The organism is Microseira wollei NIES-4236 (assembly GCF_020521235.1).
GTDB classification, from domain to species: Bacteria; Cyanobacteriota; Cyanobacteriia; order Cyanobacteriales; family Aerosakkonemataceae; genus Microseira; species Microseira wollei.
The window spans coordinates 1-90800 of sequence record NZ_BLAY01000008.1; the positions used below are offsets into that span (position 1 = coordinate 1).

At 46.5% G+C, this 90800-nt stretch carries 74 protein-coding genes and 3 pseudogenes; 47 read left to right on the plus strand and 30 right to left on the minus strand.

Going from position 1 to position 90800, the window contains the following annotated elements; all coding sequences use genetic code 11:
• The 5 genes and pseudogenes from MiSe_RS53635 to MiSe_RS04015 all read left to right on the plus strand — a co-directional run.
• Positions 1 to 101: pseudogene (locus MiSe_RS53635) on the plus strand (four helix bundle protein); the annotation flags it as partial.
• Between the two features lie 453 nt (positions 102 to 554).
• Complete coding sequence (locus MiSe_RS04000; protein WP_226575104.1) at positions 555 to 1505, plus strand: ABC transporter ATP-binding protein; 951 nt, start codon at positions 555 to 557, stop codon at positions 1503 to 1505.
• Between the two features lie 75 nt (positions 1506 to 1580).
• Positions 1581 to 3401, plus strand: a complete 1821-nt coding sequence (locus tag MiSe_RS04005; RefSeq protein WP_226575106.1) for an ABC transporter permease — start codon at positions 1581 to 1583, stop codon at positions 3399 to 3401.
• Between the two features lie 11 nt (positions 3402 to 3412).
• Positions 3413 to 5011, plus strand: a complete 1599-nt coding sequence (locus MiSe_RS04010) for a hypothetical protein (protein WP_226575108.1) — start codon at positions 3413 to 3415, stop codon at positions 5009 to 5011.
• Positions 5012 to 5107: 96 nt separating this feature from the next.
• Positions 5108 to 6838, plus strand: coding sequence for an ABC transporter permease (locus MiSe_RS04015; RefSeq protein WP_226575110.1), 1731 nt, complete (start codon positions 5108 to 5110; stop codon positions 6836 to 6838).
• A gap of 216 nt (positions 6839 to 7054) precedes the next feature.
• Here MiSe_RS04015 and MiSe_RS04020 read toward each other — a convergent pair whose 3' ends face one another.
• The gene (locus MiSe_RS04020; protein WP_226575112.1) at positions 7055 to 7942 is read right to left on the minus strand and encodes a succinate--CoA ligase subunit alpha; all 888 of its coding nucleotides are present in this window, start codon (positions 7940 to 7942) and stop codon (positions 7055 to 7057) included.
• A gap of 617 nt (positions 7943 to 8559) precedes the next feature.
• Between MiSe_RS04020 and MiSe_RS04025 the strand changes: the two genes are divergently transcribed.
• From MiSe_RS04025 to MiSe_RS04035, 3 genes are all read left to right on the plus strand, one after another.
• Positions 8560 to 9279 (plus strand): hypothetical protein, encoded by a 720-nt coding sequence (locus MiSe_RS04025; protein ID WP_226575114.1) that lies wholly within the window; start codon positions 8560 to 8562, stop codon positions 9277 to 9279.
• Positions 9280 to 9727: 448 nt separating this feature from the next.
• Positions 9728 to 10264 carry a cyclic nucleotide-binding domain-containing protein gene (locus tag MiSe_RS04030; RefSeq protein ID WP_226575116.1) on the plus strand — a complete coding sequence of 179 codons (537 nt, stop codon included), beginning with the start codon at positions 9728 to 9730 and terminating at the stop codon, positions 10262 to 10264.
• Between the two features lie 278 nt (positions 10265 to 10542).
• A complete protein-coding gene (locus MiSe_RS04035; protein WP_226575118.1) occupies positions 10543 to 11844 on the plus strand; it encodes an S-layer homology domain-containing protein in 1302 nt (433 codons plus the stop codon).
• A 64-nt stretch (positions 11845 to 11908) separates the two neighbouring features.
• Here the strand turns inward: MiSe_RS04035 and MiSe_RS04040 are convergent, their stop codons facing one another.
• Both MiSe_RS04040 and MiSe_RS50760 read right to left on the minus strand, forming a co-directional pair.
• Complete coding sequence (locus MiSe_RS04040; RefSeq protein WP_226575121.1) at positions 11909 to 13267, minus strand: GAF domain-containing sensor histidine kinase; 1359 nt, start codon at positions 13265 to 13267, stop codon at positions 11909 to 11911.
• A 109-nt stretch (positions 13268 to 13376) separates the two neighbouring features.
• Positions 13377 to 13511, minus strand: a complete 135-nt coding sequence (locus MiSe_RS50760) for a hypothetical protein (RefSeq protein ID WP_264196322.1) — start codon at positions 13509 to 13511, stop codon at positions 13377 to 13379.
• A gap of 147 nt (positions 13512 to 13658) precedes the next feature.
• On the opposite strand from MiSe_RS50760, the gene MiSe_RS04045 reads away from it, so the two are divergent.
• Complete coding sequence (locus tag MiSe_RS04045; RefSeq protein WP_226575249.1) at positions 13659 to 13979, plus strand: DUF3155 domain-containing protein; 321 nt, start codon at positions 13659 to 13661, stop codon at positions 13977 to 13979.
• A 676-nt stretch (positions 13980 to 14655) separates the two neighbouring features.
• On the opposite strand, the gene MiSe_RS04050 is transcribed toward MiSe_RS04045, so the two are convergent.
• From MiSe_RS04050 to MiSe_RS04060, 3 genes are all read right to left on the minus strand, one after another.
• Positions 14656 to 15192, minus strand: coding sequence for a cofactor assembly of complex C subunit B (locus tag MiSe_RS04050; RefSeq protein ID WP_226575122.1), 537 nt, complete (start codon positions 15190 to 15192; stop codon positions 14656 to 14658).
• 75 nt (positions 15193 to 15267) lie between these two features.
• Positions 15268 to 15642 (minus strand): PadR family transcriptional regulator, encoded by a 375-nt coding sequence (locus tag MiSe_RS04055; RefSeq protein WP_226575124.1) that lies wholly within the window; start codon positions 15640 to 15642, stop codon positions 15268 to 15270.
• Positions 15643 to 16027: 385 nt separating this feature from the next.
• Positions 16028 to 16330: a hypothetical protein gene (locus MiSe_RS04060; RefSeq protein ID WP_226575126.1), complete on the minus strand. Its 303-nt coding sequence runs from the start codon at positions 16328 to 16330 to the stop codon at positions 16028 to 16030.
• A 207-nt stretch (positions 16331 to 16537) separates the two neighbouring features.
• Here MiSe_RS04060 and MiSe_RS04065 point away from each other — a divergent pair, with 207 nt between their 5' ends.
• The 5 genes from MiSe_RS04065 to rpsN all read left to right on the plus strand — a co-directional run bounded on the left by MiSe_RS04065 (position 16538) and on the right by rpsN (position 21361).
• Positions 16538 to 17104 carry a DUF3611 family protein gene (locus tag MiSe_RS04065; protein ID WP_226575128.1) on the plus strand — a complete coding sequence of 189 codons (567 nt, stop codon included), beginning with the start codon at positions 16538 to 16540 and terminating at the stop codon, positions 17102 to 17104.
• Between the two features lie 526 nt (positions 17105 to 17630).
• The gene (gene serS / locus MiSe_RS04070; RefSeq protein ID WP_226575130.1) at positions 17631 to 18914 is read left to right on the plus strand and encodes a serine--tRNA ligase; all 1284 of its coding nucleotides are present in this window, start codon (positions 17631 to 17633) and stop codon (positions 18912 to 18914) included.
• Positions 18915 to 18970: 56 nt separating this feature from the next.
• Positions 18971 to 20299: an RIP metalloprotease RseP gene (rseP, locus tag MiSe_RS04075; protein ID WP_226575131.1), complete on the plus strand. Its 1329-nt coding sequence runs from the start codon at positions 18971 to 18973 to the stop codon at positions 20297 to 20299.
• Entirely contained in the window at positions 20296 to 21012 is a 717-nt protein-coding gene (gene nth, locus MiSe_RS04080; protein ID WP_226575133.1) for an endonuclease III, read from the plus strand. Before rseP ends, nth begins: the two co-directional genes overlap by 4 nt.
• 46 nt (positions 21013 to 21058) lie before the next feature.
• Positions 21059 to 21361, plus strand: coding sequence for a 30S ribosomal protein S14 (gene rpsN, locus MiSe_RS04085; RefSeq protein ID WP_226575135.1), 303 nt, complete (start codon positions 21059 to 21061; stop codon positions 21359 to 21361).
• A gap of 100 nt (positions 21362 to 21461) precedes the next feature.
• Here rpsN and MiSe_RS04090 read toward each other — a convergent pair whose 3' ends face one another.
• Positions 21462 to 21791, minus strand: a complete 330-nt coding sequence (locus tag MiSe_RS04090; RefSeq protein ID WP_226575136.1) for a DUF8822 family protein — start codon at positions 21789 to 21791, stop codon at positions 21462 to 21464.
• 87 nt (positions 21792 to 21878) lie between these two features.
• Positions 21879 to 22310 (minus strand): hypothetical protein, encoded by a 432-nt coding sequence (locus MiSe_RS04095; protein ID WP_226575138.1) that lies wholly within the window; start codon positions 22308 to 22310, stop codon positions 21879 to 21881.
• An 84-nt stretch (positions 22311 to 22394) separates the two neighbouring features.
• On the opposite strand from MiSe_RS04095, the gene aat reads away from it, so the two are divergent.
• Positions 22395 to 22970, plus strand: coding sequence for a leucyl/phenylalanyl-tRNA--protein transferase (aat, locus tag MiSe_RS04100; RefSeq protein ID WP_226575145.1), 576 nt, complete (start codon positions 22395 to 22397; stop codon positions 22968 to 22970).
• Here the strand turns inward: aat and MiSe_RS04105 are convergent.
• Positions 22962 to 23840, minus strand: coding sequence for a DUF3598 family protein (locus tag MiSe_RS04105; protein ID WP_226575251.1), 879 nt, complete (start codon positions 23838 to 23840; stop codon positions 22962 to 22964). The two genes, aat and MiSe_RS04105, sit on opposite strands and share 9 nt — an antisense overlap.
• Before the next feature lie 237 nt (positions 23841 to 24077).
• Between MiSe_RS04105 and MiSe_RS04110 the strand changes: the two genes are divergently transcribed.
• The 4 genes from MiSe_RS04110 to MiSe_RS04125 all read left to right on the plus strand — a co-directional run bounded on the left by MiSe_RS04110 (position 24078) and on the right by MiSe_RS04125 (position 29640).
• Positions 24078 to 27155, plus strand: a complete 3078-nt coding sequence (locus MiSe_RS04110) for a Calx-beta domain-containing protein (protein WP_226575149.1) — start codon at positions 24078 to 24080, stop codon at positions 27153 to 27155.
• Positions 27156 to 27316: 161 nt separating this feature from the next.
• Positions 27317 to 27880, plus strand: coding sequence for a peptide deformylase (gene def, locus MiSe_RS04115; protein WP_226575151.1), 564 nt, complete (start codon positions 27317 to 27319; stop codon positions 27878 to 27880).
• A gap of 22 nt (positions 27881 to 27902) precedes the next feature.
• Positions 27903 to 28097, plus strand: coding sequence for a hypothetical protein (locus tag MiSe_RS04120; protein ID WP_226575153.1), 195 nt, complete (start codon positions 27903 to 27905; stop codon positions 28095 to 28097).
• Between the two features lie 178 nt (positions 28098 to 28275).
• Entirely contained in the window at positions 28276 to 29640 is a 1365-nt protein-coding gene (locus MiSe_RS04125) for a PrsW family glutamic-type intramembrane protease (protein ID WP_226575155.1), read from the plus strand.
• On the opposite strand, the gene MiSe_RS04130 is transcribed toward MiSe_RS04125, so the two are convergent.
• The 4 genes from MiSe_RS04130 to MiSe_RS04145 form a co-directional block, all read right to left on the minus strand.
• On the minus strand, positions 29627 to 30262 hold the full coding sequence (locus tag MiSe_RS04130) for a hypothetical protein (protein ID WP_226575157.1): 636 nt from the start codon (positions 30260 to 30262) through the stop codon (positions 29627 to 29629). The two genes, MiSe_RS04125 and MiSe_RS04130, sit on opposite strands and share 14 nt — an antisense overlap.
• Before the next feature lie 170 nt (positions 30263 to 30432).
• Positions 30433 to 32007 carry a CHAT domain-containing protein gene (locus MiSe_RS04135; protein WP_226575159.1) on the minus strand — a complete coding sequence of 525 codons (1575 nt, stop codon included), beginning with the start codon at positions 32005 to 32007 and terminating at the stop codon, positions 30433 to 30435.
• Between the two features lie 73 nt (positions 32008 to 32080).
• Positions 32081 to 34594 (minus strand): protein phosphatase 2C domain-containing protein, encoded by a 2514-nt coding sequence (locus tag MiSe_RS04140; protein ID WP_226575161.1) that lies wholly within the window; start codon positions 34592 to 34594, stop codon positions 32081 to 32083.
• Positions 34595 to 34724: 130 nt separating this feature from the next.
• A complete protein-coding gene (locus MiSe_RS04145; RefSeq protein WP_226575253.1) occupies positions 34725 to 35012 on the minus strand; it encodes a DUF6737 family protein in 288 nt (95 codons plus the stop codon).
• Between the two features lie 232 nt (positions 35013 to 35244).
• On the opposite strand from MiSe_RS04145, the gene MiSe_RS04150 reads away from it, so the two are divergent.
• Positions 35245 to 35502: a hypothetical protein gene (locus MiSe_RS04150; RefSeq protein WP_226575163.1), complete on the plus strand. Its 258-nt coding sequence runs from the start codon at positions 35245 to 35247 to the stop codon at positions 35500 to 35502.
• Between the two features lie 127 nt (positions 35503 to 35629).
• On the opposite strand, the gene MiSe_RS04155 is transcribed toward MiSe_RS04150, so the two are convergent.
• Entirely contained in the window at positions 35630 to 35974 is a 345-nt protein-coding gene (locus tag MiSe_RS04155; protein ID WP_226575164.1) for an NAD(P)H-quinone oxidoreductase subunit M, read from the minus strand.
• 326 nt (positions 35975 to 36300) lie between these two features.
• Here MiSe_RS04155 and MiSe_RS04160 point away from each other — a divergent pair, with 326 nt between their 5' ends.
• From MiSe_RS04160 to MiSe_RS04175, 4 genes are all read left to right on the plus strand, one after another.
• Complete coding sequence (locus tag MiSe_RS04160; RefSeq protein ID WP_307731174.1) at positions 36301 to 36663, plus strand: transposase; 363 nt, start codon at positions 36301 to 36303, stop codon at positions 36661 to 36663.
• Between the two features lie 146 nt (positions 36664 to 36809).
• A complete protein-coding gene (locus MiSe_RS04165) occupies positions 36810 to 37610 on the plus strand; it encodes an HpsJ family protein (RefSeq protein ID WP_226575166.1) in 801 nt (266 codons plus the stop codon).
• Between the two features lie 115 nt (positions 37611 to 37725).
• Positions 37726 to 38619 (plus strand): glycosyltransferase family 2 protein, encoded by an 894-nt coding sequence (locus MiSe_RS04170; RefSeq protein ID WP_226575174.1) that lies wholly within the window; start codon positions 37726 to 37728, stop codon positions 38617 to 38619.
• A gap of 124 nt (positions 38620 to 38743) precedes the next feature.
• Positions 38744 to 39445 (plus strand): DUF502 domain-containing protein, encoded by a 702-nt coding sequence (locus MiSe_RS04175; RefSeq protein WP_226575176.1) that lies wholly within the window; start codon positions 38744 to 38746, stop codon positions 39443 to 39445.
• Position 39446: 1 nt separating this feature from the next.
• On the opposite strand, the pseudogene MiSe_RS04180 reads toward MiSe_RS04175, so the two are convergent.
• Positions 39447 to 40665, minus strand: a pseudogene (locus MiSe_RS04180) (RNA-guided endonuclease InsQ/TnpB family protein).
• Positions 40666 to 40707: 42 nt separating this feature from the next.
• Between MiSe_RS04180 and MiSe_RS04185 the strand changes: the two are divergent.
• The 6 genes from MiSe_RS04185 to argH all read left to right on the plus strand — a co-directional run bounded on the left by MiSe_RS04185 (position 40708) and on the right by argH (position 48202).
• Positions 40708 to 40884, plus strand: a complete 177-nt coding sequence (locus MiSe_RS04185) for a hypothetical protein (RefSeq protein ID WP_226575178.1) — start codon at positions 40708 to 40710, stop codon at positions 40882 to 40884.
• An 846-nt stretch (positions 40885 to 41730) separates the two neighbouring features.
• A complete protein-coding gene (gene nusB, locus MiSe_RS04190) occupies positions 41731 to 42348 on the plus strand; it encodes a transcription antitermination factor NusB (protein ID WP_226575180.1) in 618 nt (205 codons plus the stop codon).
• An 89-nt stretch (positions 42349 to 42437) separates the two neighbouring features.
• A complete protein-coding gene (gene ftsY, locus MiSe_RS04195; protein ID WP_226575182.1) occupies positions 42438 to 44075 on the plus strand; it encodes a signal recognition particle-docking protein FtsY in 1638 nt (545 codons plus the stop codon).
• 541 nt (positions 44076 to 44616) lie between these two features.
• Positions 44617 to 46158 carry a GAF domain-containing SpoIIE family protein phosphatase gene (locus MiSe_RS04200; RefSeq protein WP_226575183.1) on the plus strand — a complete coding sequence of 514 codons (1542 nt, stop codon included), beginning with the start codon at positions 44617 to 44619 and terminating at the stop codon, positions 46156 to 46158.
• 121 nt (positions 46159 to 46279) lie between these two features.
• Positions 46280 to 46534 (plus strand): hypothetical protein, encoded by a 255-nt coding sequence (locus tag MiSe_RS04205; RefSeq protein WP_226575185.1) that lies wholly within the window; start codon positions 46280 to 46282, stop codon positions 46532 to 46534.
• A gap of 252 nt (positions 46535 to 46786) precedes the next feature.
• Positions 46787 to 48202: an argininosuccinate lyase gene (gene argH, locus MiSe_RS04210; RefSeq protein WP_226575192.1), complete on the plus strand. Its 1416-nt coding sequence runs from the start codon at positions 46787 to 46789 to the stop codon at positions 48200 to 48202.
• 124 nt (positions 48203 to 48326) lie between these two features.
• Here argH and MiSe_RS04215 read toward each other — a convergent pair whose 3' ends face one another.
• A complete protein-coding gene (locus MiSe_RS04215; protein ID WP_226575194.1) occupies positions 48327 to 48506 on the minus strand; it encodes an Asl3888 family RNA-binding protein in 180 nt (59 codons plus the stop codon).
• Between the two features lie 478 nt (positions 48507 to 48984).
• Between MiSe_RS04215 and MiSe_RS04220 the strand changes: the two genes are divergently transcribed.
• A complete protein-coding gene (locus MiSe_RS04220; protein ID WP_226575196.1) occupies positions 48985 to 49440 on the plus strand; it encodes an NUDIX hydrolase in 456 nt (151 codons plus the stop codon).
• Between the two features lie 88 nt (positions 49441 to 49528).
• On the opposite strand, the gene MiSe_RS04225 is transcribed toward MiSe_RS04220, so the two are convergent.
• Both MiSe_RS04225 and MiSe_RS04230 read right to left on the minus strand, forming a co-directional pair.
• Complete coding sequence (locus MiSe_RS04225; RefSeq protein WP_444980458.1) at positions 49529 to 50284, minus strand: pantothenate kinase; 756 nt, start codon at positions 50282 to 50284, stop codon at positions 49529 to 49531.
• Between the two features lie 335 nt (positions 50285 to 50619).
• The gene (locus MiSe_RS04230; protein ID WP_226575200.1) at positions 50620 to 50889 is read right to left on the minus strand and encodes a hypothetical protein; all 270 of its coding nucleotides are present in this window, start codon (positions 50887 to 50889) and stop codon (positions 50620 to 50622) included.
• A gap of 307 nt (positions 50890 to 51196) precedes the next feature.
• On the opposite strand from MiSe_RS04230, the gene MiSe_RS04235 reads away from it, so the two are divergent.
• From MiSe_RS04235 to MiSe_RS04245, 3 genes are all read left to right on the plus strand, one after another.
• Positions 51197 to 52918 (plus strand): diflavin flavoprotein, encoded by a 1722-nt coding sequence (locus MiSe_RS04235; protein ID WP_226575202.1) that lies wholly within the window; start codon positions 51197 to 51199, stop codon positions 52916 to 52918.
• Between the two features lie 576 nt (positions 52919 to 53494).
• On the plus strand, positions 53495 to 54034 hold the full coding sequence (locus tag MiSe_RS04240) for a phosphate-starvation-inducible PsiE family protein (RefSeq protein WP_226575204.1): 540 nt from the start codon (positions 53495 to 53497) through the stop codon (positions 54032 to 54034).
• Positions 54035 to 54123: 89 nt separating this feature from the next.
• Positions 54124 to 55845, plus strand: a complete 1722-nt coding sequence (locus MiSe_RS04245) for a diflavin flavoprotein (RefSeq protein WP_226575206.1) — start codon at positions 54124 to 54126, stop codon at positions 55843 to 55845.
• A 224-nt stretch (positions 55846 to 56069) separates the two neighbouring features.
• Here MiSe_RS04245 and MiSe_RS04250 read toward each other — a convergent pair whose 3' ends face one another.
• Positions 56070 to 57692, minus strand: a complete 1623-nt coding sequence (locus MiSe_RS04250; RefSeq protein WP_226575208.1) for an NB-ARC domain-containing protein — start codon at positions 57690 to 57692, stop codon at positions 56070 to 56072.
• Positions 57693 to 57963: 271 nt separating this feature from the next.
• Here MiSe_RS04250 and MiSe_RS04255 point away from each other — a divergent pair, with 271 nt between their 5' ends.
• From MiSe_RS04255 to MiSe_RS04270, 4 genes are all read left to right on the plus strand, one after another.
• Positions 57964 to 61689, plus strand: coding sequence for a pre-peptidase C-terminal domain-containing protein (locus MiSe_RS04255; RefSeq protein ID WP_226575209.1), 3726 nt, complete (start codon positions 57964 to 57966; stop codon positions 61687 to 61689).
• A 233-nt stretch (positions 61690 to 61922) separates the two neighbouring features.
• Positions 61923 to 62066, plus strand: a complete 144-nt coding sequence (locus MiSe_RS04260; RefSeq protein WP_226575211.1) for a hypothetical protein — start codon at positions 61923 to 61925, stop codon at positions 62064 to 62066.
• A 27-nt stretch (positions 62067 to 62093) separates the two neighbouring features.
• Positions 62094 to 62348 carry a hypothetical protein gene (locus MiSe_RS04265; protein ID WP_226575214.1) on the plus strand — a complete coding sequence of 85 codons (255 nt, stop codon included), beginning with the start codon at positions 62094 to 62096 and terminating at the stop codon, positions 62346 to 62348.
• Entirely contained in the window at positions 62345 to 62791 is a 447-nt protein-coding gene (locus MiSe_RS04270; RefSeq protein WP_226575216.1) for a type II toxin-antitoxin system VapC family toxin, read from the plus strand. Before MiSe_RS04265 ends, MiSe_RS04270 begins: the two co-directional genes overlap by 4 nt.
• Positions 62792 to 62890: 99 nt before the next feature.
• On the opposite strand, the gene MiSe_RS04275 is transcribed toward MiSe_RS04270, so the two are convergent.
• Positions 62891 to 63520 carry a Uma2 family endonuclease gene (locus tag MiSe_RS04275; RefSeq protein ID WP_226575218.1) on the minus strand — a complete coding sequence of 210 codons (630 nt, stop codon included), beginning with the start codon at positions 63518 to 63520 and terminating at the stop codon, positions 62891 to 62893.
• 31 nt (positions 63521 to 63551) lie between these two features.
• Positions 63552 to 63800 carry a hypothetical protein gene (locus MiSe_RS04280; protein ID WP_226575219.1) on the minus strand — a complete coding sequence of 83 codons (249 nt, stop codon included), beginning with the start codon at positions 63798 to 63800 and terminating at the stop codon, positions 63552 to 63554.
• Positions 63801 to 63951: 151 nt separating this feature from the next.
• Between MiSe_RS04280 and MiSe_RS04285 the strand changes: the two genes are divergently transcribed.
• Positions 63952 to 65049 (plus strand): alkene reductase, encoded by a 1098-nt coding sequence (locus tag MiSe_RS04285; RefSeq protein ID WP_226575221.1) that lies wholly within the window; start codon positions 63952 to 63954, stop codon positions 65047 to 65049.
• A 19-nt stretch (positions 65050 to 65068) separates the two neighbouring features.
• On the opposite strand, the pseudogene MiSe_RS53640 reads toward MiSe_RS04285, so the two are convergent.
• Positions 65069 to 65341: pseudogene (locus MiSe_RS53640) on the minus strand (RNA-guided endonuclease TnpB family protein); the annotation flags it as partial.
• Between MiSe_RS53640 and MiSe_RS04295 the strand changes: the two are divergent.
• Together MiSe_RS04295 and MiSe_RS04300 are read left to right on the plus strand one after the other, a co-directional pair.
• Entirely contained in the window at positions 65342 to 65488 is a 147-nt protein-coding gene (locus MiSe_RS04295; protein WP_226575258.1) for a hypothetical protein, read from the plus strand. It begins immediately after the preceding pseudogene.
• A gap of 109 nt (positions 65489 to 65597) precedes the next feature.
• Positions 65598 to 66596 carry an adenosine kinase gene (locus MiSe_RS04300; protein WP_226575223.1) on the plus strand — a complete coding sequence of 333 codons (999 nt, stop codon included), beginning with the start codon at positions 65598 to 65600 and terminating at the stop codon, positions 66594 to 66596.
• 299 nt (positions 66597 to 66895) lie between these two features.
• Here the strand turns inward: MiSe_RS04300 and MiSe_RS04305 are convergent, their stop codons facing one another.
• Entirely contained in the window at positions 66896 to 74539 is a 7644-nt protein-coding gene (locus MiSe_RS04305) for a LamG-like jellyroll fold domain-containing protein (RefSeq protein WP_226575224.1), read from the minus strand.
• Positions 74540 to 75095: 556 nt separating this feature from the next.
• Here MiSe_RS04305 and MiSe_RS04310 point away from each other — a divergent pair.
• From MiSe_RS04310 to MiSe_RS04320, 3 genes are read left to right on the plus strand one after another with little or no spacing between them, the layout of a single operon-like run.
• Positions 75096 to 76652, plus strand: a complete 1557-nt coding sequence (locus tag MiSe_RS04310) for an iron uptake porin (protein ID WP_226575226.1) — start codon at positions 75096 to 75098, stop codon at positions 76650 to 76652.
• 17 nt (positions 76653 to 76669) lie between these two features.
• Complete coding sequence (locus MiSe_RS04315) at positions 76670 to 77290, plus strand: FMN-dependent NADH-azoreductase (protein WP_226575228.1); 621 nt, start codon at positions 76670 to 76672, stop codon at positions 77288 to 77290.
• 7 nt (positions 77291 to 77297) lie between these two features.
• Positions 77298 to 78506 (plus strand): MFS transporter, encoded by a 1209-nt coding sequence (locus MiSe_RS04320; RefSeq protein ID WP_226575230.1) that lies wholly within the window; start codon positions 77298 to 77300, stop codon positions 78504 to 78506.
• A 348-nt stretch (positions 78507 to 78854) separates the two neighbouring features.
• On the opposite strand, the gene MiSe_RS04325 is transcribed toward MiSe_RS04320, so the two are convergent.
• From MiSe_RS04325 to MiSe_RS04345, 5 genes are all read right to left on the minus strand, one after another.
• Positions 78855 to 79076, minus strand: a complete 222-nt coding sequence (locus tag MiSe_RS04325) for a hypothetical protein (protein ID WP_226575232.1) — start codon at positions 79074 to 79076, stop codon at positions 78855 to 78857.
• 20 nt (positions 79077 to 79096) lie between these two features.
• Positions 79097 to 79666 carry a phycobiliprotein lyase gene (locus MiSe_RS04330; RefSeq protein ID WP_226575233.1) on the minus strand — a complete coding sequence of 190 codons (570 nt, stop codon included), beginning with the start codon at positions 79664 to 79666 and terminating at the stop codon, positions 79097 to 79099.
• A gap of 170 nt (positions 79667 to 79836) precedes the next feature.
• On the minus strand, positions 79837 to 81042 hold the full coding sequence (locus MiSe_RS04335; protein ID WP_226575235.1) for a glycosyltransferase family 2 protein: 1206 nt from the start codon (positions 81040 to 81042) through the stop codon (positions 79837 to 79839).
• 220 nt (positions 81043 to 81262) lie between these two features.
• Positions 81263 to 82804 (minus strand): carotenoid oxygenase family protein, encoded by a 1542-nt coding sequence (locus MiSe_RS04340; protein ID WP_226575237.1) that lies wholly within the window; start codon positions 82802 to 82804, stop codon positions 81263 to 81265.
• Positions 82805 to 82901: 97 nt separating this feature from the next.
• Positions 82902 to 84359 carry a folate/biopterin family MFS transporter gene (locus MiSe_RS04345; RefSeq protein WP_226575239.1) on the minus strand — a complete coding sequence of 486 codons (1458 nt, stop codon included), beginning with the start codon at positions 84357 to 84359 and terminating at the stop codon, positions 82902 to 82904.
• 327 nt (positions 84360 to 84686) lie between these two features.
• Here MiSe_RS04345 and MiSe_RS04350 point away from each other — a divergent pair, with 327 nt between their 5' ends.
• Positions 84687 to 85166 (plus strand): hypothetical protein, encoded by a 480-nt coding sequence (locus tag MiSe_RS04350; RefSeq protein WP_226575241.1) that lies wholly within the window; start codon positions 84687 to 84689, stop codon positions 85164 to 85166.
• A gap of 612 nt (positions 85167 to 85778) precedes the next feature.
• Here MiSe_RS04350 and hisB read toward each other — a convergent pair.
• A complete protein-coding gene (gene hisB / locus MiSe_RS04355) occupies positions 85779 to 86423 on the minus strand; it encodes an imidazoleglycerol-phosphate dehydratase HisB (protein WP_226575243.1) in 645 nt (214 codons plus the stop codon).
• Positions 86424 to 86530: 107 nt separating this feature from the next.
• Positions 86531 to 87310 (minus strand): enoyl-ACP reductase FabI, encoded by a 780-nt coding sequence (fabI, locus tag MiSe_RS04360; RefSeq protein ID WP_226575245.1) that lies wholly within the window; start codon positions 87308 to 87310, stop codon positions 86531 to 86533.
• Between the two features lie 556 nt (positions 87311 to 87866).
• On the opposite strand from fabI, the gene ntcA reads away from it, so the two are divergent.
• On the plus strand, positions 87867 to 88538 hold the full coding sequence (gene ntcA / locus MiSe_RS04365; RefSeq protein WP_226575256.1) for a global nitrogen regulator NtcA: 672 nt from the start codon (positions 87867 to 87869) through the stop codon (positions 88536 to 88538).
• Positions 88539 to 88742: 204 nt separating this feature from the next.
• On the plus strand, positions 88743 to 90665 hold the full coding sequence (locus tag MiSe_RS04370) for a DUF3084 family protein (RefSeq protein WP_226575247.1): 1923 nt from the start codon (positions 88743 to 88745) through the stop codon (positions 90663 to 90665).
• Positions 90666 to 90800 lie beyond the last annotated feature (135 nt).

The window sequence follows — 90800 nt, forward strand, 5'->3', positions numbered from 1 at the left end:
ATACTGAAACAGGTCGAGAACTTTATGGAACTTATAACCAGGTTTTAGCTGGTCTTGTAACCATGATTAACAACCCATCACCTTGGTTGATGAAGCATTAAGCCCCCCCATCCCCTTTGCTCCCCCAGCTCCCCTTTGCCCCCCCGCTCCCCCATCCCCTTTGCTCCCCCAGCTCCCCTTTGCCCCCCCAGCCCCCCCCTCCCCTTCCCGCTTTCCCCGATGCTATCGCACAATTCGACCCGGATGGCTACCGCTGGAAATGGCACGAGGGAAAGTTTTCCGCCTGGGATGGCACTAGGTGCAGTTGATGACAATGGCTCAAAGGCGCTGGCTGTCGAAGATTGAGGTGAAAATTCAACTAGCCCTGGGCTTGAAATTTTGGAGTGAATCATTATAGAGAAAGCTAGCCTGGACAAAGCCTTTGCATAAGTCAACCCAGGCTAGAAGTATGTATTAGGGAGAACGAAGCAAATCGCTTCTGTTACTCCCTATTCCCAGGGCAAAGTTAAGTATTTTTACCCTTGACATTTTATCCATAGATTGTCCTAAAAATCATGGCAAAAGAACTGGCGATTTGTACGAAGGGACTGACCAAGCAATTTGACCGCCATATTGCTGTCAACGACGTGGAGTTAGAGGTCAAGGCGGGAGAAGTTTACGGACTTATCGGACCGAATGGTGCGGGGAAAACAACGCTGATTCGGATGTTGGCAGCGGCGGAAGAACCGACAATTGGGGAGATTTACATTCATGGCGATCGCTTATTACGCGACCATAGCAACGCCAACCTAAAACAGCGCCTCGGTTTTCTCCCCGATGACTTCCCAGTGTACGACGACTTGACCGTCTGGGATTATTTAGATTATTTTGCCCGACTGTATCGCTTGCGAAATCCTCGGCGGAGTCAGCGCCTGTACGAAGTTTTGGAATTAGTCCAGCTGACCAACAAGCGCAAAAGTATCATTTCCACCCTATCGCGGGGGATGAAACAGCGCTTGAGTCTTGCTAGAACAATTATCCACGAACCGATTTTACTGCTTTTAGATGAGCCGGTTTCTGGATTAGACCCCATCGCTAGAATGCAGTTTCGGGAAATAATCAAAGCATTGCGCGAAGCGGGGATGACGATTTTGATTTCTTCCCACGTCCTCAGCGACTTGGCGGAACTTTGCACCTCGGTAGGAATTATGGAATTTGGCTATTTGGTGGAAAGTGCATCGCTTCAGGAACTTTATCGCCGTCTCAGTCGCCAGCAAATTTTGATGTCTACTTTAGGGGATTTAGAAGCATTAAAAGCCGAATTGAAAAACTATCCCCAAATTGAAGGATGCGAAGAGATACCCGGAACAAAGCAGTTGCGGGTGCATTTTTCTGGGAGTCCGGAAGATGGGGCAAAATTATTGCGAAGTCTCATCCAATCCGGCATTCCCCTATCCGAATTCCACTGCACCAAAGAAGACTTGGAAACCATTTTCCTCAAGATGGGACACAAACAAGCATCGTGAGATTTTAGATTTGAGATTGCAGATTTTAGATTTAATTTAAAATCTGCACGCCCCACTTACTTTTGGAGTTAGACCATGAAATTTAACTGGATAGACCGAATTGGTGACTGGAATCCGCAATTGTTGCGAGAACTTAAAGGTCGCCTCAAACCTCGCAATGTCATCATTGCTGTTGTTGCTTCGTTGGTGGGTCAGGTTTTACTGTTTCTGTCTTTTTTGAATCAACTGAATGACATTTACGTGTACCAAACTTATTGCCGCTTGGGACCTACTTACGATTTGAAGTACATTCTGCAACAACGCGACCAAATTAACAAGCAAATAAATAGTCTGAACAATAACTATGAGAAAAACAAGAAAGTCCTTGATGAACTGTATAGACAAGCTAGTGAAATATCTAAGACTTTGCACAAACAATGTCCTGAAGATGCAGTTAACATGCAGCTTTGGTGGCAAGATTATGCGCCTAAACTATTTTTGTTGATTAGCGTCATAGCAATATTCGCGCTATTGGTAGCGGGTACTTTCATGCTAATCAACGACCTTTCTCAAGAAGAACGTCGCGGTACGCTCAATTTTATTCGCTTCAGTCCTCGTTCATCAGGAAGTATTTTGGTTGGTAAGATATTGGGAGTACCAATCTTAGTTTATTTAGCTGTAATTCTGACAATACCATTGCATTTGTGGTTGGGAATTATGGGTCAAATACCGATTGGGGAAATATTCAGCTTCTACGGAGTTTTAATTGCTGGCTGTGGCTTTTTCTACAGTGCGGCTTTACTTTGTAGTTTTGTTACCGCTTGGTTAATTGGATTTCAATCTTGGTTAATTAGCGGCGCTGTTTTGTGTTTTTTGTGGATAACAAGTTGTACTAAACCAATTTACCAAAATCCAACAGCCTGGATAAGTTTATTCAATCCTTCTTTTATATTGCGCTATTTAGTGGATGGAACTGGTTCGGAATATTGGTCAGAGACTCTCTTGCGTTCTGTAACAATAAATGAACTGCAATGGTTTTATTTGCCTTTGGGTGCAAGTGGTGGATTTATAATCCTGGGTTCGCTGCTGAATTATACTTTGTGGACTTACTGGATTTGGCAAGGATTGAACCGTTGTTTCCGCAATCGGAATGCAACGATTTTAAGTAAAGGACAAAGTTATTGGCTGGTGTTTTATTTTGGCATAGTTACTTTAGGATTTGCTCTGGAAGAGGCACAACAATATTACGGGGTATGGTACTCTCATATATCCACTAATTTCGTTTTCCTACCTTTGTTTTATGTGGTATTGCTTTTCAGTTTAATTGCAATGCTTTCACCCCAACGCCAAGATTTGCAAGATTGGGCGCGTTATCGACACCAGAGAGTTTCTCGTAAGGGTTTCTGGAATTGGTCTTTGTGGCAAGATTTAATCTTGGGTGAAAAAAGTCCGGCACAGGTAGCAATTTTCACTAATATGTTGATTCTTGCTAGCCTTTGGTTACCCTGGATGTTGCTTCTCCCCAAAGAAGATATTCCAACTTCTGAACAGGTGTTAAAAGATATTTTTCCTATGGCTTTCTTTTTCAGCATCATGATGATTTATGCCAGCATTGCCCAGCTGTTGTTGATGAGAAATGATAAGCGATCGCTCTACGCAACAGCCACCATAATCGCCGCGATTTGCTTACCACCCACTATTCTATTATTCCTGGGGATCAATCCTTCAGAAAACCCAATTCCTTGGTTACTTTCAACCTTTCCTTGGGTAGGTATAGAAGCAGCTTCGTTGACAAATGTTTTTCTGACATTTCTGGGTGAATTAAGCGTACTCGCATTAATAAACCTGCGATTAACTCGCCAACTGCAACAAGCAGGCGAATCTGCCACCAAAGCACTTCTCGCTGGACGTAATTGAGGAAAAAATCGATGTTACTAACTGTATTTGAACGCATTGGAGAATCGAACCCGCAGCTATTTCGAGAAATCAAAGGGAGATTTATTGCACGCAACCTTTGGGTGACAGTTATTTGCTCCTTACTAGGTCAATTTTTTCTGCTGTTGAGTTTATCTAAACAAACCTGCATCAGCTATGTTGCCAATGAATGCGCTCAAGTTAGCTGGGAGTTTCACTGGCAGACTATCTATAGAGTTCTCAACTGGATATTGCCGCTTTTACTAATCTCTAATGGCGTCTACGGACTGATTAATGATGTAGCGCAAGAGGAACGTAAAGGCACGCTAAACTTTATTCGGTTTAGTCCCCAAACTAGCCAAAGTATTTTACTCGGAAAAATCCTGGGAGTTCCATCGTTAATGTACCTGGGCATTGCCCTAGCAATTCCCCTACATTTGGGTTCTGCTTTAGTGGCGGGATTACCTTTATCTTCGATTATCGGCATCTACGCACTTTGGGTAATTGGTTGTTTTGTATTCTTCAATGCTGCCCTACTCTATACCTTCCAATACAGCCATAAAATCGAGGCTAAAAATATAGCAGGAGGAGGCTGTTTTTTAGCCTTTTTGTTGGGGTTAGGTTACATCGGTACAATTGACTTCGCGTTTGATTGGTACAACCTCAAACTAATCCAATGTTTAACGCCAGCACCCGGTAACAATAATTTAGATTACTGTCAGACAGATGGATTGAACTGGCAATGGTTCTTTTTACCGATTGGCAATCAGGCAACAGTCGCCTATGGTTTAGCATTCATGACAGTCAGCATAGCAGCTTACTGGCATTGGCAAGCTGTAAATCGTCGTTTTTGCTCTCGCCATGCTACCCTAATTAGCAAGGGACAAAGTTATTGGTTAGTTGCCAGTTTTGAACTGTGGCTGTTAGGCTTTTCCTTAGCCGAACTTAAGCCAGTTGCTGCTAATAACTTCGGGACTGGGTTTGGCTTACTATTCTTTTTGAATCCATTATTTTTGCTCGTTGTCGCTTTTAACTTAACTCCGAGTTATCAAGCTTTAGTTGATTGGAGTCGTTACAAACATTTGTCGGTCAACAATCATAAGTATTCATTAATGCGGGATTTGATTTGGGGTGAAAAAAGTCCGGCAATTGTTGCAGTTGCCATCAACCTTGCCATGACAGCACTAATTTGGTTACCCTGGATGTTGTTATGGCTGCAAAAAGATGGGTCGGATAAGATTCAAACCCCCCAACTGCTACTGGGATGGTTTATGACGATGAATGTTATGCTGATTTATGTAGCGATCGCAGAACTGCTGAGGTTGACAAAAACTCCAACTTGGCTGATATTTGCATCTACTGGCTTGAGCGCAATTGTCCTAACAACAGGAACGATTTGGCATCTCGCGGCAAACAAGCTACCCCTCGTACAGTTTCTCTTAGTATTTTCCCCCTTTCCGATTGTTAGCTTAGCATTGGGAGGTACGACGATAACATTTTTAGGTTTAGTGGCGCAGCTAGGAACTCTATCTTTGTTAACCTGGCAATTAACCAAAAAAGTGCAAAAAATTGGTGCATCTTCCTCCCAATCTTATCTGACACCTTCGCCTTGAAATAGCAGTAAGGGTGGGTTGAACTAAATATTTCCTGGTTCCACTGAATGGTTGGTAAAACCCGCCCCTACTATAATCCAAATTGAGGTAAATACGATGAAATTTCCTTCGATAGACCGAATTGGTGACTGGAACCCGCAATTATTGCGGGAACTTAATGGTCGCCTTAAACCGCGTAATGTTTTGATTGCAATAGCAATTTCCCTACTAGGACAATTTTTCCTATTTCAGTTTTTCCAAACCCAGCTACCCATCGCACCCCCACCAGGGGAATACAAATACCCTATTTTCAACCAATTCTGCACGGGAAAACGCGAATATGAGAGCGCAAGAGTATATAAATGCGTCCTCGATTCTTTGGGCAATTTTTCCATAAACTGGCAACAATGGTGGCTATCTGTATTTGTATTTCTGAGTTTTGTCGGCATCTTCGCATTGTTAGTAATCGGCACTTACATGCTGATAGCTGACTTAACTCAAGAAGAACGTCGAGGTTCGCTCAACTTTATTCGATTAAGTCCAGAATCTACCCAGCGTCTTTTAATTGGTAAAATGCTGGGCGTCCCTATTTTGGTCTATCTCCTAGCAGCGCTAGCACTTCCATTGCATCTTGTTGCTGGGTTATCTGCTCAAATTTCCTTGGGCGAAATCCTCGCTTTCTACGCCGTCGTTGTTGCTTGTTGCATCTTCTTTTATAGCGCCGCGCTTCTATACGGTTTAGTTAGCAATTGGTTGGGAGGATTTCAAGCTTGGTTGGGTGCTGGTATTGTTCTCAGCTTCTTATGGTTAACTAGCATATTGGCGATTTATGCACCCATCTACAATCCAATTGCTTGGGCGAGGTTATTTGCTCCTTTTGATCTGATTCCCCATCTTGCTGATAATTCGCTCTCGTATCAAAATGTGCAACTGGAAAAGTTACAGTGGTTCCACTTGCCATTGGGTGCGAATGTCCCAATTCTTATCGCCTTTGCTCTCCTGAATTATGCCCTTTGGACTTACTGGGTTTGGCAAGGTTTGCAACGGTGTTTCCGCAATCCTAATGCGACAATTTTGAGCAAGAGACAGAGTTATTTATTCACAGCTTGCTTTACTGCTTCAACTTTAGGATTCGCTCTACCAGGATATACAGATGGTTATCTGGAAAATAATCCAAAAGAGTGGTTGATCCAGCATCTCATGATGCTCTCCTTCTTCGATTTGTTGCTATTTCTCTATCTGATGGCAGCTTTGTTTCCTCATCGTCAAGCTTTACAAGATTGGGCGCGCTACCGTCGGGAAAAAGTTTCGACTCGTAAGAGGTTTTGGAATATTTCCGTACTGCGAGATTTAGTATGGCATGAAAAAAGTCCGGCAGTGGAAGCAATTGCAATTAATCTTGTAATTGCGGTGATTCCGTTAGTTGGATTGATTCTAGTTTCACCATCTGAAATTGATGCAAAAATCTCGGCATTTTTCAGCATTGGTTTAGCTGCTAGCTTAGTAATAATCTACGCCGCCCTAACCCAATTAATCCTGTTTATGAAAGCTCAGAATCGCATATTCTGGGCAATTGGTACGATAGGGTCTGCACTTTTCTTACCGCCTATTATTTTAGGTGTATTGTCGATTCAACCCGGAACAACCGCTGGTTTCTTGTGGTTCTTTACCGCTGGTGCGCCAATAGTTGTATTATATCCCCCCTCCAGTTTGATGTCGTCAATGATAGTTTGCTTAGCACTTCTCGGTCAATGGACTATCTTTGGAGTGTTGAACTTACAATTGAATAGACAACTGCGAATCGCCGGAGAGTCTGCAACTAAAGCATTGCTAGCTGGAAAAAGCTAATTATATCAAATCCGGTTACATCGGAATGATTGGCCTTTCTTGCTAATTGCTAATTGCTAATTGCTCCTACGCGCAATAATTCCGATGCAACGGTCAACGATATTGCAGATTTAAAATTGCAGATGGTAGATGCAATTTCCCCGCTCAACTGACTCAGAAACCGGGTTTTTCTGAGAAACCCGGTTTCTTTTTAATTTCTAAATCTGCAATCTGCAATTATTTCTTGAGTGCTTTTTTCAGCAGTTCGGGAATTTGAGCAGGGCGTTGCGCTACAGGGATTTTCTTTTGTTCAAATGCTGTAATCTTGCGTCCTTTCTTATCCACATCTACCTTTAAATCTGGTTGGGAAGGGAGGAAGTCGCTGACGTGGTGTTGATGTTTAAAACCGGGTGAATGGCGCCCCGCAATATAAGCAATCACGGGTTTAGCCATTTTCTCTGCAATATACTCGGCTAGGGTTTCTTCGTTGGGTTCGCCCACCTCTCCCACCAGCACCACTGCCTTGGTATTCTTATCTTTATCCAACATTTGCAGCCATTGTGACAAGGAAGAACCTACAATACTATCGCTGCCAATATTAACGCCGATCGACTGCCCAAACCCCGCCTGACTCAACTCCAGGGCAATTTCTGAAGTCAGACTACCAGCGCAACCGATTAATCCTATCCCGCCCGGTGTGTAAAATTCCTCTGGTTGAGTTCCCAACAACCATTTCCCAGGTACGATAATCCCCAAACTGTTGGGACCGAGAATAGTCGTCTGCGTCTCGGAGGCTATTCTTAGCAAGTGAACCATATCCAGCGGCGGGATACCGCCAGAAATTAGAATAATTTGTCTAATACCCGCGGATATCGCTTCTAATGCAGCATCCAGCGCCAGATAAGGCGACACGAAGATAATTGTAGTGTCAATTGTCCCCACCACTGACAACGCTTGCTCGACTAAGTCGAAAACAGGAATATCGTAAACTGTCTGTCCCCCATATCCCACGCTCACCCCAGCGACGACATTCGTGCCGTAGTCTTTCATCTTAGCGGCATAAATCGCACCGAGCGGTTCGGTGATGCCTTGAATTAAAACTTTGCCATCCAGCGTAAAGTTCATATCTAGATACAACCCTGTAGATTTGCCAAACCACTCAGTTCTCAGTATTCCTGCCTTGCAAGTTTAGCTCCTGGGTTCCCAATTTATGCTCTCCACTCTAGCGCGTACTGGCGATCGCCATAAATCTACCCCTCGATAGATGCCTCTTGATTGGGTAGGTGAGCAGAGGGGCAGGTGGGCAGGTGGGCAGGTGGGCAGAGGGGCAAAAGGGGCAGAGGGGAATTTGAATGTACATTCTCCCCATCTCCCCTGCTCCCCATCTCCCCTGCTCCCCATCTCCCCTGCTCCCCATCTCCCCATCTCCCCTGCTCCCCTGCTCCCCATCTCCCCTGCTCCCCATCTCCCCTGCTCCCCATCTCCCCTGCTCCCCTGCTCCCCTGCTCCCCTGCTCCCCTGCTCCCCTGCTCCCCATCTCCCCCGCTTTCTTCCCTATGACAGTTGCTAGCGCCCCATTAACTGCGCCATCCTGGGAAATAGGCGTACCCAGAGTGCAAAGAGAGATCAGCTACCGCAACCAATTCGCTATTTTCTTTGCAAAACTTTACTCGCGGTGGCAACAAACTCCACACTAGGGCGTCAAAAGAGATAACACAGAGAGATTGTCAAAGGTGTCCCCGATGTTTACTTTCAAGCGCTGGCAGTCCAAAACTGCTGTAATTATGGCTGTGGCAATGACTGGTGCAACGGCTACCCCATTTATGGCTGCGGCTCCTGTCTTCGCTGAGACTCGTATAGCTCAATCGCAACGATTTGTTGACTTTAGAATCCCAACGGGAACGGTAATTCCGGTTTCTTATGACAAGGAAAAAATTGTTGTCGCACCCAACGAAACGGCAGAATTAACTTTAACCGTAGCCGACGACATTGTATCACGAGACCGACGCACTGTAATCATTCCCCGCGGCAGCGAAATTGTCGGGCAATTGCAACCCGTTCGCGGCGGTTCCCAATTTGTCGCTAGAGAATTAAGAATTTCTGACAATAGATCGCAGTCTATCAATGCCAGTTCTAGAGTTGTTACCACAACGCAAGAAGTGCGTCGCGGGCCGAATGCGAGAAATATCCTGATCGGAGCCGCAGCGGGTTCGGGAGCGGCAGCAGCGATTGCCGGACTTACAGGCGATCGCCGCATCAACCCCCTAGAAGTCTTAATCGGTACGGGGGTGGGTGCTGCAGGCGGCTTGCTCCTGGGTCAGAATCGCTCGTCTACCAGGGTAGTGGTGATCGACCCAGATAGCGATCTAGACCTGACATTGCGCTCCGACTTGGTGGTGCGCGGTCTGGGTTACGATACCGGCTTAGACCGAGGCTTTGACCCGAATGACAGAGGCATTTAGGGTTACCAGCAAAAGCCGGGACAGTTCGATCGAGGGACAAACAGGTAGCCCTGCTTAGCAGGGGTTACAAATAATTGCAACGCAATCGCCAGCTTCTGTTGCTTGCGATCGCGTTTTTTTATGTTTATATGTATTTGCGAGCAGGGTGCTTCAGGATATATTCAGCCCATGCCCCTATCCAAACTGGTTTATCAGTGTCGTAGATGCGGCCTTGTCAAAGACCGAGACTTCAACGCTGTCATAAACCTAGAACAGGCTCCAAACAAGCGAGTACTTGTGGCAAGCAAGGAATTGACGCCTGGGGACTGTTGGTGCCGACACCCTTGCTTGAAGCGGGAAGCAAACCTCAAAACAAGCCATTTCAATAACTTCAGCCTGTTTTGAGTCAGTTTTGTGTTGTACAACACCAACAATCGCCCTTTAGCCGAAATGAGGAATGTTGCCAAGGATGAAAAAAGTACTGTTTTTATTGGGCGAACTCAATGACGACGACATCGACTGGCTACTCCAGACAGGTACCAGGCAAGAAATCGCCGCAGGTACCGTACTGATTAAAGAAGGAAAGCCCATTGATGCGCTGTATATCCTGCTGACCGGCACTTTTACCGTTTCTATAGCAGAGTTGGAGCACCGCGAGATAGCCAGACTATCCAGCGGCGAGGTAGTCGGAGAAATGTCTTTCTTGGATAACCGTCTACCCTCTGCCACCGTTCAAGCGCTTGAAAACTCCCTTGTCTTGTCAATCCCTCGGCGAGAATTAGTTAAAAAACTACAACTGGATATCGGATTTGCTTATGGTTTTTATCGCGCCCTTGCTACTATACTTTCCAATCGTCTGCGTCGGATCGTCAATCAACTGGGCGATGTTAAAGCCCAAGCGCTGACTGAAGTTGGAGTAGATGATGCAGTTATGGAAAGCACGGCAAATATCAATCTTGCCACCACTAGGTTTGACTGGATTTTGCGACGTTTAATTGACGGGTAATAATTTAACTCAAGTTGCTAGCTATCTCAAACCTGCGGCTAATTGCTAATGGCTAATGACTCGAACGGGTAAAATGCTATAGTACTTAGATGTTTGAATATCTCGCTATTAGCTATTAGCAACGCCCAAGTTTATAACTGGTAGGGGCGGGTTTGACCAACCATTGCCTGTCACCGAGAAATATTTCGTTAAACCCGCCCCTACTTGGGTTAATTTACCTTTCAAATGGCAACAAATAAATTATTCTGTTTTTATCCATTGACTCAAAGAAGCACTTTATGCCTAATTTGAATCTCTCTAAGTCAGGAACTGCTTTATTGACGGCGATCGCAATGACGGCTAATACGGCAGTAACCCTAGCAATATTAGCGCCTGCCGTTGCCCAAACCGAACCGACTTTTTCCGATGTATCTTCTAACTATTGGGCAAAAGACTTTATTAGCGCACTGGCGGCACGGGATATAATTGCTGGATTCCCAGATGGGAAGTTCCGACCCAATGCGCCTGTAACGCGGGCGCAGTTTGCCACAATGGTCGGGAAAGCTTTCAATACCAACTCCATCCGCGAACCAATCAATTTTGTCGATGTACCCAGCAACTATTGGGCGGCTGATGCTATTAATGAAGCTTACACGACTGGGTTTCTCTCAGGTTATCCCGGCAGGGTTTTCCGACCCAATCAAAGAATTCCCCGCGAGCAGGTTTTGGTTTCCCTTGCCAGCGGACTGAACTATTCTGGCAGCTTACCCCCGGCTTCGGTTTTGGAATATTATCGCGATCGCAGAGCGATTCCCAACTACGCTGGCGAAAAAATCGCCGCCGCCACCGAACAAGGAATTGTCGTTAACTATCCAGATGTGGATCGGTTAAAACCCAATAAAATAGCCACCCGCGCTGAAGTTGCAGCCTTCATCTATCAGGCGTTGGTCAATAGCTCACAAGCGCAAGCGATCGTCTCCCCCTACATCGTGGCTCGCAACAATTCTTCACCTCCAGCAGTTCCAAAGCAGCCAACCTTAGTAGGAACGGTGAGAATACCATCTGGAACTAGACTTCCGGTTAAATACGACGCCGCAGAAAGAATTTTAGTCGCGCCGAACGAACCCGCACCCGTTCCCCTTACCGTCACCATCGCGCGCAATGTTGTTTCCGAGGGGGGAGTGTTGTTAATTCCGGCTGGATCTCAGGTTATCGGTGAATTGGTCACCATAGAAGACCAAAAAAGCGCCCAATTCGTCGCCAAACAGTTAATTTTGACCAACGGTCAACTTGTTCAAATTCGGGCAACTTCCCAGATAATTAGCAAAATAGAAACTATCGCTAGGCGACCTGCTATATCTGGGGATCGTCGGTTCATCGTCAGCAGCGCATTAGGCGTAGCAGCAGCAGCAGCCGTTGCGGCTTTGACTGGCGGGGCTAGTATTGGGGGAATTTTACTCGGTGCTGGCGCTGGCGCTGGCGTCAACCTGTCAGGACTATTTCGCAACCGCGATCGTGTTGAACTAATCTCGATTATCCCCAATACCGATTTGACTCTCACCTTAAATGCCGATTTGGTATTGAGTAGTAGCGGTAAATAATTTTTTCAAAAAATACCGTTAAGTGGTCATTTGTCAATAGGCAATTGTCACTTTTTTACAAAAATCAATCGTCCTCTATCCTTAACCAAACGACAAAAGTTACGCCCAATCCACCTGCATCAGGGTGTTGCGCGGGGCTAATGACTTGAATTTCCCCTTGCATTTGCTCGACTAACTCTTTTGCGATCGCTAAACCCAACCCAGTCCCCGGTATTTCCGTTTCTGCCTGGACGCCCCGATAACCCCGCTCGAACAGGTGGGCTATATCTTGAGGCGGAATACCTGGACCGCTATCCCTGACGGCGATGCCCACAAACCGACCTTGGGGCGTTTCTCGCTCTTGCCCGACTTGAATGTAAATTTTTCCCCCATGCGGTGTATATTTTAAGGCATTATCGATTAAATTACTAAGTATTTCCCGCAGAGCCTGGGCATTAGCTCGTACTGGCGGTAAATGGGAGGGAATTTCCGCTTGTAAATCCAGATGGCGCTCGAGAGCGATCGCGCGAGCTGATGCCAGTAGGGGTTCTAAAACTTGTGTTACCGAAAGGGATTCCAAAGTCGAAGCGATTAAACCAGCTCCAGGCAACAACAGCAGCGGTTTAGCTCTTGGCTTTTGATCGTCAGTCTCAATGTCTGTTTCTGTCTCAACCCGCAGGTGGGCGGGAGCCAGCGTCAGGGGCACCTTGTTGGTATCAGCCAGTTCCAGGACGCGATCGAACTGTTGTAGCAACTCTTGGATGCGATCGCTCTCGCGTAAAATATTGGCGGCAATGTCCCGGTTTGGATCGCCGATTCCCAGGCGCTTGAGCAGCAGCTTGCCAAACGTCCGCAGCGCCGTCAGCGGATTTCGCAACTGGTGGAGTAAATTGTGCAACAGGTCATTTTGTTTTTCTTGCAGTTGATGTTGTTGAGTTAACTGCTGCTCAAACCAGGCTCGCCGCTGATCCAGAATGCAAGCGATCGCCATTGTATGGGCAATTTCTTCAATCTGGGATCGTTCCCGCTGGTTCCAGGGTCGATCCTGACGTTCGGTTACCAACAACCCCATCACCAACCCCTCATGCATCAGGGGCAACACGATGCGGCGCTGTTTTAGCAAAGTATTGACTTCCGACTGGGGCTGGGTACTTTCTGACCCCTCAAACTCGCCATCTAGGGGGATAAAGGTATCTGCTGCGGATGGCAACCAGGGAAGCGGGGAGGTTGTATCCGTCTCATTTGGCAACAGCGCCAACTCTTGCTGTTCCTCCCACACCACATCGGGTGAAGGGTAAGCCACAACCGGAATCAGGTTAGCCTCTGAGTCTTCCACCAGTTCTTCGGTCAAATAAACCGCGCTCAAGGTGGCTCCTAGTTTTTGCATCACCTTGACCTGCGCTTGACAAAGCGCCACAAATTCTGAACTGGCAGGCATTAACATGGCGTCAAAGATTCTGATAATTTACCCGGTCAGGTGGCGAGCCGCGCCGACTAGGTTTAACGTTCCCAATCATCATGTTTTAAACATTTAATCTGGTTGGCTTCCCTCCTCAGGCTGTTTCGGTGCCGGTTTGGCGACGAAAATTATGAACTAGCCCTGGGACAGCCTTGGTGAGGAGGGATTCTTCTGCCACCAAACCCACGGCGATCGCCTCAATTAAAGGTTTTCCGGCTTTTCGTACCACACCAAATTAGCAAGCGCATCAGCGGCACTTCCAGACTTTGTATCAAAACCTTAAAAAAAGTTGATTTTTTCAACTAAAGCAGATATACTTTGCACGGGTTTGGTAACTATCACTACAATCGCTCGCTGGAAAAAGGAGGTAAACAGCTTGGCAAGGAGACGCAAGCGCAAAAGCCGTCGTCGTCAAGAAGGACGCAGAATTCTTGAACACGTGCCTCAATATAGCATCGAAAGCGGACAGGATAAACCAGTGACGGCGGCACGAAAATTTATTCAAGCCGAAGGTATTGTCCCACCTGCTTTACTGCTAGTTAAACGGAACGAGCATACCACAGATCGATACTTCTGGGCAGAAAAGGGACTGTTTGGCGCTCAATACGTTGAAGAAAACCATTTCCTATTTCCCAGCTTGAGGCAGTTAATCGAAGCCTCTGGCGAAAAAGCTCCAATGGCTCTTCAAACCGTCTGAGACCAAACGGATGACCTCAGACACCATTGCTCGATAAATTTTACAGTCTGGAGGAAAAGCCCCCAATCAAAGGCAAGCGACTGTGTTATCAGCTAAAACGAGAAGTGCAAAACTCCGCACCTAATGGTCGGAGATGTAGCGCTACCGGGAGAGCAAGTACGTGCGGCAAGCGCGGAATTTACGCCTGTAGACAAGTTGGAGCCAACTCCCAAAGGTTGAAGCAGGAAGCAAACGTCGAATTAAGCGAAATACTTGATTTGAGTAAGTTTTGTCTTGCACTATGAGAAACCTGTGGGTAAAACCACTAAAGGCCTGAAACAACGTCACGAGATATCACCACGCCCTTGTGGATTGAGTGGTGCAGCCCAGGAAGCCCAAGAATCAGGATATTAAGGCTGTGAAGTCTTAAAAATCCCTGTGCCTTCAGCCCAGGCAGTGCCAAATCTGCACCGCTCAGATTTGAGTCAGTTTCAGGCCACGGAAGTCCGGCTATAACCAGCACGAAGTTGGCAATCAGCTGGTAAATCGGAGATAAACGCCCGCCCCTGCCCCTTAAGCTTGCCATAGAGCCATAGCGGCTATTAGGGCTAGGCGTTACCAAAATTTTCGGGAAGATCGTAAATCGACAGCCCCGGCTGAATCATAGATTCAGACGGGGCTTGCCATTGTTCTGAGATTAATCGCAGGAGGTCAAGTTCAGAGCCTGTTGCAGGGCTGCCAATTCATCCCGATGAGCTGTAACGGTTATCAGGCTCTGCGCCTGTTCCGTGCCCTCACGAGGGGAATCGTCTAACTTTAACGATACCTGCTCAGTCCGCCCAGCTTTTTGCCAGTAAAACAAACCAGCTAAAGGCGACAAAAGTTCTAACCCCAGAAATAGAGTTGCTGCCCCTGGGAACAGCTGGGACAGAACCAAAGATAGACAAAGGAGTCCAACCGCCGCCAACAACGATAAAAAGATCGCCAAAAACCAACTGGGGCGGACAAAACCTTGGAAAACCACCTGGTTTTGCGCCGCATCCACAGCGGCAACCCGGTAAGCTCGTTGCGTAAAATACTGCTGTAATTGAGGCAACAGGGATTCTTGCGGTTGCCCGGATATCAGCTGGACGGCTTGGGTTCTGTCTTTGACGGACGCTTTAATAAAGAAAAACAATCCGACCGACAACAATATTGTCAGCAGGAATGTTGAAGAAAGAATCGTTGTGTTCATCCGTTTAGATCCGGGTCGGTAGGCTTGCAAAAATTTTACAAAAATTTACCGACCCTAGCTCCTTACTGTGACTGGTTATCTGGCACTGGGTTTGGTTGGGATTGGATAATTGTTCCGGCTGGCATACTCGTGCCAAAGACGAGCCAAGTCCTGAGCGCGATCGAGCCAATCCACCCTGACTCGATACATGCGACGGGGACGTCCGCGCCCCTCTACTTTTTTCCAGTAACCAGCGATCGCCTGTTCTTCCTCCAGGAATTTCAGCGCGCTGTAGAGGACTGTATCCGACAGCCGGAAAGCTGGGTATTCGGTTTCGATCAGTTGAATTAGCTCAGTTCCATAGGACTCTCCTCGCACTAAAACCGCAAGTACGTAGCACACTGCTAGCTCCTTGCTCAGATAAATCGGAGGAGGACAATGAAAAAACTGGTAAATGTCGTCTACTTTCATGTGCATAATCCACGGCTCCACCCCGTCAAACGCATTTAAACGAACAATTGAGAAGCTGTAAGTCTATCCCATAGCCACAGAAGAAATTCACGCTTGGCTTTTGGGAAACTGACGCAGCTCATCCCTCAGTACCGTCAAAGGTATTGAGGTTACATCCTCAACCTTGGGGAACGGCTGAATACGATCAATTTTAGACAGTGAATTCTGGGAGTGCCTAACAGACTTAAGAACGATACCAGTCTTAACCATTAAAGGACACTCAAACTGGTAGTAGATAGCACCATCAGAACCCCAACATAGATCGCGAGGGAAGATGATTCTGTCAATGATAGAGCCAGATCTACGGCTGAGGCTACATCGCCAGGAACCTTTTGCAGCGATCGCTCTACGGAGAACTGTTAAATTTTGTTGTTTCCCACAATTGCTGCCAGCTAAAGTGGCTATCTCTACCTGGCAAGACTCGCTTGGGTACGCCAGTCTTTCCCACCGGGAACGCCCCAGGACCCGACTGGGTTCTGATACCGTTGGGATTGGTAGCGGCGTTCCCTTCTGGGCGTTTTCCAGCAACCATAACCGGATTGGTTAAAACTGTTTTGTGGTAAAGTGCCAAACTGCCCACCAAGGCAACCGCACAAGTGCCACAGGTAAAACGCTGTCCCCATAAAGAAATTAAGGATTGAGACTGCATAACCTAGTTCCTTTCCATAACTGCGTTCGCGCCAGCGTTGGGAGGCATATCGCTATTCATGGCGTAGGCAATTGCACCCAGATCCCGGATCGCGAACGACCATCCAGACAAACGGCAGTACGCCGGATGCGGTGAAGACCTGCTGTGCTTGAAGTGTCTTCTTTAATTACGTTTTCCCATATCCAGTCAGTTTTAATCGGTATACTTATGACAGATCAATCAGAGTCACAATCAGTCCCTGCTCCTCTGCGGCAAATCGCCAGGACTTTTAGCACAACCGGCTGGATTAGCTTCTGGTCTCAGGTAGTGCTAGGAGTGATTTCAGGCGTAGTCTTGCTGGTGTGGTCAGCGTTCGGTCGCAACACCACAGCCAATAATCCCGGAACGGGTTTTGGCGCCTTTTTAGCGGTTTGCGGACTGCTGGTGTTGGCTGGCAGCATTTACATGGCTTTCCGCTACACTACCATCGCCAAACAGTTACAGTCTCCCAATCCCTCCGGGCGCCCTCGCAAAGCCGATACGATTCAAGTTTTGCGCTTGGGATTGTTGGTGAATTTAGCTGGCATGTTAATTACGCTTTTCGGTGCCTATGCCATTGTCGGCACCCTGGTGGGAAAGTCGATATCCCAAGGTCAAAACGCTTTTTTAGACCCCAACCGGGTAATCAGCGCCTTGGATATGTTTGTCGTGCAGGCAAATATTAATACAATCGGCGCTCACTTTGTGGGAATTGTCGCTACACTCTGGCTGCTCCATCGCATCAGCCGGACATAGATACGGATAATTTCACTCACAGAACTTACCCACGACGAACCTAGAAACCGGGTTTCTGCATATACGATTTTTCATAGAAACCCGGTTTCTTGGCGTCAGTCCTGACTCAGTAGGTAAATTGCTCTCGCCGATGTTTTGCTTAACATATCAAAGCTAGTAACGCAAGCTGCTAGTTATAAGTTGTAACATTGGTAATTGGTAATTAGATTCATGCCTCAGTCTACTCTTGACAATTACCCCAATCAGAAACCCGGTTTCTGCGTCGATTTCTCGGTGTCAAACGCCAGATTTTTCCGAGAAACCGGGTTTCTTTAGCGTCAAACCCCCGATTTTTCCGAGAAACCGGGTTTCAATGCCTTGGGATGTAACTAGCAACTTGAGTTAGTATTGGCATCAAAAGTAAGATCTTTTCCCCAGCCGCGCCCAGTTTCTCTCTTCCTCAACTGGGATACAGTAGAGATACCCGCGATCGCACCAGTAGCAAACAGGCTATCCTAATCTATTGGCAGGTATCTAAGGACAATCGGTGCTAGACCTCAAGCAAATACGAGACAATCCACAACAAGTCCAACAACGACTCGATCGTCGCGGCGCGGGTCAATATGACATCGAGCCGATTTTAGAGTTGGATCGTTCCCAGCGGGAATTAGAAAAAGAACGCAGTCAACTGCAAGCTCGCAGTAACGAAATTGCCAAATTAATACCTAAAAAAATTAAAGAGCTTGGCGATGCTAACGCGGCAGAAGTTCAAGCTTTAAAGGAAGAAGGCAACCAAATCAAAACCGAGTTGGGCGAACTAGAGCCAAAGGAAAAAGACCTCAAATCCCAAATCCAAGCGCTTTTACTAGCACTGCCCAACTTGCCTGGCGAAGCCACCCCCATCGGCAAAAACGAAGACGAAAACGTCGAAGTCCGCCGCTGGGGAGATGAATACATTCCCCAAAATCCCAATATTCTGCCTCACTGGGAAATCGGTGAAAAACTAGGTATTCTCAACTCAGAACGCGCGGTTAAAGTGGCCCAAAGTCGCTTTGTGATGCTGATTGGAGCCGGTGCGGCGCTGGAGAGGGCGCTGATTAGCTTCATGCTAGACCGACAAACGGCGGCTGGGTATATAGAAGTTCTGCCACCCGTTTTGATTAACAGCCAGTCTCTCACCGCTACGGGGCAGTTGCCCAAATTTGCGGAAGAAAGCTTTAAATGCGACCCAGATGACCTGTGGTTGGCTCCTACAGCGGAAGTGCCGGTGACAAATCTTTACCGGGATGACACCTTGGAAGCCTCGCAACTGCCGATCTATCACTGTGCCTATACGCCTTGTTTTCGGCGGGAAGCGGGGGCTTATGGGCGGGATACAAAAGGGTTAATTCGACTGCACCAATTTAACAAAGTCGAGTTGGTCAAATTGGTTCATCCCGATAAGTCGGAAGAAGAACATCAAGCCCTAGTTCGGGATGCCGAGGCGATTTTACAGGCATTGCAGCTGCCTTACAGGGTGATAGAACTTTGTACCGGCGATATCGGCTTTGGGGCGGCAAGGTGTTATGACCTGGAAGTGTGGCTACCCTCGTCGGGTAAATACCGGGAAATTTCCAGTTGTTCCAATTTTGGCGATTTTCAGGCGCGGCGGGGCAATATTCGGTTCAAGGAAGCGGGGAAGAAAGGCACTCAGTTTGTCCATACCCTCAACGGTTCCGGACTGGCGGTGGGGCGTACAATGGCGGCAATATTGGAAAATTACCAACAACCCGATGGCACGATCCGGATACCGGAAGCGCTACAACCATATCTGAAGCGGGATGTGCTGTGAAGCACAGTTCTTTAGAATGTAAGGAAACGTGTAGCGGAGTTTAGTTAAATTTATCTATGTCAGTATTGGCAGCGATCGCAGTCCTGGCTCTCCTGATCTTGGTACACGAACTAGGTCACTTTATGGCAGCTCGCCTTCAGGGAATTCACGCTAACCGCTTCTCCCTGGGTTTTGGCCCGGTTTTGTGGAAATATCAAGGCCCGGAAACCGAATACGCTATCCGAGCATTTCCTTTAGGCGGTTTTGTCGGCTTCCCCGATGATGACCCCGATAGTACTATCCCACCCAATGACCCCAATCTACTCCGCAACCGACCGATTTTAGACAGGGCGATTGTGATTAGTGCCGGAGTGATTGCTAACCTGATCTTTGCTTACTTAGTCATACTGCTACAGTTTGGTATCTTGGGAATACCAGCAGCAAGTAAGCCAGGGATTTTGATTCCTCAACTGATTGCCGAAGTCAGCGAAGTTAGTCCCACAGCTGCTAATGCCGGGATAAAACCAGGTGACACAATCTTGGTTGATGGTAAAAATTTTGAATTCTCTTGGGAGCGGGAAAAAAACCAAGGAGAATTGGTTGCCACAACTTCAAGCAAGCAAATAAAGTTGCTTGTCAGCCGTAAAAACGAGAAAGAGCCAAAGGCAGTCTATCTAACTCCTAAACTAGGAGCAGATGGTAAGGGTCACATGGGTATTAATCTGGCTCCCACGGCGGCAGTTAAAGCAGGAATCAAACCAAACGACGCGATCTTGGCAGCAAATGGCAAGTCGTTTGGTACTTCTTTAAATGGCATCCAAGAATTCAGGGAATTAATCAGAAATAGTTCAGGCCAGCCAATTGATCTGCTCGTGCAGCGGGGCGAGCAAAAACTATCTTTGAACGTGACTCCTGAACCAACAACAAAAGGCTTCCGCATTGGAGTTCCTCTAACCTTTAACGGGGAACAGGTGTACAGTCGAACCAAAAATGCGTTCCAGCTTTTTAGTGCGGCTGCTGAAAGATTTCAGCAGACAGTTACTTTGACAATTAATGGATTTGGACAGCTGATCGGTAACTTCAAAGAAACAGCAGAACAAGTGGCAGGGCCAGTTAAAATTGTGGAAATTGGTGCTAAATTAGCCCAGGAAAATGCAGCTTACTTGTTTAATTTTGCCGCTTTAATCAGCATCAACCTGGCGATTATCAACATTTTGCCCTTGCCAGCACTCGATGGCGGTCAATTAGCATTTTTACTGATTGAAGGCATTCGGGGTAAGCCATTGCCAACTAAAATTCAAGATGGGGTGATGCAGACAGGTCTGATGCTACTGTTGGGACTGGGAATCTTTCTGATTGTCCGAGATACTGCTAACTTGGAAGGAGTCCAAAGGTTATTCCGGTGAGCATTATCCGCAAGTGGTCGTCTAAGCAGCAGCGCGCGTTAGAGATACTGATTCGCCTCAAGCGACTTTATCCCAACGCGACTTGTACGCTTAACTACGAGACGCCAGTGCAGCTGTTAGTAGCAACGATTCTTTCTGCTCAGTGTACCGATGAGCGGGTGAATCAGGTGACGCCTCTGTTGTTTGGCAGGTTTCCCGATGCCGTCGCGATCGCGACGGCAGATTTAGCAGAATTAGAAACCCTAGTCCGTTCTACCGGCTTTTATCGCAATAAAGCTAAAAATATTCAAGCAGCTTGCCGCATGATAATGGAAAAATTTGGCGGCAAGGTGCCCAAAAGGATGGAACAGTTGCTGGAATTGCCAGGAGTGGCGCGTAAAACCGCAAATGTTGTCCTCGCTCACGCCTACGGCATAAATCAAGGCGTCACGGTAGACACCCACGTCAAGCGCCTGAGTAACCGTCTCGGTTTAACGGAACATGCAGACCCCATCCGCATCGAGCGCGATTTAATCCGCTTATTACCGCAGCCTGACTGGGAAAACTGGTCAATTCGACTAATTTACCACGGTCGGGCTGTTTGTACGGCGAGAAATCCCAAATGCGACGCTTGCGCCCTTGCCGATCTTTGTCCTGCGGCAAATTTACCCCAAATCGATTCCCCTGTCCAGGAAACTAAATCCTCTGGTATTGTACCCGCCGCGAAACGCTAAGATAGAAAATGCTGTCTTCACAGATTCAAAACAACAAGCACCATTCATGGCTAAAAAAAGCATGATCGAGCGCGAGAAAAGACGCGCTAAACTCGCAGAAAAGTATGGCGATAAGCGGGAAGAATTGAAGGAACAGTTTGCCCAAGCGACTTCCCAAGGGGAAAAGCTGGAAATTCACCGCCAAATTCAACAACTACCCCGTAACAGCTCTCGTACCCGCCAGCGGAATCGCTGCTGGGTCACGGGTCGTCCTAGAGGATATTATCGGGATTTTGGTCTGTCGCGCAACGTCCTGCGCGAGTGGGCGCATAAAGGTTTGCTTCCCGGTGTGGTCAAGTCTAGCTGGTAGCTGGATTTTGGTAATTGGTAATTGCTAATTGCTAATTGCTCATAGCTAATTGGTAATTAGCTATGACCGATGACCTATAACCTATTACCAAGTCTAAAATTCATTGTCCGCAGCAGCGCTCAATGCCTAGACTGTCTAAAAGCAGGTCGCTTACAGCATTAGCGATCGCAAACTCGCTGTAAAAACTGTTGGAAAAGTCAAACGCCTGCATCTCCGTTACAATCGCGATTACGAGCGATCCCAGGTCATTTTCCCCCTCCATTCGGTGTCGGATGTAGATCTGGGTAGCTCGGCGAGCAATCTCCTGATTCACCGCTTCCGGGATAAACTCTCGATTAAGCCAATTTAGCAATGTATTTTGCAACCATTCTCCTTCTTGCTGCGGATTTTGGCTAGCGGGTAGTGTAATTGGCGGGATTGGTTCTGACATGATTGCTAACCATCCTGACGACTTGACAAGTTATACGGTTGAAATTCCTATTTAATTTTAATTTAACAATTTGGCCTCAGATCGCCGTCAGTCTTGTACAACGGTAACTAGGGGTGGCTTTTCATCTTCTTTGGTTTGTTTTGAGGTATCTTCAATAATCTTGGCTTTGACCAATTCAGCAAACATTTGATTAATGGAAAATCTCAAAGCATTTGAATGGTGTTGATAGCAAACTTGATAAATTCTTTGTTTGGTATAAGTTCGGGTTGGTTTATTGTATATTTTATTCAGCTTGGTTTGTACTGATACGTCTGGAGTAGAATTTTCATACCAATATAACTTATAAATGTGACCGGATTCGTAGGAAACAGTGAGCATAGCCTCATCACTACCCAGAAGGTGTAAAGTATAAACATTATCTTTTTTCTTGATTTGGCAATAGCCCCAATCTTTCTGGGTTTTATTGAGGAGATTGGTTAAAGTACTCTCAAGGAGTGGAACTTGCTCAAACTTTTTCATAGCATTAAAGCTTGGGTTTAAACCGGCTTTTTATAGACAAATTAATTGTAGCTTAGTAAAAATATTACCAGAATCAGCCGATATATGCAGCTTGATATTACCGCAATAATCGAGGGATATGCTCAGGGATACTTCCTCATGGCAGATGAAACGGGCAATTTGGGGTGGTATTATAGCCGCAAGCGGGCGCTAATTCCCTTGGACTCACGGTTTCGCTACCCGAAGTCGCTGCGTCGGGTGCTGAATAGCGATCGGTTCACCGTAGCCATTAACCAAGATTTTAAAGCCGTCGTTGCCGGATGTGCTGGCAGGGAAAGCACCTGGATCTCCAGGGAGTTACAGGAGATTTACTGGGCGCTTTATCAAAGGGGAATTGCTCAAAGCTTTGAAACTTGGGAAGGAGATCGACTCGCAGGAGGGATTTTAGGAATTGTCATCGGGGGCGCTTTTATCGGCGAATCGATGTTTTACCGCATTCCAGAAGGGTCGAAAGTAGCAATGGTAAAGTTAGTACAACGACTGCGGGAGCGGGGGTTCGTCCTGTTTGATGCCCAGATGAACAACCCCCATCTAGAAAGATTTGGAGCCTTTTCTGTTACAGAAAAAGAATATCAAACCCTGCTCGAACAAGCTCTAAGTCGTCGTTGTTCTTTACTCTAGGGTATTGCTAGCAGCTACCTTAGATTCAGTTACTAGGGTTAAACTCACCCATCCACCCTTGGCGTCGTAACTGCGAATTATCCGCTGTCGTTGGTTAGGTGCGTGCATCCAACCCAGTTCTAGGATAAAGGCTTGACGGTTCTTAATTTGCCAGGGGCAGTTAGAAGAAGCACCGTTAGGTAACAACAAGACTTGTACGGGTTGGGAACCTTGGTCAAAATAGAGTAATTTGCCATCAATTCTGGCAGATGAGGTGATGGTGCGATTGCCAAAACTAAGTTGCTGCACCAAACGACCGGCATCATTAAGATAAATTTGCAGTTTAGTGGGATAGATATCAGGCGATCGCAAGTCAGGATAAATCGTTATAGCTTGTCCCTGCCATTCGCCCAACAGGTCGTCTACAGTTAAATTAGGCTGTTCTGCCACTGTAGGGGGATTGGGGCTGTTATTTTCACCCCTCAGTTTTTCCCGAATCAGGGTGATTTTCTCTAGCTGAGAATTGCGATTATACATTTGTAGCAGGCGCAGACGGCGATCGCTCTCAATTAAGCCTAACTCAGCACCGAATTCAGAAAAGGGTGAAAACTGCATCGAACCTTGGGAAAAAGCACCGTTGTTGAAAAACAAGATGCTGCGATTGAGAGAACTGTACTCTAGAACCAACTCCTGTGGTTCTAGTTCTCCCGTGGAACTGGTTAAAGGAAGATAGCGACGCACTAGCTGGCGGATCGTCTTATTGTCGTTCAATCCTTGGAGAGAAACTACCGTAGGTGTGTCTTCAAGTAATTCTCCCTGAGGTGAGAAGCTGGTAAACGAACCCTGCCAGACACCTAGATTTTGTAGCAAACATTCCCATTGCGATCGCAAGGCTTGTCCATATATATCCCACTCTCCCATCGGTTCAACTCCAGATTCACCAACTTTCTGCGGGTAAATTACTAAGTATTATCGCTTACCATTCACCCCAAGGCTTTCCAGGCTAAGGATTGACCCCAGACACCTTCGGCCTAAAATTGACTACAAATAGGCATTATTACGGAAATATTAGTTGAGCGTAAACAGAAACATTAAAGTATATGACGTGGGTAGTGAGGAGTTTCAGAAATGGTATTTATCGTCGGCACGCTCAATAGCGATTTTCTGATTGGGACAGCAGAGAATGATACAATTCTCGGTCTCGCTGGGAATGACACGGTGCTGGGACAGGACGGTAACGACCAGCTATTCGGCTTTGAAAACAACGACATCCTCTACGGCACTAGGGGCAACGATACTCTCCGGGGAGGTCAAGACAACGACCAGCTGTACGGAGGTCAAGACAAGGACCAGCTGTACGGAGACAAGGGAAATGACACGGTTTCCGGCGACCAAGGCAGCGACACAATATATGGTTTAGACGATAACGACCTGCTATTTGGCGGTCAACAAGATGACGTTGTCTTTGGCAACAAGGGTAACGATACCATCCGAGGCGGTAAAGATAACGATCTGCTGCGGGGAGGCAGGGACAACGATGAACTGCATGGCGATCTGGGTAACGATAGCCTGTATGGCGATCTGGATAACGACTTCCTCTTTGGCAGTGACGGAAACGACTTTATATCCGCTAACCAAGGCAACGACACCATCAATGGCAACATGGGCAACGACACCGCCTATGGGGGTCAAGGTAACGACATAGTGCGGGGAGGAATGCAAAATGACTCCCTGTTTGGAGATAAGGGCCTTGACACCTTATACGGAGATTTGGGTGACGACACGGTCTATGGCGGTGCCGATAGCGACTTGATATTCGGCGACCAAGGTGAAGAAAGTAAATTTGGCGGCACAGGTAACGATGTCCTGTTCGGCAACGAAGGGAACGACACGATATTTGGCCTTGGCGGTAGCGACATCTTCTACGGCAACCTTGGGGATGACCTGCTTGTGGGCAACATGGCTCAGGACACCCTCTATGGCGGACAGGACGACGATACACTGCGGGGAGGGATGGAAAGCGATCGCTTGTTTGGCGACAAAGGCAGCGACGTTCTCTACGGCGACCTTGGTGCCGATACCCTCACGGGCGATGTAGCAGGCGACACCATCAGCGACACCTTCGTTATCGGTCGGGTAAGCGGCATAACGGGTGCTACAACTAAAACAACCGGCGGCGCCAAACGAGAAGATGCCGACGTTATTACTGACTTTCAAGCTTGTATCGATTTCATCTCGCTGACCGGCGGTCTAACTTACGACAATTTAAATATCTTCCAAGGAACCGGCGCTGACGCCGCCAACACGATTATTCAGGATAAAGGCACGGGCGAGTTTTTAGTCGTTTTGCAAGGGTTTAGGAGGGAAAAAATTGATGGCACTTCGTTCATCCCAGCAGGGCCTCCGGATGTGCGGATTATAGCCACCGATGGCTTTGCAACCGAAGCTTCCATCGGCAGTCCCATAGATACAGGCGAGTTCACAATTTCCTTACCTTGTCCTGCAGAAAAAGCGCTGCCCATAAATTACACCATTTCAGGGACAGCCACCAAAGACACCGACTACAACCCCTTAAGCGGTGTTGTCATTATTCCAGCCGGATCAAACACTGTCACGATTCCGATTATCCCCCTCGGCGATACTTTAGCGGGTGAAGGTAATGAAACCGTGACGCTAACCCTGGTTGATCTTCCCGGTTACAACCCGCAAACCCCCTTGACCGCTACGGTGAACATTGCCGATGGGCCAGTTGTACAACCCGGTGCGCTACCGATTGTTTTTGTCACCGCACCTGACCCGACTGCATTTGAACAGGGATCTAAAGCCGGTACGTTTCAATTCTCGCGCACTGGTGGCGATACCAGTAAAGACCTCACGATCAATTACACCGTTAGTGGCACAGCTTCTAGCGATGACTTTAACGCCGGTGTACTGACGGGTGCAATTACTATCAAAGCAGGTAAAACCGTCTCCGAATTGATTCAAATTGTACCCACTAATGCGGGTGGCAGCGAACCAAACGAAACGGTGACGGTCAGCATCGGTCGAAATAGCGATTACATTGTAGCTGCGCCAGATACAGCGACGGTCAACATTCTGGATGGGCAACCGCTGGATCTAAACCAAGAGGGAGACATCCTTATATTTGACCAGAACGGCGGCTTCCGGGGTGGTCGCAATACCATTACGGATGCGGTCACCTTTGCTCAAAATAACGACATCATTTTTCTGCGCGCAGGTACATACAATAACAACCCTGGCGATGCAACGATTACTATCAATAAACCGTTGACGTTCCGCGGACCGAATGCGGGGACAAACCCCACCAACGGGGTAACAACGAACCCGGCAATTGTAACCGTCGGCACAGCAAATCAACCAGTTTTTCAGGTTGTTTCTGGCAATAACGTCACGTTTGAAGGGTTGCGGATTCGCACCAATGGGCAGAATGCCATTCGATACCAGGTCACAGAAGCCAATAGTCAACCCAATAATAATATCGTCATTCGTCAAAATGAATTTGACGGAGCTGGACCTGCAGATAGCGGTATTATCTATTTAGACTTTTTGGGTCAAGCAAATTCATCGGCAAGAATCTCAGAAAACTTGATCCGCGATGTCACGACAACCGCCGACGTTACAAGTGGAATCCAGGCATTTCGCATTAGCGGTAATACGGTAATTTCCGATAACTTGATCGCTAACCTAACCGGACCGGGAATCGCCGCCGACGCGCTCACTGGCGCTGTGAATACCAATCTAATTGCCAACAATAGGGTCAGCAATGTAGGAGAACAAGGGATTCAGCTTGCCGGTGGCAACGCCAATATTACAAACAACAAAGTCACCAACGCCAACACCACCAGTGGGGCAGATCGAGGCGGGATCCGACTGCGAAATTCCGGTTTAAACCCTGCCATCAATCTAGGAACCGCAAACGTTACCGGCAACGTCATCACCAATTCGTTCAACGGTATATCTATTAGAGACGGAGACAATATCACCGGAACTGTTAACGTCAATCGAAATAACCTGATTGGCAATACGAATGCCGCTTTTTACCACGGCGGTACTGGGACGATCGATGCCACCAATAACTGGTGGGATTCGCCTACAGGTCCGTTCGGCACCAGTGGACCTTCTGCAATCGCCGGAACGGGTGAAAGCAGTGTCAACTTCGATCCGTTTGCGATCGTGCCTTTCTAAGGCATCTTTTTCCCATTAAGCAATGGGGGAAATCGCCAGGAGGGAAAAGGGTAAGTCTCTGACCGCCTCCGGTCCCCCCATTGTCCAAATCTCCCTGACTCGCAGTGTTTGAGATTAAGATGAAAGTAAGAATGGGAAATTACTGTTTTGGTAACGGTTAAATGGCTTCTGAGGTTTTGGTGGAAAAGAAAAAGTTAGAAAATCCGCCTTTGGAAATTCACTATCTGGGCGATCGCGCGTTACGCTACCCAGCTAAGCGCATTGCCAAGGTAGATGCGGAAATCCGCGACCTGGCGCGACAAATGCTGCAAACGATGTACAGCGCCGATGGCATCGGTTTGGCAGCCCCCCAAGTGGCGATTCACAAACAACTAATCGTCATTGATTGCGAACCGGATAACCCAGCCAATCCACCCCTGATTCTGGTGAATCCCACGATCAAAAAGGCCAGTAGAGACATCTGCGTGGCTCAGGAAGGCTGTCTGAGCATTCCGGGGGTTTATTTAGATGTCAAGCGACCCGAAGCCATTGAGGTGTCTTATAAAGACGAATACGGGCGTCCTAGGACGATAACCGCGACTGGACTGCTATCCCGCGCAATTCAACACGAAATGGATCACTTGACTGGGGTGCTATTTGTAGACCGGGTAGAAAATCGTTTGGCGCTAACCCAAGAGCTAGATAAACACGGCTTTTCGACCCAAGCGGTCAAACCAGTAGCATAAGGAGTTATAGATCGTGAATGTAATGACTCCAAAGAGCGGTTTATTTTTGGGCGCTGCTTGCGTTACCGCGATCGCTGGGGTTGGTTCCATATTCGAGCTGTCTTCTGGAAACCCTGAATTAGGCACGATGGTCACCACCACGATCCTGTTAATTAGCGTCCCCCTAACTGGATGGCTTTTCTGGGCTGCTGTTAGAGATGCAAAAGCGAACCAATAAAGTAGTAACGCAAGTTGCTAGTTATAACTTGGGCGTTGCTAATGGCTAATTGCTAATTGGGAGAGAGAAGATCTTACTAATATCGTGACATTAGCCATTAGTCGCACTTTTGAGATAACTAGCAGCTTGAGTTAGTCGTTGCTCAAAAAGTCGTTGGCGACCCACTAGAGAACCAAAAATGACAGGGTTTGAACGTTCTGTAGGATTTCTCAGGCATCTGTCCCCTAGTGGGTTAGGGGAATCTCAACTGCGCCACAAACTGACAACGACGGGTGAAGTTATTATCGGGCGAGACTTCGGCTGCGAAATCGTTTTGGACTCGGATGAGTACGGGATGGTGTCCCGGCGTCATGCCGCAGTCCGCCCGGTAAATGCTGGCATCTGGGAAATTTGCGACCTCAATAGCGCCAACGGTACTTACGTCAACGGGGAACGCTTGCAGGGATGCCGCTATTTGCGAACGGGCGATCGGATTCAGTTGGGTAAAAACGGCCCGGAATTTATCTTTGAGTGCAACCCTAGCAGCCAAACTCCGGGGTCGTTTCGCTCAGCGCCAACCCACGCTGCTACACCGCTGATGGCAACACCAGCGATCTCAAATCCTTCTGGTAGGTTAGATCGGGTTACTATCAGCCAACTGTTTCCCATCCTCTCCACGGGACGACAGCTCAAACAAAAAGCTTTCTTGATGCCAGCGATCGTCACAGTGGGATTTGTGGTGCTGATGTTTACTGCGGTAGGAGAGCCGCTGGCGTTCAACATGTTGCTGGCAGCTTATCTGGCGGGTGCTGCTTACTACTTTGTTTACCAGCTCTGCGGCAAGCATAAACCTTGGTGGGTGTTGTTGGCTTCTGCCCTCATGACTGTCTTGATTTTAGTCAGTCCCCTGCTACAGGTATTTTTGCTAATTTTTCGCGAATTCCTGCCAGGAAGCATACCCACTGAAACCGAGTCTGTCAGCTTTCCGGTTTTGCTGATGCGAATGTTTTTCGGGGCAGGATTGATGGAGGAACTGCTGAAGGCGTTGCCCGTGGTAGGAGCCTATTTACTGGCACGCCAGCTGCCATCGCCTTGGCGAGAACGCATCGGCGTCTGGGAACCTCTGGATGGGATTTTGCTGGGAGCTGCCTCTGCTGTAGGCTTTACCCTATTGGAAACCCTGGGACAGTACGTACCTGAGGCAATCCAGAACGTCACGTTTCAGGCGGGGGAAGGCGCCGGACAACTTGTAGGATTGCAGTTGCTGATTCCTCGAATTATGGGGTCTGTCGCCGGACACATGGCCTATAGCGGCTATTTGGGCTATTTTATCGGGCTGAGCGTCCTCAAACCCCGCAACTTCTGGAAAATTCTGGGGGTGGGTTACTTAAGTGCTGCCGGACTCCATGCGCTTTGGAACGCGACGGGGTTTTTCAGCGGGTTCGGATTGGCAGTGGTCGGGGTTTTATCCTATGCTTTTCTAGCGGCGGCAATCCTGAAAGCCCGTGCCCTGTCGCCGACGCGATCGCAAAATTTCGCCACCCGTTTTATTACTCGTCCGTAGTTTCCAATTCATCTAAAGCGATGCGCGCGATCGCTAAACTCAAACGCGCCCGTTCTATTTCCGATAATTGGGTCCAATCTAGAGGTCGAACTGCTCCCAAGGCTAATTCAACCGTTTCGGCTTCTGCGCCCCGCATTGCATAGGCTAAAGGACGCGCCAACACTTGCAAATCGTCTTCTGCCCAGTTGGGAAGTAATTCCTGCACGCATTGTATCATTCGATCCATTAAAGACATCGCCGGGGCAGGATATCCGGTGGCGTCAATTAGTTCGCTGGCTTTGGTAGCAATCGCATCTAACCAGTGGGAAGGAACGCGACAGGCAAACCGATCTGATAAAGATGCTTGCAGGCGTGCCAAAATCCCGTTGGGAACATTTTGGGGCCAAAGTTGGTCTATCCCAGAGAAGAAAGCTTGCGATCGCGCCCCTATTTCCGCTGCCGACCAATCCTCTAACGTAAATTCCTGTTCTAGTTCGGCAAAAAAAGCTTCCGACTCTGGCGCGAGTGGATTCCAGGGATAGGATACCTCTTCCTCCTGCCACAGTAGCTGCACTAGCTCCTGTACCGCTTGAGTCTGTAAGCGTTCAGAATATTCCGAATAGCCGTTATTTGTGTTTACCATGATTCTACTCCAACAATCCACTCTCTATGCACGCTGGTGTGGTTAGCTACACCAGCACTTCCATGAGTTCCGCAACTGGTCGCCATTTATTCAATTGTTTCTGTGTGACCTCAAAGTACATCAGCCATAGAGCATGGGATACTCAGAGGGGGGAAGAGATTGGGGTCAAACTATGTGTCGATGACAAATTCCCAACTTTGGCCTTGGGAACTGCCAAACTTGAGCTGCATCCCTGACTGCAAAGGCACTTCTTGATGATGTACCTTTTGCCAACCCGTAGCGCCTAAAATCAGTGTACCGAAGCGAGATTCATCATTCAGAAAATAAGTTGCTTTTGCCTTATTTTCGATGCGCTCTTCGCGGCAAAATATTTTCGCATGTTTTTGAGAAACCCAGGGTTCGGGAATGACCAAATCGTTCCTTTGATTTCGTCCCACCCACATCAATCCACCGTAGAGGCGCCAAATTTTATTTGTCGCTCCGACTCGGCGCAAGAAAGCACTGGGGCGGACTTGTCCGATCCAAGTCGAGGTATTGGGTAATTCGGTGATGCCGTCTAACGGTTGGATCAGCTGACCGTCAAATTCTGGATGCAAGTATAGAACCGGCAAAGTCCAGGCTGGTTGATTAAATTTATACAGCGTCAGCAGCTGCTGTCTTGCTACCGCCACAGCACGATCGATCGGCATCCGCTCTGCTAACGATCGGGCAAAAGTTTGTATAAAACTTAACGCTTCTTGGTCGGCTATGGCATCGCGCATTGCCAACACTGCTGGCACTCCGTGATGGATCAGCACTTCTGCCAAACTGCTGCGGGGAATGCTAGTTTGTCCCTGGTGTACGGGTTGAGCGCCCCAGCAGGCATTGAAAACGGCGAGGGTGACGCGACACCGAATCAGCACCTGCGCCAGTTCCGTGCCGTTCATGGTAACTCCTGGCCCCAAAAACAACAAGCCGCCGTCTGGGGCGGGTTCCCCATGACCCGCATAAAACATGATGTTGTAACTGCCGCTTTCCAACCGCGCAATTAGTTCGGATGGGGTTGGCTGGATCAGCGTATCCACCAGACAGGGAACAAACGTGCCAGAACCGCCCGCCGAACCGATCTGTCCGCTGTGTTCCAAAAGTTTGGTTAAACTTCTCCCCTCTTCTTCCAGATCCAAACGGCTGGCAGTTTTGCGCCCAGTAGGAAGGTTCTCTCCTAAAATCAGCAGGATATTTAAAGCGTGATCCATGCGCCGGGGCGGTAGGGGGTCAACATCGCTGGTGGTGCGACTGAATAGCAATTTTTGGTAGTTCAGAGAAATGGCCTGAGTCCCAGCTTGGGGTTGCATAATTTCCCAAGGCAGGACGATCAAGTCCGGGTCGCGAATTTCCAGACGCAACCGCAAAAATTGCTCCTGTCCGGTAGCGATGCCTTGGCTGTGTTCCAAACTGCGTTGAATCGGTCCATCGAATAACCATTGCCAAAGTTCAATTCCCAACTGTTGCATCAGACGACTGCTGTAGCTGGTAGTCTGGTTAGAATAATCTGCAACAACAGTTGGTTTTGGGGGTTGGGTGAGGGAAAACATTTGTTGCCATCCCAACCAGGTTTGCGTCAAGCTTTCTGACCAAATGCAGTCGTGATGGACATATCCACCTGGATAAGGAGCTTTCACAACCCAGATGGCAAAGTGGTCTGCCCCAGCAGCTACCAGGCGATCTACGCTCAAGTTGAGGCAAGGACTCTCAGATGGCGACATTGAGAACACTGGATATTAAACCTAGACCTAGACTGTATCAATTTTCTGTCGAGATTGGCAGCAACAACCCGGACTAATCCTTAACAGCAGCGCATTTCCCCTGTCGTGGGGGAGGAACCGTTGAGGTTGGCAGCGCAAAGGAAGTAAGATCCGCTTCTTTGAGCCAGCCGGTTTCTCCCGGTTCTAGCAGGGGATTTTCCTGGGTCGCCCCAGAGCCTTCGCGCCGCGTGCCCTCAGGCGTATCTCTCTGCGGCGGCGGACTCAGGTTGGTTGCAGTTGGGTTTTTCTTCACGGGTTCCTGATGTTGTACGGACTGATCCCCAGTAGGTTTGACCGTTGTATTTCCTGCTCTGGTTTTGGGTAGCGAGCAAACTTTCAGCCTCAGCCAGACATCCTCCCCTGGTGTTGCCTGCTTGCTCAGGACTTGTAAAATGCTACCCGCGGGGACTATTTTCTGCCCCGGTACGGTTGCCGATAAACCGGACTCTGGCACCGGCTGTTGGAACAGTACCAAGTCGCGGATCTGGCCCGAACCGCTTTCTGCTGAACTTTTGACTAAAATAAAAGACCCTGGACTGAACGAGGCTGGCGCAGCCGGACTTAAAGGCTTAGTAGAGGGGCTGGGACTGGAATTAAAAATACCCGACTTGACTTTCTGCCCTACTTCTGGTATTAGCAGGTAGGCCATAGCCCCGCCCAACCCCAAAAGCAGCCCAATGGCGCACAAAAGCGGTAACAAGCTGCCCTCGCGGCGTGGGGTTAAAAGCAGCCGCGTCTTGAGTACGGTAGATGGGTTTTGGGCTCTCCCAGAGTCAGGTCGCTGCTTACTGTGCATGGCAGTTTGGATATCGGGGGCGGGGGAGGATTTGCCATTACCCCTCAACCTACTTGGGAGCATTTCTGGGTTAACGCTGACTCGACAGTGAACCAAACCCACGGTAACGTTGTCATGTCCGTTGAGGGTGTTGCCAATTTCGATCAGCCTTGCTGCGGCGCTTGCCAGATCGACTTTTCCGTCTAAAACTGGTAGAATCTCGTCTTCCCAAAACTGCTCTACGCGATCCCCGTCGCTTAAACCATCGGAACACAGCAGGAAAATACAGTCTTCATCGACGACAAACCGCCCGACTGTAGGATGCAGGTTCATCGAGGAATTCATGCCCAATGCCTGAACCAAAGAACCCGACCCGATTTGTTGCAGTGCTTCCCGATAAAGCGAGTAACCCAACCGCACTTCTCGCGAAGCCACATCATCGTCTAAGGTGACCTGATGGCATCCGCTGCGCGAGATCCAGTAGGCTCGACTATCTCCCACGTGGGTGATGTAAATTTCATCCCCGTAGGCTAATGCCATCACCAGGGTGGTTCCCATGCGTTGCCGTTGCTGTCGCTGTTCGGCATCGTTGCGCTGACTGATCTGGTCGTTAGCGGCACAAACTGCTATTTCTAATTTGGTTGATAGGGTTTCTGGTTGCCAACTGCCGTCATTTCTCACCTGCTGGAGTTGCTGTTGGATGGTTTCAACTGCCAAGTTGGAAGCAACCATGCCCCCCTCATGTCCCCCGATGCCGTCGCAGACAATTGCCAACGGAGTGTAGCTGGATGTATTTGAGCGTTGTTTGGACTGGGAATTTTGTCCTGAGAACTCAAAACTGTTTGGCATGTCGCTGTTCGGGTAACGGGCATCTTCATTGCGCTGGCGGCTGGGGCCTTTATCGGTGCGGGTGATAATTTCATAGCTGCGGTCTATAGTTTTCCCGCAGTTAGTCAGTGCTAAATCTAACTCAGCAAGCAAGCGATCGCCGGATAGTTGCCCTTCAATCATTTGTTGGCACAGTTGTGCGATAAATTCCGCCACGATTGGGTTTGCGCCTTCTACCCATTGCCGCCACAAATCACCAAGTTGGCTTAACGCTGGGGGCGAACGATCTTGTTGCAATTGCAGCAGTCGCACTAGCCCCCCTTCTACTCGCAGCAGCGTTGGACAAAGCAAGCTAGACGCAACCCCTTCGCTGCTAAACGGCTGCCACAGCGTCCCTATCTGCCACAACCAATTGAGCTGGCGCAATGGGGATGCGCCTGGCCAAACGTGGGTTAATTCGGGCACTAGCTGCGGTTTGACTGGTGTTTTTCGCTGCTGCTGTTCCCTGTAGATGGGTGCTTGCTCTAGCAGCCAAATTTCCTCAGTCTTGCCTTTTTTTTCCAGCGTCGCCACTCCGAAGACTTGAGGCACGTGCAGTCGATAGGGAAACAGCCGCAGGTAAGGGCTAATTGCGGGTGGAATATCCGATGGAAACTCTGGCGGCAACCCCGGTTTGGTATCGAGTACGATGGGATTGTGCTTCAAAGACCCTACGCCAAATCCCTGGCTGTCGCCGACGGGATGCTCCAGGTTCGCTGCTTCACGAGCGCTCTCGATCAAATAGCGCTCTGCCAAAAGTTGCCCTTCTCTTAAGGTTTCTATCCCCCTACCCAGAGCATACAAATACCGTTTGGGCAAAATGGCACGACACTGCTGGCAAAACCTGTGAGTCTCTGGATTGATTGCCTGACAGAAGGGACAACTAATCTTCGCTGTGTCGTGCATGAAGGTTCCTCGCGTCTATCAGCCTTCGGTGTGTTGTCTGCGGACACCGGCGCTCTCTGCTTAAATTGCTGCATCTGTATCAATGATCGCCGATTTTAGCGCTTGATTTTTGGGTTCAACATGGCAATTTTCAGTTATATTCGCCCCTGGTTGACCCTTGACCGGATTTTTCCACCATAGCTGGGGTTTGCTGCTCCAGAGGCTGCATTCCGCCGCTTTGCCTCATCAGCCCGGGCCAAATTAATAAAAAGAAGCCCATCCAGGCAGATACTGGAATAGATACCAGAACCGTCACCCACAAGGTTTTGAGCAGCACCCAACTGCCGCCGATTAGGGTTATGCCAAACAGCAGGATCGACCAAGGCTGGCACCACCAAGGTTTATAACTCCAAGGGCTTACAGGTTGTTGAGCAGACATGATATCTTTAAATAATAACTTTTGAGCAGCGTTAACAAAAAATTCCACAAGCTATAGATCGGTAGTTTTTATTTTATTAAATATTAGGTGGGGAAGCGGTTTGGGCTACTGAGATACTCACCTCTTGCCAGCCAAATTTTAAATAGATTTGTTTATACAAATCTTTTTGCTATTCGATCTAGCTTTTGGATTATTTTAATGTTAGCGCATCGAAATCTTTTGGCGGATCGCTATGCCTGAATTTCAATTTAACCAATTGCCAGAGCAAAAGAATTCAGCGGCAGAATCACCTGAGAACCAAAAGGTGGCTCAGCAACTGGAAAACCTCAAGCGATCGCACTCCCAGCGCCATCAGTTAACGAACCTTGAGATTTGGGCGCTTGTCAGCACGATGGATGATTTTATTCCGGGTTTTTGGAGCCGTTTTATGCTCAATCGTCAAGTGGCCTTTAAAGAATTTTTAGAGCAAAAAAAGACAAAAGGATCTTAACTGGCTGCGTCCTCGATCCGGATTGCTCCGAACAAGGGAGAAGGATAAGGGAGAAGGCGAGGGGAACCTTACCCCATCGGTCTCCCTAGAAACTCTGCCTGCTCAAAAGCGTTCCAACCAGCTGCATCTATACGCTTGCTTCAGATGCCACTTGAGGCAAGCCCATACTGTAGTTGAGAACGCGACTGTTGAGGTTATAACTGATTTGACCGCTTTGTAGGAGACCGCGCACGAAATGCTCCAAATCCGAACCAATGCGACGGAGATTATATTCCGTCAAATCTTCGCCGCTAGAAGACTCAACCAGTTCATCGAACATGCGATAAACCTGTTGCAGCGCTTCTTCGTTCCAATTCAATTCATTATCCGGATCGATATCCAATGTTAGAACGCTGTCGCTAGGTGCTAGCTCGTTGTTCTCGACCTCAGCAGCAAAAATCCGAATATGACGGGTTGTACACTTGAGCAGCATGGGGATAATGCTTCAATCGCCAAATACACTGGAACACATTGTGACATACTCCCCTACCCCTCAGTCGCGGACAAGCAAAAAAAACTCTCTGGGGGGAGCGGGCGATATGCCTCCCTGCCGCTGGCGCCAACCCATCTAAAAAAATCCCTTTTTCTCTCCTGGTAAGGCAAAGCCAGCACCGGCCTCTCTCCAGCGGGTTCTTTTGATCGCCGAGAAAAGACTTCGCTTAACCTTTATGTTTCAAAGGTGGGGATCAGCTCTGTTCTAGGAGGATTTTAATCACCGTCATGGTATCATAACTTTACGCCAGCAAGTTCAGCGTCAAAATGTTGGTCTACGAGTTCAAGGTCAAAGGGAAGCCAACCCAGTACCAGGCAATTGAGCAAGCGATTTGGACTGCCCAGTTCGTTGGCAACAAGTGCTGGCGGTACTGGATTGATAACAACAGGGTCAGCCGTGGGGATTTGTATCGCTACAACAGGCAACTAAGGGCTGAATTTCCCTTTGTTGCAGCCTTGAAATATCATGCTTGTCAGGCATCCGTGGATCTTTGCTGGTCTGGGATGGCACGGTTTTACGACAACTGCAAAAAGCAGATTTCCGGCAAGCAGGGATTGCCAAAGTTTAAGAAACACAGTCGTTCTGTAGACACACCGGAAGCTACACGCTTGGGGAGTCCGACCCTCTAGCTTCGTTGGAGCAAGGAAAGCGGGGTTATGGTTGGACGTTGAATCAAGAATCCCCGCCCTTCGAGGGCTGGGAAGTGTCAAAAACTAGCTATAGTCAATTGCGCTTAAATAAACTAGAGTATCACCGATTAACAAAACACTAAGCTATGAAAGCGACAACTAGCCGTCAACCTTCTTCCGTAGCTGCCGGAATTTTCCAGCTAGTGGGAGTAATTATGATCTTGTCCTCCCTGATTGACTACGCAGTTTTACTGTTTCCCCCTGTTACACCGACTAACCTCAATCCCGAACAATTGCAACTTCTGGGTCTGCAACAGACTGTTTCCGTTACAACCCAATTAATCGACAGGGGTATTATCCCAATGGTCGGTCTGGCTTTCCTGTTTGCTGGGTTTTGGATTGACAGCAATTCTGGAGCGACCAAAAAAGGGTTGTCAGGCATACTCCAACCCGGAGCGCTGGCATTGTCTGTATTATTGGGAATAGCATTTTTAGGGCTGACCTTTGTGAACGTAAACAGCCAGCGTTTGCTCAACCAACGGACGATGGATCAAATTAGTACAAGATCCCAGCAAGCAGAAACACAACTCAAAGACCGCTCCCAACAGGTTGCCGCTCTCGCTCAAGACCCCAGGAGGCTTTCTGAGTTGGATCAAGCGATCAGTAGCGGTCGAGTCCAAGGACAGCAGCGCGATCAGTTGCAGGCGATTAAACAGCAATTAGAGCAGTTTAAGCAAGACCCTAAAGCGCTTGAGCAAAGAGTGAAGGACGCTCAGCTCCAAATTCGCAGCGAGCGGGATCAAACCCTGAAGCAAAGCCGACAAGACTTGATCAAGTCATCGATACGCAGCGGCGTCAGCAGCTTGCTATTGGGGCTAGGCTACCTTGGTATTGCCTTTACCGGGGTGAGCGGTTTAGTGGGCGGTGTCAAAGCTCCTCGTCGCTAAGGATTGAGCCATTACCAAGGCATTTGGTTAATCGCACTTGTGGAGATCATCGGGGTAGTATTGGGAAACATGTGTGTAGGATCGATAGATTTGTTGCTTTGACTGGAAGCTGGGCATGTTCTCGATTTATATCCTGACTTACAACGAAGAAATTGATATTGCTGCTTGCATCGAGTCAGCTTTGCTGTCCGATGATGTTATCGTGGTGGATTCTTGTAGTAGCGATCGCACTGTTGAGATTGCCAGCCGCTATCCGGTTCGTGTAGTGCAGCACGAGTTTGAAAGTCACGGACGCCAGAGGACTTGGATGCTGCAAGAAATCCCAACCAAACACGAATGGGTTTACATCTTAGAAGCCGATGAGCGCATGACTCAAGAGCTGTTTCAAGAGTGCTTGGACGGCATCAAGAGTCAAAACTACATCGGCTACTACGTAGCAGAGCGCGTCATGTTTTTGGGACAGTGGATTCGCCGCAGTACCCAATACCCCCGTTACCAAATGCGACTGTTCCGCAAGGACAAAGTTTGGTTTACAGATTACGGTCACACCGAACGGGAAGTCTGCGATGGGCCAACCGGCTTTTTGAAACAAACCTATCCCCACTACACTTGTAGCAAAGGATTAAGTCGCTGGCTTGACAAGCACAACCGCTACTCGACTGACGAAGCTTACGAAACTCTGCGTCAGCTGAAACAGGGAAATGTTAAGTGGATAGATTTATTCTTTGGGCGCTCGGAAGTTGAAAAACGGCGGGCGCTGAAGGATTTGTCGTTGCGTTTACCCTTTAGACCCCTGTTGCGCTTTATTTACATGTATTTCATTCTGGGGGGATTCCTGGATGGGCAAGCGGGATTTGCTTGGTGTACTTTGCAGGCTTTCTACGAATATCTGATTTTGCTCAAAGTCTGGGAAATCGAACACATGCCGTCACCCAAGTTAGAAGCAACCCAGATTTCGGATCTGGAGAAGTCTAATGTTGATTCGGTTGGGGTCAAACCTTCGTCTTAGCTAGAGAACGGCGTGCGGAAAACAGTTATTTCTGATACCATCTAGTCCATCCCCCGTATACGTGGAACAGGCATCTTGCCTGTTATGCGTAAACTTGAGCCAGTTGACAAAGAGTGGCCTAACTGTGTTCCAACGCCTAAAGCAGGACTTAAAAAACGACCTGATTGCAGGTCTTTTGGTAGTAATTCCCCTAGCTACCACGATTTGGTTGACGATTACCGTTGCCATTTGGGTGATTGATTTTCTCACTCGTATCCCCAAGTGGCTCAATCCGTTTGACGGCCTTCATCCAATCTTAGTTAACCTGCTGAATCTGGTGGTGGGACTCGCTGTACCGCTGCTGGGTATTCTGGTGATTGGTTTGATGGCACGTAATATTTTCGGGCGGTGGTTGCTCGATGTCGGCGAGCAACTGCTGCAAGCGATTCCTTTAGCCGGAGCGGTGTATAAAACGCTCAAACAACTGCTGGAAACTATCTTAAAGGATACTGGTGGGAAGTTTCGCCGCGTGATTTTGGTAGAATACCCCCGGCGAGGAATCTGGGCGATCGGATTCGTCACCGGATCGATCGGTGCCGAGCTTCAGTCTCAGCTATCTTCCAGACCGATGCTGAGTATTTTCGTCCCGACGACACCCAACCCGACCACGGGTTGGTATGCGATCGTCGCCGAAGATGAAGTAGTCGATCTATCCATGTCTGTGGAAGATGCCTTTAAGGTAATTATCTCCGGCGGCATTGTTAGCCCTAGCGGGCTCGCTCCTTTGGCTCTACCTCCATTTCCAGAGCGGCAGTTGAACCAACCCCTTTTGAAAGAAGAAGTGTGAACTACCGCACACCGACCCTATCGGGTTCGGTGTGGGCTTCTAGCTTCAACGACCGTTGCCCCTTACCCTTATGAGCAGGTGGTCTTACACAGTCTCGACTAGCAGGGACGGGGTTCCCTCCGCCCATAGTCAGTATCCGAATGCCTTCAGTTCTGATGTTCAATGATGCGTTACTGTCACGGTCGTGATGAGTACCACAGAAGGGACAATCCCACTGTCTGATATCGAGTGGTAACTCATCCATAACATGACCACAGCACGAACACTTTTTAGAACTGGGGAAAAATCTGTCAATTTCTACCAACTTGCCACATGAGCGTTCTAGTTTATAGGCAAGGAAATTAACAAACATCCCCCAACCAACATCGGATATTGTTTTTGATAGCTTTCGGTTCCGTACCATCCCCTTGACGTGGAGATTCTCCACAACGATGACTTGGCTTTTGTCTACCAGTTTTCTTGACAGTTTATGTAAGAAATCTTGGCGGGTGTTTGATACTCTCTCGTGAACCTTGGCTACAAATTTCCTGTATCTTTCCCTGGTTTTACTCCCCTTGGTTTTACGAGCAAGCTTTTGCTGCTTTCTGGCTAGATTCTTTTCATGGCGCTTCAAGTGTCTAGGATTAGCGTATTTGACTACTTGTTCACCGTCATGAACAATAGCGAAATCCTTCAAGCCCAAATCAATGCCTAGCGTCTTGTCTCCAGAACTCTCCTGACTAGAGTCTTCTGTCTCGCACAAGATAGAAGCAAAATACTTGTCCGATGGAGTCTTGCTGATTGTTACTGTCTTGATAGTTCCAGTAATTTTACGGTGAAATACTGCTTTGATTTCACCGATTTTGGGAACACAGAGGAATTCATCTTTAGTAGTGACGTTTTGAGGGTACTGAATTGACTGCTTACCCTGCTTTGACTTGAATCTAGGAAACTTGGCTCTACCTTGAAAGAAATTTGTATAGGCTCTATTAAGATTGATTGCTACACACTGCTCTTGCAGCAGAGTAGCAGTCCTCTTTCAACCAAGGATGATCTTTTTTAAGCTGAGGTAGCATTCCTTTGTAGACAGCCAATTTCAGGGTTTTACCTGTTTCTTGATAGTGCTGAATGCAAGCATTTAAGGAAAAATTCCAATACCAACGCGCACGACCAAATGACTTTGATAAAGCCACTTGCTGTTCTGGCGTTGGATATAACCTTACTTTGACTGCTCTCAGCACTTTAGTCTACCCCCTTGTTGTAATCATGTTAACATTTATGTGATGACAACGGGTAGCGCCAATGAAGACTACAAGATTAAATATACGAATGTCCTACCGAGATTGAATAAGCTGCGTCAATATGCAGCAAACAAAGATAAAACAGTGACGCAGATTGTTGAAGACTGGATTGATAGATTGCCGATTACAGAAATTGACAAAAACTCGAACACCCCTTGAAAGGGGTGTTCGAGTTTTTGTCCGGGCATTCATCCCACGCCTCCCCTATCGGGGTAGGACGTGGGATGAATGCCCGATTTAGCTAAATCAATAAATTGAGCCATTCCGCGCTCTAAAGATGCGCGGATTCAGGCTAGGAGTTGGGGAAAGCTTTTCGCCCTGAACCTAGAGGTACAGCTATCTGGCTGGACTTTCCTAGCTATGGGGCTCACCGCTCTGAGGGGTAATCAGCCACCTGCTTGAGGACGCGCTTACTTGCTTGCGAAAGGATGATGATTCTGTCTTTTTACCGCCCGCCGGAACTGCTCCGTCCCTGAATGTTGTTGACATTCCGTAAAAAGACCATCCTGATTACGGCAGTCGATTCGTTTCTGGTATGAATCGACATTATTTTGCCACCTTCTCCGCAATTTCAGCTATAGAAGAAGTTTGTTTTTTGGCGTTAATTTTTTAGTGCATTATGCAACACAAAAAACAACCTACTATAAAACCATGTTTGGTGCAAGTTTTTAGATAGAAAACTTAATAATTGTGACAGTGAATAAATTCGCCCGCGTCAGCTAGGGGCCCCGCAATAAATTGACGGGGCTACCAGCCTCCCGTTTCATTTTGGTGTACAGTGAGGCAGGGGGCAAGTGAGCAGGTGAGCAGGTGAGCAGGTGAGCAATTACGGTGTGGGTTTCACCAATCACCTTTGACAGAAACAGACGATTAAATTAAACGCGCCCCCCAAAGGTGAGCAGGTGAGGTTTTACCGTACAAACGATAATCTTGCCTTAAATCTCTCTTAAAATCCCACCTGCCCACCTACCCTCCTGCCCCCTGCCCTCCTGCCCGACGAAGCTTATGCAACCCCGTCAAATTGCCCGCGAACTGGCTCTGCTGAGCCTATCTCAACTACCAGCTAATCCAGAAAAACTCTCGGAGCAACAACTAGCCGATCTAGTTCTCGCTGCTGTTCGCACTCTGAGTACAGAAGTTCAAGATGCTTTAGAGGCGTCCGCAGCAGAACTCAAACGCGCTGCGGATCGCCTTCTTAAGAGCGAAACCCGCGCCTCAGATCTCCAGAGTGCTACAGCAATGGTAAAAGATGCCATTGAACTATCTCAAACAGCAGTCAACCGCTTGGGTGGAGCTATAGAATTACCAGAATTTATTCACATATCCAATCAACGGGAGATTCGCGATTACGCAATGCAAATCATCACTACCGTCAATGCCAATCGCACCGAAATTGACGATATATTGTCAAAATCACTGGTGGATTGGCAATTGAATCGCCTAGCTCGCGTTGACCGAGATATTCTGCGAATCGCGGTGTGTGAAATCCAATTTATGGAACTAGCTCATCAGATGGCAATTAATCAAGCTGTCGAACTAGCCAAACGCTACAGCGGTGAGGAAGGACACCGATTTATTAATGGGGTTTTGCGTCGGACGCTAGAGCAAATTAATGCTATTTGACCTCTAGGTGTCAACATAGAAATAGCAGGCTTGAGCGCAAGAAAGACAGGCTCGCAATTAGCGATTAGCAATTAGCAAATTTAGGTGCAATGGTTTTTAATTGGTTCCGCCGCCAGCATAGCGACGCTAGCGAACAGAAAAACGAGCAACCGGCAGAAACTAAAGAAGTCCAACCGGAAGTCAAGCAATCTGAGCCAGAGGCAGCACCAAAGCCATCTGGTGAAGTTGCTGCTGATTACCTCAGTTGGGCAAAAGCTGCCTACAAAAATATTCAGGCGAAGCAACAGACACAGCAACAAGAAGCCGAAACCCCAGGGACGGAACCTGAAACACCTACGCCTGCAGAAAGTGCAGCCCCATCGCCCACAACTGAGGAAGTGGCACCGACCCAAACAATTGCTGCCGTTGCAGAAGCTACCGAAACTGCTGCAAGTTTAGTTGCTGCTACAGAGGGTGAGTCAGAGGAAACAGTATCTCCCCAAACCTCAGAAGCGTTACAACAAACGCCTGTAGCAGAAACAACCGCAGTCTTTGAAGCAACAATAGCCTCGCCACCCGTTGCACCTGCCACACCAACATCAGTGCCTTTTTGGGCAAAAGATGACCGACAGGCGCGGATGGAACGCCTGAAGCAAACAGCTATTGAAGAACCCGAACCGGAAGTCCAGCCAGCAGGTGTGGCGACGGCAAAAGCGGTGACTGAACAAGTGCCGGGAATTGCCTTTGATGAAGGATTTTTGTGGTCGGCAGAAGTTCTGGCGGCGCAAGGACGCCGCGCCGAAGATGTCTCGGTGGAAGAAATTACTTGGCTCAAAAAGCTGCGTCAAGGCTTAGACAAAACTCGCCGCAATCTCGTCAACCAGCTTAAGGCTATTGTCGGTCAGGGGCCGCTCAATCAAGATGCGGTGATCGAGATCGAGGCGTTGCTGTTGCAAGCCGATGTGGGAGTAGAGGCGACGGATTATATCATAAAAGCGCTACAAAGTAAACTGCGGGAAGAAGCCCTACCACCAGAAGCAGCGATCGCATACCTCAAACAAATCCTGCGGGATATGCTCGAAGCACCGCTGCAAAAATCCCACAAACGTGCTTTTGTGCCAGAAAAAGAGACGTTGAATATTTGGCTGATTACGGGGGTGAATGGGGCTGGAAAAACCACAACAATCGGGAAAATAGCCCATATTGCCGAAAAATCAGGCTATAAATGCTTAATCGCAGCGGCAGATACATTCCGGGCGGCGGCGGTAGAACAGGTCAAGGTTTGGGGAGAGCGCAGCGGCGTTGAAGTAATTGCCAATCCGGGACAGAATACAGATCCGGCGGCGGTGGTATTTGATGCGATCGCCGCAGCCAAAGCGCGGGAAACCGAATTGCTTTTGGTCGATACCGCTGGGCGTCTCCAGAACAAGAAAAACCTGATGGACGAACTCAGCAAGGTGCGTCGGATTATCGATAAAAAAGCAGAAGGCGCGATCGTTGAGTCTTTACTGGTTTTAGATGCTACTCTCGGTCAAAATGGACTGCGCCAAGCCCAAGTCTTTTCAGAAGCCGCCCAACTCAGCGGCGTCGTGTTAACCAAACTCGATGGCACCGCAAAAGGGGGCGTTGCCTTAGCCGTCGTGCAACAATTGGGTTTGCCCATCCGCTTTATCGGCGCCGGTGAAGGGATTGAGGATTTACGCCCCTTCTCCAGCTACGAGTTTGTCGAAGCCTTGCTGAGTGGTTGACACTCCCTTGGGCTTTTGCACGTTCTCCCTCAAAGCGCAATCAGGTCGTTACCCCCTACCGTTTCTGGAACTGCCTCACGGCAATATTAGGGGTTAGAACCTATTGCCCCAGGGCAGCGGAACTGTTGTTTTTGACATTTAACTAAAAAAATGGTAAAATTCACTTCTTTAAAAGCCGTCAAAAACTGCTAGGCTTAGGTCGTGGCTTGATTGACTAACAGCTAGCAATTACCCAAAGCAACAATGCCACTAGGGTTGGTGTGAAAAGCAAAGGGAAATTTTTAGCTGTTCTGACTGGCAGAGAAGCCAAACCGATCCCACAGGAGTATTTGGCTTTGAGTTTTGGTATAGGTTTAGTCCTAACGATTTCTAAGAGCCGCAGAGTGTCATGTCAGTAGTTGTCGGCAAAAATTGCTGGCAAATGCGTTCGCTCTACTCGTGCCTTTGGCATATCGCACCAAGAGACATGGAGGATTAATTGCCCTGCTATCAGAAGCCGATTGCATTTATGCTAGATTAACCACTTTTCACCACTGGGTTATTGACTGCTGTGCCCCTTCATCGCTCATCGTCTTACTCATCTGACTCAAACAGCGACGCCGCTGCTGAAGTAACGCCAGTTTTTGCCCTCAAACAACTGGTGGCGCGGTTGCATCGCGAACAAAATAAAATTCAGGATTTGTTGAGTTCTTTGGGATTTGCCCTGCGAAGTTTCAACAATCTGAACCAGTTTTTAGAGTTGATACCGCTGATGGCAATGCGAGTAACGGATGCTGACGGGAGTGCGTTGGTATTGTTAAAACCTAACGGTCAAGTAAAACTAGAGCAATTGCACTGCCAGGATAGCGTTCAGGGTACGCAGATTCGGAATGCAATTGAAACAGCAGCTCGTCAAATTGCAGATACTGGCGCGAAAAAAGCCCCGTCGCTACCGGAAAATTCTTCAGAGTTAGATATCACCGAAGCACAACCACAGGAGAAAAAACTGGCGAAGCTGGATGAGCAGGTTAACCAATTATTAGGGCCAGATATTAAGTTATTTGGTACGCCAATTTTGGTTAAGCAGGACGAACGGGGGCGGTTGTATGTCTTTAGCCGAGATCCGGAGTACACTTGGACGGAAACGCGACAAAAGTTAGTCAGGTTAGTCGCGGATCAAACAGCAGTGGCGATCGCTAACGACGAATTGACCGTCGAACTACGCAAAAAAGAACGCCTAGATCGCGAACTGGAAATTGGCGCCGAAATTCAACAGCGTCTGCTGCCTCACCAGTGTCCTAAAATTCCAGGCATAGAACTAGCCGCTCGCTGCAAACCCGCCAATCGCGTTGGAGGAGACTACTACGACTTTATCCCCACCCACCCGGATTGGCAGCGAACTCTACAAGTAGAAGACTCCAAAACTAGGGGCGACGCGCAAAAACTCCCATCCGCATTACCAAGCTGGAGTCTCTTAACGAGCCAAAATCCAAATTGTAAAATCCAAAAGAAACGTTGGGGCATCGCGATCGGCGACGTGATGGGCAAAGGCGTCCCGGCGGGTTTGATCATGACGATGACGCGGGGAATGCTCAGAGCAGAAGTGCTTAACGGTCACTCCCCCGCTCGCATTCTGCAACATTTGAACCAGGTAATGTACGCCGATTTGGAAAATTCCCATCGGTTCGTAACTTTGTTTTATTCCGAGTACGATTTGAATAGCCGTATCCTGTATTACAGCAATGCGGCTCACAATCCTCCATTTTTGTGGCAAGCAGCAACTCGCAAGGTGATGCGCTTGGATACGGCAGGGATGTTGATCGGCTTGGATGTAGACTCGCAATACGAGGATGCTCAAGTGCAACTCGCTCCCGGCGATACGTTAATTTACTACACCGATGGGTTGACCGAAGCGGCGAATACCAGCGGCGATCGCTTTGATGAAGAAAACCTGATCGAAGCCTTCCAGCGAGCTTGTCAGCGTTGTACGGGAGCGCAACCTATTCTAGACTACTTGTTTGACGAAGTTCTGAAATTTATCGGCTCCGGAAACCGCAATGGGGATGATATGACCCTCGTGGTCATGCAAGTCCAACCCAGTTAGCAGCGATTGCCGAAAATTCCTGTGAAATAGCCTTCCTATCCCTAAGTTTTATGCTAAATAAATCCTGGAGGTTGGCTCTCGCCGCCTCGATCGATATCCAATTAGCGAGAAAAAATTAACAATGGTCGTCAACGGAATACAAGCAATAACCGCCACTTGGTTGAGCTACCAGGCTGTTTATCACGAGTGGATGCTCGCCTTGATCGCCAAAATTCCATTTACTTGGATAGATATTTTTCTACAAATTAAGCAAACTGACCTATGGGGCGATGTACAAAGAGCCTGGAACCACTTTGTCAAAACAGGGCAACTTTGGGCGATGATAATTGGATTTCTCTTAGGCTACATGATTAAGAGTTTTACCAGCTTTGGTTAGCCGCCCTTAGTAGTTCGCCCATGGGAAATTGACTTTTTTGGTGAATTACTAACCCAAGTTGCTAGTTATAACTATCGTGGGTTGCACAGCAGAAGCTAATCGCCAGCTTGCTAATTGCTGATGGGAATATTTTTCGGTTCTACCATTAGCCATTAGCTATTAGCCATTAGCCTGTCTTGGGCCCTAAAAAGATAACTAGCAACAAGCGTTACTAGAATAAATGCCCGGTTGGATCGACAAAAAGAGGACAAGTTGGATACGCAATTCTCTCAAGAAGCCAATACCAGTATTGAGCCAAAAACCTGGAGCCAGCGGTTTGAATCGGCGCTGCATCCGGCGATCGCTCGCTTTAATGCCAGTATTAATTTTGACATCGAACTGATTGAATACGACATCACGGGTTCGATCGCCCACGCCAAAATGCTGGCGCATACGGGGATTATTTCCCCTCAAGAAGGAGAGCAACTGGTAGCGGGTCTAGAACAAATTCGTCAAGAATACCGCCAAGGACATTTTAAACCGGGTCTAGACGCCGAGGACGTTCATTTTGCCGTAGAACGGCGTTTGACAGAAATTGCCGGTGATGTGGGTAAAAAGCTGCATACGGCGCGCTCGCGCAACGACCAAGTAGGTACCGATACCCGACTTTACCTGCGGGATCAAATCCAACAAATTCGCACCCAAGTGCGCGAGTTTCAAGGGGTGTTACTCGACTTGGCATCTTTCCATGTAGAAACCTTGATTCCCGGTTATACGCACCTACAACGCGCTCAGCCAGTGAGTTTGGCGCATCACCTGCTGGCTTACTTTGAAATGCTACAGCGCGACTTCGAGCGCTTGGGAGAGGTTTATCGGCGAGTTAATATCTCTCCCTTGGGGTGCGGCGCGCTTGCCGGGACTACATTCCCCATCGATCGGCATTATACGGCGCAGCTACTGGGTTTTGAGCAACCCTATGCCAACAGTCTCGATGGCGTAAGCGATCGCGATTTTGCGATTGAATTCTTGAGTGCCGCTAGCTTGATTATGGTTCACCTCAGCCGCCTGTCCGAGGAAATTATCCTCTGGTCATCTCAAGAATTCGGCTTTGTCAAGCTCAAAGATAGCTGCGCCACCGGCTCCAGTATTATGCCCCAAAAGAAAAATCCCGACGTACCGGAACTGGTGCGGGGTAAAACGGGGCGCGTTTTCGGTCACTTGCAAGGGATGCTAGTACTGCTCAAAGGACTGCCTTTGGCTTACAACAAAGATTTGCAAGAAGACAAAGAAGCTTTATTTGACAGCGTTAAGACGGTTAAAGCTTGTTTGGAAGCCACCACTATCCTGCTGCGGGAAGGACTAGAATTTCGCACCACGCGCCTTGCAGATGCCGTTGCAGAAGATTTTTCTAACGCTACCGATGTCGCCGACTATCTAGCAGCAAAAGGCGTCCCCTTCCGGGAAGCTTATAACCTGGTGGGGAAGGTGGTGCGAACTTGCCTGGAAGCGGACAAACTGCTAAAGGATTTGAGTTTGGAAGAGTGGAAGGCGCTGCACCCAGCTTTTGAAGCTGATATTTATCCCGCCATTGCTCCCAAACAAGTCGTTGCCGCGCGCAATAGTTACGGCGGCACCGGGTTTGAGCAAGTCAGACTTGCACTGGTTGCAGCGCGGTCGAAACTCAAATAAAGAGCAACTGGGGCCATTTTTATCGGCTGTACCCTGTGGTCATAGGTTAATACGTCATATAGCGTTGACTTTTGTCGATTCTTACCTATGACCAATGACCTATGACCGATTACCCAATGGGTTGTTACTCCATTTTTTCCATATCATCTTCGGCGTTGTCGCTGAAGTTGTCACCACTTCTGCCACCCATTGGGGGACGCCGGTTTCTGGAAAAACGACCTGTAGTTGTACGCTTGCGAAACTTGCGAGCGTAAGCTTTATTGCGCTGCTCCTTTTCTTTTTTGGGATTGCGGCGCTTAGACATGGTCACCTCGTTAAATAAACAACAAAAACAGATTCTCAGGCAGGGCGAGAAATGCTTGTCAGCGTTAGCCTTGCCCAGATACCCTTGCGAAGATGGTCAAAATTCAAGCGTTGCTGAACTTGGTATCGCCCTGAAAGGGATTGCTGTTCCATTCTGCATTATAGAGAGCCGCGAGCGCTGTTTCTTTCGGAGAGCTTTTCTGCTGTCGAAATCCAGATCGTCGCGACTGACTTTTGTTTCAGAATTGATGGTTTTCAGTTTATCGCATTTACTCGTTGCGTCGCTATGCCCTTGCCCCCATGCCGCTTGCGGTTAGCGCTAGGAGAATGTAAAAATTGAAACAATCTACTATAGAGTCAAGTCAAAATCTCTCCCTGCCCGGATGGTTGCCAATGTCACCTGACGTGCCAACTTAAAATTGTTGGGTTATAAGGCTATTGGACATTGTTTCCGGTTGTGCAGCTACCTGAGCTTATATATGCTTCGATTGTGGCAATTTGTACAAACTGTTCTAGGTATTTTGTTTCGCCATCCCATTGTCGGCGCGACGATCGTTCCCATTTTACCGGACGGTCGGATCGTTTTAGTTCGCCGCCGCGATACGGGTGAGTGGAGCTTACCTGGGGGTATCGTAGATTGGGGACAGGATATTCCCACGACGGTAGCGCGGGAGTTGACTGAGGAAACAGGACTGGAATTGGTAAAAATTTGCCGCTTAGTCGGGGTTTATTCCTCACCAAATCGAGATCCTAGAATTCATTCCATCGCTATATTGGTGGAAGCGCAAGTGCAGGGCAAGATGCAGGTTCAGGATACCCTGGAACTGAGCGAAATCAAGGCTTTTACCCGCGCCGATCTGCCAAAGGGCAAACTCAGCCACGACCACGATCGCCAGTTACAAGACTATCTTAATGGGGTGACAACGATCGCCTAAATTTGTCGCGTCAGCAAAGGTAGGGAGGCGGGTTGATCTACGACAAGGAGAAACCGGGTTTCTTTGCCTAAAAACCCGCCCCTACTAACTATTGAATGTTGACTATTGAATGCATTCCCCAAAAAATTAGATTGGGTTCGACGGTTATTAAGGCTGCGACTTCGGGTGCTTGGGCTTGCAGATAGGTGAAAATAGGAGTGCGATCGCCTCCCGTTAGCAAGATTCTACTTTCTGGATACGAGTCCCACCAAGCGCTGATAAAGTCTCGCACGCCTGCTATAACCGTATAAACGATTCCACTTTGAATCGCCTCTTTAGTATTTAAAGCAAAACGCTGGGGTATTTCTGCGGGTAATTCAATTTCCGGTAGCGCTGCGGTTTTTTGTCCCAAAGATTTTAACTGCAATCCCAATCCGGGTAAAATCGCCCCACCTACCAGTTGATGATTCCCATCTGCCCCCGTAAAAGTCAGCGCTGTCCCAGCATCAATGACTAATACGGGCCATCCCCAAATTTTACCAGCGCCCCATACTGCCAAGGCGCGGTCTATTCCCAGGGTAGGATAAATTCCCAATAGTGGAATTTGGTCGAGGGTAATAATGCGAACTGCTGGATATGTTTGCCAAAGTTCCGTCTGAGTCGGAACAACAGAAGCTACATATAAGCGTAAATCCCTGGGAGCGCTGACAGTACCTTTTAGCGGCAAAATCTCTTGAGGCCATATTCCCGCACTCCAGGATTCAATTATTTCTTTGATAGCGGCAGCTGGTAGATGGTTTGTATCCCAGGTTTGCAGGGTTTCTCCGATAAACCCTGCCCAATGCAACCGGGAATTTCCTATCATTAATCCCAGCCAGATGGGTTGCTCTTTTTTCAATTTTAATGGTACAAATAGACGTTATAACACTTATTTATTAGCCTGGCCTGCGCTGAAATATGACTTACCCAGAACGATCCTAGAAACCGGGTTTCAAGCTGCGATCTCTAGTTGCCTTTCCCGACTATTTTTCAGAGAAACCCGGATGGGTGCGCCTAAGTCCCGCAACTGAATGAAATTATTATAGCTTGAATCTGGATTTGGCTATTTTAACAACCGCGCAGGATGCCATAGATGCTTGATTCGGCGCACCCGTCGCCCAGGAAGAATATAGGTAATCTTGTAGCACCGCCGGGGGTAATTTAGGGCGCAGATAATTGGTTTATATTATCTTTGGGTCGGAGAGCGGTAGAGATATAAGTTGCCAGGCAATCTTTAGATAAGGCTTCAGATAAACTCCCCGTCAATTTGTACATAATTTGGCTCGGCTTATCAGCTTCTTCTTGGGTTAATTGAAACTCTGATAAATCTAGTTTAACAATGGCTTCAAGCACCACGGAGACATCTTTGTCGTAACAGGGAATAGTTAAAAGGATATTCTTGATTAAAACGAATTCTTTGGGAATAGACATTTTTAATCCTTGGGTTTAGAGGATAATTTATTATTAGTTATTTTGTGAGTTATACAAGTGAGATTTTGGGCAAAAATTGTGACTTTAATCTCGAAAAACTGTGGGAGCGATCGCCGGATCTCCGCGCTCCTACTGAGGCTCTGCCTGTAACCCAAGTCCGGGCTTTTTGTGACCTAGATCGCTTACACCATAAGTTATATTGATAAAACTTAACCCCAGTATAGGTTTTTTAATAAAAATTTATTAAATATTTGTGTGACAATATTGACAAGCAAAAAAAGATGAGTAGCCAACAAGGAGACCCGCGATGGTAGTGCTAACGGAACGCGCCCAACGCAGGCTGACAATGGAGACGGTGGAAATTGCCGCAGATACTACGGCAATTCGTTCGCTGGATTGGGATCGCGATCGCTTCGACATTGAGTTTGGACTGCAAAACGGCACGACATATAACTCTTTTGTGATTCGGGGTGAGAAAACGGCTCTGGTAGATACCTCCCACGAGAAGTTTCGTCAGCAGTATATCGATACTCTGACCGGCCTCATCGATCCAGCGGCAATTGATTATCTAATTATCAGCCACACCGAGCCAGACCACAGCGGTTTGGTGAAAGATATTCTGGCTTTAGCACCCCAAGTAACCGTCGTGGGGTCGAAAGTGGCAATTCAGTTTTTAGAAGGTTTCGTGCATCAGCCGTTTAAACAGAAGATAATTAAGAACGGCGATCGCATCGACTTGGGTAACGGACACGAAATCGAATTCGTGATTGCGCCTAACTTACACTGGCCCGATACCAGCTTCAGTTTCGACCATAAAACCCAAATTCTCTACACCTGCGATGCTTTTGGAATGCACTATTGCTCCAGCAGCACGTTTGATGAAGATTTAGCCGCGATTGAAGAAGATTTCCGCTATTATTACGATTGCTTGATGGGGCCGAATGCTCGCTCGGTCTTGTCTGCACTCAAGCGGATGGGTGAGTTACCGGAAATTACCACGATTGCGACGGGACACGGCCCTCTGCTACGCTACCACGTCAGCGAACTGACGGGAAGGTATCGCAAGTGGAGTCAAGCACAAGCAAAAGAAGCGACCACAGTAGCCGTATTTTACGTTTCCGACTACGGGTATAGCGATCAGATCTCCCAAGCAGTCGCCCACGGGATTACCAAAACCGGCGTCGCTGTAGAAATGATGGACTTAAAAGCCGCCGATTGGCAAGAAATTAGAGAATTAGTCAGCAGTGCGGCTGGTATAGTTATCGGTATGCCGCCAGTATCGGCGAGTGGGAATGCTCAAGCGGCTATTGGTACAATTTTGGCAGCTGCGAAAGCCAAACAAAGCATCGGCTTGTTTGAATCAGGCGGTGGAGAAGATGAGTCGGTTTACACGCTGCGGAATCAGTTCCGCGAATTGGGATTGGTAGAAGCATTTCAGCCAATTCGGATTACCGAGACTCCAGGCGAGGCGACTTACCAGCTATGCGAAGAAGCGGGTACAGACATGGGACAATGGCTGACACGCGATCGCTCCATCAAGCAAATGAAATCCCTGGATAACGACTTAGATAAAGCTTTAGGTCGGATCAGCGGTGGATTGTACATTATTACCGCTCAAAAAGGCGATGTTTCCGGGGCGATGTTAGCTTCCTGGGTGTCGCAAGCGAGTTTCCAACCTTTGGGCGTTAGCATTGCTGTAGCAAAAGACCGGGCGATCGAGTCTATTATGCATGTAGGCGATCGCTTCGTACTAAACGTTCTGGAAGAAGCGAATTACCAAGCGTTGATGAAGCACTTCCTCAAGCGCTTCCCCCCCGGTGCAGATCGGTTTGCCGGAATTAAAACCCAACGCGCTGAAAACGGTTCTCCCATCCTACTAGATGCCCTCGCGTACATGGAATGCGAGGTCGTTAGCCGTATGGAGTGTACCGACCACTGGATTGTTTATAGCACGGTGCAATCGGGTCGCGTATCCAAACCCGATGCACTGACAGCAGTTCACCACCGCAAGGTTGGAAATCACTACTAATTTGGTAATTGGTAATTGGTAATTGGTAATCGGTTTTGATTTTTCCTATTACCTATTACCAATTCCCGATAGTTGACATTTTGCTTGCACAATTTGTGTTGAAAGCCAGCGAAATATTCCAACACAGGGGTAGGGGCACGGCATGAGAGAATCTATTCAAGTAATTCAATGTTGCTGACGCCGTGCCCCTACAAAGCACGGCATGAGAGAATCTATTCAAGTAATTCAATGTTGCTGACGCCGTGCCCCTACAAAGCACGGCATGAGAGAATCTATTCCAGCTATTGAATGTTGCTGACGCCGTGCCCCTACAAAGCACGGCATGAGAGAATCTATTCAAGTAATTCAATGTTGCTGACGCCGTGCCCCTACAAAGCGATTGAATGTTGCTGACGCCGTGCCCCTACAAAGCGATTGAATGTTGCTGACGCCCTGCCCCTACTACACGGCAATTGCAGAATTTCACTTCTTTAGTATTGATGATATCCATAGAAAATTTTGATAGATAAAGGGGTAAGTTATAAACGAAATTAAATGTAAACTAGATACTAATCAAACAAACAAGAGGAATCTTATATGCAGCAACCGATGAGAAATGAATGGTTGTATCGTCAGCGGATAGTGCAAGTTCTGGAAGGCATTCAAGACTTAATTGTAATTTCTTTATGTATCGGCCTATTCTGCTTCATGCTGATACAGTTGCGAGGAATGTTTTACTCGCTGTTGCCTCCTTTGAACTTTAAAGAAGTCACTTCAGATATTTTATTTCTGTTAATTTTAGTCGAGTTATTTCGACTGCTGATTATTTACTTGCAGGAACAACGAGTATCGATCGGCGTAGCGGTGGAAGTGTCGATTGTATCGGCATTGCGAGAAGTGATCGTGCGGGGAATTTTAGAAGCTGAATGGACTCAAATATTAGCCACTTGCGCGTTTTTAATCGTGATGGCAATGCTGCTAGTTGTGCGAGTTTGGTTACCGCCAACTTTCAACGGCATTGACCCAGAACGTCGGATTGCCAAACGATTCAAGGAATTCGCCCCAGAGGAAGCATCTGAATATACAGAAAACCTTAGTTTAGTAGAAACAAATGGTCGATTGAGACATAAAGAATGAAATGGTAATAGGTAATAGGTAATGTTATTTGTTACCAATTACCAATTACCTATTAGCAATTAGCAATTAGCAAACAGGGAAATAAATCTATGCAAGCAATTAAAAAACGCGATGTGCAAGTTTTTCCGGTAGAGGCAGACACTAGGGTGATGCGATCGCGCACGTGGGATCGACTCAAGTTTGAAATCGAATACGCACTGCAACGGGGAACAACTGCGAATACCTATCTGATTGAAGGAACGCAAAACGCCTTAATCGATCCGCCAGGAGAATCGTTCACGGAAATCTTTTTGGAAGCATTGCAGAAACGCTTCGATCCGAAACAAATAGATTACGTGATTTTGGGACACGTTAACCCTAACCGGGGGGTGACGCTAAAAGCATTGCTAGAACTATCACCGGGAATTACTTTTGTTTGTTCTAATCCGGGTGCGATCGCATTGCGCGGCATCCTGCCAGACTTGGATTTGAGAATCAACGTAGTCCGGGGTGAAGAAAGTTTAGATTTAGGTCAAGGGCATCACTTAAAATTTATTCTGACGCCCACTCCGAGATGGCCTGATTCGCTTTGTACCTACGACCCAAAAACAAAAATTATGTATACCGATAAGTTTTTTGGGGCGCATATTTGCGGCGATCAAGTATTTGATGAAGGGTCAACGATATTTAATGAAGACCGTCGCTATTATTTTGATTGTTTGATGGCACCCCACGCGCGTCAAGTGGAAACCGCGTTAGATAAATTTAGCGAATTTGAGCCTAAATTTTATGCTACTGGTCACGGCCCTTTGGTGCGCTACGGCATGATCGATCTGACCAAAGATTATCAGAAATGGAGTCAGCAGGAAAGGGAAAGGGAAGCAACGGTGGCGTTGTTGTATGCTTCGGCGTATGGAAATACAGCGGCGTTGGGACAAGCGATCGCGCGGGGCATCACCAAAGCAGGCGTCAGTGTAGAATCAATTAACTGCGAATTTACCGAACCAGCAGAAATTCAAGCCGCAATTGAAAAAGCCGATGGATTTATTATCGGTTCTCCCACCCTCGGCGGTCACGCACCGACCCAAATTCAAACCGCATTAGGAATTGTCTTATCCACTGCTGCTAAAACTAAATTAGCAGGCGTATTTGGTTCTTTTGGTTGGAGTGGAGAAGCAGTAGACTTACTCGAAGGAAAGCTAAAAGACGCCGGTTACAGACTTGGTTTTGAAACCATTCGGGTTAAATTTAAACCCACCGACGCCACGCTGCAATTGTGTGAAGAAGCGGGAACAGACTTTGCCCAAACACTAAAACGCGCCAAAAAAATTCGACCCATCCGCCAAGCTGTCGGCGAGTCTCAAGCAGCACGTACCGAACAAGCGGTAGGACGAATTTTGGGTTCGCTGTGCGTTATGACGACCAAAAAAGGCGATGCTGAAAGTGCAATGTTAGCTTCTTGGGTATCGCAAGCTACGTTTAATCCCCCCGGTTTAACCGTCGCCGTCGCCAAAGATCGAGCAATTGAATCGATGACCCACGTTGGGGATAAATTGGTTTTAAATATCTTGGCAGAAGGGCGGCAAATCCGGAAGCATTTCATGAAATCTTTTGCCCCTGGCGAAAACCGTTTTGCCGATGTGGAAACGACTGAAGCTAACAACGGTTGTGCCATTCTTTCCGGTGCGCTTGCTTATCTCGAATGTACCGTACAAAACCGGATGGAATGCGGCGACCACTGGGTAATTTACGCCGTTGCAGAAGATGGTAAAGTGCTGCAATCTGATGGTGTGACTGCGGTGCATCATCGCAAGTCGGGAAGCTATTATTAGGGAATTTTAGATGGCAGATTGCAGATTTTAGATTTAATTTACAGTCTGTCTATAAATAGCCCATAAATAAATTTCTGGCTTAAAGCTAAAGTCAGTTAAAACTGACTGAAATGCTCATAATGTTTGTAGTAAGGACTTTAGTTCTCATTGCTGGGTATAAGGACTGAAGTCCTTACTACGAACTGCCAGAAACAATCTGACAGGGCAACAACTATCGCCCAAAATTAGCGCTTTCCATCAGTATTGAGTTGATCCAACAAATTGGTAACATTATCAGCTATGTAACCAGGAGTTAGGGTATATTTTGTTTGCCACTCTGAGAGAATTTGATTGAGTCGATTTTCGAGATTGGTTTTGCCTCTAAGGCTATAGATTAATCTATCCTTAATTGGCTTAAGAATGATGCTAAGCTGAGTATCCATCACATGGTCTTTAGCCCGATCTTTGAGCAGTGAGTGGCTGTTTAATAGACTAATTCTTATAGTTTCTATCTCTTCACACATCCTAGCTATTAATAAATTGGCTGTATAGTCCATAACCATAGGTTGGAGCGTGAAGAGTCCGTTAGTTTTCTCAACCAGCGATTTTATGATTAGACACTTCAAAACCTCTGGTAATTGTTGCTTTAAATGTGGAGACATAATATCATTTTTTAAGCTCGAAAAATCAATCGCTTCACGGTTTATTGCCAGCCAGTAGAGCGCTTCTAGTTCTAAGTCAGTCAGTCGATTGAATTGCCGTTCTAAAAGTTGGCTAATATCGGCAAAAGGCAATAAACCCGCTTTTAAATGTTTGAAAAAATCAGAAATCCTAGAGCCAAAAACATCTCGAATGCATGAAGCTACCATATTTAAGGCTAGGGGATTACCGGCATAGTGTTGAATTAAAACTTTCCATTCCTTTGATGTCCCCACGAAGATACCCTTGGCTTGAAAAATTTCCCGTGCTTCTTCTTCGTGCAAACCTTTTAGTGCTAATGACCGAACGGGTAGTGTTTTTCCTTCAAGCGTTGCCAATTCTTGAGGCTTTTCGCAACTGGTGAGTATCAAGCAACTGCGATGGGATGTTTGTCCTACCCGTTTGATTAATTCGCCATATTCTTCATAGCCAGGGCGATACTGAAAAGCAACCGTGCCTGCTTGTAGAATTGATTCGGCGTTATCGAGGACGATCAGGCAACGTGAAGAACGCAGGTATTCAATCAGTCGCGTAATTCTAATGCTTGTGCTTTCAGGTAGATTCGCTGGTGTTTCCTGCTGGTGCGATAGGAATTCGCTCAGGGTGGCGAGAATGTCGTTGACGGGTGGGGCATTTTGCAGACTTCGCCAGATAACATAATCAAATTCATGCTGAACTTGTTGGGCGAACTTCACAGATAGAGTGGTTTTGCCTATTCCTCCCATACCCAACAGTCCTATTAGTCGGCAGTTGTCTTGCACTACCCATTGTTTTAGGGTAGCCAGTTCCTCAGTACGTCCGTAGAAAATGGAGACATCGGTTGCTTCTCCCCAGTCGTTCGAGCGCAAGTTCCCCTTTAGGGGAACTTGCGCTCGAACGGTAAAAATTTTATCAACCTCAACAACGTCTTCCCAGTTGAGTCCCAAAACCTGGCAGAAAGCTTTGAAATTGGTAGGTTTGACGGGTTTACCAGCTAAAAACCGCTTCCAAGTGCTAATTCCGACGGTTCCTCGCACCATGCCTTTCCCGTTTTTCACCAAAGGGAGAAACGAACTTGCTTGTTCCAGCCATTGCTCGTGATCTACCGTCCATCCATTTTCCTGTGTAATTCGCTGTCTGGCTTGTCTAATCCTTGCCAGTCCCTGTGTAGATGCGTTTAAACTTTTCATTATATATATCAATAAGACAAAGTGTCAATATGTATTTTGGATGATTCCTGGCTCATTTTACTACAACTAAATGAGATGATTTTGGACTTGCGATACTTTAGCTGGGGATTGTAATAGTAAAGACAGATTTGCAGGGAGTTGCAACGAGCAGATCAGCCCATCGATCCAAAGCTAATAATGAGGTTAAGGATAAGGATCAACAAGCTGGTTTTAGAAGGCTATTTTTGGGGAAATCAAAAATACAAATTAACAAATATCTAGAGAGGAATTTATGGAAAGTCTAAATTTTCTTGATTCTCAAACAAAATCCCTGTTTCCAGAAACATTGGATCAGCTTGTCTTGAGCGATCCTATGAGTCCTCGAAATTTCTCAGCAAGCTTGGGCATCCCCATCGTCAACGCTGAGCTTAAGGTAATTGAGGTAGCACCCATCGCTACTTATCTAGGTGGAGAGAGTTTAATTTTTCCACACCAAAGCTTTCTTGGGAGCCAGAACACTCAACTAGCAACTGCCGGGACTGACCCTTTGATTGGCAATGCTGGCGTCAATACCGAAGTAATTTTATCAGAAGCGATCGCAACTGCTACATCTCAACTTGCCAATTTTGTCAACCAACCAGAAAGCCTTGATGGAATGCATTTAGCTTTTGGAGATAATTGGCAAGCTGAGCAGGCGATCGCCTTAGTTCAAAGCTTGGCAACTGGCGCAGCCTTACCGAAAATTGAAATTATCCCTATAGCAGAATTAAGGGCAAATGGAGCATTTGCTAAAGAAACGAATACCATCTATCTCGCTGCGGAATTTCTCAGTGAAAATGCTGCCAATATGGACGCAATAACCGGCGTAGTGCTGGAAGAGACAGGACATTTTCTCGACTCTCAACTCAATCGGGTAGATTCTCTAGGCGATGAAGGAGCAATTTTTGCTGCCCTAGTTCAGGGTAAACAAATCGCTCCTGGAGAACTTTTAGCTTTAAAAGCAGAAGATGACAGCGGCACTTTAACCTTAAACGGTCAAACTATCCAGGTAGAACACTCGTCAACTGAACCCGGAGTCTTCACCGTAGGCGACACGGGTGAGGTAACCATCGATTTTTTGACGGATTCCGGCAGTTATACCGGAGAAGTCGGCATTTTCAGCCTGAAAGGGATGGAGGGGTTGGCACGGGAGTCTGTTGCCTTTATCCAAGAAGCAGCGCGTCGTGTTTTGAGTAATTCTAACTCGGGTTATGTCGTAATTTCCGATGGATCTGAGGGAGGTCGATTCACTGGTGAACTGGGAGAAAGCAATAGAAATGAAGGTGAATATCGCCAGGTGAAGACCTTTGCCATGAATCCCGACGAAGAGTTTGCGATTATGCTGGTGCCGAATGGCACCTTTGGGGAGATATTGAATAACCCAGCCATTGAAGGGGATAAGCGTCCTCTGTTCTCCATCGCCGCTGCTAACCCTGGTAATGCCGTCCAGATGGGGCAACTCGTGGGGAAGTCTGTAGATGGCGGTACCTTTGCGTTCGAGGATATAGCGCTCGATGGAAAAACAGACCAAGATTACAACGACCTGATCTTTGAACTCAAGGGTGCAACTGGGTTTGCAAAACAGCTGAATGAGTTGATTGCAGCGGATAAACAGTGGGAGAACACAGAATTAGGTCAGAAGTTGAGAAATTTTGCCGCCGAGGAGTTGAGTACAGCTACAGACTTGGGTACTGTGACCAGCAGTCAAAATTTGACTGGCTTCGTGGGAAATGATGACCCGACGGATGTCTACCGCTTTACCCTCGGCAGTGCCAGCAATGTCAACTTTACCTTAAGTGGGCTGAGTGCTGATGCTGACTTGGTACTGATTCAGGATGTCGATGACGATGGCGTGTTAGGTGAAGACCTTCACATCCAGGAAGCCGAAATCATTGGACTGTCTGAATTAGAAGGTACGGCTTCCGAGACAATTGATACGCTTTTGCAAGCGGGTACTTACTTTATCCAGGTGGAGCAGTATGAGGGCGATACGAACTATAACCTCGGCCTGAATATAACACCGTTCGCGCCACCAACAGACACGGCTCCCAATACCATCCCCACTGCCCGCAACTTGGGTCTGATTGGTGGGACTGTACCCGCTATCAGCGAGTATGTGGGGAGTGCTGATACGATTGACTATTTCAAATTCACCCTTAATACCCAAAGCGATCTAGAGTTGGAACTGAGCGACCTAACTGGAGATGCCGATGTCCGGCTGATTCGCGATGCCAATAACAATGGTGTGGTGGAGGATGAAGAGGAGATAGATTTCTCCGATGCCATAGGGGATGATGATGAGTACATTTTTGCCCCGGATTTAGCTGCTGGCGACTACTTTATTGAAGTTGAGCAGTTCGATGGTGAGGTAACCTACGACTTACTTCTGAATGCAACAGCTTCAACTACTCCCCCAGATCAAGATGATGATAGTCTGAGTACAGCCACGAACTTGCGTATTGTCAACGGGACTGTATCCACGATTACTGACTGGCTGGGTGCCCGTGACCAGCAAGACTTCACAAAGTTCACACTTCCCGAAAATGCCAAGGTCACTTTATCCTTGAGCGGACTGAGTGCTGATGCTGATGTCTACTTAATTCAGGATGCTAACAACGATGGCAAGATAGATGGTCAGGATATAATTGCTGCTTCTGCTCTTAAGGCAGGCGAGGAGAAAATAATAGTCGATTTGGCTGCGGGTAACTACTTTATCAAGGTATTTCGTGCTTCTGGGGAAACGCGCTACACCCTAAGCCTGTCATATCAACCAATCCCACAACCCCCAACGCCAATAACGCCGCCAGTTGGTCCGAGTCTGCCAAAGGTGTCACCGGGAGATCCTCGACTTTTGGCTCCTTCTACTAATTACAACGCGAGCGGAACTGTTAGTGAGACCCAGCTAAGTAGCTTCTACATATATCAAGCGACTGAGCCTGGCATTTTCACAGCCAACCTGTCGGGTTTGACTGGCGATGCTGATATACGACTGATCCGGGATTACAACAATAATGGTTTGCTCGATCCGGTTGTAGACCGCAACGGCAACGTATACCTTGATAAAGATGAGGTTGAGATAGTTGCTTGGCAACCGAATCGGAACAATAACAACGAGTCAATTCGTGCTTTCCTAGAGCCGGGAGTGTATTTCCTCGAAGTGAACTCGCCCTTTAAAGCAACAACTAGCTTCAATGTCGCTAGTACCTTCACACCTGCTGCTACAGATACTCTGGCGTTTAAAATAAACCTCAATTTCACCGACGCAGCGCGGACTGCCCTTAGCATTCCGCACCCAAATGGGCAAACTCTCCTGGAGACTGTGCAAGCAGCCGCCGATTATTGGTCGCGAGTGATTTCCTACAGCAGTTTCCAGAGACCACACACTATCAACGTTGAGGTCAATGCTAAGAATGAGGGTGCTAGTACACTGGCTTATGCTGGACCAAGCGTAAGCTCTTCAGATCCAAAAGATTTGAACAATCGCTCTATGTCTTTTAGGGGTAGTGCTACAATCAACACCTTCCCAAACATACTTCAGCAATATCAAAATGATGTGCGGTACTTATATGAAACCATGATTCATGAGTTCGGTCATGTTCTCGGCTTTACGGGTAGGAGTCCCAAACAGCTTAAGGAAAAAGGAGTTTTCCCAGTCTCATGGAACGACCGAAGCTTAGTTGACGTTTCTGACCCCAACAATCCACTCTACAAAGCCAATACCTTTGCTGGCATTGCTTATGGAGAACTACTAGGCACCAACGTACCAACTGCTCTCCCGGTTACACGGGGTCAAGGCCAAGGTTCTGATTACGCTCACTGGTGGAGAAAGATCTTCAACGAAGAGGCACAGGTTGAGTCAGGCGAAGCAGGCAACCCAGAACGATTTTCCACAATCTCGATCGCCTCTGCGAGAGATCTCGGTTATAACGTCAACTACGGTGCTGCTGAACCATACACTCCACCAAAACAGCAAGCATAAATGTCTTTGGAGGTACGCAAAGTTGCTTGATTGATCGGGCATTTGTGGTTGAGACTTCGCATCTCTATCAGGACTTACGCAAAAAAACCCGGTTTCTACGAAAAATCGTGGGTTTGGAGGAGCGAGATTGACGCAGAAACCGGGTTTTTGGTTCTGCGTGCGTAAGTCCTGTCTATCACAGCAGGTGCGATCGCGTCTGTAATTCCAGCCAAATCTCGTAAGTGCAAAGTCTTGTGCCTACTCAAACAGCGATCGCTCTCCATTATCTGATGTGCGCGATCGCTTCAGCAATCTCAGCAACATCTGTCACACCAGTGGGGACGCTTAATGTCAGAGCGATCGCAACAGTAAGGGCGTTAGCTCTGGTTAATTTATGATTAAAGAGAGTCGAAAGATGATTAGCCATGAGCATTAAACTTGACCTCAAACCAGAAACCGAAGCCCTTCTGATCGCGCAAGCCACAATGCAGGGAGTCTCTGTCAATCGTTATCTAGAATCCTTAATTGAAAGCCATTTGGCGACCCAAGCAGAACCCGAATGGAAAGCGATCCTCGATCAATTGGGTAGAAGTCCTTCTCTGGCGAAAGCGCCGCCATTATCAGATGAAGCAATCAGTCGCGAAAGCATCTACCAAGAACGGGAAGATAGACAGCTATGAGTTATCTGGTAGATTCAAACGTTCTGTTGCGCTTGGTGTATAGATTCGATCCAATGCATGGAGATGCTGAAAATGCCTACACGATGCTGCGCGAGCAAAATCAAGTACTTTGCGTCGTACCGCAGAACTTGATTGAGTTTTGGGCAGTGGCAACGCGACCCACAAGTGCAAATGGATTAGGATTAACAATAGAAGAAGTAGCCCATGAAAGTTCACTTCTGAAGAGTCTGTTCACTTTAAAATCCGATACACCTGAAATTTATACAACCTGGGAACAATTGGTTATCAAGTACCAAGTTAGAGGAAAACAAGTTCACGATACAAGACTGGTGGCTGCAATGGTCGTTCATCAAATTAGCCATCTGCTCACCTTCAATACCGATGATTTCAAACGATTCACTGAAATTACCACAGTCGATCCTCGTCTGATTTCAGGCTCCTAATAGCTGTAACTTTTTTTAACAAAGGTTCGAGCGTGAATCCTTGCATCAGCAGAGTAAACATTCAAGAATATCTAAATTATGTAGTAAGATAGCCATTACTCATTGCTCAATTTGACTCTTAACCCAATCGCGAAATTCGGCTACTAATTCTAAATAATCCTTTGCTTCCGCTTGTTGTAAAAATCGGTTAATCTCCGATATAGCTAAATTAGGAAAAGCTAGACTTTGATTAGAAGTGACATACTCTTGATTTTGGAGAATCTTTATACTAAAAGATTTGACGTCATAAAGCCATATTTCAGGTACTCCCATATCTGCATAAACTTGAAAGCGATTTCTAGAACTACTGGTAATATCAATTTCAACTACTAAGTCAGGGGGCGGATCGGTTTTTAAATCAATCCTTTTTTTACCTTTAATCGCGTTTATATTTTTGATGTAAAAACATGCGTCTGGTTCAGATCCACTGAGTTCTGTTACTTTAAAAGTAGTGGAACCACAAGGTGCAATTTTAACTTTTAACTCTTGAGCTATGGTTTTAACAAAGTCACCCAATACTTCCTTGTAGTTTTCATGTTCGTAGGATGGAGCCATAATTTCGAGATAACCGCGATTATAGGTGAGGCGCAATCGGCGATCGCTCAGTTCTTTTAGCAAGGTTTCATAAGTCTGCCAACTGATACCGGATAGATGGATTATTTCTGCTGGTTGAGCAATCGCGACAGTCATAAGTTTACTAAGTTAGGATTGAATTGTTAATTCAAAACGTTCTCCACAAATCCCCCATCAAACTCTTACCCAGAAAATCCAGAGGCTCCCAGATGTTCTTTAAAATTACCTCTGTTCTCCTACCTAATCTAGTCTTTTGTTGAACGGATTGAGTTGGCTGGACAGGTTGAGATTGTGGTGTAGTCGAAGTAGACTGAGAGTTTTGTGGTTGAGTTGGCTGGAGAGGTTGAGATTGTGATGTAGTCGAAGTAGTAGACTGAGGATTTTGTGGTTGAGTCATCTGGGAATCCGCTACGTTGCAGATATCCTTCAATAGTATCATTTTTTTCTAAATTTTACCCCTGATGGATTAGTTTCTATTGTTTCCAGAGGCACATCTGTAAATGCAAGCAGGGAGCTATGATGATTCTGAAACTTCCAGATAGAACCCTATGAATACCGAAAATAATCTTTTCTCTTCCGTTCAACTTGGTGCTTATACTTTACCCAATCGCATTGTAATGGCACCGATGACTCGCCTGCGTGCTGTTAATTCAATTCCCAATTCTTTAATGGCAACATACTATGCTCAACGGGCATCCGCTGGTTTGATTGTTACTGAATGCACGATGGTTTCTCCTCTGAGCAATGGATACATGAATTGTCCGGGTATTTACTCAACCGAACAAGTCGAGGGATGGAAACAAGTTACGGAAGCCGTTCATGCTAAAGGTGGCAAGATTTTCTTGCAATTGTGGCACAGCGGGCGGGTGAGTCATCCTGCCCTGCTGAATGGGGAATTGCCCGTTGCGCCTAGTGCGATCGCATCCCCAGGCTCTCTCCACACTCCCATAGGCAAAGTAAATCTCGATACACCCCGTGCCTTAGAAACTGAGGAAATCCCAGAGATTGTCGCACAGTTCCGCCAAGGCGCAGAAAATGCTATGACAGCAGGATTTGATGGCGTTGAATTGCACGGCGCGTTTGGCTATTTAATCGACCAGTTTCTACAAGATGGCTCGAATCAACGTAGCGATATATACGGCGGTTCGATTGAAAACCGCGCCCGATTTTTGCTGGAAGTGATGGACGTGGTGACAAGTGTTTGGGGAAGCGATCGCGTCGGTATTAAACTTTCCCCCAGCAACACTTTCTACGGGATGCAAGATTCAAATCCCAAGGCAACTTTTAGTTATGTTATCGATGCCCTAAATCGCTATAATCTAGCTTACATCCACTTGATGGAACCGAATGAGAGCGATTTAGCAACGCGGGAAGTTCTCAATCCAGTATTGCCGATTTTCCGTCCAATTTACAACGGTACAATTATTACCAATGGCGGCTACGATAAATCTAAGGGAAATACAGTCATTGCTGCTGGCGATGCACATTTAGTTTCTTTTGGCAAGTTATTTATTTCCAATCCAGATTTACCTCAACGCTTTGTCGCAGATGCAGAATTGAATGCGCCAAATCCTAAAACATTTTATGGGATGGGAGACAAGGATTTAGAGCAAGGTTATACTGATTATCCAGCATTGGCTGTGTAAATGGGCGGGCAAGATGCCCACCTTTTTTGTCGGTGAAAGCGATTTGTTTCCGGTTTTCGGAAAGCTTCCAGCCAGAAGTTTTGTAATCTACAGAGCGGCAATTTTTCTTGAACTTTGGGTAACTTTTCTTGCCGGGAATGGACTTCCTGCAATTGTCGTAGAATCTAGCAATTGAAGCATATGCCCACTCAATAGCAACTTGGCAAGCATGAGAGTTTAAGGCATTTACAAACGGGAAATCAGCTCTATATTGAGTTGTTTTCCCTTTAGCCTTGAACTCTAGAAGCATCATTTGACGTGGAACAACTCCTACGGCAAACAGCATATTATAAATCAAGCCGTCCTAGAAAGACAGGGCTTGTATCCCAATTATTTTTGGTCAAGGTCTCGGACTCGCGATCAACAGCTTGAGGCGATCGCCATGATGCTGCTGGCTTAGGATGCCGATTTTATTGAATGGGGAACAGGTTTGATACCATCGAAAAAGACGTTATGGTTTACATTAGGTGAGCAGCTGCTGAGTATGAGTTTGTTAATTGAGGAGTGTTATGACACGCTACAACGTATACGGGCTTGGGAATGCCCTGTTAGATATTGAATGTGAAGTTGAACCCGATGTGTTGCAACACTTGGGCATCGATAAAGGGGTGATGACGTTACTCGATGAAGACAGTCAAAATAAAATTTTAAGCCATCTGGATGGTTCTGCGACCAAACGAACCTGTGGCGGTTCAGCGGCTAATACGATGATTGCGATTAGTCAGTTTGGTGGCAAAGCTTTCTACTCCTGCAAAGTCGCCAATGATGAACCGGGCCAATATTATCTTGAAGATCTACTGCGCTGCGGAGTGGATACGAACCTCCAGCATCACACCCCTGAACCGGGCATTACTGGAAAGTGTCTGGTGTTTGTCACCCCCGATGCGGATCGCACCATGAATACTTTTCTGGGGATTTCCTCAAGCTTCACGGACGCTGAGCTGATGCCAGATGCGATCGCAGCATCTACCTATACCTACATTGAAGGGTATTTGGTCACTGGGGAGCATAGTAAACAAGCAGCCATCAAAGCCCGAGAGATGGCAACGGCGGCGGGGCAAAAGGTTGCACTGACTCTCTCGGACTTGAATATGGCGAAATTTTTCAAGCAAGGGTTGCTGGAGATGATTGGCCCTGGCGTTGATTTTTTGTTTGCCAATGAGAGTGAAGCCTTCCAAATGGCAGACACCCAAGATCTCAACACTGCGATCCAATATCTGAAAACGCTGACAAAGGGATTTGCCATTACTCGTGGACCCAAGGGTTCTTTGATTTTTGATGGGGAACAGCTGATTGAAATTGCCCCATTTCCAGTGAAGGCGATCGACACAGTTGGCGCTGGAGATATGTATGCGGCAGCCGTCTTGTATGGGATAACCCATGGGATGGATTGGGCGCAAGCAGGTCGGCTGGGGTCGCTGGCTTCCGCTAAATTGGTGACAACCTTAGGGGCGCGCATGGCGACGGCAGATGTGCAGGCTTTATTAGGGGAGTTGCAGGCAGTCTAAACCTTGCTCTCGGATGAGTACGACTTTACATACGCAGCATTGGCGGCGTAAATCTAAACATAAGGCTGGCAGGATGCCCACCCCACAAGAGATGCCCAATCCTTGTGGAGTAGGGGCGGGTTTTACCAATCATATGATGTCCGGTCAATGGCCCGCAATAAAATTGTTTGTAGTAGGGACTTCAGTCCTTCCGAGAATCGCGGCTCAGGACTAAAGTCCTTACTACGAACATATAATGGGTGATTTGTCGGACATGATATCAATCCGCTGTCAACCCGCCCTGACTTACTCAGCGAGTATTACACTAATTTCTCCTTGAGTAAAGCCAGAATTTTATCGAGTTTTTCTTCCAGGGCTTGCTGTTTTTTAGTTAACTTCTTAATTGCGTCGAGTTCTTCTTCTTTTTTGAGGGAACGAAGATCGCGACCAAAGCCCATTAAAGCTGGACGTTCTACATAAGTAGCACGGTGCAGCACTCGCCAAGCTTTGTTGGGTTTACCTACCATTACCTGGCGTAAAGCGCGGGCTTCTTCGTCGTTACTTTGCAGCCATTCTGGGTCAACGACATAGTTAAAAAAGTCGTAGAAATTGCTGTTACTACCCTCGAGATAGAAGCTCATAAACCGATAGCGATCAACTTTTTCTCCAGGTATAATTGGGGAATCGTTGTAATCAGTAATTCCCTTACTTTCAACCCCGCTAAGATCGACATTTAATTCAATTCCTTTACTGCGAACCTCTGTTTTAGTCATGGTTTGAGTCATATTCACAGTGACTAAGGCAGTTAATTCACTATCAAGTGGTCCGATGTCAAAATCTCCGTAAAATCCAAACCCAGCCTCTAAGGTAAAGGAGCCACCAATAGTGTGTTCTACTGAACCAGCAAAACTTTGCGCTTCCGCCCGTAAACCACCATCTGCATCCCAGACATAAGTGTTGACGATATTGTGCTTTTGGGAGCGCTTGAGGATATCTTCCATGCGCTTTTGCCAACCTGCGAAACTATCGGTGGCGTGGTTACGTTTTTCTATATCGTCAATCTTAGATTTAATTTCTGCTTGCTTTTTCTTAGCTAATTCTGACCGTTTTTGGGTGTCATTTTCTAAGTCTTGGTTTAATTTCTCTAGTTGCACTTGTTTGGTAGCTTCTTTTTCGGCTTCAGTGGTGGTGCCAGTGGTGGCTTTATCTTCTTCTCGTTGCAAGGAAATACCAACAGGAACTTCGCCACTACCAACTTCTCTGTCTAAAGAAGTTTCATCGATCAGTCTGACATCAAACTGGGAAAAATAGGATTCCCGCCGCTTGTCTTCTCGTTCAATTTGCTGTTTAAGATCGTAGGCTTCTTGGAGACGATAGTAACTGGCGGGATACAAAGATCCGTACTGATTTCGCATTTCGGGAACGTGGCGGAAGAAGCGATCGCTAGTAGCATTACTACCTGTTAAGCCATCCAAACTACCATTCATGGTGTAAGTGGGATTGATTAAGAAAGTGATGGTATTGACATCTGGGGAAATTCCCTCAACCGGCTGAACTTGATAACCAACCATTTTGCCACTACGAGCTAGTTTGGTAATAAATACATCTGCCAAACTGGAAATCACCAACGCATAGCCAACATTTTTGGGAATAAATCGTTTACCCAAGTGAGAGAACTTAGCAGATGTTTCTTGGGTTCCTCGTAATTCTAATTTGTCAGTCATTTTTGCCGAGGAACTAGAAGTAATATTACTTTCGTTGATGAATTGGTAATTGAGGTTAAGGTTGCCTGATCCGCCAACAATTGCTCCTGCTTTTTTCAGAGTAATCGCACCTACGCCCCCACCTGTCAAAACTTGTGTATCCACGCCAATAAATAGGTCAATAGTTGAACCTAAACCGCTTTCTTGCGCTCGATTCCAGCTAAATTCTACATCTTCTGATATGGTGAGTTCGACGGAAGTTGCACCATTATAATCGTCTGATTCTGTCAGGTTTTCGCTAGGAATGGGAGGTGGTCCTTCTATATAACCCAATAAAGTAGGCGCAAATTGAGCGTTACCAATCCATTTCAGATTGAGTTGTTCAATCCGTTTATCGGGCAGTAAGTTAACACCATTGAGGGCGGGGTAAGCAAAGAAACGCCGCATTAATGCAGATTTGCGTCGGGTGATTGGATCGATGCTAACCGTACTGTATTCGCAACTAACTAAAGCACTACTACCAATTGGCAGGGTGTTGTCAGCAACGACGATCGCTTCATTCACCGTACCAGAGTTACTACCTACAACATCGGGAGTCTTGAGTGCTGTACCTTCGGGCTTAGTTTCACTCAAAGGTAAGTAAAGCACCAGATCTGTTTGTTCTTTGGTTAGGGGTTCGTTCATCGCTGCTTGAATTTCTTCTATGGTGCGGGCTTTTTTCCACAAGCGAAATTCAGCCATTTTGCCGTTGAAGAAACCATCTCCTGTCCAATTACTCTTGCCGATGTAATTGCTAGTCCGATTGACATTATTGGGAAGATTGATTTGTCCGCTTTGAATTAGTTGCCCATCTTTGTAGAGTTTGGCATTACCTGCTGCATCCACAGTTCCCGCTAGGTGCATCCATACACCTGTTTGCAAGACTCCAGATGCTTGAATTTGAGTTTCTACAGAACCCCGACGAATATATAAAGCGAGATTGTTTGTCTTGCCTGGATTTGCGAAAACGATATTCTCTTGATCCCTACCGATGCCCAAATCCATCACCCGCGACCAACTATTGAAGCTGTTGTAGTAAACCCAAGCTTCTACGGTTAAACCTTGGGAAAAATCGGCATTCAAGGCAGGTAGAGAAATGAAATCATTCTTACCATCAAACTGGAGAACTTTACTTCCCAGGTTGCCAATTACGGCGGTGCAATTCCACCAAATTGCGCCTTGAATTGTGCCGTTGCGTCCGCTACCTGTAGCATCTCGAACTTCTGTGCCTGTAGCTTCATTGAGTGGGTAATATCCTAGTAGTCCTGGTTCATTGCCACTGAGCAATATCTTACTATTAATTTCAATTTCTTCTTGCTTCAATGCCATTGCCCAAATCCGGACTTCTGCTAGTTTTCCGAATTGATGACCGCCAGTTTTTTGATTGCCAATAATTTGGATTTGTCCGATACTGCGGCCTAAAATGGTTTCAAATTTCGGCGTACCAACTATAGTCGCATCCCGTTTGCTTGGACCTGAATCTTTAGCGGCATTGTTAGCAAATGTCCAATATCCTACTAACCCATTTTGTTCGCCTTTGAGAGTTTTGCCAAAATCGGATTGAATTTCTTCTTGAGTGCGGGCGCGATTCCAGATTCTGAAATCTGCGATCGCTCCATGGTAGTAACACCGATCTTCTACTGCAAGTCTGCCTACTTTAACTTGGGCTGTTTTGGGCAAAGGTTTAGTTTTCCCTGTGGCAGTATGCCATAAGATACCATTCCGGTAAATTGACATTTCTCCCAAACCAACACTTTTTACAAATGCCCAGTGCGTCCAGGTTCCTTCATATTCAGGTTGTTGGGCAGCTTTTTCAATCCGGTCAAAATCTTTGCCATCACTCCCACAATCAAAGTAAATTATGCCGTTAGACCAAGGTAGATGTATGTTTAAAATCCGCCGATTTTTATCATCAACTGCTTCAATTATTGATGTTTCTTTGGGTAGTGAAGTGTCACCTTTTGCCCAAAAACTAATGGTAATTTCATTACCAACGGGGATACTTTCCGGTGCTAAAACTAGATGTTCCTTCTGTCCGTTTAAGCTAATTGATGGTTTAGCGACAATTGTCTCTCCTACTTTTTGTCCGTCTATATAGAAGGTAGTGTTAGTTTTATCGCCTGTACCTTTGCCCATCGCTATGAGATGATGCCAGCCCGAAGATAGATTTTCCAAGCTGTAGCCACTATCATGGAAGAAACCATTAATCCGAGTTCCTAATTGCACTTGGTTGTAAACTACAATTTGGTTATCAATCCCATTAGCATCGCTGACTAAAACGCGCCAAGTTAGGTTGTCATTAAAGGGATAGCAAAACCAAGCTTCAACTGTCCATTCTTCATTAATTAAAATCGGAGCGTTTAATTCCACTAAGCTGTTAGTGTTATTGAAGTTGAGACAAGTTCGCAATGGTTCGGGCATCCATTGTTCAAAGGCAACATTACGGCTATCTGAAGTAGCATCATAATTTGTTAACCGCATTCGTCCTTGAGTATCAAAGTAACTTAATTGGACGTTACCTTCGCAAGTTTCTATGGCACTGATGCGGCTACCCGTTCGGACAAATTCTAACATTCCTCCGGTGGTTTCTAGTCCAGCTTGGGAGCCTTTTGTTACTTTATGCACTACTGGCATAGATTGAGGAGTTAGCTGAATATTTTTAATTGCTGCCAGCAATTTAGTGTTGAGTTGATTCAGTTCATTTCGCAACTGATTGAGTTGATTATTTACATTGGCTAGCTGTGCTTCTAATTCAGCTTTCCTGGAAACTCCCATTTGCAAGAAAGCTTCAAGAAGAGCTATTTGTTGTTGGATTTTTTGTAATTCAGCTAGTTTTTGACTCCAAGCAGCTTCGGCATCATTAATTTTGCTAGGATAGGCAACCATCTCGGTTTTTTCTAGCTTCCAAGATAGTCGCCAATTATTTTGATAAGTGGCAACTATGACGTTGGTAGGATGATCCCGATATAGGTAACAATCGCTGCCATAACCATTTTCTGGATTTAAGCCATTTTTGAGCAGGTAATATCCATTACCTTGGTTTTCTAATTTCCAAAATTGCCGCCAATTGTTATCTAATGTAGCAACTGCTACATTAGTCGGATGTTGGCGATGGAGATAACAATCTCCACCATAGCCATTTTCTGGACAAAGACCATTTTTGAGGCGGTAGTATCCGCTATCATCTAATTCAAATTTCCAATATTCTCGCAAGTTTTCTTCGTAGTTAGCAACTTGGACATTGATAGGATGAGCGCGATACATATAGCATTCCGCCCCATAGCCATTTTCTGGATTTAAGCCATTTTTGAGCCGACACCAGTAATTGAGGGGATTATTTTTTTCAGCTTGGTAAATATTGCGTAGAGATGCTTCTTCAAATACCAACCTGAAACCGAGTTCTTTCAATGCGTTTAACCGTTCCTGAAGTTTAGGAATTGAAGCTAGTTGCGCTAATTCTTTTTCTAGCCGCAATTTTTCTTTGAGTAGGCGAGATTCTTCACCTTCTTTACTGGCGAATAGTTTTGAGTCTTTTTCTAAAGCTGCATAGCGATCGACAATGCTAGTTAAAGTCACTGTATCGTTGTACTTAGCTTCAGTAATTGCATCAGATACTAAGCGGATGCGATGCTTGCGAATTTCTAGCGAGTTCCAACTTCCCCGCACTTGAGCAATTTCAAAACAGCGCAGCATAGAAATGTTTTCCGGTACGGTAAAGCGACAAGAGGCAAGATACCAACCATCACCCAAATTTTGAAATTGATTCTGCACTGCGGAAAAGGGGATTTTTTCTTCAGCACTGCGGCTAGTTTTCCCCCAATAAGACATCAAGAAAATCTTATTGCCTAAGTTATCAACGTTATTGATATCTATGGCTGTATTGCTGTTGACTTTGAACTCAAAGCTTTCTTCGTAGGTTTCTTGTTGAGTAACAGCAAATAATTCTGGATTGCTGTATTTAACTACCAGTGATGTTTGGGAAGCAAGACTGCGGGGTAGGGTAACTCCACCTACATAAGCGCCACCGTAGACGATGCCATCATTAGCATTAACGGAAAAATCTGCTGTTTTGCGTTCTTTACCTTCGGCGATCGCGCCTAAACGCCAGTAACCTACTAAACCGACTTCTTTACCTGTCAATTGTAGGTGCATAGTATTTTTAACTTCTGCGGCAGTGCTGGCTTGTTTCCAAATGCGAACCTCGGCTATTTCACCCTGCCACAATTTGTCTACTTTGCCGATGTAATACTCACTACTCTCATTGGTGTAAAACTCTTTAGGGGCTGGTTGAGTAGCAAATAGTTCGCCATTGCGGTAAAATTTATATTCCGTTCCTTGCTTCACCCAAGCAATATGAATCCACTGATTTGCTGCATTAAAGAAATTATTTACTATCCCGGCATATCTGTTGCCTTCAACACCATAAGAATCGTAATGCAATCCGCCATTACTTTCTGATATCCACAATCCGGGTTTGCGATATTTATCGCCTTGTTTGCCAATAAATCCGTGATAACTTCCGTCGTTAATTACCGCAGGTTTTACCCAGAGTGCGAGCGTGAATTCTGTATTGTTTACAAACGGATCGTTGATGGCAACAAAATCATCTTTACCATCAAAAATGATGCCGCGACGTTTCCGAGATTGCAGTTTGATGTTGACTGCTTCTGCTGTTCCCCACAGGCGTTCTAGCGCAAAGCTATGACTATTAATTTTGATGACAGGATAGGTATCGTTTAGGCTTTGGCTACCAATAATCTGCACTTCATCGCCATTTTCTAGACCGTGATTAAAAGCTTTAATCTGCAATTGACCATCTGCTGTAATTTGATAGCTGCTAATCTGACCATCAAAAATTAGATTTTTATCTTCTTCTTGCTTTTCCCAAAAACCTAATTCGCTACTCGACCATTTATTGTTGATGGCAAAGGTATTAGCATCGATATGATTGACTTGATATACGCCGTTATAACTCAGCGTACCTTGAATTTTTACCTGCTCGCCATCTTTTAAATCTACCTCTGTATCCGAGATGATTCTGATTTTATCTTCTGCTTCTTCAACAGGATCGTCGCTACCTCTTTCTATACCCATAATCTTGCCTTGGGGTGGCATAACTCCGGCGATAGATTTAATTTCGTCCAGGGTATTTAAAGGTAATAAAATCTCCCGCTCATTACTGCGAAGTACAGCTGAGTTTGGGGTTTCGTTGATTTCAGATAAAGTTCCATCAGAGGCGATCGCAAAACTTATTGCTGCTGTGCCTTTATCGGTGGGAACTGCCAGCATTAAACGGCTAGTTGTCCTAATTAATTGCAGATCTCCGCCAGGAATTTTCTTTTCTGTTTGTAAGTCGTATTTTGTGGCACTCAATCCATCAGTAACTTTAGCTCCAGTAAAATCGAATGTACGTTTGATAATCCCGGGAATGCTGCGATAAATTAATCTTTCATCATCTGATGATTTTGGTTCTAATAAGGTATAGTCTTTGATCTCAAAAAGTCCCTCTTCTGAAGTCAGAATCGTAGTCAGTTCAACTTTTTGATTGCTGCTATTATAAGCAAAAATATGCCAGCGATGCCGATCGTTTTCTTTGGTAGGTACTAGCACTACTGTAAACCAACCATTTTGCAGGTTATTTACTAAGCACAATTCTGTAGTAGGTTCATAAAAGGAATTTCCGTCTGGATCTCGGAAGTCTAGGGAATCAACGTTTTGCAGCGCATTCCCATTTTTATTCATGCTTTCACTAGGTTGATATTTCTGTTTGCTGCGCTTAAATCGTACTTCTAGTTTCCGAGTTAATTTATTAGTTAGCCCATCCAATACGAAGCGGTCTACTAACAATGTATTACTCTTAGATTGGCGGAAAACATATACATGACCGAGGGCTGATATTAATTGTACAGGTGCTACGGCTGATTGGTTCTTAGTTTTGTAGCACGACTTAATAATAAATTGAGTAGGCGTAGCTTTAACTGTCAGTTCTTCCGCTTCTTTATCGATTACTGATTTATCATCTGTTTCATCGGGAAAGATTAATTCTTGCCAATTTTCCCATCCTGTTCTTTGCTCGGCTGGCACATTAAGATAACTATCTTCAAAGCCATCTTGCTTGACTGTATACCAGATTTTGCCATCACTATCTGTACCGAATACAACCACTTTGCTTTCGTGGCTAATGGTATTGATATGTTGAATTTTAGCTTTTTGCAACAACATAAGCTCAACTTCCTTTTTCGACTAAAACAACTACTAAATCTGCCTCTCTTTTCTAGAAATGACGCAGCTCAATGCCTTTGACATGAGGTCTAATAGCATCATCTTTCTATCTATTGGCATGTTTATTCTAGATGTTAGTAGGTAGCAAATATAGTCCTACAACACCCTAAAATGCCTAGAGCCGATATTGTGAGAGATGATATTAATAGGAAAATTAATTTTTTCCCGTCTAAAAACATACCATGGAGAGCAAAAATAAATTATTAATAAATAAAAATAAATTTATATTTATGTAATTTATTTTTATCTTAAGTAAAATTCGCTAATTCAAAGCGTAGCTTTAATTAACGTGAGTTCGACCGTCGATCCGACGGGAAAATCGATGTAGACACCGCCGATAGCGATCGCAGTAAAGCAGGGGGTTAAAATTAAACGACCTACTCTACTCAGTTAAATTAGGGTAATTTTTAGCAACACTTGTAGCGTGCGTTAGCCATGCCTAACGCACCAAATACATGGTATAACCAAAAAATATAGGTGCGATCGCGCAAAAACAATGACGCCAATTTCTAAACTTTTCTCAAGTGTATTCTGTCTCTTATTTCTCGCAGGTAAAACCCCAAAAGTACTAGCTCAACCTACCGCAGATGCGCTAATTGGTCAAGTTACTTCGGTCAGCCAATTAGAAGATATCCAGCCAACTGATTGGGCGTTTCAAGCACTCCAATCGTTAGTTGAACGGTATGGCGTAATCGAAGGTTATCCTGACAAAACTTTCCGAGGAAACCGAGCAATTACCCGCTACGAATTCGCCGCCGGTTTAAATGCAGCGCTAAACCGAATTAACGAACTAATCGCCACAGGAACAGAGAATTTAATTGCTAGCGAAGACTTACTAACCTTACAGCGACTAAGGGAAGAATTCGCCGCAGAATTAGCGACATTGCGGAGTCGAGTTGATACCATAGAAGCACGCGCGGCGGAGTTAGAAGCAAATCAATTTGCTACCACAACAAAGCTCACAGGTCAAGTAATTTTTGCCGTAAATGCAGGGAGTATGAATAGCCGAAGGATAATCGCTCCCAGAGGCGCAGTTATTAGCGAAGATGACCCGAATCCCACCGTTATTTATCGAACCAGTTTAGATTTAAACACCAGCTTTCACGGCACAGATTTATTAAAAGTTAGATTAGTAACCGGAAGCGATGGCATTACCGATAACGCTGCCGGATTTTTGGAACCTAACTTAGGAAGTACTTTAGACTTCTCAATTCCCGGTCGCGATGGTCGATTCAGTTTAGCCAGATTATACTACAGTTTTACGCCTATAAAAGACTTAAAAATTACAGTTGGACCAGCGCTAGTTGCTCCAGATTTTGTAGACAAAAATCGCTATGCAAATACCAGCTTTCTGGACTTTTCTACCTTAGCTTTAGTTAATAACTTTATCCTACTTCCCAGACCAGGGGGCGCAGGTATTGTTATCGACTGGAATCCGGGAGGAGGTGCGGTAAAATTACGAGGACTATATGTTTCTGGAGATGCAGCAGATAGGTTACCCGAAAACGAGCGATTAATTGGTGGCGGCGCACCTGAAAATATTCGGTTATTTCCTACAGCGGGTGGAGATGCTAAAGGCGGTTTTTTTGGCGATCCTTACCAAGGATTTTTAGAACTAGAATATGCTCCGAGTAAAAATTTTTCCCTGCGCCTCCAGTACAGCGGTGGCGAGATATTTGGCAGCAATTTTAATGGATTTGGTATCAATTTTGACTGGGCGCTGAACCAGAAATTGGGTATATTTGGACGATATGGTTATGCGACCTATCCCGATACCAGTTTGGGCGATATTAGCCCGAATTATTGGAGTGCAGGACTTGGGTTTCGAGACTTGTTTGTACCGAAAGCTTTAGCAGGCATTGCCGTTGGTCAACCTTTAATTGAAAATGCGGTTGGGAATGGGACTCAAACGAACTTTGAAGCGTTTTACAACTTTCCCTTCAGCGATAGATTGCGGGTTACACCCTTAATTCAGGTGATTACCAATCCCGCGAATCAAGAAGCAAATGGTACAATTATCACTGGCACGTTGCGAACAGTTTTTTCATTCTAAAATCGAGAGTTAATTGTATGGCAAATATTCTGCATATTGACAGCAGTCCGCGTGGCGATCGCTCTCACAGTCGGACTCTCACCGGGGAATTTATTACTGCTTGGAAATCTGCCCATCCTAACGATAATGTAACCTATCGAGATATCGGACGTTCTCCCGTTCCTCACGTAGATGAACCTTGGATCGCAGCTAGCTTTACTCCCCCCGAAGATCTTACACCCGAACTCAAAGCAGCAATTCAAATTTCCGACGAACTAATTGATGAGTTTTTGACGTGCGATCGCTACATTTTAGGCTCGCCCATGCATAACTTTGGCATTACTTCAACCTTAAAAGCATACTTCGATCAAATTGTCCGCGTTGGTCGTACTTTTGCCGTCACAGAAAATGGCTACGAAGGCTTAGTAAAAAACAAGAAAGCTTTAATTATCACTTCACGCGGTGGCAGCTACCCCCCTGGAAGTCCAATGGCACAATTCGATTTTCAGGAACCTTATATCCGAGCAATCTTTAACTTTATGGGTATCGCAGATATCAGTTTTATCCATGCAGATAACATTAGCATGGGAGATGATGCCCGTCAGCAGTCGTTCGCGGCGGCGCGGAATGCAATTAAAACCATAGTAGATACTTGGTAAAGGCGCGATGAACCAGCAAAATCCTAACTCAATCCTAACCAAAGCTACCTTGCTCCTCGCCAGTACTTTAACCGTAATGTCAGGCGCAACAATTGCCCCCTCTTTACCTGCAATGCAAGACCATTTTGCATCGGTTCAAAACGCAGATATTTGGGTCAGATTAGTCTTAACCGTTCCGGCTTTATTTATTGTCATCGGTTCGCCGATTGCTGGTGTAATTGTAGATCGACTGGGACGCAAACCGCTGTTAATTGTCTCTGCTGTATTGTATGGTTTTGCCGGAGGTTCGGGTTACGTTTTAAACTCTCTATTTGCAATTTTAGGCGGTCGTGCTTTACTAGGTTTAGCCGTTGCTGGAGTGATGGTAAGCGCTACTACACTAATTGCAGATTACTATATTGGACAAGCTCGCGCTACTTTCATGGGATTGCAAGCAGCATTTATGGGATTGGGAGGAGTTTTGTTTCTCTCTGCTGGGGGTTCGCTTGCTTCTGCAAGTTGGCGCTATCCATTTTTAATTTATCTCTTCGCTTGGCTTTTACTGCCTTTAATTTTGATATCTATTTACGAACCGCGTCGCGTTAATTATGCGGAATTGCCAGGAGGAAATCAATCTGAAATTAATGCTTCTATACCTGTGAACCTGCTGATACTTGTTTATGGCGTGACAACGCTTAGTCAGGTGATTTTCTATTTAATTCCAGTCCAATTACCGTTTTATCTCCGCAGTTTGACCAATGCTACACCAGCACAAAGTGGGATAGCGATCGCATTCTGTACCCTCTTTAGCGCCTTTGCCTCTTTAAGCTATGGCAAAGTAAAAGCAAGGCTGGATTTTGTCAGCATTTTACCCGTCATTTTCGGCTTTATGGGCATCGGTTATGGGATTATTGGTTTAGCGGGTAACTATGGGTTGATATTGTTAGGTTTAGCCACAGCAGGTTTAGGATTGGGACTGCTAATGCCTAATATGACCGTATGGGTATCTTTCGCCGTACCAGATGCGGTGCGAGGACGCGCTTTAGGAGGACTTTCTACGGCTTTATTTTTAGGGCAGTTTCTTTCACCAATCCTGACTCAACCTGTTAGTCAAAATGTCGGTTTGGGGTTGACTTATGCTTTTTCCGGCGCACTGCTTTTAGTTTTGGGAATTGCTTTTACTGTTACGAAACAGCAAGTTATCGCTTTAACTGCTGTTTCCAAACCCGTGCAGTAGGGGCGGGGTTTACAAACAATATACCTCTGGCAAAAATATGTGAGGCGGGCAGGATGCCCACCCCACAAAACCAGAAAAATTATTGTGGGGTGGGCGTCCCGTGAGGCAGGCAGGATGCCCACCCCACAAAACCAGAAAAATTCTTGTGGGGTGGGCGTCCCGTGAGGCGGGCAGGATGCCCACCCGACAAAACCAGAAAAATTCTTGTGGGGTGGGCGTCCCGCCCGCCCTTTAAATCGTCTCAAAAGGACTTTTGCAACAGGTCTAATCTTTAATACCTAGATTTTCGACTTCTCTCAGAAGTCGGGGTTCTAGGTGTTATGGTCGCCCCTTTATATACACCCTAGATTAATCCTTCTCGTCTTTCTCATCCTTGTCATCATCTTCTTCATCCTTTTCATCTTCCTCATCAGCTTTATTACCAGCATCGCTGGGGCGATTTTGTAGCTGCTGCTGCGGATTATTTGGCGGACTGGGGGAAGGCGCTTCTTTTTCAGAAGCGCAAGCACTTGTGTAGACAAGCAAAACAAACGCTATCAACCGCACAATTAGGTGAGTTTGACTCCTCATACCCTTTTAATATTGATAAATTACGAAGTTGTTTCGTGAATATTATCAGATGACTGGATGCGTTTTTCTAAATATTGACCGATCATCAATTGTTCGCCAGCACGAGAAATAATGCTTTGTCGCGTGCGATAGTTATTGCCAATCAGTTTTAATTCTTCCTCAAATACAGAATCGTTATATTCTGTCTTTAAACACAAAGTTTTGGCATTGGTGAAGTAATATTGCGCGGTGACAGGTTTGGATGTGGCGAAACCGCGATCGCGATACACTATTTTTCCCAACACCCCAAACAGCGTCGAACCCTGGGACTGTTTCCGATCCGTTACCGAATCCTTGCTGTCCCAGGTAATTTTCGCCCCACAAGTCAAGGATACCTCATCGCCCAGACCGTGCAGTTGCGCCAGTTGCCCTAGTTCCTCGCTTCCTCGTTCCAGAAACTTGATGGTAATAAAACTTACCATCTCCTGCGTTTTTCCCTCGGGTAGCGTGTAGTACCGACGTTCTGAACGCCAATTACCCTGCGATTCTTGGAAGAACTCGGCAATTAGCTGCTCTCCATCGGTCTGTGTAATTTGTATCAATGATGTCACTGGGGTCAATCCTTATTCATCGCCATCTATATCTACATTGTACCAATGCATAAAATGGGAAATTAGATAAATTTCGTAACTTTTTTTAATAGTCCTTTGCTAGGGGGGGACGGAGAGGGAAAAACAGACCATTAGCAATTAGCCATTAGCCATTACCCATTACCAAAAACTTAAAAATCTATCAAAACAAACTTGCGAATCGGGATTCGTTTATTTTTTTCTGGCTCGGATAAAGCTGATTTGATTACCAGCTTCCATGCAGCAGGTGAAGAAAGGGATGGTAAAGCTAGTTGGACAGCTGTCAGCAACTTTCCTTGCTTGCACGCAACCCAGCTAGATCGCAGTTTCATATAAGATTGAAAATGTTGCAGGTTTGGCAGAGCAGCCCGATGCTTTTCGTTGGTAATGGCGTACATTTTTGCCATTACTAATAGGTTGCTATCTAGATTTTTTTGCAACCACGGGGGCTGCTTGTAACGGAAGATAATTGCTTCGATTAAAAGCTGCCAAGCCTGTCGAGATAATAGGGCTGGAAACACAAATTTCATAGAAGTAAGATAAGCTTTTTGTTTCAGCGCAACCAAGCTCCAATGCAACTTGACATAGGCGCGAATCGCCCCAATTTCTGGAATTAATGCGCGGTGATTTTCGCTGACTAAGGCGTGGATTTTTTCCTTGATTAAAATATTGGTTTCTAGCCGCTTTTGCAGAGAGAACTTTTGATTGTAACCTCCAGGCCAAACTGTACGATAAGCCAAACATTTATTAATAAAAATCGCATCTCCAAACTGAGCAATTCTCAGCCAAGAATCAATATCGTCAAAGTTGGCATCTAAACTGGAATCCCAACCCCCAGATTGAATAAACGCATCGCGGCGGAAGGCTACTTGAATCGGCGTACCAAATGGAATTTGCTCCAACAGCATTCCATAATGGATATCTTCTTGGGGGATATAAAAAGCTTGCCCTGGTCCCATTTTACGGGTGCGGTTAATTTCCACTTGATTGACATCGACTTGGGCAGCTTGACAAGAACAGATTACAGCTTCCCGGCGTAGCGCGATCGCTCGCATCATCTCCTTGATACAATTCGGGTCTAAATAATCATCGTCATCCACCGGCTTGATCCAATCGCCTTGCGCCACTTGCACCCCAGCATTCACCGCAGCTGCATGACCCATATTCGTGAGGTTACGATGGTAGGTGACGCGAGATCCCAAGCTGCGGACATAATCTTGGGTATCATCCGATGAGCAGTCATCCACCACCACCACTTCACAGGGTACAGTTTGGGCAAGAGCAGATTCAATGGCTCGCTTGAGAAACGACAAGCGGTTATAGGTCGTGATGACGATACTAAATTTCATCTGGGTCATTAGTAGAAAACCCCAGCAATAGGGTTGTGCGAGCGGCAAAGTAGAAAGTAGTGCTACCCTAACTCTTTCCTTACTACTTTACCGTTGCTCCAGCCAACTGCCAAAAGGGAGAATCTAGGCGGACAAGATTGGCTCACACCAACCAGCATTGCTTTCACACCCTAGGGCGACGGCTGCGTGCTGGTAGCGGCGATTTTTGCAGAATCGCCGCTACCCCGATTTATTGCGATCGCAACGGGTCAAACCAATCAGGTGTAAAGCTTCCGTGCAGACCATAAGGAACGTGATGCTTCAGGTGTAATCGAGCAACAGAACCTCGATTCAAGTCACGAGCCTCCAAAATCGCCAAATCAGAGCGATGGTGAGCCGAATCATAGACTAATGTTAGCAGCCAACCATCATCTTCATTCACAGTCTCAGGGCGAGGGACGAAAATAGGTTCGCTGACATAGCCCTTGGGTGCTGCACTCCAGAGTTGTCTGGTACCGGAGTTTAAATCAACTTTAAGAATTGCCTGTAGCGGAGCGTTGCCAGATGGCGCATGAGCAGCACCCAAATAAAGATATCGATAAGGCTGCCCTACTTTTGTGGGATTAACCCAAGGAAACTCGCAGCATCGACTTTCCAACATCTGACGCTGCACCCCTGGTTGCCATGGCTCTGCCTGGGAGCGCCCTCCTGGCTGCCATGGCTCTGCCTGGGAGCTATTAAGATCGATCTCAAACCGCCACAACTGTCCAGGAGATAAAGCCTCAAAATTAGTTTGGCGATAATCCGATTCAGCTTCAACAGCAGACAAGGACTCATAACAAATTGAATCCAAATAAATTTTATCCCCCTGCTCAAAGGCATTGGCGTGGTGGAAAACAAAACCCGCTTCGGTTTGGAGCAATTGCATCGGTTGCTTGGGATTCCGGGGGATAATAATAATTTGGGTAGGTCGATTGGGGTTAAACTTAATGCACTGCGCTGCACCTTGCAAACCCAGCACAAAAGGCAGCGGATTGAACGTCACCGGATTCTGAAAGAAAATACAGTAATTCGGTGTAATCGCCAAATCGTGAATAAAAGCAAAACCCGGAACATAATGGCTGTGTTTTGTCAACAGCTTGCCCGATGGATCGAATTCGTAGATCGTAATCTTACTTGATAAACCGGGTTTGATAGAAAAGTTGACCAATCTCCCAGTTTTCCCATCAATTCGAGGATGGGCAGCAAAAGCATCACCCGGATCTAACAACCCATCAAGGTATTCTAGTCCCAAAGTTTCTAGGGTGTAAGGGTCTAAGCGATAAGGTGCCGCAGCTTCCCACAACGCCAAAAGTTTATCGCCCCAATAAATTACATTTGTATTGGCGATATTTTTGTGCCTTAAATCAAACGCATTCCCTAACCAACCCCCCGGTTTTTGAGTGCCAAATACACCGCGATAAAGAATTCTGCCCGCCGCCTGTTCTTCTTGATACCCTTTGGTGCGGACAAAGCGGTTGGAAAAGTGGGCGCGACCATCTTTAAAACCAATCTTGGCAATCATGCCATCCCCATCAAATGGATGGTGGATGCGCTGTCCGTTAATATCCAGCAAACCGGGGCCATTGCGAAACAAAGTGCCGTTTAAATCCGCCGGAATATCTCCTTCTACATCATCGATCCAGTAATCAAACTCTTGTTTAAGTGATTCATAGCCTCGCTGCCAATCTTGGGCATTATAAGACGTTACTGGAACCGTAGATGCGTGTTCGTATAGTTGAAAGGTCTGCATTGGTAATTGGTAATTGCTAATTGCTAATTGCTAATTGGTAATTGGTAATTGGTATTTTTTTATTATTACCGATTACCGATTACCCATTACCCATTCATTATTCAGCCTTATTATCGGCTTCTAATAAGCGGGACTGCTGCACTAATTCGGACATCAGATCTGGCAAAAACGGCTGTCCCATGTGCTTGGAAGCGGTAGAATCTAGTTCCAAAGCCGGGATGGGTTGAATTGTATGAGATTCTAGGTCTGTTTGGGGATCTCCGGTTGGTAACCAACCCAAAAACGGTAAGGGCAAAAGTGTGCTGAGGTTGGTAATAACAACTAACAGCCAGAGTGACTCAAAGTTAGTTGCAGTAATACCAAACCAATGCATTAGTAAAGCTCCAAACTGATTAGACAGTATTCCTGCCAAATTTACAACCGACATTAGCAAGGCAAATAACGTAGCTTCTACTCCTGGAGGGCAGAGTCTGGCGGCTAATACTAAAACGGGCATGTAAGCAATTTTTCCCATTACGGTGAGAACGAGACTATCGCCCAAACTAAACCATTTGTCATCAATTCCTAACGCGCGATTGGCGTGGGTAACCAGCAGTAGCATCGACATGCCCAAAATGGTCGATATTACCGTACTCCAACCAAAAATAGTCCGAAATGGCATCGTTTTAAAGTATCTTTGGAACAGCCAGACCCCAACTAAAGATGCGACACTGGTTACCAAGCGCACCCGCCCCAAAAACTCTGGTTGAAACCCCAATTCGTTAGTACTGAAAAAGAAAAACGCAGCATCTGCGGTTGGGGTAGACTGGCAAAGGAAAATAAACACTGTGGGCATCCAAATAGCTTTTTGGCTAACGGTTTTCCCCAGTTGCTGCACTTGGTGCCAAACGCTACCAGCATCGGGCAGCTCAAATACTGGCAACTCGGAAATTAACCAGGCAACACAGGAAACAATCAGCGGAAAAGTAGCCGTAATGCCGAATACGGTGCGGGTGCCCAAATGTTCTAATAAATAGCCGCTAAAGTAAGCGGTGATTAAGCCTCCCACCCCTGAAGCGCCCCAAGCCAGGGATTGAAGCGATCCGGCATTGCTGACGGATTCACCTCTAGCGCGTTCGACAACGAGGGAATCTACAATCACGTCGCTGACGGCAACTGCTAGGGCACCGAGAGCGATCGCAGCTGTCGCCGCCCAAGCGGTATGTACTACCGTCGCCAAACAAATCCAAGACGCCGATCCCAGCAATCCGGATAATATCAGATACGGACGCCGCCGATAACCTAAAATCGGCAATCCATCGCTAATAAAGCCAAATAGCGGCTTGACGATCCACGGCAAGGCGGCAATCCCCATCAGGGCAGATACTTCCGCCGGACTCAGCGCCAGTTCGTCCTTGAGAAAAAAGCTAATCCCTAGGCGTGCCAGTCCTACAATGCCCTCAACGAAGTAAACCAGCAAAATTGCCAGCAGTTCTGAACTTACCTCTATACCAAAAAAAAGCTTTTTTGTCAAGGTTTTTTTCAGATCGGACAACTCGGAGGAGGAAACCAGCATTGATAAAGTATCGTTAAGAATTATCGACTTTTATATCATATGGATGGGAGGGTGGGGTCTGTCGGAAGAGCGATCGTTGATGGAAAAAGCTTTACCCAATTATCCAATCCTCTGGCGATTCTCCATCTTGCAGCGTCATCATCTGGCATAACTCTTTCCTCAAGTTATCAGTGAAATCGTGCCAAAATTTACACGCGCCAAGCCGGTATCTGGGCAGATAATAAACTCGTTCAGCCTGAAACAACTTCAACTCAATAATTAAAATCCTCTATAACCCTTGAAATTTCCACGCGATCGCCTTCCTTTAGTTGCAGGTATACCAAAAACATGAGTGAAGCAAACACCCTGACTATCCAAATTTCTGGCGATGATAGCTTGCGCCTCGCCGCCGAAGCTAAACGCCGTCAAATTGACGCGGACACCCTAGCGCAGATGTTACTCCACGACAGTCTAACTAAACTAAGTCCGCTATTACCAACGGATATAGAATCTCTTGAGAAGTTATATACATTTCAAGGAAAAACAGAAGTCTTGCAGTTTCTGGAACAGTATCCCTTTCTGGTTCCCATCTTGCTAAAAGGATATGAACCAACCCGCAAATACTTTCCAGATGCAAAGTTGTTTCTGCAAGTCGTCACCGCTCCGGAAGCAGCATCAAAGAATGATGATATGTTGTGGATCTTCATTGAAAGACCATTATATTTTGACCCAGAAGTCGCGATTGACACTCTTGAACAACTAGATGACGATTGGTGTATCGATGCTGAAAAACGCGATCAAGGGAAGCTTTTTATCGGTTTTAACTAACTAATAACTTTTAATTGGTCAGAGTATCTGAATTTAGCACAGGAACTGGCGCAGCAAACCACAGATGAAGCCAAACTACGATCGGCTATTAGTCGATCCTACTATGCAGCTTTCATCAAGTCACGCAATTTTTTACAAGAGCGGGAGGGTTTATAGCGGATTGCAGGCGGATCAGGTACACCTGAGAATGCAATAGCGGCTGCCATTTTTGCTGCCGCTATTGCATTCTTGCGCCAAAAGGCTGTACCTCACTCGCTGGCAATCGGCTGTAAATATTCCTACCGAAAATACTCACAAATATATCATCAATCAATTCAACAATAGCTCCGACCCAGTACGTATAAAAATTGGCAGGAGATTGCTGCGTCTACGAGGTTTTCGCAACCAAGCAGATTACGATAACACATTCCCACTATTGGTTGAGAAGACTCAGGAGTCTTTAACTTTAGCCAGACGAATAATTTCTAGTCTAGATAAATTGTGACAAAACAAACAAATCCCAGGACTTACGCAGCAACTCTAGATATGCTGGAGATGGTGCGTTACACTGCGTTAACGCACCCTACATACAGAGACTTGCCTTCGCGCTCTTTGCGTCTTCGCGGTTCAAATCTACAACACACCCTTAGAACTAGGAATCGCACCTGCACGACGGGGATCGACTTCTACCGCCATCCGCATTGCCCTAGCAAAAGCCTTAAACGTTGCTTCAATAATATGATGCGAATTAATTCCATCCAATTGCCGGATATGCAGCGTCATCTGAGAGTGATTCACCACTGCTACAAAAAACTCCCGCACTAATTGAGTATCGTAAGTTCCAACGCGCTGGGTAGGAATCTCCAAACCATAACTCAAGTGCGGGCGTCCGGAAAAGTCTAGCGCCACCTGAACTAACGCTTCGTCCAGTGGTGCCAGGAAATGCCCGAAGCGGACAATGCCTTTGCGATCGCCCAACGCTTTCCCCAAAGCTTGCCCCAATGTTATCCCCACATCTTCGTTAGTGTGGTGGTCGTCTATTTCTATATCTCCCTTGGCTTGGACTTCCAAGTCAATTAGCCCGTGGGAAGATATCTGATGCAGCATGTGATCCAAAAACGGAATTCCCGTCCTGGCGCTGCAATTGCCCGTTCCATCTAAATTGAGACTCACATATACGTCAGTTTCCCCGGTTTTGCGGCTGACTGAAGCAGTCCGAGGGCTTAGAATTAGTTCCGGGTGTTGGGATTCGGTTGTTGGGCGTTCGCTTGTCTGCATAATTTGGTAATTGGTAATTGGTAATTGGTAATTAATAATTGGTGATTTGAGATTTGAGATTTCAGATTTCCATCTCAAATCTCAAATCTCAAATCTCAAATTCCCCATTACCCCATTCCCATGATTTCGTATCCAGCATCGACGTACAGGATTTGACCTGTAATGCCGCTAGCTAAGTCGCTACAAAGGAAAGCCGCCGCATTCCCCACTTCTAACTGTGTCACAGTTCGTCGCAGGGGGGCGACTTGCTCGACGTGGGAAATCATATCGCGAATCCCACCCACAGCGGAGGACGCCAGCGTGCGAATTGGACCTGCTGAGATTCCGTTCACCCGGACATTTTGCGCGCCTAATTCCGATGCTAGGTAACGAACGTTCATTTCTAAGGCAGCTTTGGCGATTCCCATCACGTTATAGTTGGGAACTACCCGCACGCCGCCTAAATAGGTTAGCGTGACGATACTGCCACCTTCTGTCATTAAGGGTTTAGCTGCTGCACTCAGTTGAATCAGCGAGTAAGCACTGACATCTAAAGCCAGGTTGAACCCATCTTTGGAGATTTTGCTAAAATCTCCTGATAAATCATCTTTATTGGCGAAGGCCAAACAATGGATCAGAATGTCTAATCTGCCCCACTTGTCGCGGATAGTCTCGAAGGTAGCCTGAATCTGCTCGTCATTTTGAACATCACAGGGTAAAAATAGACTTGGATTCAGGGGTTCTACCAGTTCGGATACTTTTTTCTCAAAGCGACCCCGGTCATCGGGTAGGTAGGTGATGCCAAGATTCGCGCCTGCTTTATGCAGTTGTTGAGCAATACCCCAGGCTATCGAGCGATCGTTGGCGATGCCCGTCACGAGGGCGTTTTTTCCAGTTAAATTCAGCATAAACGTTTATTATATCGGAACAAGGGTTACTTTCTCCGCCAGCTTTTCCCTGGGGAAGATGGTCAAACTGGGGAATATATTACTTGATTATCGGCTCCATCTCCCCGATTGCTTGACTTTCCGCCAAAAATCACCAAAAGTTAGCAATGAGGTGTGTTACCCCTCATCCCCTTTCAGTCGATTCCTGGTATAAATGAAACGCCCTCTTGCTACCAAGCCAACAACTACAATTGCCCCATACCACCTTTGACCCGTCACGCTTTCGGTTCAACATGAGGTAATTTAGCCAAAATGCTGTAGCGATTCATACAAACTTTGTTAAGAGTAAGTAAAGCTTCGTTTATTTTTCAGAGTAACGGAAGATGAAAAACCAAAGAAAAAGTGTTAAAATATACATTTAATCAAAAAAGACTGCTATACAAAAAACTACACGGCGTCCCTAGCTTTCTGCCTTCTTGAACTAACTCACATTGAGACTTTCCGCTCGGTTTGTGAGGTTATAGTGCATTGCTAAGGAGTTGAGAGAAGTCTTTAGAGTTCGGTGAGGACAACTGAAATGGTCGTGATGCAGGATAGACCTTTAGCAGCCGTATTTCGGCAAATCAGCAACCCATCGTTTCCACCCGTTGTAGAAACGTTTGAGCGGGGAAAAACGATCTTTTTCCCTGGGGATCCGGCTGAAAGAGTATATTTTCTGCTCAAGGGGGCTGTCAAGCTTTCGAGGGTGTACGAAGCAGGGGAAGAAATTACCGTCGCCCTGCTGCGAGAAAATAGCGTCTTTGGCGTGCTGTCTCTGATTACGGGGAATAGATCCGATAGATTTTATCATGCGGTGGCCTTTACCCCAGTCGAGCTGCTATCAGCGCCGATAGACCAGGTAGAGCAAGCGCTGAAAGATAATCCAGAATTTGCCATGTTAATGCTGCGGGGTCTGTCGTCGCGCATCCTGCAAACCGAGATGATGATCGAGACGCTGGCGCACCGAGACATGGGATCGAGATTAGTCAGCTTTCTGCTAATTCTGTGCCGAGATTTTGGCGTTCCTGGTGCCGAAGGGATTACGATAGATTTGAAGCTCTCTCATCAAGCGATCGCCGAAGCCATAGGTTCGACTAGAGTGACGGTGACTCGTTTGTTGGGAGATCTGCGGCAAGAAAAAATGATCTCGATCCACAAGAAAAAAATAACCGTACACAATCCAGTCGCCTTAAGCCATCAATTTACCTAGTTAAATAGGTTATACTTGACCCGGTCATAGATAGTGAATCATGGCTAATTTCTAGGTTGCCAGTCTGACCTCAGCCTTCCCAACTGTCACGCAAGTGACCGTGCGAAGTATAAAAAGCAATAGCAAGCGCAGTAACTGACGACCGCAGGCGCAAGCGTACTCAGCATGAGGTAGGCTGTAACTGGGTGAGGATCGTCGAAAATTATGACTACAGGGTGGATACTGATTGCGGCAATCTTGGTGTTGGGAGGCGCGATCGCGTCAGTAGGCGATCGCGTCGGAACGAAGGTAGGCAAATCAAGACTTAGCCTATTCAATTTACGTCCGCGCAAGACGGCAATTTTAATTACCGTTTTGACGGGGAGTTTGATTTCTGCCTCGACGCTGGCGATATTATTTGGTACGAGCGAGCAACTACGCACTGGGGTTTTTAAACTGGAAAAAATTCAGAAAAATCTCCGAAACGCTCGCAAGGAACTAGAAAAAACTAAAACTCAAAAAAGTAAAGTAGAAACAGAGTTAACCCAAGCTAAATCTCAGCAGGCAGAAGCACAGCAAAAACTAGATGCGACAAATCAATCTTTGCAATCAACTTTAGCCAAGCTGTCGGAAGCAACTGCCAACCAAGCGCGTACCGAAACGCAGCTGAAACAAACCCAAGGAGAATTAAATAACACTAATAGCCAACTGAATCAAACTCAGGGGAAATTAAATCAAACTCAAAATGAATTAAACCAAACCCAGGGTCAATTAAACGCAGTTTCTTCTCAAGTAATGGCGCTGCGTGATGAACGCCAGAAGTTGATCGAACAACGGGATCAATTGCAAGCAGAACGTCAAAATTTAATCGAACAGCGCAATCAACTGCAAGCAGAACGTCAAAATTTAATCGGACAGCGAAACCAACTGCAAGCGGAAAGAGCGACGTTAATAGAACAGCGGGATAAACTGCAAGCAGAACGTCAAAATTTAATCGGACAGCGCAATCAACTGCAAGCAGAACGTCAAAATTTAATCGGACAGCGCAATCAACTGCAAGCAGAACGCCAAGATTTGCTGGGACAGCGCAATCAACTGCAAGCAGAACGTCAAGATTTGCTGGGACAGCGCAATCAACTGCAAGCAGAACGCCAAGATTTGCTGGGACAGCGCGATCAACTGCAAGCAGAACGCCAAGATTTGCTGGGACAGCGCGATCAACTACAACAGGAAAGAGCGGCGCTCGTTGGACAGCGCGATCGCCTCAAAAACGAGATTGGCAACTTTAAATCTCAGATTGCCCAAAGGGACCAAGAAATTGCCGCTCAAGACCAGGCAATTGCCCAACTAGATCAAACCATTTCCCAGCGCGACCAAGTGATTGCTCAGCGGGAAACCAGCCTTAAACAACTAGAAAGTCAACAAAAAGATCTCGAAAACAAACAAGCATACTTACAACGGGCAGTAAAAATTCTAGAAGAGTATTATCAAGATTATCAAGCGTTGCGGGGCGGCAATTTAGTTTTGTTTCGCAACCAAGTTTTGGTGACTGGAGTCGTTCGCATTGTCGATCCAAAAGCCGCTCGTCAAGCTGTGGATCAATTGTTGGTAACGGCAAACAAAGTCGCAATTGAGAACACTCGACCCGGTGACAAAAATTTCAACCAACAAGTGATACAAATTAGTCCCAAAGAAGTCGATCAGATCATCGATCGCATTGATGACGGTCGAGACTATGCGATCAGAATTCTCTCAGCAGGCAACTACATCAGGGGAGAATCTGCCGTCCAAGTTTTTGCCGATGTAACCCCCAATCGCGTCGTATTTCAAGCTGGGGAAGTAGTAGCGGCAACTTCTACCAATCCCTCCACAATGACTCAAGAACAGCTTGAGCAACGGATAGAGCAGCTAATTGCAGCTTCTCAATTCCGAGTGCGTCGCGCTGGCGTGTTGGCAGATAAAATTCAGATCGGCGACGCTCGGGTCGAAACGCTGATGCGCTTCATCGAGCAATTAAAGCAGTCCGAGACATCTGTTGAAGTGCAAGTGGTAGCATCAGATGTTACCTATACGGCGGGGCCGGTCAAAATGGATCTGGTAGCCGTTCAAAAGGGACAGATACTGTTTCGCACTTCACCCGATAGCTAAATGTTAGCCCGCACCCTCAAGGGTGCGGCTACACAACCACAGCCTGCCTACGCAGGCTCAAAAATGTATATATGAATCATGCTACTACTGCCGCACCCTCAAGGGTGCGGCTACACAACCACAGCCTGCCTACGC

Bases quoted from the DNA above. Each gene is read 5' to 3' on its own strand.
- MiSe_RS04000 (WP_226575104.1), top strand. From the start codon at position 555: ATGGCAAAAGAACTGGCGATTTGTACGAAGGGACTGACCAAGCAATTT.
- MiSe_RS04005 (WP_226575106.1), top strand. From the start codon at position 1,581: ATGAAATTTAACTGGATAGACCGAATTGGTGACTGGAATCCGCAATTG.
- MiSe_RS04010 (WP_226575108.1), top strand. From the start codon at position 3,413: ATGTTACTAACTGTATTTGAACGCATTGGAGAATCGAACCCGCAGCTA.
- MiSe_RS04015 (WP_226575110.1), top strand. From the start codon at position 5,108: ATGAAATTTCCTTCGATAGACCGAATTGGTGACTGGAACCCGCAATTA.
- MiSe_RS04020 (WP_226575112.1), bottom strand. From the start codon at position 7,942: ATGAACTTTACGCTGGATGGCAAAGTTTTAATTCAAGGCATCACCGAA.
- MiSe_RS04025 (WP_226575114.1), top strand. From the start codon at position 8,560: ATGTTTACTTTCAAGCGCTGGCAGTCCAAAACTGCTGTAATTATGGCT.
- MiSe_RS04030 (WP_226575116.1), top strand. From the start codon at position 9,728: ATGAAAAAAGTACTGTTTTTATTGGGCGAACTCAATGACGACGACATC.
- MiSe_RS04035 (WP_226575118.1), top strand. From the start codon at position 10,543: ATGCCTAATTTGAATCTCTCTAAGTCAGGAACTGCTTTATTGACGGCG.
- MiSe_RS04040 (WP_226575121.1), bottom strand. From the start codon at position 13,267: ATGTTAATGCCTGCCAGTTCAGAATTTGTGGCGCTTTGTCAAGCGCAG.
- MiSe_RS04050 (WP_226575122.1), bottom strand. From the start codon at position 15,192: ATGAACACAACGATTCTTTCTTCAACATTCCTGCTGACAATATTGTTG.
- MiSe_RS04055 (WP_226575124.1), bottom strand. From the start codon at position 15,642: ATGAAAGTAGACGACATTTACCAGTTTTTTCATTGTCCTCCTCCGATT.
- MiSe_RS04060 (WP_226575126.1), bottom strand. From the start codon at position 16,330: ATGCAGTCTCAATCCTTAATTTCTTTATGGGGACAGCGTTTTACCTGT.
- MiSe_RS04065 (WP_226575128.1), top strand. From the start codon at position 16,538: ATGACAGATCAATCAGAGTCACAATCAGTCCCTGCTCCTCTGCGGCAA.
- rseP (WP_226575131.1), top strand. From the start codon at position 18,971: ATGTCAGTATTGGCAGCGATCGCAGTCCTGGCTCTCCTGATCTTGGTA.
- rpsN (WP_226575135.1), top strand. From the start codon at position 21,059: ATGGCTAAAAAAAGCATGATCGAGCGCGAGAAAAGACGCGCTAAACTC.
- MiSe_RS04090 (WP_226575136.1), bottom strand. From the start codon at position 21,791: ATGTCAGAACCAATCCCGCCAATTACACTACCCGCTAGCCAAAATCCG.
- MiSe_RS04095 (WP_226575138.1), bottom strand. From the start codon at position 22,310: ATGAAAAAGTTTGAGCAAGTTCCACTCCTTGAGAGTACTTTAACCAAT.
- aat (WP_226575145.1), top strand. From the start codon at position 22,395: ATGCAGCTTGATATTACCGCAATAATCGAGGGATATGCTCAGGGATAC.
- MiSe_RS04110 (WP_226575149.1), top strand. From the start codon at position 24,078: ATGGTATTTATCGTCGGCACGCTCAATAGCGATTTTCTGATTGGGACA.
- def (WP_226575151.1), top strand. From the start codon at position 27,317: ATGGCTTCTGAGGTTTTGGTGGAAAAGAAAAAGTTAGAAAATCCGCCT.
- MiSe_RS04120 (WP_226575153.1), top strand. From the start codon at position 27,903: ATGACTCCAAAGAGCGGTTTATTTTTGGGCGCTGCTTGCGTTACCGCG.
- MiSe_RS04125 (WP_226575155.1), top strand. From the start codon at position 28,276: ATGACAGGGTTTGAACGTTCTGTAGGATTTCTCAGGCATCTGTCCCCT.
- MiSe_RS04130 (WP_226575157.1), bottom strand. From the start codon at position 30,262: ATGGTAAACACAAATAACGGCTATTCGGAATATTCTGAACGCTTACAG.
- MiSe_RS04135 (WP_226575159.1), bottom strand. From the start codon at position 32,007: ATGTCGCCATCTGAGAGTCCTTGCCTCAACTTGAGCGTAGATCGCCTG.
- MiSe_RS04140 (WP_226575161.1), bottom strand. From the start codon at position 34,594: ATGCACGACACAGCGAAGATTAGTTGTCCCTTCTGTCAGGCAATCAAT.
- MiSe_RS04145 (WP_226575253.1), bottom strand. From the start codon at position 35,012: ATGTCTGCTCAACAACCTGTAAGCCCTTGGAGTTATAAACCTTGGTGG.
- MiSe_RS04150 (WP_226575163.1), top strand. From the start codon at position 35,245: ATGCCTGAATTTCAATTTAACCAATTGCCAGAGCAAAAGAATTCAGCG.
- MiSe_RS04155 (WP_226575164.1), bottom strand. From the start codon at position 35,974: ATGCTGCTCAAGTGTACAACCCGTCATATTCGGATTTTTGCTGCTGAG.
- MiSe_RS04160 (WP_307731174.1), top strand. From the start codon at position 36,301: ATGTTGGTCTACGAGTTCAAGGTCAAAGGGAAGCCAACCCAGTACCAG.
- MiSe_RS04165 (WP_226575166.1), top strand. From the start codon at position 36,810: ATGAAAGCGACAACTAGCCGTCAACCTTCTTCCGTAGCTGCCGGAATT.
- MiSe_RS04170 (WP_226575174.1), top strand. From the start codon at position 37,726: ATGTTCTCGATTTATATCCTGACTTACAACGAAGAAATTGATATTGCT.
- MiSe_RS04185 (WP_226575178.1), top strand. From the start codon at position 40,708: ATGACAACGGGTAGCGCCAATGAAGACTACAAGATTAAATATACGAAT.
- nusB (WP_226575180.1), top strand. From the start codon at position 41,731: ATGCAACCCCGTCAAATTGCCCGCGAACTGGCTCTGCTGAGCCTATCT.
- ftsY (WP_226575182.1), top strand. From the start codon at position 42,438: ATGGTTTTTAATTGGTTCCGCCGCCAGCATAGCGACGCTAGCGAACAG.
- MiSe_RS04205 (WP_226575185.1), top strand. From the start codon at position 46,280: ATGGTCGTCAACGGAATACAAGCAATAACCGCCACTTGGTTGAGCTAC.
- MiSe_RS04215 (WP_226575194.1), bottom strand. From the start codon at position 48,506: ATGTCTAAGCGCCGCAATCCCAAAAAAGAAAAGGAGCAGCGCAATAAA.
- MiSe_RS04220 (WP_226575196.1), top strand. From the start codon at position 48,985: ATGCTTCGATTGTGGCAATTTGTACAAACTGTTCTAGGTATTTTGTTT.
- MiSe_RS04225 (WP_444980458.1), bottom strand. From the start codon at position 50,284: ATGATAGGAAATTCCCGGTTGCATTGGGCAGGGTTTATCGGAGAAACC.
- MiSe_RS04230 (WP_226575200.1), bottom strand. From the start codon at position 50,889: ATGTCTATTCCCAAAGAATTCGTTTTAATCAAGAATATCCTTTTAACT.
- MiSe_RS04235 (WP_226575202.1), top strand. From the start codon at position 51,197: ATGGTAGTGCTAACGGAACGCGCCCAACGCAGGCTGACAATGGAGACG.
- MiSe_RS04240 (WP_226575204.1), top strand. From the start codon at position 53,495: ATGCAGCAACCGATGAGAAATGAATGGTTGTATCGTCAGCGGATAGTG.
- MiSe_RS04245 (WP_226575206.1), top strand. From the start codon at position 54,124: ATGCAAGCAATTAAAAAACGCGATGTGCAAGTTTTTCCGGTAGAGGCA.
- MiSe_RS04250 (WP_226575208.1), bottom strand. From the start codon at position 57,692: ATGAAAAGTTTAAACGCATCTACACAGGGACTGGCAAGGATTAGACAA.
- MiSe_RS04255 (WP_226575209.1), top strand. From the start codon at position 57,964: ATGGAAAGTCTAAATTTTCTTGATTCTCAAACAAAATCCCTGTTTCCA.
- MiSe_RS04265 (WP_226575214.1), top strand. From the start codon at position 62,094: ATGAGCATTAAACTTGACCTCAAACCAGAAACCGAAGCCCTTCTGATC.
- MiSe_RS04270 (WP_226575216.1), top strand. From the start codon at position 62,345: ATGAGTTATCTGGTAGATTCAAACGTTCTGTTGCGCTTGGTGTATAGA.
- MiSe_RS04275 (WP_226575218.1), bottom strand. From the start codon at position 63,520: ATGACTGTCGCGATTGCTCAACCAGCAGAAATAATCCATCTATCCGGT.
- MiSe_RS04280 (WP_226575219.1), bottom strand. From the start codon at position 63,800: ATGACTCAACCACAAAATCCTCAGTCTACTACTTCGACTACATCACAA.
- MiSe_RS04285 (WP_226575221.1), top strand. From the start codon at position 63,952: ATGAATACCGAAAATAATCTTTTCTCTTCCGTTCAACTTGGTGCTTAT.
- MiSe_RS04300 (WP_226575223.1), top strand. From the start codon at position 65,598: ATGACACGCTACAACGTATACGGGCTTGGGAATGCCCTGTTAGATATT.
- MiSe_RS04305 (WP_226575224.1), bottom strand. From the start codon at position 74,539: ATGTTGTTGCAAAAAGCTAAAATTCAACATATCAATACCATTAGCCAC.
- MiSe_RS04310 (WP_226575226.1), top strand. From the start codon at position 75,096: ATGACGCCAATTTCTAAACTTTTCTCAAGTGTATTCTGTCTCTTATTT.
- MiSe_RS04315 (WP_226575228.1), top strand. From the start codon at position 76,670: ATGGCAAATATTCTGCATATTGACAGCAGTCCGCGTGGCGATCGCTCT.
- MiSe_RS04320 (WP_226575230.1), top strand. From the start codon at position 77,298: ATGAACCAGCAAAATCCTAACTCAATCCTAACCAAAGCTACCTTGCTC.
- MiSe_RS04325 (WP_226575232.1), bottom strand. From the start codon at position 79,076: ATGAGGAGTCAAACTCACCTAATTGTGCGGTTGATAGCGTTTGTTTTG.
- MiSe_RS04335 (WP_226575235.1), bottom strand. From the start codon at position 81,042: ATGACCCAGATGAAATTTAGTATCGTCATCACGACCTATAACCGCTTG.
- MiSe_RS04340 (WP_226575237.1), bottom strand. From the start codon at position 82,804: ATGCAGACCTTTCAACTATACGAACACGCATCTACGGTTCCAGTAACG.
- MiSe_RS04345 (WP_226575239.1), bottom strand. From the start codon at position 84,359: ATGCTGGTTTCCTCCTCCGAGTTGTCCGATCTGAAAAAAACCTTGACA.
- MiSe_RS04350 (WP_226575241.1), top strand. From the start codon at position 84,687: ATGAGTGAAGCAAACACCCTGACTATCCAAATTTCTGGCGATGATAGC.
- hisB (WP_226575243.1), bottom strand. From the start codon at position 86,423: ATGCAGACAAGCGAACGCCCAACAACCGAATCCCAACACCCGGAACTA.
- fabI (WP_226575245.1), bottom strand. From the start codon at position 87,310: ATGCTGAATTTAACTGGAAAAAACGCCCTCGTGACGGGCATCGCCAAC.
- ntcA (WP_226575256.1), top strand. From the start codon at position 87,867: ATGGTCGTGATGCAGGATAGACCTTTAGCAGCCGTATTTCGGCAAATC.
- MiSe_RS04370 (WP_226575247.1), top strand. From the start codon at position 88,743: ATGACTACAGGGTGGATACTGATTGCGGCAATCTTGGTGTTGGGAGGC.